The organism is Pseudomonas sp. 7-41, assembly GCF_021233075.1.
GTDB classification, from domain to species: domain Bacteria; phylum Pseudomonadota; class Gammaproteobacteria; order Pseudomonadales; family Pseudomonadaceae; genus Aquipseudomonas; species Aquipseudomonas veronii.
This window is the reverse complement of the sequence record NZ_CP089551.1, coordinates 3792065-3907407: the sequence shown is the minus strand read 5'-3', so window position 1 is coordinate 3907407 and position 115343 is coordinate 3792065. Positions and strand designations below refer to the sequence as shown.

At 62.5% G+C, this 115343-nt stretch carries 97 protein-coding genes (2 of these 97 running past the window's edge); 48 read left to right on the top strand and 49 right to left on the bottom strand.

The genetic code is table 11. From position 1 onward, the window contains the following. Positions 1-5 carry the 3' end of an OprD family porin gene (locus LQ249_RS17390; protein WP_079444042.1) on the top strand. Its footprint begins 1315 nt before the window's first position, so 5 of the gene's 1320 nt are visible here — the last part of the coding sequence; its start codon lies off the left edge, out of view; it ends in the stop codon at positions 3-5. A gap of 244 nt (positions 6-249) precedes the next feature. Continuing rightward, on the top strand, positions 250-2538 hold the full coding sequence (gene metE / locus LQ249_RS17380; RefSeq protein WP_232565717.1) for a 5-methyltetrahydropteroyltriglutamate--homocysteine S-methyltransferase: 2289 nt from the start codon (positions 250-252) through the stop codon (positions 2536-2538). Between the two features lie 58 nt (positions 2539-2596). On the opposite strand, the gene LQ249_RS17375 is transcribed toward metE, so the two are convergent. Next, positions 2597-3751 carry a DUF1624 domain-containing protein gene (locus LQ249_RS17375; RefSeq protein ID WP_232565716.1) on the bottom strand — a complete coding sequence of 385 codons (1155 nt, stop codon included), beginning with the start codon at positions 3749-3751 and terminating at the stop codon, positions 2597-2599. Between the two features lie 119 nt (positions 3752-3870). Here LQ249_RS17375 and LQ249_RS17370 point away from each other — a divergent pair, with 119 nt between their 5' ends. After that, positions 3871-4422, top strand: a complete 552-nt coding sequence (locus LQ249_RS17370) for a DUF924 family protein (RefSeq protein ID WP_201021124.1) — start codon at positions 3871-3873, stop codon at positions 4420-4422. Positions 4423-4518: 96 nt separating this feature from the next. Continuing rightward, on the top strand, positions 4519-5151 hold the full coding sequence (yfcF, locus tag LQ249_RS17365; RefSeq protein ID WP_017846522.1) for a glutathione transferase: 633 nt from the start codon (positions 4519-4521) through the stop codon (positions 5149-5151). Here the strand turns inward: yfcF and LQ249_RS17360 are convergent. Then, positions 5126-5392, bottom strand: coding sequence for a hypothetical protein (locus LQ249_RS17360; protein WP_017846521.1), 267 nt, complete (start codon positions 5390-5392; stop codon positions 5126-5128). The two genes, yfcF and LQ249_RS17360, sit on opposite strands and share 26 nt — an antisense overlap. Positions 5393-5524: 132 nt before the next feature. Here LQ249_RS17360 and LQ249_RS17355 point away from each other — a divergent pair, with 132 nt between their 5' ends. Together LQ249_RS17355 and LQ249_RS17350 are read left to right on the top strand one after the other, a co-directional pair. Beyond that, complete coding sequence (locus tag LQ249_RS17355; RefSeq protein WP_057004679.1) at positions 5525-6169, top strand: hypothetical protein; 645 nt, start codon at positions 5525-5527, stop codon at positions 6167-6169. 34 nt (positions 6170-6203) lie between these two features. Then, positions 6204-6545: a hypothetical protein gene (locus tag LQ249_RS17350; RefSeq protein WP_057004678.1), complete on the top strand. Its 342-nt coding sequence runs from the start codon at positions 6204-6206 to the stop codon at positions 6543-6545. Positions 6546-6584: 39 nt separating this feature from the next. On the opposite strand, the gene LQ249_RS17345 is transcribed toward LQ249_RS17350, so the two are convergent. Both LQ249_RS17345 and LQ249_RS17340 read right to left on the bottom strand, forming a co-directional pair. Beyond that, positions 6585-7331, bottom strand: coding sequence for a creatininase family protein (locus tag LQ249_RS17345; protein ID WP_057004677.1), 747 nt, complete (start codon positions 7329-7331; stop codon positions 6585-6587). A gap of 29 nt (positions 7332-7360) precedes the next feature. Then, on the bottom strand, positions 7361-8074 hold the full coding sequence (locus LQ249_RS17340) for a murein L,D-transpeptidase catalytic domain family protein (protein ID WP_017846517.1): 714 nt from the start codon (positions 8072-8074) through the stop codon (positions 7361-7363). Between the two features lie 39 nt (positions 8075-8113). On the opposite strand from LQ249_RS17340, the gene LQ249_RS17335 reads away from it, so the two are divergent. Both LQ249_RS17335 and dapF read left to right on the top strand, forming a co-directional pair. Next, positions 8114-9697, top strand: coding sequence for a L,D-transpeptidase family protein (locus tag LQ249_RS17335; RefSeq protein WP_126588567.1), 1584 nt, complete (start codon positions 8114-8116; stop codon positions 9695-9697). A gap of 25 nt (positions 9698-9722) precedes the next feature. Further along, positions 9723-10532: a diaminopimelate epimerase gene (gene dapF, locus LQ249_RS17330; protein ID WP_201021122.1), complete on the top strand. Its 810-nt coding sequence runs from the start codon at positions 9723-9725 to the stop codon at positions 10530-10532. Positions 10533-10598: 66 nt separating this feature from the next. Here the strand turns inward: dapF and LQ249_RS17325 are convergent, their stop codons facing one another. Then, positions 10599-11093 carry a DUF1543 domain-containing protein gene (locus LQ249_RS17325; protein ID WP_046383677.1) on the bottom strand — a complete coding sequence of 165 codons (495 nt, stop codon included), beginning with the start codon at positions 11091-11093 and terminating at the stop codon, positions 10599-10601. 105 nt (positions 11094-11198) lie between these two features. Between LQ249_RS17325 and LQ249_RS17320 the strand changes: the two genes are divergently transcribed. Next, complete coding sequence (locus LQ249_RS17320) at positions 11199-12020, top strand: aldo/keto reductase (RefSeq protein ID WP_232565715.1); 822 nt, start codon at positions 11199-11201, stop codon at positions 12018-12020. Positions 12021-12050: 30 nt separating this feature from the next. Here LQ249_RS17320 and LQ249_RS17315 read toward each other — a convergent pair whose 3' ends face one another. From LQ249_RS17315 to LQ249_RS17295, 5 genes are all read right to left on the bottom strand, one after another. Beyond that, positions 12051-12380, bottom strand: a complete 330-nt coding sequence (locus LQ249_RS17315; RefSeq protein ID WP_046383675.1) for a DUF6388 family protein — start codon at positions 12378-12380, stop codon at positions 12051-12053. 22 nt (positions 12381-12402) lie between these two features. Beyond that, positions 12403-12633 carry a hypothetical protein gene (locus tag LQ249_RS17310; RefSeq protein WP_376740626.1) on the bottom strand — a complete coding sequence of 77 codons (231 nt, stop codon included), beginning with the start codon at positions 12631-12633 and terminating at the stop codon, positions 12403-12405. Positions 12634-13063: 430 nt separating this feature from the next. Then, complete coding sequence (locus LQ249_RS17305) at positions 13064-13912, bottom strand: metal-dependent hydrolase (protein WP_046383674.1); 849 nt, start codon at positions 13910-13912, stop codon at positions 13064-13066. Between the two features lie 15 nt (positions 13913-13927). Next, complete coding sequence (locus tag LQ249_RS17300; protein ID WP_017846509.1) at positions 13928-14818, bottom strand: SDR family NAD(P)-dependent oxidoreductase; 891 nt, start codon at positions 14816-14818, stop codon at positions 13928-13930. Next, complete coding sequence (locus LQ249_RS17295) at positions 14815-16353, bottom strand: flavin-containing monooxygenase (protein WP_057004672.1); 1539 nt, start codon at positions 16351-16353, stop codon at positions 14815-14817. The genes LQ249_RS17300 and LQ249_RS17295 overlap by 4 nt, the downstream gene beginning before the upstream one ends. 258 nt (positions 16354-16611) lie before the next feature. Between LQ249_RS17295 and LQ249_RS17290 the strand changes: the two genes are divergently transcribed. The 11 genes from LQ249_RS17290 (at position 16612) to LQ249_RS17240 (ending at position 30829) form a co-directional block, all read left to right on the top strand. After that, complete coding sequence (locus LQ249_RS17290; RefSeq protein ID WP_177029655.1) at positions 16612-17610, top strand: alpha/beta fold hydrolase; 999 nt, start codon at positions 16612-16614, stop codon at positions 17608-17610. Between the two features lie 294 nt (positions 17611-17904). Next, entirely contained in the window at positions 17905-19185 is a 1281-nt protein-coding gene (locus LQ249_RS17285; protein ID WP_046383671.1) for an alkane 1-monooxygenase, read from the top strand. 135 nt (positions 19186-19320) lie between these two features. After that, positions 19321-19815 (top strand): alkane oxidation protein activator PraA, encoded by a 495-nt coding sequence (gene praA, locus LQ249_RS17280; protein ID WP_017846505.1) that lies wholly within the window; start codon positions 19321-19323, stop codon positions 19813-19815. A 133-nt stretch (positions 19816-19948) separates the two neighbouring features. Continuing rightward, positions 19949-20485 (top strand): alkane oxidation protein activator PraB, encoded by a 537-nt coding sequence (praB, locus tag LQ249_RS17275; RefSeq protein WP_082107767.1) that lies wholly within the window; start codon positions 19949-19951, stop codon positions 20483-20485. A 140-nt stretch (positions 20486-20625) separates the two neighbouring features. Continuing rightward, positions 20626-21120, top strand: a complete 495-nt coding sequence (locus LQ249_RS17270; RefSeq protein ID WP_232565714.1) for a hypothetical protein — start codon at positions 20626-20628, stop codon at positions 21118-21120. 106 nt (positions 21121-21226) lie between these two features. Beyond that, entirely contained in the window at positions 21227-22684 is a 1458-nt protein-coding gene (locus LQ249_RS17265; RefSeq protein WP_046383670.1) for an outer membrane protein transport protein, read from the top strand. Positions 22685-22964: 280 nt separating this feature from the next. Next, positions 22965-25490 carry an acyl-CoA dehydrogenase gene (locus tag LQ249_RS17260; protein WP_232565713.1) on the top strand — a complete coding sequence of 842 codons (2526 nt, stop codon included), beginning with the start codon at positions 22965-22967 and terminating at the stop codon, positions 25488-25490. A 71-nt stretch (positions 25491-25561) separates the two neighbouring features. Further along, complete coding sequence (locus tag LQ249_RS17255) at positions 25562-26905, top strand: 3-oxoacyl-ACP reductase (RefSeq protein WP_126588557.1); 1344 nt, start codon at positions 25562-25564, stop codon at positions 26903-26905. Between the two features lie 3 nt (positions 26906-26908). Then, on the top strand, positions 26909-27799 hold the full coding sequence (locus tag LQ249_RS17250; protein WP_232565712.1) for a MaoC/PaaZ C-terminal domain-containing protein: 891 nt from the start codon (positions 26909-26911) through the stop codon (positions 27797-27799). Next, positions 27796-29094 (top strand): acetyl-CoA C-acetyltransferase, encoded by a 1299-nt coding sequence (locus LQ249_RS17245; RefSeq protein WP_232565711.1) that lies wholly within the window; start codon positions 27796-27798, stop codon positions 29092-29094. The genes LQ249_RS17250 and LQ249_RS17245 overlap by 4 nt, the downstream gene beginning before the upstream one ends. A 31-nt stretch (positions 29095-29125) precedes the next feature. After that, positions 29126-30829: an AMP-binding protein gene (locus tag LQ249_RS17240; protein WP_128192580.1), complete on the top strand. Its 1704-nt coding sequence runs from the start codon at positions 29126-29128 to the stop codon at positions 30827-30829. Between the two features lie 115 nt (positions 30830-30944). Here LQ249_RS17240 and LQ249_RS17235 read toward each other — a convergent pair whose 3' ends face one another. Further along, a complete protein-coding gene (locus LQ249_RS17235; RefSeq protein WP_232565710.1) occupies positions 30945-32060 on the bottom strand; it encodes a Gfo/Idh/MocA family protein in 1116 nt (371 codons plus the stop codon). 310 nt (positions 32061-32370) lie between these two features. Here LQ249_RS17235 and LQ249_RS17230 point away from each other — a divergent pair, with 310 nt between their 5' ends. Further along, positions 32371-33411 (top strand): WD40/YVTN/BNR-like repeat-containing protein, encoded by a 1041-nt coding sequence (locus LQ249_RS17230; protein WP_169865359.1) that lies wholly within the window; start codon positions 32371-32373, stop codon positions 33409-33411. A 15-nt stretch (positions 33412-33426) separates the two neighbouring features. Beyond that, positions 33427-35802: an efflux RND transporter permease subunit gene (locus LQ249_RS17225; RefSeq protein WP_046490929.1), complete on the top strand. Its 2376-nt coding sequence runs from the start codon at positions 33427-33429 to the stop codon at positions 35800-35802. 49 nt (positions 35803-35851) lie between these two features. On the opposite strand, the gene LQ249_RS17220 is transcribed toward LQ249_RS17225, so the two are convergent. After that, the gene (locus LQ249_RS17220) at positions 35852-40744 is read right to left on the bottom strand and encodes a DUF6543 domain-containing protein (protein ID WP_232565709.1); all 4893 of its coding nucleotides are present in this window, start codon (positions 40742-40744) and stop codon (positions 35852-35854) included. A gap of 141 nt (positions 40745-40885) precedes the next feature. Here LQ249_RS17220 and LQ249_RS17215 point away from each other — a divergent pair, with 141 nt between their 5' ends. The 3 genes from LQ249_RS17215 to LQ249_RS17205 all read left to right on the top strand — a co-directional run bounded on the left by LQ249_RS17215 (position 40886) and on the right by LQ249_RS17205 (position 42670). After that, positions 40886-41173 (top strand): DUF5629 family protein, encoded by a 288-nt coding sequence (locus LQ249_RS17215; RefSeq protein WP_046383661.1) that lies wholly within the window; start codon positions 40886-40888, stop codon positions 41171-41173. Continuing rightward, positions 41160-42335 carry a lactonase family protein gene (locus tag LQ249_RS17210; protein WP_232565708.1) on the top strand — a complete coding sequence of 392 codons (1176 nt, stop codon included), beginning with the start codon at positions 41160-41162 and terminating at the stop codon, positions 42333-42335. The genes LQ249_RS17215 and LQ249_RS17210 overlap by 14 nt, the downstream gene beginning before the upstream one ends. Before the next feature lie 155 nt (positions 42336-42490). Beyond that, entirely contained in the window at positions 42491-42670 is a 180-nt protein-coding gene (locus tag LQ249_RS17205) for a hypothetical protein (protein ID WP_046383659.1), read from the top strand. A 39-nt stretch (positions 42671-42709) separates the two neighbouring features. On the opposite strand, the gene LQ249_RS17200 is transcribed toward LQ249_RS17205, so the two are convergent. The 11 genes from LQ249_RS17200 to LQ249_RS17150 all read right to left on the bottom strand — a co-directional run bounded on the left by LQ249_RS17200 (position 42710) and on the right by LQ249_RS17150 (position 57948). Then, entirely contained in the window at positions 42710-43312 is a 603-nt protein-coding gene (locus LQ249_RS17200; RefSeq protein ID WP_108526572.1) for a glutathione S-transferase, read from the bottom strand. Next, entirely contained in the window at positions 43309-46947 is a 3639-nt protein-coding gene (locus LQ249_RS17195) for an AAA family ATPase (protein WP_128191344.1), read from the bottom strand. The genes LQ249_RS17200 and LQ249_RS17195 overlap by 4 nt, the downstream gene beginning before the upstream one ends. After that, on the bottom strand, positions 46944-48185 hold the full coding sequence (locus tag LQ249_RS17190; RefSeq protein WP_232565707.1) for an exonuclease SbcCD subunit D C-terminal domain-containing protein: 1242 nt from the start codon (positions 48183-48185) through the stop codon (positions 46944-46946). Before LQ249_RS17190 ends, LQ249_RS17195 begins: the two co-directional genes overlap by 4 nt. Positions 48186-48722: 537 nt before the next feature. Further along, positions 48723-50363 (bottom strand): BatD family protein, encoded by a 1641-nt coding sequence (locus tag LQ249_RS17185; RefSeq protein WP_046383655.1) that lies wholly within the window; start codon positions 50361-50363, stop codon positions 48723-48725. After that, positions 50360-52099, bottom strand: a complete 1740-nt coding sequence (locus LQ249_RS17180; RefSeq protein ID WP_057004658.1) for a tetratricopeptide repeat protein — start codon at positions 52097-52099, stop codon at positions 50360-50362. Before LQ249_RS17180 ends, LQ249_RS17185 begins: the two co-directional genes overlap by 4 nt. Beyond that, positions 52096-53184 carry a vWA domain-containing protein gene (locus tag LQ249_RS17175; protein WP_057004657.1) on the bottom strand — a complete coding sequence of 363 codons (1089 nt, stop codon included), beginning with the start codon at positions 53182-53184 and terminating at the stop codon, positions 52096-52098. Before LQ249_RS17175 ends, LQ249_RS17180 begins: the two co-directional genes overlap by 4 nt. Further along, positions 53177-53671: a DUF4381 domain-containing protein gene (locus LQ249_RS17170; RefSeq protein WP_108524252.1), complete on the bottom strand. Its 495-nt coding sequence runs from the start codon at positions 53669-53671 to the stop codon at positions 53177-53179. Before LQ249_RS17170 ends, LQ249_RS17175 begins: the two co-directional genes overlap by 8 nt. After that, a complete protein-coding gene (locus tag LQ249_RS17165) occupies positions 53668-54600 on the bottom strand; it encodes a DUF58 domain-containing protein (protein ID WP_108524251.1) in 933 nt (310 codons plus the stop codon). Before LQ249_RS17165 ends, LQ249_RS17170 begins: the two co-directional genes overlap by 4 nt. Before the next feature lie 5 nt (positions 54601-54605). Next, positions 54606-55565 (bottom strand): AAA family ATPase, encoded by a 960-nt coding sequence (locus LQ249_RS17160; RefSeq protein WP_003218556.1) that lies wholly within the window; start codon positions 55563-55565, stop codon positions 54606-54608. A 148-nt stretch (positions 55566-55713) separates the two neighbouring features. Beyond that, a complete protein-coding gene (locus LQ249_RS17155) occupies positions 55714-56064 on the bottom strand; it encodes a hypothetical protein (protein ID WP_057004655.1) in 351 nt (116 codons plus the stop codon). An 84-nt stretch (positions 56065-56148) separates the two neighbouring features. Beyond that, positions 56149-57948, bottom strand: a complete 1800-nt coding sequence (locus tag LQ249_RS17150; protein WP_232565706.1) for a dermonecrotic toxin domain-containing protein — start codon at positions 57946-57948, stop codon at positions 56149-56151. Between the two features lie 530 nt (positions 57949-58478). On the opposite strand from LQ249_RS17150, the gene LQ249_RS17145 reads away from it, so the two are divergent. Beyond that, complete coding sequence (locus tag LQ249_RS17145) at positions 58479-63347, top strand: NAD-glutamate dehydrogenase (RefSeq protein WP_057004653.1); 4869 nt, start codon at positions 58479-58481, stop codon at positions 63345-63347. Positions 63348-63475: 128 nt separating this feature from the next. Here the strand turns inward: LQ249_RS17145 and LQ249_RS17140 are convergent, their stop codons facing one another. The 3 genes from LQ249_RS17140 to LQ249_RS17130 all read right to left on the bottom strand — a co-directional run bounded on the left by LQ249_RS17140 (position 63476) and on the right by LQ249_RS17130 (position 66324). Next, entirely contained in the window at positions 63476-64171 is a 696-nt protein-coding gene (locus tag LQ249_RS17140) for a GntR family transcriptional regulator (protein WP_057004652.1), read from the bottom strand. A 16-nt stretch (positions 64172-64187) separates the two neighbouring features. Next, the gene (locus LQ249_RS17135) at positions 64188-64889 is read right to left on the bottom strand and encodes a FadR/GntR family transcriptional regulator (RefSeq protein ID WP_017846479.1); all 702 of its coding nucleotides are present in this window, start codon (positions 64887-64889) and stop codon (positions 64188-64190) included. A gap of 109 nt (positions 64890-64998) precedes the next feature. Continuing rightward, positions 64999-66324, bottom strand: a complete 1326-nt coding sequence (locus LQ249_RS17130) for a C4-dicarboxylate transporter DctA (RefSeq protein ID WP_173677810.1) — start codon at positions 66322-66324, stop codon at positions 64999-65001. 216 nt (positions 66325-66540) lie between these two features. Between LQ249_RS17130 and LQ249_RS17125 the strand changes: the two genes are divergently transcribed. Further along, the gene (locus LQ249_RS17125) at positions 66541-67170 is read left to right on the top strand and encodes a DNA-3-methyladenine glycosylase I (RefSeq protein WP_057004651.1); all 630 of its coding nucleotides are present in this window, start codon (positions 66541-66543) and stop codon (positions 67168-67170) included. Between the two features lie 14 nt (positions 67171-67184). Here LQ249_RS17125 and LQ249_RS17120 read toward each other — a convergent pair whose 3' ends face one another. The 6 genes from LQ249_RS17120 to LQ249_RS17095 all read right to left on the bottom strand — a co-directional run bounded on the left by LQ249_RS17120 (position 67185) and on the right by LQ249_RS17095 (position 72855). Continuing rightward, on the bottom strand, positions 67185-67589 hold the full coding sequence (locus LQ249_RS17120) for a cupin domain-containing protein (RefSeq protein WP_017846476.1): 405 nt from the start codon (positions 67587-67589) through the stop codon (positions 67185-67187). A gap of 83 nt (positions 67590-67672) precedes the next feature. Continuing rightward, the gene (gene pdxR, locus LQ249_RS17115; protein WP_046383650.1) at positions 67673-69106 is read right to left on the bottom strand and encodes a MocR-like pyridoxine biosynthesis transcription factor PdxR; all 1434 of its coding nucleotides are present in this window, start codon (positions 69104-69106) and stop codon (positions 67673-67675) included. Between the two features lie 132 nt (positions 69107-69238). Further along, on the bottom strand, positions 69239-70006 hold the full coding sequence (locus LQ249_RS17110) for an SDR family oxidoreductase (protein WP_017846474.1): 768 nt from the start codon (positions 70004-70006) through the stop codon (positions 69239-69241). A 31-nt stretch (positions 70007-70037) separates the two neighbouring features. Next, the gene (locus LQ249_RS17105; protein WP_017846473.1) at positions 70038-71105 is read right to left on the bottom strand and encodes a phosphotransferase family protein; all 1068 of its coding nucleotides are present in this window, start codon (positions 71103-71105) and stop codon (positions 70038-70040) included. A 129-nt stretch (positions 71106-71234) separates the two neighbouring features. Beyond that, positions 71235-72188 (bottom strand): 2-hydroxyacid dehydrogenase, encoded by a 954-nt coding sequence (locus tag LQ249_RS17100; protein ID WP_017846472.1) that lies wholly within the window; start codon positions 72186-72188, stop codon positions 71235-71237. Positions 72189-72330: 142 nt separating this feature from the next. Beyond that, complete coding sequence (locus LQ249_RS17095) at positions 72331-72855, bottom strand: cysteine hydrolase family protein (RefSeq protein ID WP_057004650.1); 525 nt, start codon at positions 72853-72855, stop codon at positions 72331-72333. A 487-nt stretch (positions 72856-73342) separates the two neighbouring features. On the opposite strand from LQ249_RS17095, the gene LQ249_RS17090 reads away from it, so the two are divergent. Then, positions 73343-74620, top strand: coding sequence for a serine/threonine transporter (locus LQ249_RS17090; RefSeq protein WP_057004649.1), 1278 nt, complete (start codon positions 73343-73345; stop codon positions 74618-74620). A gap of 143 nt (positions 74621-74763) precedes the next feature. Further along, positions 74764-76416 carry a SulP family inorganic anion transporter gene (locus LQ249_RS17085; RefSeq protein WP_232565705.1) on the top strand — a complete coding sequence of 551 codons (1653 nt, stop codon included), beginning with the start codon at positions 74764-74766 and terminating at the stop codon, positions 76414-76416. 51 nt (positions 76417-76467) lie between these two features. On the opposite strand, the gene acnB is transcribed toward LQ249_RS17085, so the two are convergent. After that, on the bottom strand, positions 76468-79068 hold the full coding sequence (gene acnB / locus LQ249_RS17080; protein WP_017846468.1) for a bifunctional aconitate hydratase 2/2-methylisocitrate dehydratase: 2601 nt from the start codon (positions 79066-79068) through the stop codon (positions 76468-76470). Positions 79069-79464: 396 nt separating this feature from the next. Between acnB and LQ249_RS17075 the strand changes: the two genes are divergently transcribed. Continuing rightward, the gene (locus LQ249_RS17075) at positions 79465-79935 is read left to right on the top strand and encodes a DUF1289 domain-containing protein (protein ID WP_017846467.1); all 471 of its coding nucleotides are present in this window, start codon (positions 79465-79467) and stop codon (positions 79933-79935) included. A gap of 3 nt (positions 79936-79938) precedes the next feature. On the opposite strand, the gene LQ249_RS17070 is transcribed toward LQ249_RS17075, so the two are convergent. After that, positions 79939-80802, bottom strand: a complete 864-nt coding sequence (locus tag LQ249_RS17070) for a universal stress protein (RefSeq protein ID WP_046383646.1) — start codon at positions 80800-80802, stop codon at positions 79939-79941. 149 nt (positions 80803-80951) lie between these two features. Here LQ249_RS17070 and LQ249_RS17065 point away from each other — a divergent pair, with 149 nt between their 5' ends. From LQ249_RS17065 to LQ249_RS17055, 3 genes are all read left to right on the top strand, one after another. After that, a complete protein-coding gene (locus tag LQ249_RS17065) occupies positions 80952-81554 on the top strand; it encodes a tRNA-(ms[2]io[6]A)-hydroxylase (protein WP_017846465.1) in 603 nt (200 codons plus the stop codon). A 171-nt stretch (positions 81555-81725) separates the two neighbouring features. After that, positions 81726-82433, top strand: a complete 708-nt coding sequence (locus LQ249_RS17060; protein WP_017846464.1) for a winged helix-turn-helix domain-containing protein — start codon at positions 81726-81728, stop codon at positions 82431-82433. Beyond that, a complete protein-coding gene (locus LQ249_RS17055) occupies positions 82434-83708 on the top strand; it encodes an ATP-binding protein (RefSeq protein WP_057004646.1) in 1275 nt (424 codons plus the stop codon). It begins immediately after the preceding gene. A 108-nt stretch (positions 83709-83816) separates the two neighbouring features. Here the strand turns inward: LQ249_RS17055 and LQ249_RS17050 are convergent, their stop codons facing one another. The 4 genes from LQ249_RS17050 to LQ249_RS17035 form a co-directional block, all read right to left on the bottom strand. Beyond that, entirely contained in the window at positions 83817-84608 is a 792-nt protein-coding gene (locus LQ249_RS17050; RefSeq protein ID WP_079444011.1) for a MipA/OmpV family protein, read from the bottom strand. 18 nt (positions 84609-84626) lie between these two features. Beyond that, complete coding sequence (locus LQ249_RS17045; RefSeq protein ID WP_108524245.1) at positions 84627-86450, bottom strand: serine hydrolase domain-containing protein; 1824 nt, start codon at positions 86448-86450, stop codon at positions 84627-84629. 94 nt (positions 86451-86544) lie between these two features. Continuing rightward, positions 86545-87033: a GFA family protein gene (locus LQ249_RS17040; RefSeq protein ID WP_057004643.1), complete on the bottom strand. Its 489-nt coding sequence runs from the start codon at positions 87031-87033 to the stop codon at positions 86545-86547. A 33-nt stretch (positions 87034-87066) separates the two neighbouring features. Next, positions 87067-87957 (bottom strand): LysR family transcriptional regulator, encoded by an 891-nt coding sequence (locus LQ249_RS17035; RefSeq protein ID WP_017846460.1) that lies wholly within the window; start codon positions 87955-87957, stop codon positions 87067-87069. 229 nt (positions 87958-88186) lie between these two features. Between LQ249_RS17035 and LQ249_RS17030 the strand changes: the two genes are divergently transcribed. From LQ249_RS17030 to dctM, 8 genes are all read left to right on the top strand, one after another. After that, positions 88187-89005: an FAS1-like dehydratase domain-containing protein gene (locus tag LQ249_RS17030; RefSeq protein WP_057004642.1), complete on the top strand. Its 819-nt coding sequence runs from the start codon at positions 88187-88189 to the stop codon at positions 89003-89005. Positions 89006-89033: 28 nt separating this feature from the next. Continuing rightward, complete coding sequence (locus LQ249_RS17025) at positions 89034-90197, top strand: acyl-CoA dehydrogenase family protein (protein ID WP_057004641.1); 1164 nt, start codon at positions 89034-89036, stop codon at positions 90195-90197. 10 nt (positions 90198-90207) lie between these two features. Continuing rightward, positions 90208-91557: an MmgE/PrpD family protein gene (locus LQ249_RS17020; RefSeq protein WP_232565704.1), complete on the top strand. Its 1350-nt coding sequence runs from the start codon at positions 90208-90210 to the stop codon at positions 91555-91557. A 9-nt stretch (positions 91558-91566) separates the two neighbouring features. Beyond that, entirely contained in the window at positions 91567-92763 is a 1197-nt protein-coding gene (locus LQ249_RS17015) for a CaiB/BaiF CoA transferase family protein (RefSeq protein ID WP_079444005.1), read from the top strand. A gap of 14 nt (positions 92764-92777) precedes the next feature. Then, a complete protein-coding gene (locus LQ249_RS17010; RefSeq protein WP_108524241.1) occupies positions 92778-93593 on the top strand; it encodes an HpcH/HpaI aldolase/citrate lyase family protein in 816 nt (271 codons plus the stop codon). A 153-nt stretch (positions 93594-93746) separates the two neighbouring features. After that, a complete protein-coding gene (locus LQ249_RS17005) occupies positions 93747-94730 on the top strand; it encodes a TRAP transporter substrate-binding protein (RefSeq protein ID WP_079444003.1) in 984 nt (327 codons plus the stop codon). A gap of 81 nt (positions 94731-94811) precedes the next feature. Then, a complete protein-coding gene (locus LQ249_RS17000) occupies positions 94812-95444 on the top strand; it encodes a TRAP transporter small permease (RefSeq protein ID WP_232565703.1) in 633 nt (210 codons plus the stop codon). Next, complete coding sequence (gene dctM, locus LQ249_RS16995; protein WP_232565702.1) at positions 95444-96724, top strand: C4-dicarboxylate TRAP transporter large permease protein DctM; 1281 nt, start codon at positions 95444-95446, stop codon at positions 96722-96724. The genes LQ249_RS17000 and dctM overlap by 1 nt, the downstream gene beginning before the upstream one ends. A gap of 34 nt (positions 96725-96758) precedes the next feature. Here the strand turns inward: dctM and ampC are convergent, their stop codons facing one another. Then, on the bottom strand, positions 96759-97913 hold the full coding sequence (gene ampC, locus LQ249_RS16990) for a class C beta-lactamase (RefSeq protein WP_232565701.1): 1155 nt from the start codon (positions 97911-97913) through the stop codon (positions 96759-96761). A 128-nt stretch (positions 97914-98041) separates the two neighbouring features. Between ampC and LQ249_RS16985 the strand changes: the two genes are divergently transcribed. Beyond that, on the top strand, positions 98042-98920 hold the full coding sequence (locus LQ249_RS16985; RefSeq protein WP_232565700.1) for a LysR family transcriptional regulator: 879 nt from the start codon (positions 98042-98044) through the stop codon (positions 98918-98920). Positions 98921-98985: 65 nt separating this feature from the next. Here LQ249_RS16985 and yghX read toward each other — a convergent pair whose 3' ends face one another. The 3 genes from yghX to LQ249_RS16970 form a co-directional block, all read right to left on the bottom strand. After that, a complete protein-coding gene (gene yghX, locus LQ249_RS16980) occupies positions 98986-99873 on the bottom strand; it encodes a YghX family hydrolase (RefSeq protein ID WP_046383639.1) in 888 nt (295 codons plus the stop codon). Between the two features lie 44 nt (positions 99874-99917). Then, entirely contained in the window at positions 99918-100412 is a 495-nt protein-coding gene (locus LQ249_RS16975) for a PaaI family thioesterase (protein WP_232565699.1), read from the bottom strand. An 83-nt stretch (positions 100413-100495) separates the two neighbouring features. Then, a complete protein-coding gene (locus LQ249_RS16970; RefSeq protein ID WP_177031455.1) occupies positions 100496-101386 on the bottom strand; it encodes a DMT family transporter in 891 nt (296 codons plus the stop codon). Positions 101387-101477: 91 nt separating this feature from the next. Here LQ249_RS16970 and LQ249_RS16965 point away from each other — a divergent pair, with 91 nt between their 5' ends. From LQ249_RS16965 to LQ249_RS16955, 3 genes are all read left to right on the top strand, one after another. Beyond that, a complete protein-coding gene (locus tag LQ249_RS16965; protein ID WP_046383636.1) occupies positions 101478-102803 on the top strand; it encodes an aminotransferase-like domain-containing protein in 1326 nt (441 codons plus the stop codon). A 76-nt stretch (positions 102804-102879) separates the two neighbouring features. Continuing rightward, positions 102880-103092, top strand: coding sequence for a DUF6434 domain-containing protein (locus tag LQ249_RS16960; RefSeq protein ID WP_046383635.1), 213 nt, complete (start codon positions 102880-102882; stop codon positions 103090-103092). Continuing rightward, complete coding sequence (locus LQ249_RS16955) at positions 103089-103826, top strand: CPBP family intramembrane glutamic endopeptidase (protein WP_169882048.1); 738 nt, start codon at positions 103089-103091, stop codon at positions 103824-103826. Before LQ249_RS16960 ends, LQ249_RS16955 begins: the two co-directional genes overlap by 4 nt. Before the next feature lie 51 nt (positions 103827-103877). Here LQ249_RS16955 and LQ249_RS16950 read toward each other — a convergent pair whose 3' ends face one another. Next, the gene (locus LQ249_RS16950) at positions 103878-105587 is read right to left on the bottom strand and encodes an amidase (RefSeq protein ID WP_169865357.1); all 1710 of its coding nucleotides are present in this window, start codon (positions 105585-105587) and stop codon (positions 103878-103880) included. Between the two features lie 54 nt (positions 105588-105641). Continuing rightward, entirely contained in the window at positions 105642-106430 is a 789-nt protein-coding gene (locus tag LQ249_RS16945; RefSeq protein WP_232565698.1) for a helix-turn-helix domain-containing protein, read from the bottom strand. A gap of 83 nt (positions 106431-106513) precedes the next feature. Between LQ249_RS16945 and LQ249_RS16940 the strand changes: the two genes are divergently transcribed. Together LQ249_RS16940 and LQ249_RS16935 are read left to right on the top strand one after the other, a co-directional pair. Continuing rightward, positions 106514-106819, top strand: a complete 306-nt coding sequence (locus tag LQ249_RS16940) for a DUF2834 domain-containing protein (protein WP_017846441.1) — start codon at positions 106514-106516, stop codon at positions 106817-106819. Continuing rightward, positions 106812-107234, top strand: coding sequence for an MAPEG family protein (locus tag LQ249_RS16935; protein WP_232565697.1), 423 nt, complete (start codon positions 106812-106814; stop codon positions 107232-107234). The genes LQ249_RS16940 and LQ249_RS16935 overlap by 8 nt, the downstream gene beginning before the upstream one ends. An 83-nt stretch (positions 107235-107317) precedes the next feature. Here the strand turns inward: LQ249_RS16935 and LQ249_RS16930 are convergent, their stop codons facing one another. Beyond that, positions 107318-108529 carry an MFS transporter gene (locus LQ249_RS16930; RefSeq protein WP_046383630.1) on the bottom strand — a complete coding sequence of 404 codons (1212 nt, stop codon included), beginning with the start codon at positions 108527-108529 and terminating at the stop codon, positions 107318-107320. An 83-nt stretch (positions 108530-108612) separates the two neighbouring features. Here LQ249_RS16930 and LQ249_RS16925 point away from each other — a divergent pair, with 83 nt between their 5' ends. Next, positions 108613-109452: an AraC family transcriptional regulator gene (locus tag LQ249_RS16925; RefSeq protein ID WP_017846438.1), complete on the top strand. Its 840-nt coding sequence runs from the start codon at positions 108613-108615 to the stop codon at positions 109450-109452. Positions 109453-109470: 18 nt separating this feature from the next. Here the strand turns inward: LQ249_RS16925 and LQ249_RS16920 are convergent, their stop codons facing one another. From LQ249_RS16920 to LQ249_RS16905, 4 genes are all read right to left on the bottom strand, one after another. Continuing rightward, on the bottom strand, positions 109471-112047 hold the full coding sequence (locus tag LQ249_RS16920) for a bifunctional diguanylate cyclase/phosphodiesterase (protein WP_232565696.1): 2577 nt from the start codon (positions 112045-112047) through the stop codon (positions 109471-109473). A 153-nt stretch (positions 112048-112200) separates the two neighbouring features. Beyond that, complete coding sequence (locus LQ249_RS16915) at positions 112201-113316, bottom strand: SEL1-like repeat protein (RefSeq protein ID WP_232565695.1); 1116 nt, start codon at positions 113314-113316, stop codon at positions 112201-112203. A 108-nt stretch (positions 113317-113424) separates the two neighbouring features. Further along, positions 113425-114621 carry an SEL1-like repeat protein gene (locus LQ249_RS16910; RefSeq protein ID WP_332840616.1) on the bottom strand — a complete coding sequence of 399 codons (1197 nt, stop codon included), beginning with the start codon at positions 114619-114621 and terminating at the stop codon, positions 113425-113427. A 195-nt stretch (positions 114622-114816) separates the two neighbouring features. Further along, on the bottom strand, positions 114817-115343 hold the end of the coding sequence (locus LQ249_RS16905; RefSeq protein WP_332840615.1) for an SEL1-like repeat protein. It continues 670 nt past the right edge of the window; 527 of the gene's 1197 nt are visible here — the last part of the coding sequence; its start codon lies off the right edge, out of view; the stop codon is at positions 114817-114819.

Genomic DNA, 115343 nt, shown 5'->3' with positions numbered 1-115343 from the left:
TGTAACAGCCTGTAGGAGCGAGCTTGCTCGCGAAGAACGCCAACGATCATGCGGGCTGCCTGACGGTACGCGGCGCACTTGGGTTCTTCGCGAGCAAGCTCGCTCCTACAAGGGTCAGGTGTTCAGGCGCCGTGAGCGCGGTATTAACATGAGTAGATCTTGTGATCATCAGGAATAAAATGAGTTTGTCTCACTATCGTCATCTGCCGACAATGGCTGCCATTACTACCTACAGTGGAGTTGTAAGTCATGGCAGTCGCTCATTCCCTCGGATTTCCGCGCATTGGACGCGATCGTGAACTGAAAAAAGCGCAGGAAGCGTTTTGGAAGGGCGAACTCGACGAAGCCGGCCTGCACGCTGTCGGCCGCGATTTACGCAAGGCACATTGGGCCCTGCAAAAACAGGCTGGCATCGAGCTGTTGCCCGTCGGCGATTTTGCCTGGTACGACCAGGTACTCACCCATTCGCTGATGTTCGGTGTGATCCCTGAGCGTTTCCGCCCGGCCGATGGCAAAGCCACCTTGCAGACCCTGTTCGGCATGGCGCGTGGCGTCAGTGACAATTGCTGCGGCGGGGCGCACGCCCAGGAAATGACCAAATGGTTCGACACCAACTACCACTACCTGGTGCCTGAGTTCAGCGTCGACCAGCACTTCCACCTCGGCTGGGACCAGCTCTTCGACGAGGTCAAGGAGGCGCTTGACCTGGGGCACACCGTCAAACCTGTGGTGATCGGCCCGCTGACCTACCTGTGGCTGGGCAAGGCCAAGGGCGGCGATTTCGACAAACTCGAGCTGCTCGACCGCCTGCTGCCCCTGTACGGCCAGATCTTCCAGCGCTTGGCTGACCTGGGCGTGGAGTGGGTGCAGATCGACGAGCCGATTCTGGTACTCGACCTGCCGCAAGCCTGGAAAAACGCCTTCGAGCGTGCCTACAACCTGATCCAGCGTGACCCGCTGAAAAAGCTGGTCGCGACTTACTTCGGTGGCCTGGAAGAAAACCTCGGCCTGGCCGCCAACCTGCCGGTGGATGGCCTGCACATCGACCTGGTGCGCGCACCGGAGCAGTACCCGACCATTCTCGACCGCCTGCCGGCCTACAAGGTGTTGTCCCTTGGAGTCGTCAACGGGCGTAACGTCTGGCGTTGCGACCTGGACAATGCCCTGGCCACCTTGCGGCACGCCCATGAAAAATTGGGCGATCGCCTGTGGGTGGCGCCGTCCTGCTCGTTGTTGCACAGCCCGGTCGACCTGGGCCGTGAAGACCAGCTCGATAACGAGTTGAAAAGCTGGCTGGCGTTCGCCGTCCAGAAGTGCGCCGAAGTGGCCGTGCTGGCCCAGGCTGTCGACCAGCCCGACGCGTCGAACGTGCTCGCCGCGCTCGCCGAAAGCCGCGCCGTACAGGCGGCCCGTGCCGCATCGCCGCGCATTCATAAACCGGCGGTGCAAGCCCGCGTGGCGGCGATCACCGCTCAGGACAGCCAGCGCCAATCGCCGTTTGCCCAGCGCATCGAGACACAACGCGCCGGTCTCAAGTTGCCGCTGTTTCCGACCACCACCATCGGTTCGTTCCCACAAACCGCGTCGATCCGCCTGGCGCGTCAGTCCTACAAACAAGGCAAGTTGAGCGAAGCCGAATACGTCGAGGCGATGCACAGCGAGATTCGTCACGCCGTTGAGGTGCAGGAAAACCTCGGCCTGGACGTATTGGTGCATGGTGAAGCCGAGCGCAATGACATGGTCGAGTACTTCGCCGAGCAATTGGACGGCTACGCCTTCACCCGCTTCGGCTGGGTGCAGAGCTACGGTTCACGCTGTGTGAAACCGGCGGTGATTTTCGGCGACCTGAGCCGCCCGCAGGCGATGACCGTGGCGTGGATCCGCTACGCCCAAGGCCTCACCCGCAAGGTGATGAAAGGCATGCTGACCGGCCCGGTGACCATGCTGATGTGGTCCTTCCCGCGTGAAGACGTGAGCCGTGAAGTGCAGGCGCGTCAACTCGCCCTGGCGATCCGTGACGAAGTGGTCGACCTGGAAGCCGCCGGCATCCAGATCGTGCAGATCGATGAAGCCGCGTTCCGTGAAGGCTTGCCGTTGCGCCAGGCGCAGTGGCAGCACTACCTGGACTGGGCCACCGAAGTGTTCCGCCTGTGCGCCTGCGGCGTGCGTGACGAAACCCAGATCCATACGCACATGTGCTACAGCGAGTTCAACGATGTGATCGAGTCCATCGCGGCGATGGATGCCGACGTGATCACCATCGAAACCTCGCGCTCGGACATGGAACTGCTGGACGCGTTCGAAGCTTTCGCCTACCCGAACGACATCGGCCCGGGCGTCTATGACATCCACTCGCCACGGGTGCCGGACGCCTCGGAAATGGCCAACCTGTTGCGCAAGGCCGCCAAACGCATTCCGGCAGAACGCTTGTGGGTGAACCCCGACTGCGGCTTGAAAACGCGCGGCTGGCCGGAGACGGAAGCGGCCCTGATCCATATGGTCGCGGCGGCGCGGCAACTGCGCGCCGAACTGGCGTAACACGGCCTGACAAGGTGGGAGGGCGCTTGCGCCCTTTCACCGCAGGCGCAGTGACAGGTCACAGGTATTTAAGCCACGCCACATCCCGCCGCCGCGCCTTCAGCCCGGCAAACCAGCGCACCGGCCAATACAGCGCCATCGGCAAGAGCAGCGCGACCAGCCATACCGCGCCGACACTGTCGAAGCCGAAGTAGGCGCCATGGTTGAGGCCCAGCAGCGCCACGCACGCGACATAGAGCATCTTCAGCACATACAGGTGCAACAGATAAAAGAACATCGGCGCTGCGCCGAATACCGCGAGCACGCTGATCCAGCGCCGCTGCCCCACGCGTTCAAGCGCCAGCAGCAATAACAGGCCAATGCCCAGCGTCAACGCGAGGAACAGCAGCGACGGCGGATACTTGGTGACATTGAAAAAGCTCATCAACGTCAGCACGCCGCTGTCATACGCGTGCCACGGCTGCTCGCCATAGCCATTGGCCGCCCGCAACACCACGAATCCCAGCAACGCACCGAGCCCCGCCCGCAACAGGTAACGCTGGCGCAGGGCAGGCGCCATGGCCGTGGCAAACCATGGGCCCAGGCCGTAACCCAGCGCGATCACACCGATCCATGGCAACACCGGGTACGTGATGCGCAATCGCAGGTGATCGGACACCTCGATCCAACTACGCTCATGCAGGAGCGCCCACACAGTCTGCAGCGCTGTCCCTGGAGCGAAGTGCAGCGCGTCCAGCAGGTTATGCCCGGCCATGATCACCAGTGCCAAGCTGATCAGCAGCGGGCGCGGCAACCACAGCAGCGCGGCGAGGGCGATCATGCTCAGGCCAATCGCCCAGATCACCTGCAGGTAGATGACGCTGGGCGGCAGTTGGAAGGTCCAGGCAAAGTTGACCAGGCTGAACTCCAGCGCGATCAAGAACAGCCCGCGCTTGAACAGAAAGGCCGACACATCGCCACGGCCCTGGTATTTTTGCCCGTACAACCAGGCGGACAGCCCGGTGAGCAACACAAACACCGGCGCACACAGGTGGGCGAGGGTACGGCTGATAAACAGCGCGGGCTCGGTGCTGTCGAGGCTCATCGGGTCGCTGACCTGACGGTGCAGCAGGAAGGTTTCGCGCACGTGGTCCAGCAGCATGAACAGGATCACCAGGCCGCGCAGGGCGTCGATGGAAAGCAGGCGTTGGCGCAGGGGAGCAGCGTCGGTCATGGGCGTGGATCACAAGGGCAGGATGGAAAACGAATGTTATCCTATAACGTATGCGCGCGCCGCTGCGCGAAGTCATCGAGAGCGAACAGGTTCGCGCCTGGCATCGGGAGAGGCTGATCATGAGCAAGCCACACAACGACACCCCGCACACCGTCGTCGATTTCTGGACGCAGGCCGGCCCCAAGCGTTGGTTCGCCAAGGACGCCGCGTTCGACGCGGCGTTTCGCGACACCTTCAACGCAACTCATCTGCAAGCGGCGCGGCGTGAGCTGGAGGGCTGGCTGGACTCGGCGCAAGGTGCGCTGGCCTTGCTGATCCTGCTCGATCAGTACCCGCGCAACGCGTTTCGCGGCACGGCGCATATGTTTGCCACGGACCCGTTGGCGCGCCTGTATGCGCGGCGCATGGTGGATGCTGGGCTGGATCAATTGATCGAACCGGCATTGCGTGCGTTTTGCTATCTGCCGTTTGAACATTCCGAAGACGCGCAAGACCAGCAACGCTCCCTGCTCCTCAACCAGCAGTTGGATGCCAACACTTACCGTTGGGCCAAGGAACACGCGCGGATCATCGAACGTTTCGGGCGCTTTCCCCACCGCAATGAGGTGCTGGCCAGGACGACCACGGAGGCGGAACGGGCCTTTCTGGAGCAGGGCGGGTTTGCCGGTTGAGGCGCTATTCCGCCGGGGAATGCCCCCATAAAAACTGCGCATTGTCTTTATTGCCGCCGATCTCGTAGCGTGGGGTTTCACTCAAGGAGATCCACCATGAACCAAGCTGCGCTGCGCCTCTACGTTGATTCGCTGTTCACCAGCCCCTACGCGATGTCGGTGTTCGTCACCCTGCGCGAAAAAGGCCTGGCGTTCGACACCGTGCCCCTCGACCTCGACGCCGCGCAACACCAGACGGCGGGCTTTGCCCAACTGTCCATGACCCAACGCGTGCCGACGCTGGTGGACGGTGATTTCTCCCTGTCGGAGTCCTCGGCGATCAGCGAATACCTCGACGAGGCCTACCCCGGAACGGCGGTGTACCCGGCCGATCCGAAGCAGCGGGCGCGGGCGCGGCAGGTCCAGGCGTGGTTGCGCAGCGATTTGCTGCCGATTCGCCAGGAGCGTTCGACGTTGGTGGTGTTCTATGGGCAGAAGATGCCGCCGTTGTCACCATTGGCCGAAGCTGCCGCCCATCGCTTGATCGGTGCGGCGCAGGTGCTGTTGGCGGGGAATCCGGCGTACTTGTTCGGGGAGTGGTCAATTGCCGATGTGGACCTGGCGGTGATGCTCAACCGCCTGATCCTCAACGGCGACCCTGTGCCGGCCGACTTGGTGAGCTATGCACAGCGCCAATGGCAGCGGCCATCGGTGCAGGAATGGGTCAATCTGCCAAGGCCCGCGCTTTAGGCCATTCCTGCGCGACGCGTCGGTCCAGCTCTTCCCAGTCCGCCATGCCCAGCACGCGGGTGGTGTTCAAACCGCGCAGGTAACCGAGCAATTGCTGGGCGATGGCGTAGGCCTGGTCCGGGTCGGCGGCCTCGTCCAGCAGCACGTCTTCATAGACAACCAGGTAATCGGCGACCCGATCGCGAAAATCCGGCAATACGGCTTCGCGGATGCGGTCGAAGGTTTTCTGGTGGGGTTTCATAGCGTGGTCCTTATAGATTTTATGTAAGCACTATTGATTCAGATAATAGTCAGCATCAAAGATTGCAAGTTCTGTTTTTTCCACAAAGGCGGAAAATCTCCCCATCGAGACGCAGTTCAAGGAAATCGCGCGATGAGGACGTTTATTCAACTGGCTTTAATGACCCTGATGATGAGCACTGTGGTCATGATCAACCCGGTAATCGCCGATGAACTGCGTACAGGCCATTTGCTGTCACTCGGCGGTAGCGTAGACTCGCTGCGGCACGAGCAGTCAGTGGGGGTGCTGTACAGCGAAAATACGGTCGACAACCTCAGCTACCTTGAACGCTACCACGCCACAGCCTTGAATGGCGCCAGAGATGCCCTTGATGGGCGCATCCGTGCGGCGTTCGTCAACAGTTCCGACCCGGAGTTGGCGATTGACTGGTTGATGAATTCGTTGCAAGGCACGTTTTTGTCGGTGACCGTTTACGACACGCTGGATGCGCTCGTGCAGGCTCACCCCGATGTGGTGGTGATGCTCGACACCCATAACCAACTGTTGACCCCGCGTAACGACCTGGTCGAGGCGCATTTTATCGCGCGCTTCTATGACGCGGACCTGCAGTACATCGCCAAGGCCGAAGGCTCGGTGCAGAAGCAGGTGCCGTCGGTGTGGGCGCATGACAAGGCGGCCCCGGAGATTGCCGCGCAGATCGAGCAGCAGCGCGATGTACAGCTCGATGCCTTGAAACAATTTGATGCGTCGCTCAAGGCATTAGTCCGAGCGGGTTGATGTGAACTTTTCCTTTTATATATTCAGGATTTCTATGCGCTCTTTTTTTGCCCCGGCCCTGGCTGTCGCTTCTTTGTTACTGGCCGGTTGTGTTTCCGCTCCGAATGCGCCGACATTGACCCTGCAAACCGCCAAGACCCCCGAAGGTTATATGCAATGCGTGTTGCCCAAGCTTGAAAAACACAACCTCACCTCGACCGTGACGCAGAACTCGCGCCACGCCAAGGTGGTGTTGACCAGCAAGGTTGCCGCCGATGATGTACTGGAGGCCTACAAGAGCCAGGACGGCACCAAGGTGTTCCTGTATGAGCGCAAGCCGCTCGCGTCGACCATCACGCCGTCGCGCCTGGAATTGACGGCGCAAGAGTGCAAGTAACCGCAAGCCACCCATAACTCGGTGGGCACGAGGGTTGGCTCAAGGGGTTGCTTCGTGGCTGAAGCTGTCGACAACCTTGACCAACCCTTGAGCCGCCAACGCCACCAATTCAGCGCCTTTCTCCACGGTCGCCAGGGCCGGGTCCGAGCCCATGCGCCCGTCGGGGAAGCGCGCGCGGAAGTCCAACGCTTCACGGATCGGCCCGGTGTTGGCGATCTGCGGCGAATAATCGGCAGACTTGATCGACTCCGGATAAGCCCATTGCGTCACGGCAATTTCCGACGGCGTGGCATGGCTGCCGTGGCCGACCGGGAACTGCCGGTGAGCCAGCTCGTTGACGCCGTCCAGATCCCACCAGTTCACCAGTTTCAGCGCAAACCCGGCCGGTTGGCGGGCGAAGCTGGCGGCGGCATACAGCTCGGAAAACGCCGCTTCGATCGTGGCGATGTTGCCGCCATGGCCATTGAGAAACAGGATCTTCTCGAAACCATGCCCGGCCAGCGAACGCACCCAGTCGCCAATCGCGGCAATAAAGGTGGAAGGGCGCAGTGAAATGGTGCCGGGAAAACCCAGGTGGTGCTGGGCCATGCCGATATTGAAGGTCGGGCCGATCAGGATGTCTGCGTGTAGCTGCGCTTGGTGGGCGATGATTTCCGGGCACATCCAGTCGGTGCCCAGCAGGCCGGTGGGGCCGTGTTGCTCATTCGAGCCGATCGGGATCACCACCGTGCGGCTGCGCTCCAGAAACTGCCCGATCTCGATCCAGGTGGACTTATGTAGAAGCATGCGACGCTCTCTTTATCGGTGGGGACAGGCTAACCGCCACGGATTGTACGACTACTCGCCACCTGTTGGGGTTTGCAGTTGAGGTAGGTCGAAGACTTCAACCAGCGCTGGTCCGGGTACCACGAGAACATGAACTGCCCATCCTTGAGTTTGTCCACCACCTGGCGCGCCACCTGCGGACGCACCGCCGGGCAGCCCTGGCTGCGGCCGATACGGCCTTCGCGCTTGCTCCACAATGGGTTGACGTAGTCGGCGGCGTGAATCACCAGGGCACGGTCGCGCGCCTGATCATTGAAGCCCGGCTCCAGGCCGTCCATGCGCAACGAATAGCCATGGGTGCCCAGGTAACTTTCCTGGGTACGGAACAGGCCCAGGCTGGACTGGTGGCTGCCTTCACGATTGGAGAACTGGGTGGCGAAGTTTTCCCCGGACTTCGCCCCGTGGGCCACCAGGTCGCGCAGCACCAGGGTCTTTTTGCGTAAATCGAAAATCCATAGCCGACGAGCGGTCGAAGGCTGGGAATAGTCAATCACGGCCAGGCGCTCGGAACGCTCTTCACCATTATTGACCGCGCACTGCACCGCGTTCAGCGCGCTTTTGAGTACAGTGGGATTGAGTTCTGGAGCCGAGCGCGCCAGGCTGCTATACAAGGAAACAGGGTTGCCGTCGGCGGCGAGCACAACGGTGCTCAGCGTAGCCACGGTCAAGGTCATCAGGCCGAGGCGGCACATAAAAGTCAGCATCTACAGTACATCCCCCCACTGTGGATTGGAGCAAAGCTATTGTTCAAAAAACACGCATGTTACTTGAGCATTTGCTTGCTCGTTGCACCGCTGGTCGCTACAGCCGACGAAGTACCGATGGGCACGTTACCGGTGATTCCAGCCAGCCCGGTCCAACAGGCCCTCGCGCAGTTGCCCAGCGTGTGCCCCAGCCTTGCGTCGCGCATCGACGCGGCGACATTGGCGCGTCTGCAGGCGTTCTATCGGCAGCAGGGCGATGTGCCGCTGTGGGTCGCCGAACGCCGCCAGGCACTGCAAGCGCAGTTGCTGATGCTGGCCGACGACGGCCTGGACCCCACCCACTATAGCCTGCCCCCGGCGAACGCCACGGACAACGTGCTGTGCAGCGATATCGGCAGCAGCGAACAGTACCTGCAAGCCCTGCAGGATTTGCATTACGGGCGCCTGCAGCAATCGCGCTTCGAACCGCTGTGGCATTTCCAGCCGCCCACCCGCGACCTGGACACCGAGGTGCTGGCCTTCGCCGCCACCGGGCTGCACGACATGGCGCAAGCCTTCGACCAGGCCCGGCCCAGCACGGATTTATACCGCAGCCTGCGCAACGTCTATTCCACGCTGCGTAAGCAGCCATTACCGCATTGGGACGCGGTCGCCGGCGGGCCGCTGTTGCGCCCCGGCATGGAAGACCCGCGCGTGCCGGAGCTGGCGCGGCGCCTCTACCGCGGCGGTTACCTCGCCAGCGAACCCAAGGACAACGGCAAGCAGTACCGCGACGAACTGGTCAAGGCGGTCAAGGCCTTCCAGGTCGGTCACTCATTGCAATCCGACGGCGTGATCGGCGCCGGCACCGTGGCCGAACTCAACATCAGCCCGGCGGTGCGCCGCGAACAGTTGCGTATCAACCTGGAGCGCTTCCGCTGGCTGAGCCAGGACCTGGAGCCTGAAGGCGTGGTGGTCAACGTCGCCGCCGCGCAATTGAGTGTCTATCAGAGTGGCATCCCGGTGTGGCAAACCCGCTTGCAGGTCGGCCGCGCCGAACGCCAGACACCGCTGCTCAAATCACGCATCAACCGGTTGACCCTCAACCCGACCTGGACCGTGCCGCCCACCATCATGCGCGAGGACAAACTCCCGGCCATCCGCCTCAACCCCGAATACCTGCGCCAGCAGAACCTGCAAGTGCTCGACCCCGAGGGCCGCCCGCTGGCGCCCGAACACATCGACTGGGCCCGCCCCGGCAACATCCTGCTGCGCCAGGAAGCCGGCCCGCGCAACCCGCTGGGCAAGATCGTGCTGCGTTTCCCCAACCCGTACTCGGTGTACCTGCACGACACGCCCAGCCAACCGCTGTTCACCAAAGGCCCGCGTGCGTTCAGCTCGGGTTGTGTGCGGGTCGAACAACCGTTGCTGCTGCGCGACCTGCTGGTGAGCCCGGCGGAGCGCGTTCGTACCGATGAATTGCTGGCCACCGGCGTGACCCATGAATTCCGCCTGGCGACGCCGGTGCCGGTGTTGCTCGGGTACTGGACCGTGGAAGTGGATCGCCAGGGCGAGTTGGTGTATGCGCCCGATATCTACGGGCGTGACCCCGTGTTGATGAAAGCCATGGGGAGCGTGCTCTGATTTGTCACCGCTCACAGAACACGCCATGACGCTGTCTTTCGTGAAGATGCACGCCCATGGCGACGACTTCCTCATCATTGATCGCCGTGGTCTGGATGATCCGATCTGCGCGCAGGTCGCTCGCCGTCTCGGCAATCGTCACACCGGCATCGGCTTCAATCAGTTGGCGGTGGTGCTCGATTGCGCAGACGCTGCCGCACGGATCAAATTCTGGAACCCCAATGGCACGCTCCTGCAAACCTGCGGCAGCGCTACGCGCGGTGTGGCCGAGCGGCTGATGCATGAAGCCGGCACCGATTCCATCGTGCTGCGTACCGACCGCGGTTTGCTGACCTGTGTGCGTGAGGCGGGGCGGCGGGTGTCGGTGAATATGGGCGCGCCATCGCTGGGCTGGGCCGCGGTGCCGCTGGCCGAGTCGATGGACACACTGTACTTGCCCCTCGAAGGCGACCCGGCGGCGTGCAGTATGGGCAACCCCCATTGCACCTTCTTTGTCGCGGACCTCGGCGCTGTCGACGTGGCAACCCTGGGCCCGGCCCTGGAAACCCACGTGCTGTTCCCCGCCGGGACCAATGTGCATTTTGTCCAGGTCATCGATCGCGGGCATATTCGCCTGCGGATCTGGGAGCGCGGCGGCGGCGTGCCGCTCGGGTCCGGCTCGTGCTGCTGCGGCGCGGTGGTGAATGGGATTCGCCGCGGCTTGCTCGACGACCGCGTCGAGGTGCAATGCGACGGCGGCACAGTCACCGTGCAGTGGGACGGGCAGGGCGGCGTGGTGTTGACCGGGAGCGTGGAGCCGATCATGCAGGGCATCGTCTATGTGCCCATAGGGTAAATTGAGTTCCGGCAGCGGTTCATCCGGTGCCGGCGGTTGAGCGTCGGCGGAGCGGGTAAAGCCGGTTCACGCCAGCACAATGTAGTCGTTCTGCTGGAGCACCGGCCGGTGCGGGGCTTGGACGAGGTGAAGGTAACGGCCGTCGACCAGATCGATGGGCAGGCAGTCGTCGATGTCCAGCACGCCGTCGGTGTGGGCCTGTGACCAGTGACGCAGCAGCTGTTGCTTGCCTTTGCCCGTCGCTTCCTTTTTGTCGCGGGCAACCACCAGCAGGTAGTGATGCGCCTCGCCAAAGCGGTTGGTCTCATAGCCGCCCAGGTTGATGAAGTACAGGCGCTGCGCGCCGGCCTGGGGCGCCAGGTGGCTGAGTTCGACTTTCCAACCGTCGACGCCATCGACCGCCATCCACGAATCGATATGCACGCCCTTGGGGCTGCCAAACCAGGCATCGCGTAACTGTGGGTAGGTGGCTTCCAGCGTATCCGCCACGGCGAATACCACGTCATGGACTTCGATCCTGGCCCGTGGGTGCTTGCCCCCGAGCATCACGACAAACAGCATTGCAGGCCCTTCCGGCGATTTGGCAAAAGGCAACCATACTTCGATTGAACCCGTTTGTCCGGTGAATGCCACACTGTTAACCCGCGAACGCATCAGGAGATTGTCATGCGAACCATCGATCTGGCCGGTGTTCCGGTCCCTGTCATCGGCCAGGGTACCTGGCGCATGGGCGAAGACCCGGACCGGCGCCGCGCCGAAGTCGCGGCGTTGCAGTGCGGTATCGACGAGGGCATGACCTTGATCGACACCGCCGAAATGTACGGCGAAGGCGGCGCCGAAAGCGTGGTCGGCGAGGCCATTCGCGGCAAGCGCGAGCAGGTGTTCCTGGTGAGCAAGGTCTACCCCCGCAACGCCAGCCGCCGGGGCGTACCGCGCGCGTGCGATACCAGCCTCCAGCGCCTGGGCACCGATTACATTGACCTGTACCTGCTGCACTGGCGCGGTCAGTACCCGCTGGCAGAAACCGTCGAGGCGTTCGAGCGCTTGCGCGAAGCCGGCAAGATCGGCCGCTGGGGTGTTTCCAACTTCGATGTGGCCGACCTGCAGGAACTTGCGTCACCGGCCTGCGCGACCAACCAGGTGCTCTACAACATCCAGGAGCGCGGCATCGAATTCGACCTGCTGCCGTGGTGGCAACAACATCACTTGCCGTTGATGGCTTACTGTCCGATCGCGCAAGGCGGCGAATTACTGTCCAGCCCGACCCTCAAGCAGATCGCCCATCGGCATCAGGCGACGCCCGCGCAGGTCGCGCTGGCCTGGGTAGTGCGTCAGGACGGGATGATCGCCATCCCCAAGGCCGTCACGCAAGAGCATGTGCGGCTCAACGCCGCCGCCGCTCAACTGGTGCTGGACGAACACGACCTCGACGCCATCGACCGGGTGTTCGGAGCGCCCAAGCGCAAGCATCCGCTGGCGATGGTGTGAGGCGATAAAACCAGCATGGGGCGTGCCGCGTCAGCCGCTCACGCCATGCAACTCGCAGTATTCGTCCCAGCTCATCCCCGCCATCTGCGCCACTTCCTTATGCACTTCGAGGCGTTGCGCTTCGAATGCCTGGGCGGATTCGGCCGTCAGCTTGAGGGTCAGCTCCCAGGCAAACAGCCCCAGGCGCTCGGCTTCGGCTTCGAACGCCTCATGCAGGCGTTCGGCGCGGTATTGCGCAAGGGTTTCGCCTTTGGCCTGGGCGGCCAGCGGGTTCAGAGTGTCCAGTTGGGTGAGGACATCCGGGTGTGCCTGCAGAAATCGGTCCAGCGCGAGTTGATGGGTATCGCCGGGTTGGGACACAGGTGGGTTCCTCGAAAAAAAGTCAGGCATCTGCGCCGGCGTCTTGGCAAGCCTGTCTACGCCGGGCGCGTTTGCGCATACGGCGGTTTATCCGGGTGCGTATGGGGTCGAGGACGAAAAGTAACAGGTACGCGGTCAGCACCAGTGTCAGGTCGATCCAGGTTTCGCTGATCGGCCCTAAAAACAGCTCCATAACCGCCTTGGCCAGGTAGAGCAAAGCAACCCCACATAACCACAGCAGTGCGTTAAACATCAGTGGGTGCATAGTATTAGACCGTTTGTGTTGCATCTCAAGCCAAGCTCCTTGCTGCTGGCGATTTCAGCGTGTTCCCCTTGCTGCGCGATCCGGGAACCCTGAAAAAGTCGCAGATATTACATCTTGAAACAGGCTTAGGGGCTGCTTCTTATCAGAAAGTTCCGTGGCTAAAGCGCAAGCGCGCACATGAGCGTGCTGAGGAACCTGAAAAATCAACTGGGCGACCGCAACGGCTTTTCGCGCCGTGCCTGGTCATGTGTGGCGGTGGCTGGTGTGTTCCCGGCCCTGTCTTCGAGGGGCTGCGCGCCGGCCGCGAGGGCGCGCTGTGTGTTATTCGGCGTCAGCGGCGTGCGCCTCGACGCCGACCCGAGCACCCACGGCGATTACGATGGCCGGGGTGCTGTACCAGGTTGCGTGCGCGGCGGGTCTAGGCCTGGGCCGATCGGTATTCGCGCTGGGTCTGTTCGATCTCTTCGACCAAGCCCTCGATCCTCGCCAGGCGTGCACGGTTGTCGTGGTCCCACGGATGAAAGCCCGGCTTGAAGTAGTGCAGCCACGGCCGCAGCATCCGCGGGAACACGCCCTTGGGTCCATACAAAAACTTGAGCATGCGCCAGAACCCTTGCACATGCCCGCCGGCCTTGCGGTCGGCAATCAGCAGGCGCAGGTGGAAGTCGAACACCACCAGCCAGAAGAGCAGCGTCGTGGTTAGCATGCTCCCGGTGCGCAGCAGGTAGCGCAGGGGGCCCGGCTTGATCACGCGGTTCCACACGTCAAACGCCACTGCCTTGTGCTCGGTTTCTTCGAGGGCATGCCAGTACCACATCTGCTGGTAACCCTTGAGTGAATCGCCGAAGCGCGAAGGGTCGCTCAGGAGGATTTCCGCGAGCATCGCGGTGTAATGCTCCAGGGCGATGGTCACCGCCAGGTTGAACGCCGGCGGCAGGTGTTTTTTCTGCAGGTCGAGGAAGAATTTCAGGCGCCGGTCCAGGCGATGTGCCGGCAGGCCTGCGGCTTGCAGCAAGTCGTTATAGGCGAGGTGTTCGCGGCTGTGCATGGCCTCCTGGCCGATAAAACCCTGGATCTCCTGTTTCAGCGCCGGGTCATCGATGCGTTGGCGGTAGTGGCGCACGCTGTCCATGAAAAACAGCTCGCCCTGGGGAAACAGCAGCGACAACGCATTGAAAAAATGCGTGATGAACGGACCTTGTTCGTGCCAGTCCTTGATGCGTTCGGCCGGCAAGGCAAAGCGGATATCGCGACGGATCGGTAGCATGGGGCTTGCTCCTGTTCAGAGACGGCTCTCGTCGTTGCTGTCAAACAGCGGCGTTGGGCGTTTGGGGGCCATGCGCTTGCTGGCGAACACCACCAGCGCTTGATAGGCCGCCGGTAGGCAGCGGGTGAGCAGGTCGAGAACATACGCATCGCGGCCGATGAGCACGCGGCGTTTGTTTTTGCGCACGCCCTGCAGGATCACTTTGGCGGCCTGGTCGGCGTCGGTGATGAACAGCTTTTCGAAATCGGCGCGGGCCTGCTGTTCGCTGTGGATCAAAAAGCCGGTCATGTTGGCGTCGATGCGGCTGCTACGGCAGATATCGGTGCGGATGCCGCCGGGGTGGACACAACTGGCCGAGACGCCGCAACGTTGCAGGTCCAACTCCTGGCGCAGGGCTTCGGTAAAGCCGCGCACCGCGAATTTGCTGGCGTTGTAGCCGCTCATGCCGGGCTGGGCAAACAGCCCGAACACGCTGGACGTGTTGACCACATGGCCGTCGCCGCTGGCCTTGAGATACGGCAGGAAGGCCTTGGTCCCGTACACCACGCCCCAGAAATTGATGCCGATGATCCATTCCAGATCGCTGTAGTCCACGCCTTCGACGGTGCTCGACAGCGCCACTCCGGCGTTGTTGAAGATCAGGTTGACCTGGCCGTGCTCGGCAGCGCAACGCGCCGCCCAGTCTTGCATGGCGTGCCGGTCGGACACATCCAGCACCTGGGTGGTCACCCGCACCGGCGCCAGGGTGGCGGTTTGAATCAACGCCACGGTCTGGTCCAGGCCCTGGCTGTTCTTGTCCGCCAGCGCCAGGTGGCAACCTTCGCGCGCCAGGGCCAGGGCCAATGCGCGGCCCATGCCGGATGCCGCGCCGGTGATCGCCGCCACGCGGCCGTTGAATGACTTCATGACAGGCTCCCTTCTGCGGTGGAATGTGGCGCGGCCATTGCGCGGGGCGCCGCGTCAATCGGTGCCATGCTGGCGACATAGTCCTTGAGCGCAAAATGCCGGGTGATCTGCTTGAAGCGCCAGGTCGAGCCGGGCCACAGGGTGGTGTTCTTGCCGGTGCGAGGGTCGAGGTACCAGCTCCGGCAGCCGCCGGTGTTCCAGATGGTGCGCGTGAGTTTGTCCTGCAATTGGTGGTTGTAGGCTTGTTCCACCGCGGGTTTGACCTCCACTGTGGCGATGCGGTGGCGCTGCATTTGTTGCAGCGCATCGAGGATGTAAGCGACCTGGGCTTCGATCATCAGGATCATCGAGTTATGCCCCAGGCCGGTGTTGGGGCCGATGATCAGGAACAGGTTCGGGTAGCCCGGCACCGTGCTGCCTTTGTAGGCATGGGCGCCGTCGTGCCAGGCGTCCATCAGGTCGACGCCGTGACGCCCGATGATGCAGTCGCGGGGCAGCGGGTCGGTGGCCTGGAACCCGGTGCCGAAGATCAGGCAATCGGCCGGGTGCTTGACGCCGTCGGCGGTGATCACGCCATCGGCTTCGATGCGCAGCACGCTGTCGGTCACCACCTGCACATTGCTGCGCGACAACGCTGGGTAATAGTCGTTGGAGATCAGCACGCGCTTGCAGCCGAGGGTGTAGTCCGGCGTCAGCGCCTTGCGCAGGGCAGGGCGGGTGACGTGTTTGTGCAAGTGGCGCAGGGCGACTTTCTGCACCATTTTCATCAGCCGTGGGTGCCGGGCAAAGCCCACCACGCGGCCTTCCAGCGCCCAATACAAGGCGCCGCGCACCAGCCGTTGGGTGAAGGGCAGGTGCTTGAATGCCCAGCGCTCAACGCGGGAAATCGCTCGGTCGGGCTTGGGCATGATCCATGGCGGGGTGCGCTGGAACAGGTCCAAATGAGCGACCTGCGGCGCAATCTGCGGCACGAACTGAATGGCACTGGCGCCGGTGCCGATCACCGCCACGCGCTTGCCCTTCAGGGCATAGGCGTGGTCCCACTGCTGGGAGTGAAAGCGCTGGCCCTTGAAGCTGTCCAGCCCCGGGATATCCGGCAGCGCCGGGCGCGACAAGCCGCCCATGCCCGATACCAGCACCCGCGCGCTGACCTGGCGCCCATTGCTGAAGCTCAGTTGCCAGCGTTGTTGCTGCTCATCAAACACCGCACGTTGCAGGCCCATGCCGAAGCGCAGATACGGCGCCAGCGCAAAACGTCGGGCGCATTGCTCCAGGTAGGCGCGGATCTCCGCTTGCGCGGCGAATTGGCGGGTCCAGTCCGGGTTGGGCGCAAACGAAAACGAATAGACGTGGGACTGCACATCGCAGGCGCAGCCAGGGTAGTGGTTGTCGCGCCAGGTGCCGCCGAGTGTCGCGGCCTGTTCGGCGATAAAGAAGTCGCTAAAGCCGGCTTCCTTGAGCTTGATCGCCATGCACAGGCCGGCGAAGCCTGAACCGATGATGGCGATGTCGATGGAATCACTGTGGGCATTCATAGGCGGGCCTGCGTGGGCATCGGATGTGCTCCTGTTTTTGTTTTGTCTTTTTAGATAGAACACCATTGCAAAGGAAAATTGAATTACTTATTTTAAAAAAGATTTTAAATAATCTACCTGAAAATATCGCCTAGGCTAGTCCCTGGCTCCTCATGTGCGACGGTATGCACGAAGTTTAGGTCCAGGGTGTGGGCGATGGCTGAGGCCTTGATCAATTCCGGTCGGGCGGTCGGCAGCAGGGAAGCAGAGGACCGAGCTATGGCTGTCGAATGGGTTATTGCTGCGGGTGTGCTGGTCGGTGCGAGCGTGGTGGCATGGGGCTTCAGTGCCTGGATGACACGGCGCATCGAAGCGGCCGTTCCAAGTAACGGGCGCTTTGTGGACGTCGATGGCGAGCGCTTTCATTTTCTCGACGAGGGCAAGGGCCCACCGCTGGTGATGATTCACGGGCTGATGGGCAGCAGTCGCAACCTGACCTACGCCTTGTCGGGGCAGTTGCGCGAGCATTTCCGGGTCATCACGCTCGACCGGCCTGGCTCGGGCTATTCGACCCGGCATCCCGGCACGGCGGCGGACCTGCCGGCCCAGGCCCGGCAAATCGCGGCTTTTGTCCAGGCGCTGGGCCTGGATCGACCGCTGGTGCTGGGGCATTCCCTCGGCGGCGCGGTGGCCCTGGCGCTGGCCCTCGACCATCCCCACGCGGTCTCCGGGTTGATCCTGGTGGCACCGCTGACCCATCCCCAGCGCCTGTTGCCGCTGGTGTTCCTGTCATTGGCGGTGCGCCCGGCGTGGCTGCGTCGCTGGCTGTCGCACACGCTGACGATGCCGATCGGCCTGCTGACCAAAGGCTCGGTGGTCAAGGGCGTGTTCGCCCCCGATCCTGCACCAGCGGACTTCGCCACACGCGGCGGCGGGCTGCTCGGCATGCGCCCGGCCAACTTCTATGCGGCCTCCACCGAGATCAACCAGGTCAACGATCACCTGCCGGGCATGGTCAAGCGCTACCCGCAACTGACCCTGCCCATCGGCCTGATCTACGGCGCAAAGGACAAGGTGCTGGACTTTCAAAAGCACGGCCAGGCCCTCGCGAGCCGGGTGCCCGGCCTCAAGCTGCAACTGGTGGAGGGGCGCGGCCATATGTTGCCGATCACCGCGACGGAGCGTGTTGTGGCGGTGGTGGAACAGGTGGCCAAACGGGCCCGATCACCGCAAAACACCACCGTCCTGCATCCACCGTTGGCCCTGGCGAACAAATAATCGGGCCATCCGAGTCGCGGCACAACGGCGTCAATGCGCGCTCTAGACACCTGACCAGCCAGCTGAAAAAGAGACTGCTCGGTCACGCAAAAAAGGGCTCGATAAACTAGTTGACGACCTAACGATTCCGCGTTATTTATTTAAAAAAATATTTCAATGTTTGTTTTGAAATGATTTTTGAAATGCCTAAGAGCGAATAACAATGAAAAAAACGTCTTTTATCGCATGGTTGATTTCCCGGAGCCTTCCGCGCTCCTTGAACCTGTTTTGCACCTGCCCCGTCCGGAGGTTGCCATGAATCAGACCCTGGCCACCCCGCAGGTCTGGGCCGACGGCAAACGCCACCTGTGGTGGCTCGGCATCCTGCCCCTGGCAACGCCTTTACTCGCCGGCACACTGGCAATCACCAGCGGCGTGCAACAACTGTGGTGGGTTGGCGTATTGGTGATCTTCGGCCTCATCCCGCTGATCGATGGCCTGTTGGGCGAAGACGTGAGTAACCCGCCCGAGTCCGCCGTCAACCACCTCGAATCGCAACGCTACTACCGCTGGATCATCTACACCGGCGTGCTGTTCGTCATCGCTTCGGTGGTGATCACCGGTTGGCTGGCTGCCGGCGGTATCGACTGGATCATCAACGGCGGTTTGCTCCAGGCCACCGCCGCGCTGGAACCTTCGAGCTGGCTGGCGAAAACGGCCGCCTATCTCACCTCGCGCACCCAACTGCACGGCCAGGTCAGTGCCTTCACGTACCTGGGCATGGCCATGTCCACGGGCGCGGCGACTGGCATCGCGATCAACACCGCCCACGAGTTGGGGCACAAACCCAAGCCGCTGGAAGTGTTCCTGGCCAAAGTCACTTTGGCGCCAACGTTCTACGGGCACTTCTATACCGAACACAACCGGGGTCATCACGTCCGTGTCGCCACCCCGGAAGATCCGGCCAGCTCGCGGCTAGGGGAAAGTTTCTGGGCTTTCCTGCCGCGCTCGGTGTGGTTCAGCGCACGCTCGGCGTGGAACCTGGAGCGCGAACGCCTGCGCAAACTCGGCCTGCCGGCCTGGCACTGGAAAAACGCCGTGCTCAGCGCCTGGCTGTACAGCGTGGTGTTGTGGGGCGCGATGATTGCCTGGTTGGGGGCGGCGGTGATTCCGTTCCTGATCATCCAGGGCATCTACGGCTTCTCGCTGCTGGAAGTGGTGAACTACGTCGAACACTACGGCCTTAAACGCCAGAAGTTGCCCAACGGCCGTTATGAGCGTTGCTCGCCGCGACACTCGTGGAACAGTAACCGGATCGTGACCAATATCTTTCTGTTCCAACTGCAACGGCACTCCGATCATCACGCCAATCCGACGCGCAGTTATCAATCGTTGCGTCACTTCGATGAATCGCCGCAACTTCCCTACGGTTATGCAAGCATGATTGTCTGGGCTTACGTGCCGTATTTGTGGCGACGACGGATGGACCATCGGGTGCTCAGGCATTATGCCGGGGATATCACCCTGACCAATCTTCAACCGTCCAAGCGTCTGCACTATCTGAAACAATACGGCGGCAATAGCAAAACGTTCTGAGATGAACTGAAAAAGTTACCTGGCGTGCGCGGGATCTTTGTCTCACGCGGTTTCTTATCGCCCAGCGTTTATCGATTTCATTGCAAGAGAGTTGTTTGACCCCACAAAAATAAAAGCAAGGGAAGGACGTTCACCATGCAAACACCTGCCAAGTTCACCGCCCATATCTTATTGGCGGCATTGGGTCTGATTGTCTATCAGCAAGCCCAGGCTGCCCGTATTGAACCTGCCGGTAGTGCGTTTACTGCCCAAGGGCCCATCAGTTTTTCCAAAGGCAAGCTGATCAGTGCCGACTGCACCATCAAGGTGGCGGGCAAGGTTGCCGCCGACGGTTCGTCCGTCAATGTCGACAAGGTCGAATTCGACGGCGGCCTCAAGTGCAGCCGGGTCGAAGCGATCAACCTGCCGTGGATCTTGGTGGCCAAAGACACCCAAAGCGGCTCGATGTCGAAGATCAGCGTGGACGTCCACGCCTTCGGCCTGGGCGGCAAGTGCGGCCCTTCCACGGCCGACGGCACCTGGGATAACGCCACCGGCAAGTTGGAAGCCGTCAATGTGCCGATTGGCGAAGACTGCAAGATCAAGACGGTGTCGATCAAGATGCCGGCCAACTTCAAAGTTGTCGAATAGATATATCCGATAGTTGCAGTGGTAATTGAATTGAAATTTGGCTGGAAAGGGAAGTTCTGCAGTTTCTCCGTGACCTCTCGTTCATGGCCATTACCCCTGGCGAATGACTCGCCATAACATGTGAGGAAAAATAATGAAAAGTTTGAAAACTCTCGTGTCGTTGTCTGCTTTGGCCGTGTGCATGGGTGCGGCCTCGATGGCCGGTGCGGCGTCTTTTAGCCCTGTTGGGAAGACGTTCCAAACCGACGCTACGGGCACTATCGTCGTCAAATCCCCGTCGTCTTTTGGCGCTGCCGTGACGTGTAAAGCCGTTTTTTCAGGAACGGTTCGTTCTGATGGCAAGGCTGATATCACCAATGTGGTCGTGTCTCCCGGCAGCAGTACTCTGTGCAATTTGCCTCAGATCACCGGCTTGCCATGGTTGTTGACACCGGCCACCACCACTTCAGGCACCGCAACCAACGTCGGTTACACCATTACCGGTGTACCGCCTTTGATCCCCGGAACAAGCTGCGGCCCGTCCACCATTAACGTAGCTCTGGCTTCAACTACCGGTCCTCTGGATTCGGATAAAAGCATCACCCTGACTGCCGCTAACCAAGCGCTTTCCGGCGGTTGCACCGTGCAGTCGCTGAATGTCAAAGCCACTGGTGTCACCATTGTTCCTTGAAGCATGTAATCCGTGGAAAGGGTTGATCACCCGTTGAAAGGCAGGCGCCTCTAACGAGGCGCTTGTTTGGCGGGGTTTTCTTAAATACTAGAAATCGGCGCTACCGACTGACAACAACAAGAAAGTTGAGGGTCAAGACAATGCAACATGTTATTCCACGTATTTCTTTAGCCGCCGTGTTACTAGGGTTGGTGTTTGGTTCCTCCATGGTCAGTGCCGCAACATTTGCCCAGGCCGGTGCTGCTTTTAACGCAACCGGCACAATTGCGACGGGAATAAAGCCGTTGGTATGGACACCTATTCCCTGCAGCATTGCATTGACTGGACAAGTAGCGGCTGACGGTTCGAGTGCAACTATCACCGGCGCTACTTTTACCGGGAATGCCTTATGCAATATTTCCGGGCCATTGAATCTGCCTTGGACACTGGTGCCCACAAGTGCCACTACCGCGAGCCTCTCAGGCTTCATGCAGAAATTCGCCTACGACAGTTGCGCCACTCCCAGTGCAGTTGCGATGCAGTGGAGTGCTGCTGACGATACCTTCAGCCTCACTAGCCCCCACACCGTGAACTCAACCTGCAGGCTGATCACGTTCAACTTTAAACCCTCGCCAGCGTTGACGATCACACCATGAATTGGATCGCCATCTACCGATTCAAATATGCCTTCAAGTGGGCAAATTAAAGCAGCAAGCGATCCGGCTGGGGCTGGTTCAGTGAGATAACAATATGGAGTGCCGCATGAATAATAAAAAACAACAGGTACAGGTTTTGCTGGGACTGGCATTGATGGGCGGGGTGATGGTTGCCACGCCCGTGCAGGCCGGCGGATTTTCCACACCGACTTATGGGGCTCCTGGTTGGGGGCGCGCCTTTGGTGGTGGTTCGCTATTCAAGAACGACCCCAGTTCGGCGTACAACAACCCCGCCGCGATGGCGTTTGTGGACCAGAACGTCGCACAAATGACGGTCGACTACGCGCGCATCAAAATCAAATATAAGGGCGCGGCTAATGATTATCTGGGTAACCCTGTCTCGAACAGTCCAATAGGTGCGGATGGTTTCCCTGACCTTTCATCGCCAACGGTCAACAACAATGATGGTGGCGAGGGTGGTTTCACTGCCTGGTTGCCGACCGGGTTCATGGTGATGCCCCTGGGGGACCGATTCGCTTTTGGCTTGAGCCAAGTGGTGCCACAAGGGATGCGCTCAACTTGGGACGAAGACTCCAAACTTCGCGATTTTGCTGTGGACACCAGGATCGAAACCGTGGGATTGACCGGTTCGCTTTCGTTCAAAGTCAATGATCAGTTCGCCATCGGCGGTGGGCTTATTGTTCAACACAGTAAAGGGTTTGTGAGTCAGAACATCGATTTGTTGGCGGCGGCTGCCAACTCCCAGGACCCATTACTGGGCAGTATTGACTTGCCGGCAGGTGTCGGAGGCGCGCTGATACGGGTCAAGGTCGACAATATCTCCACCGGCTGGTTTACCGGTATTACCTGGAAACCCACTGACCAAGACACCTTGGGCCTGAACTATCACGCCAAGATCAAGAACAAGATGACGGGCAAGTACAACATTCGTTCAGACTCGTACAGCTATGCCCTGATGACTCAACCGAACCCGTTCACTGGCACTGGCACGCTGGTTGGGTCGGCTTATCCTGGGCTGGCGTTGTACCCGGATGGCGCACATGCCAGTACCCAACTGGATATTCCCGCGACTGCGGGCTTTGACTGGGTGCATCAGTTCAATGACCGATTCACCTTGGGCGCAAGTGTGAACTGGACGCAGTGGTCGTCGTTCAAGGACCTCACGCTCAAGTCCGGCGATATCACCATCGTCTCAATCCCCTACAACTACAAGGACTCCTGGATGTACTCCCTCGGCGGCGACTTCCGTGCCACCGATGAACTGACGCTGCGTGCCGGTGTGGCCCTTGACCAGACACCAACCCGCAACTCGACCCGTGACCCCCGTATCCCGGATGGTGATCGTACGTTCTTGTCGTTCGGTGCGGGTTACGAGGTAAAGGCTGTAAAGGGCTTGAGTCTTGACTTGGCGTATTCCCATCAGTTCGTGCAGGAAGTGAAGCTGAAAACCAAAAACGTTGACCGCTTGGGTGGCGCCAGCCTGGACGGCAAGGCTGAGTCGTCAGGCGATGTGGTCAGCGTATCGGCCACCTACAAGTTTTAACAGATATCGAGGGCTATGGAGGAAGGCACTAAGCGCATCTGAATGCCTTCTTCCTGCTGTTTGCCCTCATTTACGGGTCGCCATGTGACCTATTCCGATTTTCGTATTCGTGACCCAGGCTGACGTGCTCAGCCCAGTATTTTTTTGTCCAGGAGTTAAATAAAAATTTCAAAACATAATTTGAATCTGGCTTTCCAAATTTGTAGTGTTGCCCTACGCCGCAGTTCATATCGATCTGCGCCAGCGTTTGCTACGCCCTGAATCGAGTAGAGGTATCCCCATGGTGATCTGGTTATTGGTGGGTTTCGCAGCCGCGATTGCCCTGGCGTATCGACAAGCCGCCGCTGTCCACTGGCTGGGCGCCGGCCTGGCCTGGCTGGCGGCCGGCTACCTGTTCAACGCGGTCGCCGTTTTCGGCACCACCGTCGTGGCGCTGCTAGTGGTCTTGCCCGCGTTGCTGATGACAATCAAACCGCTGCGTCGCCGCCTGTTGACCAGCAAGGCTCTGAGCCTATTTCGTACAGTTATGCCGGCAATGTCCGACACCGAGCGCGCGGCCATCGAGTCCGGCACCGTGTGGTGGGATGCCGAACTGTTCAGCGGCCGACCCGACTGGCAGCGCCTGCTGCAAGCCGCGCCGGCCAGCCTGAGTGCCGAGGAACAAGCCTTCCTCGACAACGAAGTCGAAACCCTGTGCGACATCGCCAACGACTGGGAAACCACCCAGGTCTGGCAAGACATGTCCCCCGAGGGCTGGCAGTACACCAAGGACGCCGGTTTCCTTGGCATGATCATTCCCAAGCAGTACGGCGGCAAAGGCTTCTCCCACTACGCGCATTCGCAAGTGGTGATGAAGCTGTCGACACGCTGCTCGGCGGCGGCGATTTCGGTGATGGTGCCCAACTCCCTGGGCCCGGCGGAATTGCTGCTGCATTACGGCACTGATGCCCAGCGCAATTACTACCTGCCGCGCCTGGCGCGTGGCGAAGACATTCCGTGTTTCGCGCTGACCAGCCCGTATGCCGGTTCCGACGCTGGGGCGATTCCGGACCTGGGCATCGTCTGCAAAGGCCTGCACGAAGGCGAGGAAGTGCTGGGTTTCAACGTGACCTGGGACAAGCGCTACATCACCCTTGGCCCGATTGCCACAGTGCTTGGCCTGGCGTTTCGTGCGCAAGACCCGGACGGTCTGCTCGGCCAGCCGGGTTCGCTGGGCATCACTTGCGCGTTGATCCCAACCTCCCATCCGGGCGTGAACAGCGGTCGTCGGCACTGGCCGCTCAACGCGGTGTTTCAGAACGGTCCTACCACCGGCAAGGATGTGTTCATTCCCCTGGAGTGGGTCATCGGCGGCCGCGAACAGGTCGGCAACGGCTGGCGCATGCTGATGGAATGCCTGGCGGCCGGTCGGGCGATTTCCTTGCCGTCGGCCAACGTCGGCCTGGGCAAGGTCGCAGTACGCGGCACCAGCGCCTATGCGGCGATGCGCAAACAGTTCGGCCTGCCCATCGGCAAGTTCGAAGGCGTGCAGGCCCCGTTGGCGCGCATGGCCGGGCATTTGTATGCCTGCGACGCGGTGCGCAAGGTGTCGGTGGCATCGCTGGATGCCGGCGAGAAACCTTCGGTGATCTCCGCCATCGCCAAATACCACGTCACCGAGCGCGCGCGGATGATCGTCAACGACGGCATGGACATCGTCGCCGGCAAGGGCATCTGCATGGGCCCCAACAACTTCCTGGCCCGCGCTTATCAACAAAGCCCGATTGCGATCACGGTAGAAGGCGCGAACATCATGACCCGCTGCCTGATCATCTTTGGTCAGGGCCTGATCCGTTGCCATCCCTATGTGTTGCGCGAGATGGAAGCGGCGCGCAACCCCGATCGGCGCAAGGCGCTTGAAGCGTTTGACAGCGCAATGTTCGGCCATGTGAGCTTTGTGCTGGCCAATACGGTGCGCGCCGCAGTGCATTCGCTCACTGGCGGGCGCCTGATTTCCGCACCCGCCAAGACCGAGCCGGCGTTGGCGTCCTACTACCGTCAGGCCAATCGGCTGTCGGTGGTGTTGGCTTTGATCTCGGACGTTTCCATGGGCGTGCTCGGCGGTGCGCTCAAGCGCAAGGAAAGTATCACCGGGCGCCTGGGCGATATTCTTTCGCAGTTGTACATCTTGTCTTGCGTGCTCAAGCGCTTTGAAGATGACGGCCGGCCCCAGGCGGATTTGCCGCTGGTGCATTGGTCGGCCCAGGATGCGTTGCTGCGCGCCCATGAAGCCCTCGCCGAAACACTCGATAACTATCCGTCGAAAGCCGCGGCAGCGGTGGTGCGCGGCTTGAGTTTTCCGTTCGGTATTCCCCTGCGTAAACCCTCGGACCGGCTGTTGGCCCAGGTGGCGGATGTGGTGCAGACCCCCGGCGAAACCCGTGAGCGCTTGCTGGCCAATTCCTATATCCCACGTCCGGAAATCGACAAGCTGGCCTACGGCGAATTGGCTTTCCGCCTGTTGCCGCAGGTGGAGCTGATCGAAGCACGGCTCAAGCCTGCGATCAAACAGGGCTTGCTCGAACCGATGCCGATCGCCGCCACGGCCTTTGCCGCCTGGCGCGTCAAGGCGCGGGCGCTGGACTTGATCAGCAGCGATGAAGACGCCTTGCTCGCGCGCTATGTGGAATATGCCGACCACGGCATCCAGGTCGACGACTTCCCGCAGGACTTCGGTCTGCTCGAGGCGTTGCAGCAGCGTAAGCACGTGCTGCAACCGTCTACCCAGCGTCGTACCAGCCAGGGCGAGAATGCTTCGGTCAATTGAGTGGCACTGAATGAACGCGCCTACATGGCTCGGGCGTTCATACCGATACCGTATCGTGAGTGGATGTTTATATGAGTGACAGCTACCTATCGTTCGTCAATTCCCCCTGGGGCCGACGCCTGGCCCAGGCCATCGGCCTGCCGCAACCGTTGCTGCTGCAACGTCATCGCCGTGGCCAGCAAGGCCTGGCCAACCCGGTGATCGTCGCGGGGGCAGGGCGCCTGGCTGTGCAAGTGCAACAGATTTTCAGCGCCACCGACACGGTCGCCGCCACTGCAGCGACCCTCAAGGCGCCGTCTACGGTCAAGGTGCAGGGCGCGGTGTTCGATGCCACTGGCGTCGTCGACCTGCAGCAGCTCGATGAGCTCTACGTATTTTTCCACGCCAACGCCAAGCGCCTCGCCCAGCATGGCCGCGTGGTGGTGCTCGGCACTGCTCCCGAAGACTGTCGGGATTTGCCCCAGGCCATCGCCCAGCGCGCCCTCGAAGGGTTGGTGCGTTCGCTGGCCAAGGAACTGCGCCGGGCGATCACCGTGCAATTGATCTACGTCGCGCCGGGGGCCGAAGACGCCATGGACAGCAGCCTGCGCTTCTTTCTGTCGCGTCGTTCGGCCTATGTGTCGGGGCAAGTGGTGCGCCTGGAAAAACCGCTGGACGGCCCTGTCACGGTCAACTGGGACACCCCCTTCGCCGGCCGCCGCGCGCTGGTTACCGGTGCCTCCCGTGGCATCGGCTTGGCGATTGCCCAGGTATTGGCCCGCGACGGCGCCCATGTGGTGTGCGTGGATGTGCCCCAAGCCGAGGACGCGCTGCAACATGCCGCCGCCAGCGTCGGTGGCTCGGCGTTGCCACTGGACATTACCGCAGCAGATGCGGCCTCGCTGTTGCAGGCCCATGTCAGCCAATCCGGCGCCTTTGACGTGGTGGTGCATAACGCCGGGATCACCCGCGACAAGACCATCACCAAGATGACCGAAGCGGCGTGGCGCAATGTGCTGGCGGTCAACCTGCAAGCGCCGTTGCAACTGAGCCACGCGCTGCTGGAATGCCAGGGCCTGAACCCGGGCGGGCGTATCGTCTGTGTGTCGTCGATTTCCGGCATCGCCGGCAACCTCGGGCAAAGCAACTACGCCACTTCCAAAGCCGGGGTGATCGGCCTGGTCCACGGCCTGGCACCGTTGGCGGCGGCGCAGCAGGTCACGGTGAACGCGGTGGCGCCGGGGTTCATCGAAACCCAGATGACCGCGAAGATCCCGCTGCTGATCCGCGAAGCCGGGCGGCGCATGAATTCGCTGTCCCAGGGCGGCCAGCCGATCGACGTGGCCGAGACCATCGCCTGGCTGGCCCACCCGGCGTCCGGCGGCGTCAACGGCCAAGTCGTGCGCGTGTGCGGCCAAAGCCTGCTGGGAGCTTGAGCCATGGACTACGTGACGCAGATCATCGACCCGCCGCCGTCGCAGCCCCAGTTGTTGCTGGACGGCCTGCGCGCCTTGCGCAAACCCAAGCTCGACGGCGCGCCTGAGTTGCCCAAGGCGCGCCTGGTGCGTTCGGCGGTGGAATTGTCGGCCACCGGCATCGCCGCGTATGGCCGCGCCTGTGGTTTCCGGCATGAGCAGGGCGTGCCGCTGGCCTACCCGCAGGTGCTGGCGTTCCCGTTGCACCTGATGCTGCTGACCCGGCCGAGTTTCCCGTACCCGGCCAGCGGCATGGTCCACCTGGCCAATCGCATTCGTCAGCACCAGCGCTTGCACGCAGGCCAGGCCCTGCGCCTGGAGGTGTATTGCGAGCGTTGGGTGGCGCACCCCAAGGGCCAGGCGCTGAGCATCGCCACCCGGGCCTACGGTGCGGACGCGCTGCTGTGGGAAAGCGACAGCCTGTACCTGCGGCGCGACGTGAATAACCCGGTGGGTGAGCCATGGGCGGACGTGCTGCCCTTGCAGGAAGAAGGCCTGTTGCGCACCCAGCGCTGGGTGCTGCCCGCCGACCTGGGCCGGCGGTTTGCCAAGGTCTCGGGGGATTTCAACCCGATTCATACCTCGCTGATCGGCGCAAAACTCTTTGGCTTTCGCCGCGCCATCGCCCACGGCATGTGGACATTGGGCCGCGCATTGGCCGCCGAGCAACCGCCGGGCGGCCTGGATCAGGCGCAAGCGCACTGCGACTTCAAGCTGCCGATCTTCCTGCCCGGCCAGGTCGCGCTGTGGCGCCGCCCCGTGAGCGGCCCGCGGCGTGAGTTCGAAGTGCGCAACTTCGCCGGTGACAAACCGCACATGCGCGGGCTTTTTATCTGGAACGAGCGCCTTAAATGAATGACTACAGCTTCAACCCGGCCCCGACCCGCCGCGTGGCGATCATCGGCGGCAACCGCATTCCGTTTGCCCGCTCCAACACGGTGTACGCCCACGACAGTAACCAGGATTTGCTGGTGGCCGCGCTGCAAGGCCTGGTCGACCGCTACAACCTGCACGGCCAGCGCCTGGGCGAGTTCGCCGCAGGCGCGGTGATCAAGCACTCGCGGGATTTCAACCTGGCGCGTGAGTCGCTGTTATCGACCACGCTGTCTGCGCAAACCCCGGCCTACGACTTGCAACAAGCCTGCGGCACCGGCCTGGAAGCGGCCTTGCTGGTGGCGAACAAGATCGCCCTCGGCCAGATCGACGTGGGCATCGCCGGTGGCGCCGACACCACGTCCGACGCGCCCATCGGCCTCAATGAAGCGCTGCGCCACACCTTGCTTGCGGCCAATCGCGCCAAGGCCATGGGCGACAAGGTGAAGGCGCTGCTGAAGGTGCGTCCGTCGATGTTCTTCAAGCCGCTGCTGCCGCGCAATGGCGAACCGCGCACCGGTCTGTCGATGGGCGAGCACTGCGAAGAAATGGCCAAGCGCTGGCAGATCAAGCGCCTGGCCCAGGATGAATTGACCCTCAGCAGCCACCAGCGCCTGGATGCCGCCTATCAACGCGGTTTCTTCGACGACCTGATCAGCCCCTATCGCGGCCTGGCGCGGGACAACAACCTGCGCGCCGACACCAGCCTGGAGAAGCTCGCCAGCCTGTCCCCGGCCTACGACCGCCAGAACGGCACGCTCACGGCGGGCAACTCCACACCGCTGACCGACGGCGCCTCGGTGGTGCTGTTGGCCAGTGAAGCGTGGGCCGCCGAACACGGCTGGCCGGTATTGGCCTACCTGCGCACCGGCGAGACCGCGGCGGTGAACTTTGTCGACGGCAGCGAAGGCCTGCTGATGGCGCCGGCCTATGCCGTGCCGCGCCTGCTCAAACGTGAGGGCCTGGGCTTTGCCGACTTCGATTTCTTCGAGATCCACGAAGCGTTCGCCGCCCAGGTGCTCTGCACGCTCAAGGCCTGGGAAGACGCCGACTACTGTCGCGAACGGCTGGGGCTGGACGCACCGCTGGGCACCATCGACCGCGCCAAGATGAACGTCAACGGCGGCTCCCTGGGCTGCGGGCATCCCTTCGCCGCCACCGGGGGCCGGCAATTGGCAGCGTTGGCCAAGGCGATCCACGAGCGTGGCGGCGGGCGCGGCCTGATTTCGATCTGCGCGGCGGGCGGGCTGGGCATTACCGCCATCGTCGAAAAGTAGCGCTATCCAAAACAACAACAAGGAAATTGCCATGAACGCTATCAGCCTGGAACACACCGAACGCATCTGGTTGAACGCCTACCTGCCCGGCGTCCCGGCGGACATCGATGCCGGTATCGAGGACTACCCGTCGCTGCGCGAGGTGTTCCTGGAGCACCTGGAAAAATTCCGCGAACGGGTGGCCTACGTCAGCATCGGCACCGAAATGACCTATGCCGACTGGCACATGCAGGGCATCGCGTTTGCCGCCTGGTTGCAAGGCCAGGGTGTGAAGACCGGCGACCGCGTGGCGCTGATGATGCCCAACTGCTTGCAGTACCCGATCTGCCTGCTGGGGACGATCCTGGCCGGTGCGGTGGTGGTCAACGTCAACCCGCTGTACACCGCCCATGAACTCAAGCATTTGCTCAAGGACAGCGGCGCCGAGACAGTGGTGATATTCGAGAACTTCGCCCACACCCTGGAAAAAGCCATGCCCGGCAGCAGCGTCAAGCGCGTGGTGGTGGCGGCCATCGGCGACTTGCTCGGCACCTTCAAGGGCGCGGCGATGAACTTCATCCTGCGCCGCGTGCAGAAACAGGTGCCGAGGTTCAACCTGCGCGGTTCGGTACGCTTCAATCAGGCGCTCAAGCAAGGAAGGGCGCTGACCCATTTCCCGGTGGACATGCACCTCGACGACCTGGCCTTCCTGCAATACACCGGCGGCACCACGGGTGACGCCAAGGGCGTGATGCTCAGCCATCGCAACATCATCGCCAACCTGCTGCAAGCCAAGGCCTGGGTTGGCAACCAATTGGACCAGGACACGCAGGAAACCAACGTCACCTTGTTGCCGCTGTATCACATCTTTTCCCTGACGGTGAACTGCCTGATGTTCATGTGCCTGGGCGGGCGCAACATCCTGATCGCCAACCCACGGGACGTGAAGCGCGTGCAGATGATCCTGCGCAAGGAGCGCTTCAACGGGATTGCCGGGGTCAACACGTTGTTTAACGGCTTGCTGGAGAACCAGGAGTTCTGTGCGCGGGACTTTTCCGACCTGCGCATGGTGATCGCCGGTGGCATGGCCACGCACACGGCGGTGGCCAAGCGCTGGAAGGAAGTCACCGGGCTGCCGATCATCGAAGGCTACGGGCTGACCGAATGTTCGCCGGTGGTGAGCATCAGCCCCATCGACATTTTCCGCATGCGCGAGATGGAATTCACCGGCAGCATCGGCGTGCCCTTGCCGTCGACCTGGGTGCGTTTCATGCGCGAAGACGGCGAATTGGCCGACCTCGGTGAGCAGGGCGAATTGCAAGTGCGCGGCCCGCAGGTGATGCAGGGCTACTGGAAGCGGCCCAAGGAAACCGCCGAGGTGCTGGATGCCGAGGGCTGGCTGTCGACCGGCGATATCGGGGTGATGGATACGCGCGGTTATATCCGCCTGGTCGACCGCAAGAAGGACCTGATCCTGGTCTCGGGCTTCAACGTGTACCCCAATGAAATCGAAGACGTGGTGGCGCTGCACCCCGGCGTTGCTGAAGTGGCGGCAATCGGTGTGGAAGATGGCGTGACCGGCGAGAGGGTGAAGATCATCGTGGTGCGCAAAGACCCGAACCTGACTCAGGCACAGATCCTGGCCCATTGCCGGGAATACCTGACGGGGTACAAAGTGCCCAGGTACGTGGAGTTTCGCAGCACCGAGCTGCCCAAGACCACAGTGGGCAAGGTGCTGCGCCGCGCGCTGCGCTAACTTGAATCTCTAGGTGATCTAAATGTGGGAGGGGGCTTGCCCCCGATAGCGGAGTTGAAGTCACCGAGCCTATCGACTGATCCACCGCCATCGGGGGCAAGCCCCCTCCCACATTTCAGAGCGAGTTCACATTGACCCAGCGTTGTTCGCGAGCCGCCACGCGAATCGCCGTCGCCAGCCGCTCGACCGCCCACGCGGCCTCGAAGTCGCTGCCGTCCGCGCCCTGGCCGGCCACTGCCAGAATCAACTCGCGCACTTCCAGCGTCTTCAATTCGTTGTAGCCCAACTGATGGCCGGCGGCCGGGCTGAACGCCGCGTAGCCGGGCAGGGCGGGGCCGGCCAGCAGGCGTTGGAAGCCGTCCTGGCCCTTGCGGCACAGGCGCAGTTCGTTCAAGCGCTCCTGATCGAAGGCCAATGAGCCTTGCGTCCCGCTGATTTCAAACGCCAGGTGGTTCTTGTAACCGTGCTTGAGCCAACTGCTGCTCACCGTGCCGCGCGCGCCGTTGGCGAAACGCAGCAGGGCGTGTACCTGATCGTCCACGGCAATCGACTTGAGTGTGTCGCCGCCTTTGACGGCGGGGCGCTGTGCATGCACGGTCTGCGTATCGGCGCACACGCTGACCACATCGCCCACCAGATAGCGTGCCATCGACAGCAAGTGGCTGCCCAGGTCTGCCAGGGCGCCACCGGCATGTTCCACCTCACAGCGCCACGACCAGGGTGACGCCGGGTCGGCCATGAAGTCTTCGCTGAACTCACCCTGGAAACTGATGATTTCGCCCAATTCGCCGTTGGCGATGATCTGCTTTGCCCACCCGATCATCGGGTTGTGCTGGTAGTTGTAGCCGACCCGCGTCACCACGCCCGCCGCACTCGCGGCGTGGCGCATGGCGTCGGCCTGCGCCAGGCTGACCGCCAGCGGTTTTTCGCAGTACACCGCCTTGCCCGCGGCGAGCGCGGCCATGGCCATGGGGTAGTGCAAATGGTTCGGTGTGGTGATCGCTACCACATCGACCGTGGGGTCGTTGACCAGCGCTTGCCAGTCGCCATGGGCCTGGGCAAATCCCCAGGCATCGGCGCAGCGCTGGGCGCGTTCGGTGTCGGCATCGGCCAGGGCGGCCAGTCTGAGGCTGACCGGCAGCTCGAATACCGTGCGGGCGTTATTGAACGCCAGGGCATGGGCGCGGCCCATGAAGCCTGTGCCGATCAGGCCGATTCCGAGTTTGCGCATAGCCGTGGTCCTTTGGATTATTGTTTTCAGGGAGGCTATTAATGGAATATAAATTCTCATAATTCAATATGTGGAAAAAATAATTCATTTCTGCGGCTATATCATTGCAGTTGATGTGGTTATATTCAGCGCAGGGTTAAAAGCCGCCAGTTAACAAAAGATAACGTAGCGCCGATTGTCAGACGATTCGAAAGCCCGATAGGATGGCCCCTACTTCCTCCAGGCGCTCTAGATTGCAGGTTTCAGAGCCCGGGAAGGTAAGACGACCTAACAATAATAAATGGGAGAAAGGTCTATGAGTGAGCCTGTCATGGGTTGGGTTGTTTGCCGCCCACGCGCCGCACGCAGGGTTGCGTTGCTGGCCACAGCGCTCTCGTTGCTGGCCGGTGCCGCGTTGTCGCCACCGCTGTTGGCAGCCAGCGATACCGCCGCACAGCCGGTGTTTGCAATTGAATCCCCCAAGGCCGCCAAGGGCCTGATGATCGACGTGGTCCACGCGGGCTCGCGCCTGGTGGCGGTCGGTGATCGCGGGCACATCCTCTATTCCGATGACCAGGGCAGCACCTGGACCCAAGCCAAAGTCCCCACCCGCCAACTGCTCACGGCGGTGTTTTTTGTCGATGACAAACACGGCTGGGCCGTCGGCCACGATGCGCAGATCCTCGCCAGCGTCGACGGCGGCGCCACCTGGGCCCAGCAATACCAGGACCTCAAGCGCGAAGCGCCGTTGCTCGACGTCTGGTTCAACGACGCCAACCACGGCCTGGCCGTCGGCGCCTACGGGGCGCTGATCGAAACCACCGACGGTGGCAAAACCTGGGAAGACGTCAGCGAACGCCTCGACAACGAAGACCAGTTCCACCTCAACGCCATCGCCCAGATCAAGGACGCCGGCCTGTTTATCGTCGGTGAGCAGGGCAGCATGTTCCGCTCCAGCGACGACGGCCAGACCTGGGAAAAACTCGAAGGCCCCTACGAGGGTTCACTGTTCGGCGTGATCGGCACCGCCCAGCCGCACACCCTGTTGGCCTACGGCTTGCGTGGCAACCTGTACCGCTCCACGGATTTCGGCAGCACCTGGGAGCAGGTCGAACTGAATGCGGCGCGCGGCGCCCTGGAGTTCGGCTTGTCCGGGGCGACCTTGCTCGATGACGGCGCGCTGGTGGTGGTCGGTAACGGCGGCAGCGTGGTGGTCAGCCATGACGACGGCCAGACTTTCAGCGTATTCAATCGCCCGGACCGTATTTCACTCTCGGCGGTGACGGCGGCGGGCAATGGCAACTTGATTCTGGTCGGGCAGGGGGGTGTTCGTGTTGCTACGCCAACCGGCGCCGAACCCACAAAACAATAAGAAGGCGGGGAAAGAATGAGCAGTCATCACAACGATAAAGCGACCTTTCTTGAGCGCCTGATCTTCAACAACCGCCCGGCAGTGATCGTCATCTGCCTGCTGGTGAGTATTTTCCTGTTCTGGCAGGCGACGTTGATTCGCCCCTCCACCAGCTTCGAAAAGATGATCCCGCTCAAGCACCCCTTCATCGAAAAGATGATGGAACACCGCAACGACCTGGCCAACCTGGGCAACACGGTGCGTATCTCGGTAGAGGCCAAGGACGGTGACATCTTCACCAAGGACTACATGGAGACCCTGCGGCAGATCAACGACGAGGTGTTCTACATCTCTGGCGTCGACCGCTCGGGCCTCAAGTCGCTGTGGAGCCCCAGCGTGCGCTGGACTGAAGTCACCGAGGAAGGCTTTGCCGGCGGTGAAGTGATCCCGCAGAGCTACAACGGCTCGCCGCAGAGCCTCGATCAACTGCGCAACAACGTGCTCAAGTCCGGCCAGGTCGGGCGCCTGGTGTCCAACGACTTCAAGTCGAGCATCGTCGACATCCCGCTGTTGGAGTCCTACCCGGACCCGCAGGACCAGGGCAAGTTGCTGGCGCTGGACTATCGGCAGTTCTCCCATGAACTGGAAGACAAGATCCGCACCAAGTTCGAAGCGCAGAACCCCAACGTCAAGATCCACATCGTCGGTTTCGCCAAGAAGGTCGGCGACCTGATCGACGGGCTGGTGATGGTCGTGCTGTTCTTCGGCGTTGCCTTCGTCATCACGCTGGTGCTGTTGCTGTGGTTCACCAACTGCCTGCGCAGCACCGTCGCGGTGTTGAGCACGACGCTGGTGGCGGTGGTCTGGCAACTCGGCTTGATGCACTTCTTCGGCTTCGGGCTCGATCCGTATTCGATGCTGGTGCCGTTCCTGATCTTCGCCATCGGTATTTCCCACGGCGTGCAGAAGATCAACGGTATCGCCCTGCAATCGAGCGACGCGGACAATGCGCTGACTGCCGCACGGCGTACCTTCCGGCAACTGTTCCTGCCGGGGATGATCGCGATTCTGGCGGATGCGGTGGGTTTCATTACCCTGCTGATCATCGACATCGGGGTGATCCGGGAACTGGCCATCGGCGCGTCCATCGGCGTGGCGGTGATCGTGTTTACCAACCTGATCCTGCTGCCGGTGGCGATTTCCTACGCGGGCATCAGCAAGCGCGCCGTGGCCAGGAGCAAGAAAGACGCGAATCGCGAACACCCGTTCTGGCGCCTGCTGTCGAATTTCGCCAACCCGAAGGTCGCGCCGATTTCCGTCGCCCTGGCGCTGGTCGCGTTCAGCGGCGGCCTCTGGTACAGCCAGCACCTCAAGATCGGCGACTTGGACCAGGGCGCGCCGGAGCTACGCCCGGACTCGCGCTACAACAAGGACAACAACTTCATCATCAACAACTACTCCACCAGTTCCGACGTGCTGGTGGTGATGGTCAAGACCAAGGCCGAAGGCTGCTCGCGCTATGAAGCCATGGCGCCCATCGACCAGTTGATGTGGAAGATGCAGAACACCGAGGGCGTGCAGTCGGCGATCTCGCTGGTGACCGTGTCCAAGCAGATGATCAAGGGCATGAACGAGGGCAACCTGAAATGGGAAACCCTGTCGCGCAACCCGGATGTGCTGAACAACTCCATCGCCCGCGCCGATGGCCTGTACAACAACAACTGCTCCCTGGCGCCGGTGCTGGTGTTCCTCAACGACCACAAGGCCGAAACCCTCGACCGCGCCGTGCATGCGGTGCAGGACTTCGCCAAGGAAAACAACAAGGACGGCCTGGAGTTCATCCTCGCCGCCGGTAACGCCGGGATCGAGGCCGCTACCAACGAGGTGATCAAGGAGTCGGAGCTGACCATCCTGATCCTGGTGTACCTGTGCGTGGCGACCATGTGCATGATCACCTTCCGCTCTTGGGCGGCGACCCTGTGCATCGTGCTGCCGCTGGTGCTGACCTCGGTGCTGGGCAACGCGCTGATGGCGTTCATGGGCATCGGCGTCAAGGTCGCGACCTTGCCGGTGGTGGCCCTTGGCGTGGGCATCGGCGTGGACTACGGCATTTACATCTACAGCCGTCTGGAAAGTTTCCTGCGCGCTGGCCTGCCGTTGCAAGAGGCGTACTACCAGACGCTCAAGTCCACAGGCAAGGCGGTGCTGTTCACCGGGTTGTGCCTGGCGATCGGCGTGTGTACCTGGATCTTCTCGGCGATCAAGTTCCAGGCCGACATGGGCCTGATGCTGACCTTCATGCTGCTGTGGAACATGTTTGGCGCGCTGTGGCTGCTGCCGGCGCTGGCGCGGTTCCTGATCAAACCGGAGAAGTTGGCCGGGCAGAAAGGCAATTCGCTGTTCGCCCACTGAGTGCAGCGGTGGGGGCGGTTGCGCCCCCACCTGCAACGTCACACTGCGCTCACCGGGTTGCGCGCGGTATGGGCGCGATCGCCAGGAACAACTGATCCACCGGCGGCGTGATCAATACGTAGACAATCCGCCTGATCGGCTCGGCGCCCGGCTCCTGGGGGTTGCGCAAGCTGCTCTGGACGTGTTGCTTGAGCAAATCCTTCTGCGTGTATTTGCGCTGCTCCGCCAGTTTCAGATGGGCGCGGGTATAGCGTGCGGGCGGGGCGTCGGCGCTGGCGTAATGGAAGTGGGCATACCACAGTACCGTCGGCGGTTTTTTCGCTTTGTCATACACCGCGTATTCGGTGAAGAAATCGCCACTGAGAGTCGGCCGTTGCGGGTCGGCCAGGCTGGTCAGGTTGATATCGATCTGCTGGTGTTGCCACAGATACTCGAGGCTCTCCTGGGTCGGCCATTGACGCTTGTAGCCCTCGCTGCACACCCGTTCCGCCAACCGCAGCATGTCGCGGGCCTGGGCCTGGTACTCATCGATCAGGTCCTGGGCCGAGGGTTTGTCGAGGTGGTCGCGCTGGATTTCCTCGGCCAGCGCGGTGAGCTTGTCCGCGTGCCCGCTGAGCAGCTCATCCCAGTCGCCCGGGTTGACCTGTTGGCGCGTGCGCGGCGAGTCGAGTTTTTGCCGGTCGGCGGTAATGACGCGTTCAATGTCGCGGCGCTGTTCGATCAGCGTCTGGGCCAAACCTTTGAGGGTCGCCAGCGTGCGGCCTCGCGGGGGCTGCGTGGGGGCTTGGGAAGGCGGTTCGGCGGTGGTCACCCAGCCGTCCGCGTGCTTGTTGAAAGAGGCAACGGCTTCACCGGTCAGCGTATCGGTGAGGGTGAAGTGCTCCTCGGCGTTCTGCGCATCGGCCGGCTTGAGTTCGCCGATCAAATACTCTTTTTTGCGGGTCTTGAACACGCGCTTTGTCGGCGCCTTGGCGCGCAGGGTTTTCGACAGCGGCAGCACCACCTCCAACGCTTCCTGCTTGCGCACCACCGATTCCAGCTCGCTGTTCGCCAGCGCCTGGGCGTATTCGAGGTCCGCCAGCAGACGTTCGGCCTGCGGGCGCAGGCGGCTCGGGTTGAGCGCCTTGAGTACGCGGATCGCCTCTTCATAACGGCGGTACTTTTTCAGCACGCTCTCGTACACCTGCCGTTGTTCGACCAGGGTGTATTCGGTGCTGCTGCGCACTTCGACGTGAGACAGCAGCGCCGCGCTCAGGTCGGTTTGCTCCAGGCGTTTGACGTACAGCTCTTCCTGCGGCGGCAGGCGTACATCGGTCATCTCCACGCTGCTGACGGCCAGGTAGTCGAGGGCGTTGAGCCGCAGGTTGTCGGGGAAAAAGTTCTGCGGATATTCGATCTGTGCCAGCAACTCCTGGCGTATCGTGCGCCCCGCCAGCGAATCGTTTTCCAGCTGTTCCAGGGTGGTTTCCATCGCAACGGAAACCTCGGCCATGTGCTGGCGGATGTTTGCTGACTCGGTGGCGTTGCGCACGTATTCGTCGTAGACCGTCGAGTCGCCGAGCAAGTTATTCACGAACATGCGGCGCGCCATTCGCGCCATGGGTTCGCCCGCGCCGGAAAAGCGCATGGCGTTCAACCGGCCCAGGAGCATCTCGTGGATAAACAGTTGTTGGTCCCAGACCGTCTTGAGGATTTTCGCGCGGTCATGCACATGCACGCCGGCACCGCCGACTTTTTCCAGTTCTACGCCGAGCTTGACCATCTCCAGGCGCGGGGCCAGTGATTGGGCAAACAGCAATTCTAGGTTCTCCAGCAGAATCTGAAACTCGGTGCGCAATTGCTGATGCTTGAGGGTTTCGCGCTGGTGCCGTGTTTCCAGGGCGGGCCTTTGCTGGTCGCTGGCTTTTTGCAGCAGGTTCCACACCAACTGCGCGGTTTTGCGTTGTTTGACCAAGGCGTCCAGGGCGGGAGATATCTGCGTGCTCGCTGCCTGGAATGGCGCCATCAGGTGCTGCATGTCTTCACTGAGCACTTGCACCCGGGCGAGCACTTCTTGTTTCTTGCGCAGGTTTTCTTCGCGCAAGGCGGCCAGGCGCTTGGGCCCGCCACCCAGCAGTTTGAGCCCGCGGTCCAGCGACCAATGGCCGTTGCCATCGGTTCTCAGCAAAATCCCGGGATGTTCGGGTTTTTGCGGATGAACGATGAACACGTCAGCAAAACCCGGGACGATGCTGACCCTGAATAACAGCCCGGCCATCGAGGCATGCCACAGGCCGTTGATGCGGTACAAGCCTTGGTGAGGCCCGGTGTCGAGTGGCGCGGGAGCGGGCACGGGCCACGGCACGTTGACGGCGCGCAGTTTCTCCAGCAGCGCTGCCGCGGCGGTGTCGCCGGCCAACGAATGGTCGAAGTCCAACGGCGTGCGGCCACCGCCGGGTGGTTCGCTGGGCAGGCCGATGACGCCGCGTTCGACCGCCGCTGCATGGCGGGTTGCCAGGCCGGGCGGGCGTCGGAAGGGCGTGCGCGTGACGGGCTGTTCGTCGAGCGGCGGGCTGGCACTGTGCGCGCTGAGGGGGCCTTGATGCACCAGCAGCATGCCGATGTTGAGCAGCAGGTCGACCCACGCCAGCTCTTTCGCCGTAGGGTCAGGACTCTCCAGTGCCGGCAGGTCCTGGGTCAGGCTTTGCGTCGCCTGGATCAGCCAGCCGATCGTCGCCAGGGGGCCGCGCACGGCCATCAACAAGGTGTTGAAGCCCAATTGCATGCCTTCGAGGATCAACGCCCAGCGGCTTTGCGCATTCGAGGTCGATTCGCGCTCGGCCTGGTCCAGCAACTGGCGGGTTTCGCAGCCGAACAGATAGTCCATCAGGCTGCCGTGGTTGAGCGCTTGCAGGATTTCGTCGCCGCTCGCATCGCCGGCTGGCGCCAATTCGGCGGGTTTGGGCACCTCGGGCAGCCGGTCGAACTCCGAACCGATGCCGATGCGCAGGATGTGCGGCTGGCTGAACCCGCCGTTGCTGTAGATCGCCCTGGCCGGGTCGGGCAGCCAGGTCAGCACGCTGTCCTGTAGCGCACCGGGTTGCACAATGGCCGCCAGCAGGTGTTCGCGGCTGCTGAACTCGAGCAGCGCGTCGCGATAGGCCGGACGGTACAGCAGGTGCGGCCCCAGCCGGGTGTCGAGCGGTTCGATGATGAACATGTTCTGCGCCACGTCCGCCGTGGCTGCCGGCGTGCGCAGAAAGGCCAGGGGGCGGATGACTATTTCGTCGCCATCGACCCGGCGTGCCAGCGGGTTGGTTGCGAGCAGTGCCCGCACACAGCGCGCGCCGCGCGCGGTCAGGCCGGCTTCGCCGCGGAGCGCGTGCTCCAGCGCCTGGGTTTTCAGGTGCAGGGGCCGCTGTTGGTTGAACAGCCGCTGGCGTTTGCGCGCGGCGGCGGTGTCGCCCATCAGTTCCCGGCGCAGGTAGGCGGGATAGTTGTTGCCGATGTCCACACGCTGGACCAGTTGCAGCACGTAGGCGGGCGTCAACCACGCTTCGAGCGCCCGGCCGCTGCGATGGCTGAGCGTCATGCGGCCTCTGGGGCTTCCCGACAGGTTCTTCAGCGCCAGGTCCACCAGGCTCATGGACACCGGCGCGAGGTAACCGCCTGCAAGGCTGCCCACCGCGACATGAAAGGTCAGGGTCAACTCGTCGGCCCGGTAGCTGGCAGCGCGTGCCGCGTCGTTGCAGGTACGCTGGCCGCCCAGGGCGACAGCGCGATCCAGGCACAGTTGATGGTTCAAGTGCTCGGCGGCATAGCTATGCAGGGTTTCCAGGCCATCGAAGTCGGAATCGCCGAGGGTCTGGCGCTTGATCCCGGCCTGTTCAAGCAGGCATTCGCGGTAAGCCAGGCGGTCGGCGGCGCTGGCGCGTTGCAGCCAGTCGGGCAGGGCGGCCTGGAGGGACGCCAGGGTGACCAGCGCCGTACCGCGGGCGCGGGCGAAAAACCGCGCCGGTTGGGTGATGGCGGCAAACTGTTGTTCCAAGGCCTGCACCGTGCTGTTGGCCGGGAGTTGCAGGGCGGCCAGGTCCTCCAATTGCTGGTTGAGGATCAGCGCGGCCTGGACCTCGAAAATATTGCCGTCGGGTTCGTACTGCTGCCAGGTGATGCTGTCGACGCTGAAGCGCTGTTGCAGGTGGTCGGCCCAGGCCTGGCCGAAGGCGTCCAGGTCAGGGTAGGCCTCGATTGCGCCGGACAGACGGCACAGCAACACCTGCTCGCGGCACACCACCAGCAGGTCGCTCGCTTGCAGCGTGAGCAGGCTGCCTGCGCGCGTCAGGTGCGCCTCTAGCGTATAGGCATGAATCGCGTTGTCGGGGGCCGGGCGGCGCGCGCGGGTGGCACGGTCTGGGTAGCGCGCCAGCGTATTGAGGATGCCCAACGGTTGGGCGTGGCGTGCGGCGGCGTCGAGCAGCGTGCCTTGCAGCACGTCGGCCAGCCATTTCCAGCGGCTGCCGCCGGCGTCGCTGTCTTCGCCCCAATAGGTGGCCATGGCGTCTTGGAAGCCGATAAACAGCAGCGACGGCAGTTCGCGAATGACGGCTTCGATGACGTCAAGATCATAGGCGTGGGCGCCATTGGCCGGATAACCGAGCCGCGTGCCGCTGGCATCGCTCAAGTAGCTATCCAGGCCGTGGCGCGTCGACACATCGGGAAAGCTGCCGTCGGCGAGATGGTTCAGCGCGACCTCCAGCAACGGCAGCAACGCCCGCCCGCCACCGTCACGGGGTACGGCCAGTCGCAGGTCGGCGAGGGGGTGTGTCAACGGCGGATATTTCTCCGCCAGGTTGCGCGCCAGCATCTGCGCGGTGACTGCGCGCAGTGTCGGACGCTTGAGAAACTGGGCTTCAAGCGCTTCCCGCAGCGGGTCGGCGGCGAGGGGGGGATTGTGGTCTGGCATGGGTATTCCTTTACGTTGAATAAAGACGTGCCCTTGCACGGTAATCCGCGGTGTGGCGCCGATGCGGTAGCCGGTTATGGTTTTAGGTCCTGGCGGCAAAGTGGCCTATCATTAGCCCTTTGAACCTGATGAAAGACTGTGATGACTACTACTTTGACGGCCGTCCTTGCCACCAGCGACATGCTTGAAATCGACGGGCTGCATGCCTTCGAGTTCGCACTGGATGAAAAAAAGCTGCTGATCATCGCCATGGATGGCCGTGCGCAAAAACGCTGGAGTTTCAGTCTGGAACAGCTGCAGGCCGCGGTCTTCGATGAGACTCTGCAAAGCTGGACGCTGACCGGTGATGTGGGCGAGCACCGTCTGGTCTGCATGAGCGCAATCACCGCCAATAATAATGAAGAGGATGAAGCGGATGCTGATGCGTAAATTCTGGCCCTTGTTGATCGCGGGCAGCGTCGGGGCGATGTCGGCACAGGCCGCACCGGCCGACACCCATGAACTGTTGGTCGGCAGCTACACCGCCGGCAGCAGCGAAGGGATCTATCGCCTGCAATTCGACAGCCGCACCGGGCGGTTCCAGGGCCAGCCGGTATTGGCGGCAAAAACGGCCAACCCGTCCTGGCTGACGGTCTCCAAGGACCAGCAGCATCTGTTTGTCGTCAATGAAAACGGCCCCGGCCAACAGGACGCGGTCGGTCGCGTCAGCAGCTACCGCATCGACCCGCAGAACCATCAGCTCACGCTGATCAACCAGGTACAAAGCCTGGGCAGCGAGCCGACGCATTCCAGCGTGGCCGCCGATGGCCGCTACCTGTTCGTCGCCAACTATTCGGTGCTTGAAGACCCGGGCGGCAGCCTGGCGATTCTGCCGCTGGACGCCCAAGGCAAACTGGCGGCGCCCGTGCAGTTGAGCGGGCACCCGGCGAGCCGGGTCAACCCGCAACGCCAGGCGTCCAACCATGTGCATTCGGTGGTGCCGGCGCCGGATGGCAAGTATGTGTTTGTGCAGGACCTCGGCGCGGACAAGGTGTTTGCCTACCGCTACGATCCCAAGGCCAACCCTGAGCAGCCCCTGACCCCGGCCAACCCGGCATCGGTGCCCTTGCCGCCGGGCAGCGGCCCGCGGCATTTGCTGTTCAGCGCGGACGGCAAGCATGCCTGGCTGACCACCGAGATGAGCGCTCAGGTCGCGGTGTTCGATTACCACGACGGCACGCTCAGCCAAACCCAACTGGTGGACTTCGCCGCCGGGCAACCGGTGTCCGACAAGGCCGGCGCGGCGCTGCATGCTTCCAGCGATGGCAAGTTCCTGTACGTGAGCAATCGCGGCACGGCCAATCAGTTGCTGGTATTCAGCATCGATCCGGCGACCGCGCATCTCAAGGAACTGCAGCGCCGTTCCGTGGACGGCGACCATCCGCGCGAGTTCAGCCTGGACCCGAGCGGCAAGTTCCTGCTGGTCGCCAACCAGAAAAGCAATGAAATCGTGGTGATCGAACGCGATCCACACACCGGCCTGCTCGGCAAAACCGTGCAAAAACTACCGATCGATGCGCCCAGCGACCTCAAGTTCCTGGTGCGTCAATAAGCCACAGGCCCCGCACAGCGGGGCCTGATCCTCTTTATTAATTCGATTAATAACAGCTACTGTTTCAAAGCATTTCTAAGGTCCAACCCTCGGGCGTAAGTTGAGTTCCAAGGCCTCCCCGGCCACTCAACCAAACGAACACAAGGGTTACCGACATGAACTTCAATCTCTTCTCGATCATCGCCGCCTCCGCTGTTTCCGCCACTGTTGCACTGCCAGCTGCGGCCAGCGTGAACATCATCGGCAAACAATCCAGCACCAGCGCCTACACCCAGAAATACCTGCAACAGAGTGCCAACTTCTACGCCGCACTGGATCACAAAACCCAGTACTGAGCGCCCTGTGGGAGCCGGCGCGCCCGCTCCCACATCGATTCAGGCAGATTCAGGCTTGGCCATCACCGCGATAAACAGCGGCGAGTCCAGAAACCACTGCAACCACGCCTGCACCCGTCGATATGAGGTGCGCGCAAACCACTCCCGATCGACATGGGCAAACTGCCGCACAAACGGCGCCACAGCCATATCCGCAAGGCTTGGATGATCGGCGAGCAAATACGCACGGTCAGCCAGCAACGCCTCCAGCTTCTGCAAAAACACCTCACCGTCGGCCCGATACGCTTCCATCGGCCGCTCCGGGTAGCGCTCGGCATACTTGTAGCGATTCAAGTGATGTTTGAAGCCCAGGTCATTCTCGGCAATCAGCGCCTGCACCGCGGGATCACCCTGTAGCAACCAGTCTTGCGGATCGTTTTGCGCTAAGGCCCAGCGCATGATGTCTAGGCTTTCGTCGATCACCCGACCGTCGACGCTCAACACCGGCACCGTGCCTTTGGGCGACAGCGCGAGCATCTCGGCCGGCTTGGCCTTGAGGCTGACTTCGACAATCCGCACCGGCACGCCGCAATAGCGCAGGGCCAGGCGGGCGCGCATCGCGTAGGGGCAACGGCGAAACGAGTACAGCAGCGCCTCGCTCACTTCACCTCCACGGTGCTCAAACCATTGCCCTGACGCTTGACCTGGATCTGCACCGGAATGCGCTCGTGCATTTCCTGTACGTGGGAAATCACCGCCACCTTGCGGCCCTGGGCTTGCAGGCCGTCCAGCGCGTCCATGGCCAATTGCAGGGATTCCGGGTCGAGGCTGCCGAAACCTTCGTCGATAAACAGCGACTCGATCTTCAAGGTACTCGAGGCCATCGATGCCAGGCCCAGCGCTAGCGCCAGGGAGACGAGGAACGTCTCGCCGCCGGACAACGAATGCACTGAGCGCAGTTCGTCGCCCATTTCCGTGTCCATCACCAGCAGGCCGAGCATGCTGCCGCCGCGTTTGAGGCGGTAGCGGCGCACCAGTTGGCGCAGTTGCACGTTGGCGTGGTGTACCAGCAAATCGAGGTTGTAGGCCTGGGCGATCTTGCGGAAGGTGTCGCCGGTGGCCGAGCCGATCAGCGCGTTGAGGCGCGCCCAGCGTTGCCATTCTTCATAAGCCTTGGTGATCTGTTCGGCCAGGGCGTGGTTGGCGTCCTGGCGGCGCTGGTCTTCGGATTGCCGCGCGCGCAGTTCGGCGCAGTGTTTTTCGCCCTCGGCCAGTTGCTGGTTGAGCGTGGCCAGTTGGGCGTCCAACTGTTCGGCGTCGAGGTTGCCGTTGTGCAACGCCTGGTGCTCGGCCAGGCGTTGTTCGCGCTCTTGCAGCAGAACCCGGGCTTGCTCGACGGCTTTTTCGCTGTTGTGCAGTTGCTGGCGCAGTGCGCTGGCATGGGCCTCGTCCAAGGCCAGCAGGCGCTTGAGCCCGGCGTCGTCCAGGTCGGGGTGCAGGGCGCGCCACTCGCCCAAGCGTGTCGCGAGCGCGTGTTGTTCGGCGTGCAGCGTGTGCTGGCGGTCTTGCTGGGCCTTGAGGTCGGCGGCCAGTTGGATCAAGGCGTTGCGGATGTCCTGCAACTGTTGATTGGCGTCGGCTTCGCTTTGGCGAGACTGCGCCACGGCCTGTTCGAGTTGCTGTTGCCAGTCTTCGGCGCGTGGGTGTTCACCGAGCAGGCGGGTGAGTTTTTCCTGGGCCGCGTGTTGCTGGGCGGCCAGTTCGCTGACCTGCTGGCGCAATGCGTCGAGTTGCTGCTGGCGATGTTGCTGATGGGTGTGTTCTTTCTCGATCGCCTGCTGACGCGCTTGTTGCTCGGCCAGTTCATCGCGCTGATGGGCCAACTGTTCGAGGCGCTGACCGACCTGTTGGTCCAACTGCACGAAGGTCGCCGCCGGTTCGCTGCGCAGGCCCTCGAGTGTCTCGGTCGGCAACAGGCTGGCGAACGCCTGCAGTTCTTCGTCGAGGCGTTCGCGGTCGTTGGCCAGTTCGCGTTGCTGGTCGATCAGTAACTGGCGCGCCTGCTGGCTGGCGTCCTGGGCGGCTTGCAGCTGTTGCTGCAGGCGCCCGGCGTTTTGTTGCAGGTTGAGCAAGGCGCCTTGGCGTTGCTCGTCCTGGGTGATGTTTTGCGTCAGTTGACTGAGCTGCTGGGCCAGCCAGGCGCTGCGCCGGGCCGCCTCCTGATTGAACAGCGCAGCCGCCAGCGGGTGTGCGTCCAGGCTCGGCGCCAGGGCTTGCTGTTGGATTGCCAGTTGCTCCTGTTGCTGCAGGAATTCCTTTTGCTGGGCGATCAAACCGCCGACTTCACCGCGCAGCTCGGTGAGTTTTTCCTTGAGGCTGTCGACGGCTTTCTGCGCCATCGCCTCTTCGTTTTCGTCGTGGCGACCGAGGCTGTGCAGCAACGCTTCGGGTTGGTGATACGGATGCGCTTGGCTGCCGCACACCGGGCAGGGCTGGTCATCCTGCAATTGCCCGCGCAACTCCTCGACACTGGCACTGCGGGCCAGGCGCTGGCGCTCCAGCAGTTGCTTGGTCACCGTCAGGGTCTGTTCGGCGCGCGTGAGTTCGGCTTTGGTGTGCAGGCCGGTCTGGTTCAACTGATCGCGTTGTTGTTGCGCGTCCGCGAGTTTTTGCGTCAACACGCTGGCTTGCTGGTCCAGCTGTTGCTGGTTGTCCCACAGCCGGGTCAGGTCTTCGAAGGCGCGTTGCTGCTTGCGATTGTCTTGCAGCAGGCTGGCGAGTAACTGGATCTGCTCGGCGACGGCGTGAGGTTCGGCGCCGGCCTCCTGGTACAGCAGGTCGAGGGCATCGCGTTGTTGGGCGAACTTCTCGGCGGCGGCGGTGGCGCGCTGTTCAAGCTGCGGCAGTTCGGCCTGACCTTTGTTCAGGCGATTGCCGATCAGCATCAGTTGTTGCAGGCGGTCGCGGTAGGCGTTCCAGGCCTCGCTCAACGGCGCGAGGGCGGCGCTGCGTTCCAGGCCGGCGGCCAGGCGTTGCAGGCGCTCGGCGACGTGGGTGTGCTTTTCCTGCAAGCCCTTGAGCAAGGCCTGACCTTCGGCGCAGGCCGTTTCGTGCTGTTGCTGGTCCTCGTTGCGCTTGGCCAGTTCCTTGTTCAGGTGGGCGAGGGTGTTTTGTTCCTCGAAGGCCTGGCGCAGCAAAGGCCCGGCGTCGGCCTGAGCTTGCAGGGCCGCGGCCAGCGCTGTTTGGGCCGATGCCTGCTGTTGTAGGGCTTGCTCCTGGCGGCCATGCAGATCGGTTTGCTGCTCGATCTGCGCTTGAATGTGCGCGGCCAGCGGCGTGAGCAAGGTGTCGAGCTCAGCCTGGCGCGCGAAGTGATGGCGCTGCGGCGCCAACTGTTCCAGGCGGCTCAAGTCCTCGCGCTGCGGGCCTTGGCTGTCCCAGTGTTGCTGGGCTTGCTGCAACTGTTCGACGGCACTGAGCTTGCGCTCCTGCCATTCGCGCAGTTCCTTGAGCCAGGTGTGCTGCAGCTCCAGCTGCTTGAGCTGGGCTTGCTCGGTTTTGAACTGTTGCTGCGCGTGGGCCAATTGTTGGTCCAGCTCGGCGCGGGCTTGCTCGGCCAGGGGTTCCACGCCGGTGGCCTGGTCCTGCAGTTGTTTGTGGGCGTCCTTGGCGTCCTTGGCCTTGTCGAAGGCGCGACGGCCGAGTTGGGTGTAGAGCGCGGTGTCGGTGAGCTTTTCCAGCAGTTCGCTGCGCTCGTTGTCGTTGGCCTTGAGGAAGGCGCTGAACTCGCTCTGCGCCAGCAGCACCGCGCGGGTGAACTGTTCGAAGTTCAGGCCCAGGGCCAACTCCAGCTGGGTCTTGTATTCGGTTTTCTGGCTCGCCAGCAACTGGTCGCTGTCCAGGTCGATCAGGCTTTGCCGGCTGTTCTGCAACTTGCCGCTGGCTTTGTCGCGGGCGCGGTTGGCTTCCCAGCGCGCACGGTAGCGGCGGCCGTTGACGCCGACAAAGTCGACCTCGGCATACCCGCCGCCGGTGCCGCGTCGCAGCAACGTGCGCGGGTCGCCGATGGAAATATCGCTGTCGGCGTCGGGCATCTTGGCCTGGCCGGTATCGCCCAGGCGTGGCACGGCACCGAACAGCGCCAGGCACAGCGCGTCGAGCAGAGTACTTTTGCCGGCGCCGGTCGGCCCGGTAATCGCGAACAACCCGGCGCTGGCCAGGGGCTCGGCGGTAAAGTCGATCTCAAACGGGCCGGCCAGGGAGGCGAGGTTTTTCAGGCGGATGGCGAGGATCTTCATGGCTGTTCGCCGTCCTGTTGCACTTCCTGGAGCAGCACCGCGAAGTCCTTCAAGGTCTGTTCATCCACTTCACTGCCGTAGTTGTCCTGCCAGGCGCGGCTGAACAGCTCCTGGGGGGTGAGCTGGTCGAGTTCGATCAAGCGCTGGTTGTCGGTGTCGTCGCTGCCGCGTTTGCCGGCGTACTCGGCAGCGATACGCACCAGGCGCACGGCCTTGCCTTGCAGGGCGGTTTCAATTTGCTGGCGCAGGTCGGGTTGCGGCTCGTCGAGGCGCACGCGCACTTCCAGCCACGGCTGGCGTTGGGTTTCGGCGAGCAGGTCGATGTCCGGCAAGTCGCCGAGCTGCTTGAGGATATCGGCCAGTGGCGCGGCTTCCAGGCGTTGCAGGTTGACCGCGCGCGGGATCAGGCGCGGTTCGACGCTGAGCAGGGTTGCGCCGTCGAACGTCACGTCGAGAATCTGGTGTTGGTAGCCGATTTCGGAAAACGACAACGGAATCGGCGAACCGCTGTAGCGAATGCGTTCTTCGCCGTTGACCCGCTGCGGCTTGTGCAGATGGCCGAGGGCGACATAGCTGACGCTGGCGTCGAACAGGCTGGCGGGCAGCGCTTCGGCGTTGCCGATGATCAGGCTGCGCTCGGAGTCTTCCGACACCGAACCGCCGGCCATATGTGCATGGCTGATGGCAACCAGCGCCTGGCCGGGCTCGCGTTTGGCGTTGGCTGCGGCAATCAGCCACTCATGCACCTGGCCGATACCGCGCAGGTAATCGTCGCCCAGTTGCGCCCCGGTGACTTCCGCCGGGCGCAGGAACGGCAGCGCCAGGCACCAGGCGGCGATCTTGCCGTCGGCGCCGGGCAGCGGGATCAGCAAGCGCTCGGTATCCAGTTGCCTGTCATCGAGCCACAACACCCGGCCCAGGGCATGGGTGCGCAAACGGCGCATCAACGGCGCGGGCAGTTCGATGCGCGAGCCGGAGTCGTGGTTGCCGGCGATCATCACAATCGTGAGGTTGGGGGTTTGTTCGTGGGCGCTGATGATGAAATCGTACAGCCGCTCCTGGGCCTTGAGCGGCGGGTTGACCGTGTCGAAGATATCGCCGGCGATCAACAGCACGTCCGGCGCGTGCGCGCCGAGCTGACGCAGCAGCCACTCGAGGAAACAGGCGTGTTCGAAGTCGCGCTCCTGGCCATGCAGGTTTTGCCCAAGGTGCCAGTCGGAGGTGTGAAACAGACGCAAGGCGAGCTCCGTGGAGAAGATGAGAAGGGGGGGAGTTTACCTGTATTGCGCACACGCTGCTCCAGACGACGCAGATCCAGTGTGGGAGGTGGTTTGCCTGCGATGGTGGTGGTCCGCTTGAGCAGTGTTGTCTGGCCCATCGCTATCGGGGGCAAGCCCCCTCCCACAGGGGTATGCGGTGTGCGTTATGTCTTGGTGGGCAGGCAATCCAGGGCGCGGTCGGACAGGTTCGGGCTATGTCGACCAGACGACGCAGATCCAGTGTGGGAGGGGGACGCGTTATGTCTTGGCGGGCAGGCAATCCAGGGCGCGGAAGGACAGGGTTCGGGCTATGTAGATCAGACGACGCAGGTCCAGTGTGGGAGGGGGCTTGCCCCCGATGGCGGCGTGTCAGTCGACATCATAATTGACTGATACACCGCTATCGGGGTGGTGGTGGTGGTGGTGGTGGTGGTGGTGGTGGTGGTGGGTCCGCTTGCTCGGTGTTGACTGGCCCACCCCCCGTCCCGACTCTCGATTCGTGACGTATCAGGGGGGCTATTTGGGATACAACGGCGGCAAGCTGGTGGTGTCGGTCGTCGGGTCTTGCTCGCGTTCGGCCATTGGAATGGCTTTTACCGCACGCCACAGTTCTTCACCCAGCCAATAATGGCCGCTTTCGCTGTACAGCGCGCCGTTCAACCCATCCAGCGCGTCGGACAGCGGCACGAAGCGCGCCGCCATGTCGGCCAGGGTTTCCGGTTGTTGCCGGGCCCAGGCGTCGAGGGCCTGGCGCGTGGCCTGGGGGTCGTTGGCCTGGGTCGCGCGCTTGAGGTCGTCGAGCAGGGTGCGCGGGCTCGGGCCGGTTTGTGCCGCGCGTTGCACCGCCGGTTGGCGGCGTGCGCGCCACCACAGGCCGAAACCTAGCAACGTGGTGCAGGCAAGGAGCAGGGTGCTCAGTTGCCACAGCCACAGGCGGCTATCGTCGGGGGCGGTGATCACGGTCGGTGTCGCGGGCGTGTCCACCACCAGGCTCGGGTTATTCGCTACTTGCAGCGTGCGGGCGGGCAGGCGGGTGCGTTCGAGGTGGTCCTCATGGGTGTTCCACCACACCACTTCCACCGCCGGCAAGTCCAGCGCGCCGGCGCGGGTGGGCACCAGGGCTTCGCGGTCTTCTCGGCTGCCGATCAGGCCACGGTCGTTGTTCTGGTTGCCGACTACCGGCTGGTCCGGATAGCGGCGCAGGCCATTGATCTCGGTGCTCGGCAGTGCCGGCAGTTGTGCGCTGGAGAGTCCCTCGGCCTTGACCGTCAGGCTGCGGGTCAGGGAATCGCCGACCTGCACGTGGTCCGGCTCGGGGTTCCAGTTTTCGCTCAGGGTCAGGCTGCGTGCCGGCAGCCACGGCGCCTCGGCGGGGTACAGCTCGGGCTTGGGTTTGACCGTCAGCTCGAGGGGCGCGGAGCTGACGTGGATCAGCTTGCCCGGCTTGGTGCCCTGCAGCGTGTTCTCCTGCGGCGGGCGCGACTCCACCAGGGTCGCGCTGAAGGTCTGGGCGGCAATCGTCAGGCTGCCGCTGTGCTGCGGGTAGATCGCGTAGCGGGTTTCGATCACGCCGTGGCGAATGCTGTTGATGACCTTCTCGTAGGTGCGTGACTCGCCCAGTTGCTCGATGCGCGCATCGGGAATCTGCAGCGGTGTGAGGCTGCTGTCGTCGTACAGCGACACCGAGTGATACACGCGTACCGTCAACAGGGCCTGGGCCTGCACGTACACGGTGTTCTGGTCGAGGTTGGATTCGACGAACACCGGCGCGAGTTCGGCGTTGGTGTCCTGGCTGGTGGTTTCCAGCACTTGCAGGCTGATCGGCTGGGTCGTGTATTCGCCCACTTGCAGCGGCGGGATCACCACGGTGCCGTTTTGCTTGGGCAGCAGGGTAATGATCCAGCGCGTCGTGGCGTGGTTATCGCCGCCGAGGGTGGTGAGTTGGTTGATCTGGCGCGTGCCGCTGACTTCGAACTGCGCCTCCAGCGGCGACAGGTCGGGTTTGCCGAACTGCGTGACGTCGCCGGATTCCACCGTCAGCTCCACCGTTTCCCCGGAATTGAGGCGGCTGCGGTCGACGCTGGCGACCAGGTTCGCCGCCTGGGCGTGGCTTGCCGACAACGCGAGCAGAAGCAGAAGGGTGGTGCGGCGGCTCATCGAGTCTTGTCCTGATGCTGTTGCTGTTCGTACCAGAATTTGCGCCGCAGCAGTTCGCCGGGGTTGTCCGGGATCTCCTGCAGCCATTGTTCCAGGGCCTGGCGATGTTCGCCGTCCAGGCTGGCGCCGCTGGGGCGCAACGGCGGGGTGGTGGTTTGCTCGTCCTCCAGCTCGCTGCCCGGCACGTCATTGCCGCCCGCTTGTGGCGTGGCGCCGGCCTGGGTATCGGCGGTGCCGGCTTCACCCTGGTTTTGCGGCGATTGCTCGCCACCCGTGGCACTTTGCGCGCTGGCGCCCGGTTGCGCAGTTTGGCCGGGTTGGGTGGTTTCGTCATCTTCGTTTTTTGCGGGCGGGGCCGGCTCGGGCTGCGCCTGTTGTTGTATCAGGCTTTCCACCAGGGCCTTGTTTTTCAGGGCCGGCAGCAGATCGGGCTGGGCTTCCAGCGCCTGTTCGTAGGCATCGATGGCTGCTTCCAGCTCACCGGACCTGGCCAGTGCATTGCCGCGATTGTAGTGAGAGTAGGCGTCACTGCCCTCGGCAAAACGCTTGATGGCTTCGGCGTAGTTACCCGCTTCGTACAGCGCCACGCCTTGCCATTGCGGGTCTTGGAAGCGTTCGGCGGCTTCTGCGGGGCGTTTTTTCTTCAGCAGGTACTGGCCTTGCTGGTCGGGGCGCAGCCACAGGTCCTGGAGTTCGAAGGCATAACTGGGCTGCGGTGCGCCAAGCAGCAGCAACGGCAAGCAGAACAACCAGCCACGCCGCCCGGCGCACGCGGCCAGCAGCAACAACGGCAGCAGCAGCCAGTAACCCTGGTCGGCCCAGGTGTCGAGGTGCAGCAGTTGGCCGTCGTTGCGCAGGGCTTGCGGCGCGTCGAGCATGCCCAGTTGGCGCAGGTCCTTGTCGTCCAGGCGCGCGGCACGGTAGCGGCCGCCCATTTCGCTGGCGAAGGCTTTGAGCGTCGGGCTGTCGAGGCGCGGCACGAGGATGGCGCCTTGGTCGTCCTTGAGGAATTCGCCGCTCTCCAGGGTCACCGGCGTGCCTTCGCGGCTACCGATGCCGAGGATCGACAGGCTTGGCGCCTGGCCGCCTTGCAGCAGCAAGCGGATGCCCTGGCGTTCCTGCTTGGACAGCGATGAACCGATCAGCAGCAGACGCCCCTGGCCGAGGCCGCCTTGCTTGAGCAGGCCGAGGGCTTTCTCCACGGCCAGGTCGGCGCGGTGCCCGGGCTCGGGCATCAACGAGGGGCGTAGCGCTTCGAGCAGGTTGCGGCTGGTGGCCAGGTCGTCCGACAGCGGCACCAGGGTGTGGGCGCTGCCGGCATACACGACGATGGCGGTTTGTGCGTCGCTGCGCGCCTGCAGTAAGTCATACAGCTTGCGCCGTGCCTGCTCCAGGCGGCTGGGCGGGCTGTCGGTGGCGAGCATTTCCGGGGTCAGTTCGAGCAGCACCACCAAGGGGTCGGAAGGCTTCTGGCTGGTCTGTTCCACCCGTTGCCAACTGGGGCCGAGCAAGGCCAGTACTGCCAGCAGCCAGGCAATACCGAGGAGCACCCACGGCGATTTGCTTTCACGGCCATTGCCACCGCTGAGCAGCACGGCATGGAACGCCGGCGGCAGGATCATCTGCCAGCGCCCGGCGCGCTTTTGCCGGTGCCACAGCTGCCACAGCAACCAGCCGAGCAGCGGCAGCAGCAACAGCCACCAGGGACGGAACCAGTGCGGCCACAGGTCGATCATCGACGCCTCCGCAAACGCAGGCGTTTGAGGCGCTGGCGCCATTCTGGGTGCTGTTGCAGAAAATGCCCCTTGGTCGACAGTTTGTTGAACAGCCGTTGCAGCGCGTTGTTCGGCCAGCGCTCCTGCACCACCAGCAACAGGCTGAGGATCAGCGCCAATGCCAGGGGGCCGCTGTACAGCGCCTGGGCCGGGCGCGCCTGGGTCGGTTGCTGTTCGACCGGTTCGAGTTGGTCGAGGGTTTCCTTGACCGCTTGCAACTCTGCGCCATCGCGGGCACGGAAGTAGCGGCCGCCGGTGGCCTCGGCAATGGCCTTGAGCGCCGGTTCGTCGAGGTCCAGGCTCGGGTTGACGCCCAGCACGCCAAGGGAACCGGTTTGTTCCGGATCGGCGCCGATACCGATCGGGTAGATCTTCACGCCTTCTTCAGCGGCCAGGCGCGCGGCGGTCAGTGGGTCGATCCGGCCGCCGTTGTTGGCGCCGTCAGTCACCAGGATCAGCACGCGGCTTTGCGCCGGGCGCTGGCGCAGGCGTTTCAAGGCCAGGCCGATGGCGTCACCGATGGCGGTGTTCTTGCCAGCGATGCCGATGCGCGCTTCATCCAGCCAGGTGCGTACCGTGTGGCGGTCGAAGGTCAGCGGCGCTTGCAGGTAGGCTTGGCTGCCGAACAGGATCAGGCCGACGCGATCGCCTTCGCGCCCTTCAAGGAAGTCGCCGAGCAGGTGTTTGACCAAGGTCAGGCGGCTGACGTCATCGTCCTCCCACTGCATATCGGGAAAATCCATGGAGCCGGACACGTCCACCGCCACCAGCAAATCGCGGCCGCTGGCGGCAATCGGTAGCGGTTCGCCGAGCCATTCCGGGCGGGCGGCGGCGGTCAAGAGCAGCAGCCACAGCACGACGAAAGGCGCCTGTTGCCGCCAGCCGGGCAGGTTCGAGCGTGCCCGGCGGCCCGCCAGGCCTTCGAGGTCGCTGAGGTAGCTGACTTTCAGCGCGGGCTCGCCGCTGTCGGCCGCCGGCAGCACCAGGCGCATCAACCAGGGCAGCGGCAGCAGGGCGAAGATCCACGGCCAGGCGAACTCAAACATGTTTGCGAATCCAGGTGTCGACGGCCTGGGTCAGGCCGGCGATGGCTTTGTCGTCGAGTTTGCATTCGGGCTTATAGGCGCCTTCCACCAGCACCATCCAGCGTGTGAGGCCGGCGGCGGGGCAGCGGTTATCGAGAAACGCCAGCCATTTGCGGCCGTTGAGGGTGTGGCTCTGGCTGTAGGGGTAGTCGTTGCGGCACAGGCGCTTGAGCAGGCCGTTGAGTTGCTGCAGCCAGGCCCCGGCGGGCGCGCCGTCGTAGGGTTTGGGCATCAGCGCCAGTTCGGCCAGGGCGGCGATGCGCAGCGGGTCGAGCGGTTGTTCGGCGCGGGACACGGGACGCCGCGTGGGCAGGAAGCGGCGCAGCCACCACACGCCCCAGCCCAGCAGCGGGATCACCAGCAGCAACAGCCACCAGCCTGGCGCAGGCGGCCAGAAGCCGATCGCCGGTGGGGCGATCAGCGGTTGGAGTTGGTCGAGGCTGCTCATTGCTTTTTAGCCGGGCGTTGCGGGTTGAGGTATTCGCGCAGTTGCTCGACCATTTCGCTCTGGGTGCTCAAGGGCATCAGCAATACCCGCAGTTTCTGCGCGAGCAGTTCCCAGCGGGCGCTGCGCGCTTCGGCCTGGGCCTTGTAGGCCTGGCGCAAATCGAAGTTCAGCGTGTCCAGTTCCAGTTGCGCACCGCGTTCGGCAAAGCGCAGCAGCCCAGCGGCGGGCAGGGCGTGGTCGAGCGGGTCGGAGATCGGCAACAGCAGCAGGTCGCAATGGCGTGACAACAGGCTCAGCTGTTGTTCGGCGCCTTCGGTCAGTGCGCGCTCGTCGCAGATCACGATCACCAGGCTGCCGGGGCGCAGCACTTCACGGCCACGGCGCAGGGCCAGGCCCAGGGCGTCGGTTTCGGGGCCGCTTTCGGTGCTCAGGCTCTGGTTGACCCGCACCAGGCGGTTGAGCAGTTGCAGCAGGCTCTGTTTGCTGCGCCGCGGTTTGATTTCGTAGTGCTCGTTGTCGCCGAAGACCAGCCCGCCGACGCGGTCGTTATGCCCCAGCGCCGCCCAGCCGATCAGGCTGGCCGCCTGGGCCGCGAGCACCGACTTGAACATCTGCCCCGAACCGAAAAACAAGCGGCAGCTTTGCTCCACCATGATGAAAATCGGGCGTTCGCGCTCTTCGTGGAACAGCTTGGTGTGCGGTTCCTGGGTGCGCGCGGTCACGCGCCAGTCGATGGTGCGTACATCGTCGCCGGCCTGGTAGACGCGCACCTGGTCGAAGTCGACCCCGCGCCCGCGCAGCTTGGAGTGGTGCAGGCCGATCAGCGGGCTGCGCTGGCTTGGCGTGGAAAACAGCTGCACTTCGCGCACGCGGTGGCGCATCTCAATCAATTCGCTGAGCGTGACGCGCACTCCATCGCTGGCGTTCATCGATTTCAAGCGACGGCTACGACGTCGAGAATGCGTTGTACCACGCGGTCCTGGTCGATCCCGGCGGCTTCGGCTTCGAACGACAGAATGATGCGATGGCGCAGCACGTCGAACAGCACCGCCTGGATGTCTTCCGGGCTGACAAAGTCTCGCCCGGCCAGCCAGGCGTGGGCACGGGCGCAGCGGTCGAGGGCGATGGAGCCGCGGGGGCTGGCACCATAGGCGATCCACTCGGCCATTTCCGGGTCGAATTTGGCCGGGGTGCGTGTGGCCATGACCAGTTGCACCAGGTATTCCTCCACCGCATCGGCCATGTACAGGCCGAGAATTTCCTTGCGCGCGGCAAAGATCGCCTGCTGGCTGACGCGGCGTTCGGGCTTGGTTTCACCGTTGAGCGCCTCGCCACGGGCCTGCTGCAGGATGCGCCGCTCCACGGCCGCGTCCGGGAAACCGATCTTGACGTGCATCAGGAAACGGTCGAGCTGGGCTTCGGGCAGCGGGTAGGTGCCTTCCTGCTCGATGGGGTTTTGCGTGGCCATCACCAGAAACAGCGGCGACAGCTCGTAAGTACTGCGGCCCACACTGACCTGGCGCTCGGCCATGGCTTCGAGCAAGGCCGACTGCACCTTGGCCGGGGCGCGGTTGATTTCGTCCGCCAGCACCAGGTTGTGGAAGATCGGCCCCTGCTGGAACACGAAGCTGCCGGTTTCGGGGCGATAGATTTCAGTGCCGGTGATGTCGGCGGGCAACAGGTCGGGGGTGAACTGGATACGATGGAACTGCGCTTCGATGCCTTCGGCCAACTCCTTGATGGCCTTGGTCTTGGCCAGGCCCGGCGCGCCTTCCACCAGCATATGGCCGTCGGCAAGCAAGGCAATCAGCAGGCGCTCGATGAGTTTTTCCTGGCCGAGAATCTGCGTAGAAAGAAAGGTTCGCAGCGCAAGCAGCGCTTCACGATGTTCCATCGATGACGGTTCCTGGAGAGATGAGCCCGAGCGTCGAGAAAAAACGCCGGGCCTGGGGGGCTTACTTTAATGCATCGGGGGGGGCGGCGACTAACGGCGCGCGGGGTATTTTTCGCAAAACGTGTAGGAATTTTGTGTGGCAGTAGCCTCAGGCACGGATATAAGTGCCTGTGCCCCTGAGAATGTTCTGCAGGGTTTCTTCAACTTCAGCCAAATCCTCAGGGGCGGTGCTGTGCAGAATCTCCAGGTGATCCTTGCCGCCCAGCGCATCGGCATCGCCTGCCGCCAGCTCAATCAGCAACGTGCTGTCACTCAGCGTGACCTTCAGGCCCGCGAGGGTCGATGGTTCGTCGTCCCAGGTCAGCTCCACTTCGTCTTCATCCGGGTAACGGGCCAGTATGAACATCTCGCCCTTAGCGCTATGGCAGCAGAGCATGGCCATGTTGTCTTCTTCTTCGTCACATGGGTTGGCGATCAGGTCGGTAGTGATCAATTGCATGGCAGTCCTATGAGTTTATTGGCCGCAAAAGGGGGATTTTGCCACTGCTGCCATATTTATGTCGGTGTGAATTTCATCCGTGCGTCATGGTTTGAACACAACGTTTTTAATCGCGGTGCCGAAGGGGGCCGCTGCGTTGCCAAGCGCACTAGACGCGATGGGCGTCACGGAACGCCAGGCACCGTCGAGTATGCGCTCAGGTCCGCCAGGCCTGTTGTTGGCAGTGTCATCTATTCCGATACCCACCCGCCCCAGTCCCGCACCTAGTGAGAAGGCGGTCAGTAAATAACCTACGGGAGGAAATGCGATCCCGAGTGGCGCGAGTACCGTGGTACCCAGGCTCAGATACCCCAACGCTCGGATGACGGTGTTTTTTGTATGGTCTGTATTGAGCACGAATTGGTAGTACGCATCCGTGCGAGTGGCAGACTCGGTGCGTTTCTGAGTTTCCGTGAAGGGGTCGGCCACTCTCTTTCCGTCGAACATAGCGCCCTCTTCCCAAGCGTGGAGCCGTTCGTAGTAGGCATCGGCGCCTTGTTCTTTTGCCAGGGCCTGGTGGATCCGCAAGCGCTTTTGAATACCGCCATAAAACAGGGTGCTGGGTGCGTCCTCCATCAGAAAATGGCTCATAAATGAGTTTTCATTGTTGGGGTCGGCAGTGTGTGCGCCGAGCCACTTATTCATTGCTTCGGGGGAGTCGGACGAAATGATTTGAGGGGCGTTTCCCGGCATGAAGAGAAGTGTTCTCTGGGTTTTCTTGTCTCGAACATAAAATATGTCTGAGGACTGGGCGCCGCTGTAACTCAGGAATTTCGTTTCCAGGCCGGGGTCTGGCTGGTAGGGCTTGTTTAGGTCATCTGGTGTGAGTTGTGCGAATGATTTGCCGTGTGGCGTTCCGGCCGCCCGCTCAGCGAGTAGTAGGTCTTCCTTGCTCAGGGAGTGATTGTGATATTGCTCATTGGCGGCGTGTATGAAATTAAACTTTATACGTGTCGGATACTCTTTCCGGTTTGTGTCCCAATATTGATCAATGTACGTGTCGTAAGGCTTTTTATAGGCGTGGTCCCATGTCATTTTCATAAAATCGTCAGGTGAGAGGGAAACCTGGTTTTCAGCGCTGTACGAATTGGGCGACGAACTGGAGGGCTCGGTATAAATGCCGGTGTAATGCGTTGAAATCCTTCCTCTGTCAGGCGCGTTGAAGACGCCGGTGATACTGGGCTGGTCTTTGGAGTGCCTTGAGTCTTCATGTATATCGAAGCTGGGTTTGCCTTGTTTATAGGTTGAATATCTAAACGGCGGCACGCCTGACGGTAGTTCTTCTCCCTGGATGTTTCGCATGGCTGCATCGGTGAGCGAAATTTTTCTTACGATATATCCCTTGTGGGGGCGCTTGTGCGAAGTGTGGTCGTAAGCGATGGTCGTCAAGTAGGTTTTATCTGGATCAACGTCTAATCCAAATTGTTGTTTTATCTGAAACTTGACGTGCGCTGCCACAAGGTGGCTCGGGCCCATAACCGGGGGCGCAGTTTCCATTATGTGGTTTTCGAGCGCCGGGTTTCGAACGAAGGAACCTCGGTAGTCGGAGGAGGGGGTTCCATCAGGGTGCCCGTGAAATGCTCTTATTTCTTTGGCGTATGAAGGGGGCGCGTAATCCGGGAGATTATCGAGTTTCCATTGAGATGATTTGCCAGCGTTTTGCAGTTTCCACGTTTCGAACCGCTCTTCGTCACTGATCGGCTGTGGCCTGGGGGCCGCCTGGTTATATTTATCCCATTGCGCAGAATATACGCCGCTGTCGGCGAACGAAATCGGCGGATTGATGTTATCCGGTGACGAGGTGGGTTGCGAAATGATGGGCGAGGGGGCTGTTGGCGTAATCATGACAGGCCTGCATAGATGACAGTCGGTTAACCACGCTCCCTGTGTTTTTTTTTGATTGGCGGTTGGCGCAGGAAAAGTTCCCTGATGTTTGAGGTCCCTTGCTTGATGTGCCGTAGGTATGTGCCGACGGGCTTCGCGTGTGTTAGCTATCATTGGCTTGAAATCAGCGCCGGTGACCGGCTTTTTTGTCGTTCGGTGTGTGTGGTTGCCCTTTGTGCAACCCTTCATTGCCAGCCGATGACCGAATATGTCGCAGCGCCGCAAGCAGCTGTCTTCCTACACTCGTTAAGCTGCGCAACGGATGTGCTCACTGCTGGGAGCCTGACCTGCCCGTCACACCGTCGCCTGGCAAGGTGTACGTCCAATGGAAGTTGTATGTGACCTGATCGTCTTGTCCAGCTTCACCCACCTGTCACCCTGATTCGTTTATGGTGCTTGTATCGTTACCTGCGAACAGGGCTGACGGTCTCCCCGCAAGGGGATAACACGCGACGCTTCCATCAATAACAAGCCCAAGCGGAGTACCACAGATGGCGTTCTTCACCGCAGCCAGCAAGGCCGACTTCCAGCATCAACTGCAAGCGGCACTGGCGCAGCACATCAGTGAACAGGCACTGCCACAAGTGGCGCTGTTCGCTGAACAATTTTTCGGCATCATTTCCCTGGACGAACTGACCCAACGTCGCCTTTCCGACCTGGCCGGTTGCACCCTGTCTGCCTGGCGCCTGCTTGAGCGCTTCGACCACACCGAACCCCAGGTGCGGGTCTACAACCCCGATTACGAACGTCATGGCTGGCAGTCGACCCACACCGCGGTCGAAGTGCTGCACCATGACCTGCCATTTCTGGTGGACTCGGTGCGTACCGAGCTGAACCGCCGCGGCTACAGCATCCACACCCTGCAAACCACCGTGCTCAGCACGCGCCGTGGCAGCAAGGGCGAATTGCTGGAAATTCTGGCCAAGGGCACCCAGGGCGAAGGCATCCAGCAAGAATCGCTGATGTACCTGGAAATCGACCGCTGCGCCAACGCCGCCGAACTGAACGTGCTGAGCAAAGAGCTGGAGCAGGTACTGGGCGAAGTGCGCGTGGCCGTGGCCGATTTCGAGCCGATGAAAGCCAAGGTCCAGGAACTGCTGGTCGGTATCGACGCCAGCCGGTTCAGCATCGACGGCGAAGAACAAGCCGAGATCAAGAACTTCCTGGAATGGCTGGTGGGCAACCACTTCACCTTCCTCGGCTATGAAGAGTTCGTGGTACGTGACGAGGCGGACGGTGGTCATATCGAATATGACGCCAGCTCCTTCCTCGGTCTGACCAAGCTGCTGCGCGCCGGCCTTACCGCCGACGACCTGCGCATCGAAGACTACGCCGTGTCCTACCTGCGCGAGCCGACCGTGTTGTCGTTCGCCAAGGCCGCCCACCCGAGCCGCGTGCATCGTCCGGCTTATCCGGACTACGTGTCGATCCGCGAGATCGACGCCGACGGCAAGGTCATCAAGGAATGCCGCTTCATGGGCCTGTACACCTCGTCGGTGTACGGCGAAAGCGTGCGGGTGATTCCTTATATCCGCCGCAAGGTCGCGGAAATCGAACGCCGCTCGGGCTTCCAGGCCAAGGCGCACCTGGGCAAGGAACTGGCGCAGGTGGTCGAAGTACTGCCGCGTGACGACCTGTTCCAGACCCCGGTCGACGAGCTGTTCAGCACCGTGATGTCGATCGTGCAGATCCAGGAACGCAACAAGATCCGCGTGTTCCTGCGCAAAGACCCCTACGGGCGTTTCTGCTACTGCCTGGCCTACGTGCCGCGCGACATCTATTCCACCGAAGTGCGCCAGAAGATCCAGCAAGTGCTGATGGATCGCCTGAAAGCCTCGGACTGCGAATTCTGGACGTTCTTCTCCGAGTCCGTGCTGGCCCGTGTGCAACTGATTCTGCGGGTCGACCCGAAGAACCGCCTGGACATCGACCCACTGCAACTGGAAAAAGAAGTGGTGCAGGCCTGCCGCAGCTGGCAGGACGACTATTCCAGCCTGGTGGTCGAAAGCTTCGGCGAGGCCCACGGCACCAACGTGCTGGCGGACTTCCCGAAAGGTTTCCCGGCCGGCTACCGCGAGCGTTTTGCTGCGCATTCGGCGGTGGTCGACATGCAGCACTTGCTCAGCCTCACCGAAGCCAACCCGTTGGTGATGAGCTTCTATCAGCCGCTGGGCCAGGTGTCCGGCCAGCGTGAGCTGCATTGCAAGCTCTACCATGCCGACACCCCGCTGGCGCTGTCCGACGTATTGCCGATCCTGGAAAACCTCGGCCTGCGCGTGCTGGGTGAATTCCCGTACCGCCTGCGTCATGCCAATGGCCGTGAGTTCTGGATCCATGATTTCGCGTTCATTGCCGCCGAAGGCGTGAACCTGGATATCCAGCAGCTCAACGACACCCTGCAGGACGCGTTCGTGCATATCGTCCACGGCGATGCCGAGAACGATGCGTTCAACCGCCTGGTACTCACCGCTGGCCTGCCGTGGCGCGACGTGGCGCTGCTGCGTGCCTACGCGCGTTACATGAAACAGATCCGCCTGGGCTTCGACCTGGGTTACATCGCCAGCACCCTGAACAACCACACCGACATCGCCCGCGAGTTGACCCGGTTGTTCAAGACGCGCTTCTACCTGGCGCGCAAGCTCACCGCCGACGACCTGGAAGACAAGCAGCAACGCCTGGAACAAGCGATCCTCAGCGCCCTGGACGAGGTTCAGGTGCTCAACGAAGACCGCATCCTGCGTCGCTACCTCGACCTGATCAAGGCCACCCTGCGCACCAACTTCTACCAGACCGACGCCAACGGCCAGAACAAGGCGTACTTCAGCTTCAAGTTCGACCCGCGGGCCATTCCCGAGCTGCCCAAGCCGGTGCCGAAGTTTGAAATCTTCGTCTACTCGCCACGGGTCGAGGGTGTCCACCTGCGCTTCGGTAATGTCGCGCGCGGCGGCCTGCGCTGGTCCGACCGTGAAGAAGACTTCCGCACTGAAGTGCTCGGCCTGGTAAAAGCCCAGCAAGTGAAGAACTCGGTGATCGTGCCGGTGGGCGCCAAGGGCGGCTTCCTGCCGCGCCGTTTGCCACTGGGCGGCAGCCGCGACGAGATCGCGGCCGAGGGCATCGCCTGCTACCGCATCTTCATTTCCGGCCTGTTGGACATCACCGACAACCTCAAGGACGGCGCCCTGGTGCCGCCGGTCAATGTCGTGCGGCATGACGGCGATGACCCGTACCTGGTGGTCGCGGCGGACAAGGGCACTGCGACCTTCTCCGACATCGCCAACGGCATTGCCATCGACTACGGCTTCTGGCTCGGCGATGCATTCGCCTCCGGCGGTTCGGCCGGTTACGACCACAAGAAAATGGGCATCACCGCCAAGGGCGCGTGGGTCGGTGTGCAGCGTCACTTCCGTGAGCGCGGCATCAACGTGCAGGAAGACAGCATCACCGTGGTCGGCGTCGGCGACATGGCCGGCGACGTGTTCGGTAACGGCCTGTTGATGTCCGACAAGCTGCAACTGGTCGCGGCCTTCAACCACCTGCATATCTTCATCGACCCGAACCCGAACCCGGCGACCAGCTTCGTCGAGCGTCAGCGCATGTTCGAGCTGCCGCGTTCGGCGTGGAGCGACTACGACACCAGCATCATGTCCGAAGGCGGCGGTATCTTCTCGCGCAGCGCGAAGAGCATTGCCATCTCGGCGCAGATGAAAGAACGCTTCGACATCCAGGCCGACAAACTGACCCCGACCGAACTGCTGAACGCCTTGCTCAAGGCGCCGGTGGACCTGTTGTGGAACGGCGGTATCGGCACTTACGTCAAGGCCAGCACCGAAAGCCATGCCGATGTGGGCGACAAGGCCAACGACGCGTTGCGCGTCAACGGCAACGAGCTGCGCTGCAAGGTGGTGGGCGAGGGCGGTAACCTCGGCATGACCCAACTGGGGCGTGTGGAATTCGGCCTCAATGGCGGCGGTTCGAACACCGACTTCATCGACAACGCCGGCGGCGTGGACTGCTCCGACCACGAAGTGAACATCAAGATCCTGCTCAACGAAGTGGTGCAGGCCGGCGACATGACCGACAAGCAACGCAACCAGTTGCTGGCGAGCATGACCGACGAAGTCGGCAGCCTGGTGTTGGGCAACAATTACAAGCAGACCCAGGCCCTGTCCCTGGCCGCACGCCGTGCCTACGAGCGTGCCGCCGAGTACAAGCGCCTGATGAGCGACCTGGAAAGCCGTGGCAAGCTGGACCGCGCCATCGAGTACCTGCCGACCGAGGAGCAGCTCACCGAACGCGCCGCCACCGGCAAGGGCCTGACCCGTCCGGAGCTGTCGGTGCTGATCTCGTACAGCAAGATCGACCTCAAGGAAGCCCTGCTCAAGTCGCAGGTGCCGGATGACGAGTACCTGACCCGTGACATGGAGACCGCGTTCCCACCGAGCCTGGTGGCCAAGTTCGGCGAGGCGATGCGTCGCCACCGTCTGAAGCGCGAGATCGTCAGCACCCAGATCGCCAACGACCTGGTCAACCACATGGGCATCACCTTCGTGCAGCGGCTCAAAGAGTCGACCGGCATGAGCCCGGCCAACGTGGCGGGCGCCTATGTGATCGTGCGCGACATTTTCCATCTCCCGCACTGGTTCCGTCAGATCGAAGCCCTGGACCACCAGGTCTCCGCCGACGTGCAACTGGAGCTGATGGACGAGCTGATGCGCCTGGGCCGTCGTGCCACGCGCTGGTTCCTGCGCAGCCGTCGCAACGAGCAGGATGCCGGGCGTGACACCGCGCACTTCGGTCCGCACCTGGCCGCACTGGGTCTCAAACTCGACGAACTGCTCGAAGGCCCGACCCGTGAAGGCTGGCAGACCCGTTACCAGGCCTACACCGAAGCCGGCGTACCGGAGTTGTTGGCACGCATGGTTGCAGGCACGACGCACCTGTACACCTTGCTGCCGATCATCGAAGCCGCCGACGTGACCGGGCATGACGCCGCCGAAGTGGCCAAGGCCTACTTCGCCGTCGGCAGCGCCCTGGACTTGCCATGGTACCTGCAGCAGATCAGCGATCTGCCGGTCGCCAACAACTGGCAGGCCCAGGCCCGCGAAGCCTTCCGCGACGACGTGGACTGGCAGCAACGGGCGATCACCATTTCCGTACTGCAAATGGCCGAAGCGCCACAAGACATGGAAGCCCGCGTGGCCCTGTGGCTTGAGCAGCACCAGGACATGGCCGATCGCTGGCGCGCAATGATGGTGGAAATCCGTGCCGCGGTCGGCACGGACTACGCCATGTACGCGGTGGCCAACCGTGAGTTGCTGGACCTGGCGTTGAGCGGTCAGTCGGTGCTGGCATCGGTTTGATCGAGCGGTAAACAACTGTGGGAGGGGGCTTGCTCCCGATAGCGATGGATCAGTCAACACCGGTATGACTGATCCACCACTATCGGGGGCAAGCCCCCTTTTTCATTGTGAGCGCCATCGACTTGGGATCAGTGGTGCTTGAGTAGTCGGGTCTCCAGGTGATCCAGGTGCCGGGTCATCAAGTTCACCGCAATGCCAGAGGCCCGTTGCTCGATGGCATCGACAATCGCCACATGCTCCTGCCACGCACAATAGCTGCTGGCTTGCGCCTCGTACTGGGCAATGATCAGCGACGTCAACGGCACCAGGCTGTTGAGAAACTGTGCCAACGGCGCATTCCCCGCCATCGCCGCCAATTGCAGATGAAACTCCCCCGACAAGCGAATCGCCGGCCCACGCTGGTCGCGTTCAATACAATCACGCTCGCGGGCAATCAGCTCGCGCAACTGTCGGATCTGCATCGGTGTGGCCTGGGCGCAGGCCAGTTGTACCACCGCGACCTCCGTCAACCGCCGCGCTTCCAGAATCTGCCGCGTCTGCTGGGCATCCGGTGCGGCTACCTGGGCGCGCTGGTTGGGGCGCAGGATGATCACGTGCTGGTGCGACAACTTGGCCAACACCCGGCGAATCACGCTGCGGCTCACTCCGAAGGTTTGGCCCAGGCTTTCCTCGGTCAACCGGGTGGACGGGGCGATGCGCTGTTCGAGAATGGCGTCGAACAGCCGTGGGTAGATGTCATTCACCGAGGGCTTTTTACCGGCCACCAGGCACATGGCGGGCAGGCCGGTGATGGGCAGGTCGCGTGGCAAGGCGTGGGCGGTCATGGCCGGTCTCCAAAAATCAACTGCCCAGATGGTCGTCCGGGATGGTCAAGCGAATGCCCATGCGCAGGCCTTCCTGGAGGATGTGCTTGCGCATTTCGGCGCTGGCCAGGGCGCTGTTCTTGTTGCGGATGGCGCGCACCACGGCATCGTTTTCCTGCAGGCGTTCCGCCAGGTGTTCCGGGGAGTTGCGCAGCACCTGTGCGCTCTGCTTGAGAGCGTTGCTGGTTTGTTGCACCACGTTCTGGAAGATCGGGTTGGAGGTGAGGGCGAACAGTTCTTCGTGGAAGGCAATGTAGGCATTCATCCCGGCTTCGGCGTCGCCAGCGTCGAGGGCTTCGCGCATGTCCATCAGGGTCAGGCGCAGTTGGCCAACCTCTTTGCTGCTGATGGATTGGGCCACCAGGCCGACAATAAACGGTTCGAGGGTGTAGCGCAGTTGCAGGATATCTTCGAGGCTGGCGTCGGCCACGGCGTCGCTCGATTGCGCCTCGTTGACGTGGGTTTCGAGCACCACCACGCCTTTGCCGGGCATCGAGCGCACCAGGCCGAGGGTTTCCAGCACGATCACGGCTTCACGCAGGCTGGGGCGGCTGATGCCCAGCTGTTCGGCCAGTTCACGCTGACCGGGCAGCATTTCACCGCGCCGCCACTGGCCCCGCGCCAGGGAGGCGCGGAGTTTTTCTACGACTGAATTGACGACGGTTGAGGGGGTGACCACGTCGATTGCTCCTTGATGTTGCGAATACAATTGCCACAAAGGCGACGATTGAGTGTGGGAGAGAGCAAGCTCCTTCCCACTGGTGATCTGTGTCGCTCATGCCAATGGGTCAGAACTCCTGGTGCGCGGGCACTACCGGCTTTTTAGCCTGGAACGCATAACCCTGCTGGCCGGCGAGTACCTTGTTGGCGCGCTGGATATCGATGTCTTTTTCCCAGCGCGCAATGGCCACGGTGGCGACGCAGTTGCCGATCAGGTTGGTCAATGCACGGCCGATGCCCATGAACCAATCCACCGCCAATACCAGCACCAGGCCGACCACCGGAATCGCCGGGATGGCCGTGAGTGTCGCCGCCAGAATCACCAGCGCTGACCCCGGAATGCCATGGGCGCCCTTGGAGGTGATCAACGATACCAGCAGGATGGTCAGCAAGTCGGTCATCGACAGCGGTGTGCCGGTAGCGTTGGCGATAAACACGATGGCCAGGGTCAGATAGATCGAGAAACCGTCGAGGTTGAACGAATAGCCTGTCGGAATCACCAGGCCCACGGTGGAACTGCCGATGCCCAAGTGTTCCAGTTTACGCATGATCTGTGGCAGCACCGCGTCGGACGAGGCGGTGCCCATCACGATCAGCAGCTCTTCGCGCAGGTACTTGAGCAGCGGCAGCATGCGCAGGCCGGACAGGCGCATCACCAGGCCGAGGATCACCCCGACAAACATAAAGCAGGTCAGGTAGAACAGGCCTACCAGGCTGCCCAGGTGCTGCAGTGAGTCCAGGCCGTAGGTGCTGGTGGTAAAGGCGATCGCGCCGAACACGCCGATCGGCGCCAGGCGCACGATCATGCCCATGATGCGGAAGATCACGTGACTCAGCTCGTTGATCAGCCGCGAAATGCCCGACGCCGCTTCACCCACCAGGTTCAAGGCGCTGCCGAACAGCACCGAGAACAGCAGCACTTGCAGCACGTTGTTGTCGGCAAATGCACCGATCACCGAGTTGGGGATCAGGTCCATCAGGAACTGGCTGGTGCCCTTGATGTGTTGGCCCTTGTCGGCCAGTTCATGCAAGCCGGCGGAGGACAATTGCTCCAGGTGGATATTCGCACCGCTGCCGATGCCGGTGCTGAAGGCCATGAGCAGGCCGATCACCAGGGCGACGGTGGTCAGCACTTCGAAATAGATCACCGACTTGAGGCCGATGCGCCCGACCTTTTTCAAGTCGCCGGCGCCGGAGATACCGCTGACCACCACGCAGAACACGATCAGGCCAATCAACATCTTGATCAGTTTGATGAAACCGTCACCCAGGGGTTTGAGTTGCGAGGAGAATTCGGGAAGGGCCAGGCCGCAGAGGATGCCGAGCATCAGACCGATCACGACTTGCAGGAAAATCGAACGCGAGCACCATCTGAACATGGGAGGGATCTCTATTCGGTGCCCTGGTGGGTCCAGGGCTTAATTGTTGTGGTCATACCGGTAAGTCCAGTGCGTGGCCAGTCTACGCTGGGTTTTTTCCAGGTCACAAGTGATTTTCGCGGCTTGTCCGGTTGCGGTCTGACCAGTTGCTCTGCGAGGGCGGTGCTTGAGCGGTTGACGGGGCGCAAATTTTTTCGCTTATCATCCGCCGCTGAGTACGCGAGGTGACGGATGGACAAACCAGGACTGAGCACCAACGACGCAGGGCTGACCCATTGCAGTTGGCGTACCGCTGCGCCGGAATATCCGCACTACCACGACCATGAATGGGGCGTGCCGGTGGCGGATGACATTCAGTTGTACGAGAAGATTTGCCTGGAGGGGTTTCAGGCGGGGATGGCGTGGATCACCATCCTGCGCAAGCGCGAGCATTTTCGGCGGGCGTTCGACGGTTTTGATTTCCGCCGTGTGGCGCAGTACGGCGAAGCGGATATCGAACGCCTGATGGCTGACCCTGGCATCGTGCGCAACCGCGCGAAGATCGTCTCGACCCTCAACAATGCGCGCAGGGCGTGCGAGTTGGTGGAGGAAGCCGGTTCGTTGGCGAAATGGCTATGGTCGTTCGAACCGACGCCTGACGAACGCCCGGCGCGGGTGGATCTGGCGTATTGGCGCGCCAACCCGACGTCACCGGCTTCGGTGCGCTTGTCGAAGGCCTTGAAGAAACGCGGGTGGACCTACGTGGGGCCGACTACGATGTATGCGTTGATGCAGGCGACGGGGATGGTCAATGACCATCTTGAAGGTTGTGCCTGCCGCGAGCCGATTGAAGCACTGCGCCGTCGATTCAATCGCCCTTGAGTCTCGCAGCGGTGCTATTCGTGCGCCAGAGGGGTGAGCACCTCAGCCTTGTCATCCAGCACCATCACCACCAGCAGTTTCGCCGGTCGGGTCTGGCTGGCATTGCTCGACTCGAAGTGCCGCGAGCCCGCCGGCTCGTAGAATGACTGGCCGGCCGTGTAGGTGATCGCCGGTTCATCGTTGACCCGCGACGTAATCGCGCCCTCCAGCACGTAAGCCACGGCAGTGCCGGTATGGCTGTGGGGCACGGTGGCCTGGCCCGCGGCGTAATCGACGCTCAGCATGATGGTTTTCTTGCCGGGCACGTTGCTCAGGGCGTGCTCTTGCAGAACCTTGATCGACTCCTGGTTGTACACCGGTTCATGGGCGAAGGCACTGAACGAGGCCAGTATCAGGGCGGTTGCGAGTGAGCGTTTCATGGCGAGTTTCCGAGTCGTTCGAGAGGTCTTCACCCTACGCCGCGTGCTCCCGCCGACCAATGACCAATCCAGCCGAAAAACCTCTAGCCAATCTGCTGGAGAATGTCGCGCACCTTGTCCAGGGCCGGGTCGATGTCCAGGGTTTCGATCGCGCCGAAGCCGATGATCAGGCCCGGGCGTACCGGCGTGTCGTGAAAAAACACGTCGAGCGGGTACAGGCCCACGTCGACCTGGCGTGCCAGCTGCATCAACAACGCAATATTCACCGGCACCTTGCACAGGGCCGCCATATGAAAGCCGGCCACGGTGGGCACCGCTTCGAACCACGGCGCCAGGTCGCCCGCCAGGCGCTGCAGGATGCGCTCGCGGCGCCCGGCATACACGCTGTGGCAGCGGCGAATATGCTTGAGCAGATAGCCTTCGCTGATGAACTTGGCTAACGCCCATTGCGGCAAGGTGGAGCTGTGTTGATCGGTCAATTGCTTGGCCTTGAGCACCGCGCCATAAAGGGCTGGCGGCAGTACCGCATAGCCCAGGCGCAACTCCGGCAGCAGGGTTTTGGAGAAGGTGCCGACGTAAGTCACCACGCCTCGGGTGTCCATGTTTTGCAGGGAGTCGGTGGGACGGCCTTCGTAACGGAATTCGCTGTCGTAGTCGTCTTCGATAACCATCGCCCCCAGCTCGAACGCACGGGCCAGCAGGGCTTCGCGGCGTGCCTGGCTCATGGGCATGCCGAGGGGGAACTGGTGGGACGGTGTCACATAGATCAGCCGCGCACCGTCGGGGATCCGCTCGACCTGAATGCCCTGATCGTCGACGGGCACCCCGATGACGTTTGCCCCCATCGCCATGAACAACTGGCGCGCCGGGGTGTAGCCGGGGTCTTCCATGGCGACGATGCTGCCCGGCTCCAGCACGACGCGGGCGATCAGGTCGAGAGCCTGCTGCGCGCCGTTGGTGACCACGATGTCGTCGGCGCTGCATTTGACCCCACGGGAAAACGCAATGTGCCCGGCGATGGCGCTGCGCAACGCCAGCAGGCCTTCGGTCTGGCTGTAGAGGCCACTGTTCTGGGCAATACGGCGCAGGGCGTCCTGGGTGCAGCGTCGCCATTCGTCCTGGGGGAATTGGTGGCGGCTGGTGGCGCCGCCGAGGAACTCGTAGCGCAGGGCACTGTCGCGCGTGGGGTGATGCATGGGCGAGGGCAGTGCCTGCCACTTCGCCAGGTTGGCGGCGCAGGCCAGGTCGGTGGCGGTTTGCAGGCGTTCGGTCGGCGGAGTGCGGCTGTTGACGAACGTGCCGCGTCCGATCTTGCCCACCAGCAGGCCTTCGTAGGTCAGGGTGGCGTAGGTGTCGGACACGGTCTTGCGTGACACGCCCAGTTGCGCGGCCAGCAGGCGGCTGGGCGGCAATTGCGCCCCGGCGGCCAGGCGGCCGGAGTCGATGGCTTCGCGCAGTTGCTGGTAAAGCTGTTCGGCCAGGTCCTTGCGGCCGTTGATGATCACGTGCAGTTCCATGTTTTTCCTGAGGGGCTGAGTCGGTCCAAGACTACTCGCTGGCGACGTTTGCTCCAAAGGGGCTGTATGACAACGCGATAAAAAAAGTGGGAGCGGGCCTGCTCCCACCTGGGGATTGTGCTGCTTATGTGGTCAGGACAGGAAACCACCGTCCACGTTCAGCGACACCCCGGTGGTGTAGCTGGATGCATCGCTGGCCAGGTACAGCACCGCGCCGGCCATCTCGCTCGGGTCCGCTACGCGCTTGAGCGGGATCTGCGCCAGGGCCATTTTCAGGATCGCGTCGTTCTTCACCAGCGCCGAGGCGAACTTGGTGTCGGTCAGGCCCGGCAGCAGGGCGTTGCAGCGGATGCCGAATTCGGCGCATTCCTTGGCGAACACCTTGGTCATGTTGATCACCGCGGCCTTGGTCACCGAGTAGATGCCCTGGAACACGCCCGGCGAGATGCCGTTGATCGAGGCCACGTTGATGATGCTGCCGCCGCCGTTTTCGCGCATCAGCTTGCCGGCTTCCACCGACATGAAGAAGTAGCCGCGAATATTCACATCCACGGTTTTCTGGAAGGCGCCCAGGTCGGTGTCCAGCACGTTGCAGAATTGTGGGTTGGTCGCGGCGTTGTTGACCAGGATGTCCAGGCGGCCGAACTGTTCGCGGATGCCGGCGAAGACCTGGCTGATCTGCTCCATTTCACCGATATGGCAGGCAACCGCAGTGGCCTTGCCGCCGTCGGCGATGATCGCATCCGCTACGTGCTGGCAGCCTTCCAGCTTACGGCTGGACACGATCACGTGGGCGCCTTGCTGGGCCAGCAATTTGGCGATGGCCTCACCGATGCCACGGCTGGCGCCGGAGACAAAAGCGATCTTGCCGTCGAGGTCGAACAGGTTGGTCTTGGACATGGGGGTTCCTTGTGGGTCTTGGCTCGGTCGATCAGAGGGCGGATTTGCCGATGACATTCAGGCTCATCTGCTCCAGCAGCTTGTTCATCTGAATGAACTGCGCAAAGCGTTTGTCCTGGGTCTGTCCATGGAAAAAACGGTAGTAGATCTGCTGCACGATGCCGGCCAGGCGGAACAGGCCGTAGGTGTAGTAGAAGTCGAAATTGTCGATCTCAAGGCCGGCGCGCTCGGCGTAATAGTCGACGAACTGGCGACGCGTGAGCATGCCCGGCGCGTTGCTCGGCTGGCGGCGCATCAGTTGCACGGGCGCCGGGTCGGCGGCTTCGATCCAGTAGGCGAGGGTGTTGCCCAGGTCCATCAGCGGGTCGCCGAGGGTGGTCAACTCCCAGTCCAGCACGCCGATGATCTGCATCGGGTTGTGCGGGTCGAGGATCACGTTGTCGAAGCGGTAGTCGTTATGCACGATGCTGGAAGTGGGATGGTCGGCCGGCATCTTGTCGTTGAGCCAGGCGCGCACGGCCTCCCAGCGAGGTGCGTCGGGGGTCAGGGCTTTTTCGTAGCGGTCGCTCCAGCCGCGGATCTGGCGTTCCACGTACCCCTCGGGCTTGCCCAGGTCGGCCAGGCCGCAGGCGTTGTAGTCCACTTGGTGCAGTTCGACGAACTTGTCGATAAAGCTTTTGCACAGCGCTTCGGTCTTGCTCGCGTCCAGGCCCAGTTCGGCCGGCAGGTCGGAGCGCAGGATGATGCCGTTGACGCGCTCCATCACATAGAACTCGGCACCGATCACCGATTCATCGGTGCAATGCACGTAGGCCTTGGGGCAGTAGGGAAAGCCGTCTTTCAGCTGATTGAGAATGCGGAACTCGCGACCCATGTCATGGGCCGATTTGGCCTTGTGCCCGAACGGCGGGCGGCGCAGCACGAATTCCTGGCCCGGGTATTCCAGCAAGTAGGTCAGGTTGGACGCGCCGCCGGGGAACTGGCTGATCTTGAGCGTGCCGCTCAGGCCCGGGATATGGGCCTTGAGGTAGGGATCGATCAGGCTGGCATCAAGTTCTTCGCCTGGGCGGATCTGGGTCGATTGGTCGTTCAGCGCCATGCTTATCCCTTCTGCTTATTCTAAAGGCCTCGGACTATTGGCTAATCTAATGCGCCCAGCCGCCCGGCCACAAGGTCGGGGCGGCTTAATAGGTTCGCGTGTTGGATGATGATCAGCGTGCCTGATCGGTCATTTTTCGGGCGGGGGCAAGGCGACCGGCGTCAGCACCGGCCGGCCGGCGAAGTACTCCAGCAGGTTGTCGGCCACCCGCTGCACCGTATCGTGGGCGGCTTCCGGCGACAGCCCGGCCACATGGGAGGTCAGCACGGTATTGCTCAGGCGCTTGAGGGCATCGGGCACCTTGGGCTCGTCGTCGAACACATCCAGTGCCGCGCCGCCGATACGCCGCTGTTCCAGGGCGGCGACCAGGTCGGCGGTCACCACCACGCTGCCACGGCCGATATTCACCAGGTAGCCGTTCGGCCCCAATGCATCCAGGGCATGCCGATCGATCAAGTGGCGCGTGCCCGGGCCGCCGGGCGTGGCCAGGATCAGGAAGTCCGAGGTGTGTGCCAGCTCCACGGCGGTCGAGCAATAGATGTAGTCCACGTCATCGCGCGGCTGGCGGTTGTGGTAACTCACCTGCATGCCGAACCCGAGGGCGGCGCGCTTGGCGATCTCCAGGCCCACCGCGCCGAGGCCGAGAATCCCCAGTTGCTTGCCGCCCAGGGAAGGGCGCATCACCTTGGGCCATTCGCCGTGGCGCACTGCCGCGTCCGTTTGCGGAATACCGCGCACCAATGACAGCAGCAAGGCCATGGCGTGGTCCGCCACCGAAGGCGCGTTCACCCCGGCACCGTTGGTCACCACGATCCCGCGGTTGCTTGCCGCCTGCAGGTCGACATGCTCATAGCCGGCACCGATCACGCAGATGATCTCCAGCAACGGCAGCGCGGCGATTTCTTCGGCATACAGGCCCAGCGGGCCACGCGTCAGTACGGCCTTGATCTGCCCGCCGTGGGCCTTGATGGCCTGGGCGCGTTCGGCGGGCGTCGGTGCCAGGATCACATGAAAGTCATTGCTTTCGATGATGGGCAGGTATTCGTTGATGGTTTCGACCAGGACCAGAACAGTGGTTGTCATCGGACGGCTCTTCCTGAAGGTTTTGAGAGCAAGAGTATGCGGGATTTGTCAGCAAAATCGCTTTGCTGTGGCAGAAAAATCGTCGTAGGGCCGAGCTTGCAGGTGTTGGGGGCGACGCGTGCCCCCTACGGTATTTGCGTTGTCAGAAACTGATCGCGGCGGCGCTCACGCGTTGCACAAACGCCCCGGCCAACGTGGCATTGTGATGTTCGATGATCGCCGCCGCCGACAGCGTCGCAGTGTCCATGCAGGTGTGGCCGTCTTCGGGCAGTATCACCGAGAACCCCAGTTCGACTGCGACGCGGCAAGTGGTATCGATGCAGAACTGGGTTTTCATCCCGACAATCACCAACTCATTGAGCTGCATCGCGCGCAGTCGCTGCGCCAGATCGGTGCCGAGGAAACAACTGGGCCGGGTTTTATTGAAGAACTGGTCACGCGCCTCATCGACATCCAGCTCATGCCACACCTGCCAATACGGGCTGCCTGCGGCAATCGCGGAACCCGCCGGGCCCGTGTGGCGGGCGACGAAGATCGGTGCGCCGGCGTGGCGCGCGCGCCTGATCAGTTGGTTGATGGTCTGCAGCACCCGTTCGCGTTCGAAGGGGTGCTCCGGGCCAGCGTACAGGCCGGTTTGCATATCGATGATCAGCAGGGCGTCAGCCATGGTGTTGCTCCTTTCGCGTGCCGGATGGCGGCGCAATAAAAAAGGCCCCGTCCATTGCTGGCGGGGCCTTGGGTTGAATCCGTGAGGTGTCTAGTTCAAGCACCCACAGCAACCGCACGACCCGCCAGAAGCGGTCGTGGTGGTGGTGCGGGTGAGGTGCTGCTGAAAAAGGTTCATGACCGATCATGCTGGGGCATAAGTTTGGCTGTCAAGCGTCGCAGGCAACTTCTTATAAGGCGTGACGATGTTTCGGGCATCCACAAGGGACTCGTCTGACACGCGACTACCCAGGGGGCTCTTCACGCCAAACGCGCAAAAAATAGCCGACAACCTCGTCCTTGAGCCTCTGCACCGCTTAACCATTCCTCAGCTAAGCCTTTGCTTATTTAAAAGAATCCCGGACAATCGCGCCCCTGTTATAGCCGGGGCGCTGCCTGTCAGGTTTTTCTGACTCGTGCCGGCTGTGGAAATGCGGAGATCCGACCGGATGAATGATCAGGCCAATAGCGTCGACGAACGCTATGTCACGACACCTGTAATCCTTACAAGCTGGAGTCGTCAGGACACCACCTGGATGCTTGGCTTGTTTGGCACGGCGATTGGTGCCGGCACTTTGTTTCTACCTATCAACGCTGGCCTCGGCGGCTTCTGGCCGCTGGTGATCCTGGCGCTGCTGGCCTTCCCGATGACGTTCTTTGCCCACCGTGGCCTGACGCGTTTCGTGCTGTCCGGCCGTGAAGGTTCCGACATCACCGACGTGGTCGAAGAGCATTTCGGCGTCAAGGCCGGCGCGCTGATCACCTTGCTGTACTTCCTGGCGATTTTCCCGATCCTGCTGATCTACAGCGTGGCGCTGACCAATACCGTCGGCAGCTTCATGGAGCACCAGTTGCACATCATGCCGCCGCCACGGGCGATCCTCGCGTTTGTGCTGATCCTCGGCCTGCTGGCCGTGGTGCGTTGCGGTGAGCAGGCGATCGTCAAGGCCATGAGCCTGATGGTGTACCCGTTCATCGTCGCCTTGCTGTTCCTGGCGGTGTACCTGATCCCGCACTGGAACGGTGGCATCCTCAGCACCGCCAACGTGGTGCCGGCACCTTCGGCGTTGCTCAACACCTTGTGGCTGGCGATTCCGGTGATGGTGTTCTCGTTCAACCATTCGCCGATCATCTCGGCCTTTGCGGTGGACCAGAAGCGCCAGTACGGCGCGCATGCCGATGAGCGCAGTTCGCAGATCCTGTCGCGCGCGCACCTGTTGATGGTGGCGATGGTGCTGTTCTTCGTGTTCAGTTGCGTGCTGACCCTGTCGCCGGCGCAACTGGCTGAAGCGAAAGCACAGAACCTGTCGATCCTGTCGTACCTGGCCAACCACTTCGACAACCGGACCATCGCCTTCGCCGCGCCGCTGATTGCGTTCGTGGCGATTGCCAAGTCGTTCCTGGGCCATTACATCGGCGCCAGTGAAGGCCTCAAGGGCCTGGTCGCGAAAACCGGCCGGCGTCCGGCACCGAAGACCCTGGACCGCATGACCGCCGCCTTCATGTTGGTGGTGTGCTGGATCGTCGCCACGCTCAATCCGAGCATCCTTCGCATGATCGAGACATTGGGCGGGCCGATCATTGCGTCGATCCTGTTCCTGATGCCGATGTACGCGATCCGCAAGGTGCCGGCGATGGCTAAGTACCGCGGGCAGGCGTCCAACGTGTTTGTCACGGCGGTCGGCCTGGTGGCGATTACTGCGCTGATTTACTCGCTGCTCTCCTGACCGCACGCTGCACCGAACAGGGCCGATTCGCACGCGTGGCGAGTCGGCCTTTTTTTCGCTCGGAAAACCTGACGCGGCGCAACCGCCGCGCGGCAATGGGCGCTAAGCTGGAACACATTTTTAGCCAGGATGGATGGGGCCGATTGAAAACTGAAACCGATACGCCCGTTGTTGCTGCGTCGAAGCGAACCCAGGACATAATTGCCGGCTTATCGATTGCCGGTTTGCTGTTGCCGGAGGCGGTGGCCTATTCCAGCATTGCCGCGCTCCCGCCCCAGGCCGGTGTGATTGCCTTGTTTGCCGGGCTGGTGTGCTACGGCCTGTTCGGCACCAGCCGTTTCGCGATCGTCTCGGCGACTTCGTCGTCGGCAGCGGTGTTGGCGGCGGCAACGGCCAGCCTGGCGGGGGATGACCCGGCGCTGAGGCTGTCCCTGGCCTTCGGGCTGGTGCTGATCATTGGCGTGTTTTTTCTGCTGGCCGGGCTGTTCAAGCTCGGTGGCGTCACTTCGTTTATTGCCAAGCCGGTGTTGCGTGGGTTTGCCTTCGGCCTGGCGCTGACCATCATCCTCAAGCAACTGGCCAGTGTGGTGGGCGTCCACCTGACCGATAACAACCTGATCCGCTTCCTGCCGCAGTTGCTGGAGCAGCTGCCGCACTGGAACTGGCCCGCCGCGCTGGTGGCTGCGGTGGCCTTGTTGGTGTTGTGGTTATGCGCCCGCGTTCCGCGCCTGCCCGGCGGGCTGGTGGTGATCGTGCTCGGCGTTATTGCCGGCCAGGGCCTGAACCTGCAGGCCCACGGCGTCGCGCTGATCGGCCTGATCGACCTGCGCCTGGAGCTGGGGCATTTGCCGGTACTGCCGTTTGCCGATTGGCTGCGCCTGGGCGAGTTGGCGTTTGCGTTGGTCATGATTTTGTACGCTGAGTCCTACGGGTCCATCAGTTCGTTCGCTCTCAAGCACGGCGACCGGGTGTCGTCCAACCGCGACTTGCTGGCGCTGGGCGCGGCCAACCTGGTGTCTGGGTTGTTCCACGGCATGCCGACGGGCGCCGGGTATTCGGCGACTTCGGCGAATGAGGCGGCTGGCGCCTATTCGCGTTTGGCGGGGATCGTCGCGGCGCTGGTGATCCTGGTGATTGTGTTGACGGTGCTGCCGTATGTTGCGCTCACGCCGGAGCCGGTGTTGGCGGCGGTGGTCATCTATGCCCTGGGCCGGGGTTTGAGCCTGCAGCCCCTGGGGCGTTACTTCCTCTGGCGACGCGACCGTTTGCTGGTGGTGTGTGCGGTGGCGGCGGTGCTGGTGCTCGGCGTGCTGGATGGCTTGTTGTTGTCGGTCGGGATCAGCGTGGTGTTGATGTTGCGCCAGATGTCGGCGGCGGATATCCAGGTGCTTGGGCGCCTGGGCGACACTCATGATTTCGTGGACCGTCAACACCATGCCGATGCGCTGACCGTTCCCGGCGTGTTGATCATACGGCCAAGCGAGGCGCTGTTTTTTGCGAATGCCGAGCGCATCCTCGGCGCCGCCCTGCGCCTGATGCGTCAGTCATCCGCGCAGACGGTGGTGTTGAGCCTGGAAGAATCCCCCGACCTCGACGGCACCAGCGTCGAAGCGCTGGCCGCTTTTTTTGCCCAGGTGCGCGGGGAGGGCAAGCAACTGGTGCTGGCGCGGGTGCGCCATGACGCCCATGAAGTCTTGCAGGCGCTGCCCGAGGCCCAGGCGCCCGAGGTGTTGCTCAGCGGCTTGAGCGTCGATGGTGCGGTGCAACTGGCGTTGCACAGCCATCCCCAGGCATAAAAAAACGCCGCGTATCTTGCGATACGCGGCGTCCTTTACATCAACACACCCTTAGGCTTGCAGCACCGGGATGTTGGCGTTTGCAGCGCTTTCACGGAACTCGGCGATCTGATCGAAACTCAGGTAGCGATACACATCGCTGGCCATGGTGTTGATCTTCGCGGCGTATTCCATGTACTCCTCGACGGTCGGCAGGCGACCCAGGATCGAAGCCACCGACGCCAGCTCGGCCGAAGCCAGGTAGACGTTGGCGCCATCGCCCAGACGGTTCGGGAAGTTACGGGTCGAAGTCGACACGACGGTCGAATTCGGTTCTACACGTGCCTGGTTACCCATGCACAGCGAGCAGCCCGGCATTTCCATGCGCGCGCCAGCCTTGCCGTAGATGCCGTAGTAGCCTTCTTCGGTCAGTTGGTGAGCGTCCATCTTGGTCGGCGGCGACAGCCACAGACGGGTTGGCAGCTGACCCTTGACCTGATCCAGCAGTTTACCGGCAGCGCGGAAGTGACCGATGTTGGTCATGCACGAACCGATGAACACTTCGTCGATCTTCTCGCCAGCAACGCTGGACAGCAGACGGGCGTCGTCCGGGTCGTTTGGCGCGCAGAGCACAGGCTCCTTGATGTCGGCCAGGTCGATCTCGATGATTTCGGCGTATTCCGCGTCGGCATCGGCCACCATCAGCTCCGGGTTGGCAACCCAGGCTTCCATCGCTTGGGCGCGACGTTCCAGGGTACGTGCATCGCCGTAGCCTTCGCCGATCATCCAGCGCAGCAGGGTGATGTTGGAGTTCAGGTACTCGGTGATCGACTCTTTCGACAGCTTGATGGTGCAACCGGCAGCCGAACGTTCAGCCGAGGCGTCGGACAGCTCGAAAGCTTGTTCGATGCTCAGGTTGTCCAGGCCTTCGATTTCCAGGATGCGGCCGGAGAAGGCGTTCTTCTTGCCTTTCTTCTCTACGGTCAGCAGGCCAGCCTGGATCGCGTAGTAAGGAATGGCATGAACCAGGTCACGCAGGGTGATGCCAGGTTGCATTTTGCCTTTGAAGCGCACCAGGATCGATTCCGGCATGTCCAGTGGCATCACGCCAGTGGCTGCGGCGAACGCTACCAGGCCGGAACCGGCCGGGAACGAAATGCCCATCGGGAAACGGGTGTGGGAGTCACCACCGGTACCGACGGTGTCCGGCAGCAGCATGCGGTTCAGCCAGCTGTGGATGATGCCGTCGCCTGGGCGCAGCGACACGCCGCCACGGGTCATGATGAAGTCAGGCAGGGTGTGGTGGGTGGTCACGTCGATCGGCTTAGGATACGCCGCGGTGTGGCAGAACGACTGCATCACCAGATCGGTCGAGAAGCCCAGGCACGCCAGGTCTTTCAGTTCGTCACGGGTCATAGGACCGGTGGTGTCCTGGGAACCCACGGTGGTCATCTTAGGCTCGCAGTAGGTGCCTGGACGAACGCCAGTCACGCCGCATGCCTTGCCGACCATCTTCTGCGCCAGGGTGAAACCCTTGGTGCTTTCGGCCGGAGCTTCCGGCTTCTTGAACAGGTCGGACGGTGGCAGACCCAGTTCGGCACGCGCCTTCTCGGTCAGGCCACGGCCGATGATCAGCGGGATACGGCCGCCGGCACGGACTTCGTCCAACAGCACCGGGGTCTTCATTTCGAAGGTGGTCAGGACTTCATCGGTACCGTGCTTGCAGACTTTGCCAGCATGCGGGTACAGGTCGATCACGTCGCCCATGTTCATGTTGGTGACGTCGAATTCGATCGGCAGTGCGCCAGCATCTTCCATGGTGTTGTAGAAGATCGGAGCGATCTTGCTGCCGAAGCAGAAACCGCCAGCACGCTTGTTCGGCACGTAAGGAACGTCGTCGCCGAAGAACCACAGTACGGAGTTGGTTGCCGATTTACGCGACGAACCGGTACCGACCACGTCACCGACGTAGGCGATCGGGAAGCCTTGGCCGCGCATTTCTTCGATCTGCTTCATCGGGCCGGTCTTGCCTTGCTCGTCCGGCACGATGCCGTCGCGAGCCATTTTCAGCATGGCCAGGGCGTGCAGCGGGATGTCAGGGCGGGACCAGGCGTCCGGCGCAGGCGACAGGTCGTCGGTGTTGGTTTCGCCGGAGACCTTGAACACGCGCAGGCTGATCTTGTCGGCCAGGGTCGGACGGTTCTTGAACCACTCGCCGTCGGCCCAGGACTGGATCACGGCCTTGGCGTGTGCGTTGCCGGCCTTGGCTTTTTCAGCCACGTCGTGGAACGCATCGAACATCAGCAGGGTGTGCTTGAGTTGAGCGGCGGCAACAGGCGCCAGTTCGGCGTTGTCGAGCAGCTCGACCAGGGTCACGATGTTGTAGCCGCCTTGCATGGTGCCAAGCAGTTCAACGGCGCGTTTCTTGTCGATCAGGGGAGAAGTGGCTTCGCCCTTGGCCAGGGCAGACAGGAAACCGGCTTTGACGTAGGCAGCTTCGTCAACGCCTGGTGGAATGCGGTTGGTGATCAGGTCAACGAGGAATTCTTCTTCGCCAGCCGGGGGATTTTTCAGCAGCTCGACCAGGCCTGCGGTTTGTTCGGCATTAAGCGGCTGGGGAACAATACCCAGGGCTGCACGCTCTTCGATATGTTTGCGGTAGGCTTCAAGCACAGTTATTACCCTCATCAGTGGTCCCACGGGACGCTCATCCAGAAATGAACGGCACGCATGCGCTCGGGGGCTTTTTGGGCCGCAAAGCCAGCGCTGCCGACATTCCTCACAGAAGCTGCTTTCAAAGTTTTACGCCTGCAGAACGGAGCTGATGAGGGTTGGCGCTGGCTTGACCTGCCGGGTCATTGACCATCGCCAACACCGTTCTGAAGGAACGACTGTGCTCGTGACGCTTTGAAAACAGCTTCCAGCGGATTATTGGCGCCTTATAAGGCCGGATGATTCTACGGCAAAAAAAATCTAAACGTAAGTTGCCAAGCCAAGTTTGCTGGGTGATCAACCTTAGACAAAGGGCTAACATGGCGCCCTGTTTCGCTGATTTGCGTGTTGCCGCCCATGTCCAACCAAGCCATCAAGACCCCCTGCGTAGGCCTGTGCTCCACGGTTTACGGTGACCTCGTGTGTCGCGGCTGCAAGCGTTTCCACCACGAAGTAATCCAGTGGAACGGCTATAACGAAGAAGAAAAACGTGCGGTGTGGCTGCGGCTCGAGCAATTGTTGGTGCAGGTCATGGCCGGCAAGCTGGAGGTTTTCGACCCCAAGACCCTGCGCAGCCAGCTGGAGCAACGCAAGATCCGCTTTGTGCCGCACCAGTCCGAGTACTGCTGGGCCTACCAGTTGATCGCCCGCGGGGCACGGGTGATTTCCAACCTGGAGGCCTATGGCATGGTGCTGCTGCCGGAGTTCCGCGAGTGGAACCTGCCGCAGCTGCGCGATGCCATCGACCGTGAGTTTTTCATCCTGTCCGAGGCGCACTACCAGCGCTATATTGCGCCGGGGTTTCTCAAGGATGTGTTGGGCGCCTGACGATCAGGCTTTGTTGGCCAGCTTTTCCAGTTGATCCGTCAGTGCCTCGGGCTTGAGCACCAGCACATCGCTTTCCAGCGCATCGAGCACCACTTCCGCCGTATTGCCGATCAGCGCGCCGGTCAGCCCGGTGCGCGCCACGGTGCCGATGATCGTCACGGCCGCTTTCAAGGTGTAGGCGGCATGGGGAATCAGCACATCCGCCGGGCCTTCTTCGATATGCAGGTGGGCGTCGTCGATATCGAACGTGGCCTGGAATGCCTTGCACTGCTCGCGATAACGCGCCTCGATGGTTTCCTTGAGCTGAAACACCGGGTCGCCGGCCGAGAGCATTGGCGATGGATGGGCGCTGATGACATGCAGTGACGCCTTGGCCAGGCTGGCGATGTCGAAGCCGTAGTCGATGATCATGTGGTGCAGTGCGCGATGCTCGGTGTCGGTATTGCCTACATCGATGGCGGCGAGAATGACGCCGTCGTTCCATGGCGTTGCTGTCTTGACCAGCAGCACCGGCGCCGGGCAGTAGCGCAACAGCTTCCAGTCGGCCGGGGTCAGCAGCGCCTTTTTCAGCGGGCTGTCGGGGTAGTGCTGCTTGATCACCAGGCCACAGCCTTCGGCCTGCTGCACCTCGATGATGGTTTCATGCAGGCTGGTATTCCACGCCTGTTCGGTGGTGACGCTGTAGCCGTCTTCGGTCAGGCCGGACTTGAGCAGGCTCAACAGCGCCGAATGCTCATGTTTCTTGTCGCACACCAGCAGGTGCAGGCGCGCGCCGGTAGTCCCGGCGATCAGTTTGGCGCGTTTGAGGGCCAGGCTTTCCGAATGCTCGGGCTCAAGGACCACCAGGATGCTGCGGATGGCTTGCATGGTCGGGACTCTCCAGAAAGGGGGCGTTGAACAACTATAGTTGCTGCCCGCCAGACGTCATGTTGATGCACATCAAGGCCAGTGGCTGGTGGTCTGCGGCGCGGTCGGTATAATCGGCGACCTTTTGTGATCCTTTGCCCGTGAGCCCGATGAACCTGCCCGAAATCCACGAATTCCTCGGTTGCCCCACCCCTGACGCCTGGGTCCAGGCCGCGTTGGCCGATCAGGAAACCCTGCTGATCGACCACAAGAACTGCGAATTCAAGGCCGCCAGCACTGCCTTGAGCCTGATCGCTAAGTATCACAGCCATGTTGACTTGATCAATATGATGTCGCGCCTGGCCCGGGAAGAGCTGGTCCATCACGAACAGGTCATGCGCCTGATGAAGAAGCGCAAGGTCGCGCTGCGTCAGTTGCACGCCGGGCGTTATGCCTCGGGCTTGCGCAAGGTGGTGCGCAGCCACGAGCCGGTCAAACTGGTGGACACCCTGGTGGTCGGCGCCTTTATCGAGGCGCGCAGTTGCGAGCGTTTCGAGGCGCTGGTGCCACATCTGGACGAAGAACTCGGCAAGTTCTACTTCGGCCTGCTCAAAAGCGAGGCGCGGCACTACCAGGGTTACTTGAAACTGGCTTATCAGTATGGCGAGGCCAAGGATATTGCCCAGGTGATCGAGCGGGTGAGGGCGGCCGAGCAGGAGCTGATCGAGTCCCCCGACGTCGAGTTCCGCTTTCACAGTGGCGTGCCAGCCTGAGGCGACGGCTGCGCATACAACGTTCGGTGACGGCGTTAAAAATTGCAGGCTATTTGTTAAAAACTCTTAAAAGCATGAAGCTTCATAGCGCGTAGCCGGTCAAGCGCTGCTGGCGGGCAACTTGCCACCTATAATGCGCGCACTTCAATCCGCGTTGTGCACTGAGAACTTATGGAAAACCTGGGGCTGGGCAAGGTATTGCTCGTTGAGGACGATGAGAAGCTGGCAGGGCTGATCGCGCACTTTCTGGCACAGCACGGTTTTGAGGTACGGGCGGTGCATCGCGGCGATGCGGCCTTGGCGGCCTTTCTTGACTTCAAGCCCAAGATTGTCGTGCTCGACCTGATGCTGCCGGGCCAGAGCGGCTTGCATGTGTGTCGCGCGATTCGCGCGGTGTCCGACACGCCGATCGTGATCCTCACCGCCAAGGAAGACGACCTGGACCACATTCTCGGCCTGGAGTCCGGCGCCGACGACTATGTGATCAAACCGATCAAACCGCCGGTGCTGCTGGCCCGCCTGCGAGCGTTGCAACGGCGCCAGGCGCCAGAGCCGACGGTGCGCGGCGCCATCGAGTTCGGGCGCCTGGTCATTGATCGCAGTTGCCGGGTGGTCAGCCTGGGCGGCGAGAAGATCGACCTCACCACCATGGAGTTCGAACTGTTGTGGTTGCTGGCCAGCAGCGCCGGCAAGATCCTCTCGCGCGATGACATCCTCAACCGCATGCGCGGCATCGCCTTTGATGGCCTGAACCGCAGCGTCGACGTGTACATCAGCAAACTGCGCGGCAAGCTCAACGATAACCCCCGTGAACCGGTGTGCATCAAGACCATCTGGGGCAAGGGCTATCTGTTCAATCCGTTTGCGTGGGAGGTCTAGATGCTGCGCCTGTTTCTACGCTTGTATGTGATTCTGGCCCTGGGCCTGGCGGGAGCGATCTGGCTGGTCAACTACACGTTCGACGAGTTGCTGCCCGACGCTAACGAAACGTATAGCCGCGAGATCCTGCGCGGCCCCGCCTATGGTCTGGTCGAACAACTGCGGCCGCTGCTCGGCGAAGCGCGGCAAGCCCGCTTGGCTGAGTTGCAACGCCATTATGGGCTGCACCTGAAGCTGATTGAAAAGGACGCTCTGGCGCTGACCGAGCGTGAACAAAAACTCCTGACCGACGGCTCGCTGTTGGTGCGTGGTGACTTTAGCGAGTTCATCACTCCTATCGACGGTGGCGCGCAGTTGCTGGAAATCAAACTGCCGCAAGAACCCAAGATATACCTCTGGGCCTATGTTCTTCTCGGGCTGTGCCTGGCTATCGTGCTGTATTTTTGGGTACGCCCGCATTGGCGCGACCTGGAACATATCCGCCTGGCCGCCCAGCGTTTCGGCGATAACGACCTCGGCTCGCGCATTCTGTTGCCGCGTCGCTCCACCGTGCGCGAATTGGCCGGGCACTTCAACCAGATGGCCGAACGCATCGAGAGCCTGATCGCCAACCAGCGTGAGTTGACCAACGCGGTCTCCCACGAACTGCGCACGCCCATCGCACGCTTGTCGTTCGAACTCGACCAGCTCAAACAACAGGCCGATCCCCGGCAGTGCCTTGCACTGATCACCGACATGTACGCCGATCTTGGCGAGTTGGAGGAAATGGTCTCTGAGTTGTTGACCTACGCCAGCCTGGAGCGCGGCGCCACCCAGGTCACGCAGGAAAATATCGAGGCCCACAGCTGGCTCGACAGTGTGATCGGCAGCGTGGCCCTGGAGGCCGAGGCGGAAGGCGTGCAGTTGTCCTTGCGTACCTGTGAAGTCGACGTTATCCAAATTGAACCGCGCTTCATGGCACGTGCGGTGATCAACCTGCTGCGCAACGCCATTCGTTACGCCGAGCGCCGCGTGGAAGTGTCGCTGGTCAAGTTCGGCAGTGGTTATGAAGTGCGGGTGTGCGATGACGGCCCCGGCATCCCCGAGGAAGGCCGGGCGAAGATCTTCCAGCCGTTCATCCGCCTCGACGCCAGCCGCGACCGCCGCACCGGCGGCTTCGGCCTCGGCCTGGCGCTGGTGCAGCGGGTTTGCCAATGGCATGGCGGGCAGGTCCAGGTATTCGATTCGGAGTGGGGCGGGGCGTCGTTTCGGATGAGTTGGGCGTATACCGAATAAGGCTTTTTGGGGGTAATGGTTAAAAAACCGGAGACCGCTGTGCAGTCAACCGCAGCAAGCGCCCTCGCCACGGTTGGCTCCTTCCGTCGTTTCAATCGGGTTGTCGGATCAGAAGCTGTACTTCAGCGAACCCATCACCGATGTCTGCAACCGCCGCTCCACGATCGGGCTGTTGCCCGCTTCATTCGCCAGGTACTGCACATCCAGCAAGGTCGAGAACTGGGTGTGCTCACTGATCGGCACGCTCCATGTCAGGCTCATGCCGTTGCTGATATTGCCCCCGTCCGCGTTGTAGGCCTTGAAGCGGCTCTGTGCCGCCTGGCCGGTGGTCACGCCGTACCAGGTCTGCAGGTAGTCACGGTCTCCAAAGTGGCTGCTGAGGCTGGCGTCGATCACGCCATAGCGCCCGTCATACAGGTTGGTGCCAACGCTCAGTTCCAGATGGGTAAATGCCTTGCCGCTGTCTTTGTGATCATCTTCCTTGAGTGCATGTTCCAAGGTGGCGCCGACAATCACGCCGCCCAAGTTATAGCTGGCACTCACGCCCAATTGTGTGCGTGATTTGATTTCGCCCATGCCCTTGAGCCGTTTCGAGCCGGCGCGCAGGCGTTCGTTTTTGTCCATGCGTGAGGCGCTCGCGCCGACGTATGCGCTGAAGCTCAGGGCATCGTCTTTATAACGCCAGCCCAGGCCCTTGTCGGAGTCGAGGAAAATCCCCCAGGGGCTGACGATGGCGCCGCCGAGCAGCGGTTCGGTCCTGCGTTCATCGCTGCCGCTATACCGGGGCATGCTGGCTACGCCGGCTTTCAAGCTGTATGCCCAGTCCTGTGCCAGCACCGTGTCGGCGCCTGCCAACAGGCACACTGAGGTGATGGACAGGCAAAGGTGTTTCGAGCGCATAAGGAGGTTCATCCGTGGTTATAAAATCAAGGGTTTACGGGGCGCGTGCGTGCGTTTGAAGGCGTAGCCCGAGGCACTGAGGCCGTTGACCTGGCGGCTGACGGTGTCGCCCAGGCCATAGCCGTTGCCGGCAAGCACGGCATGGGCGTTGTCCACGGGCAGCAGGATGTAATCGGTCAGCGGCTTGTCGTGCAGTTGGCCGCGAATCACCAGGAAGCCTTCTTCCAGGCGCACGCTGATGCCGCTGAGTGGCGCGTCGGGTTCGTGGGTGCTGAGCACTTGATAGGTGCCGACGGTGTCGGCCCAGGCCAGTGGCAGGGACGGTGGGTCGATGCGTTCGCCCACGGCCACCCGCTGGCCGTGACTGCGCGCGGTGAGTATCTGCCGGCCTTGCACCGTCACCACGTCCAGTTGCACGCGGCCCAACCCGCCGAGATCCTTGAGCCAGAACCCCAGGACTTTTTGCTGCGCGCGCAACCAGCCGTCTTCATCGCGCAGCAGTTCGAAGGTGTATCCGGCCAACTCGCCGGACAATCGCGTAGGGGTATCCCTGATCCTGAATACGCCCCAGGCCGTGGCGTAGAAGCCGGCCAGGCGCTTACGGTCGATGGCGGCGGGCACCTGGCGCAACTTGCCCCCGTGCTTGGGCGCCTGGCAGTCGTCGGCGCATACCGGCGCGCCGGTTTGCGCCTGGAGCATCAGGCGCAGGGTGTCGGAGCTCAGCGCGACCACCATGTCTTCGGCGTTGCTGTCGTTGGCCATGATGATCACTGCCAACTGCTGGTCCGGCAGCACTGTCACCTGCGCGGCAAAATCGTCGCCCCCGCCGCTGTGCTGGAACGTGCGTATGCCGGGGCTGACCGGCTTGTCGCCACAGGGCGAGAGAAACCAGCCCAGGCCCATCTGGCAGTCGAAGTCCAGCACGTTGCCGATATTTTGTTGGGTAAACATCTGCTCGATGGAGGCGCGGTCCATTACGCGGGTGTCGTTGTAGAGGCCTTGGGCGAACAGCATCTGTACGTAGCGGCTGAGGTCCTTGGGGCTGGTCCACAAGCCGCTGGCGGCGAGGTCGCGCACCTGGGCGTCGGTGCTGGCGCTGCCGTCCTGATAGCCGAGCGCGCGGTGGGCCACGTGTGCGCCGACGCCGACAAAACTCGATTGGTTCATCTTCAACGGTTTGAACAGGCTGTTTTGCAACTGGGTCTCGAATGCCTTGCCGCTACTGCGTTCGATAGCCGCGCCCACCAGCGCATAGCCGAGATTCGAGTAGGCCACCTGCGAACCCGGCGGGGTGCTCAGCCACACGCCCGACATACGCATTGGCATCTGGCCCATGGCGAAGGTGTTGCGCAGGCCGCGCAGGTGTTCGCTGGGCAAGCCCGACTGATGACTGAGCAAGCGGCGCAGGGTGATGGCGCGGTCGGCGTCGGCCTGCTCGTCATGGAAGCGCGAGCGCACATAGAACTCGCGCAAGGTTTGCTGGATCGGTGCGTCAAGCGCCAGTTGCTGTTGTTCCACCAGCTGCAGCGCGGCGGCGGCGGTGAGGAGCTTGGAGATCGCGCCGGCGCGAAACGCCGTATTCGGCGTCACCGGTACGCCCCGGGCCTTGTCGGCCACGCCGAAACCACTGGCCCAGATCAACTCCTGGCCATTGACCAGGGCGATGGACAGCCCGGGCACCTGCTCCCGGGCCATCTCCCACGGAATGCGGGTTTGTAGATAGCGAATGATCGCGTTGTAGTCGCCCTTGGGGATCGGCGGCGGGGCAGGCGGTTGGCCATGGCAACCGATACTGCCGAGCAGGCAGCCCAGCAGCGGAATACCGCGCAATGTGCGAAACATGAAGAGCACCCAGATGGCTGTTTGGATGCTCGAATGCTAGGGAAGGGCTGTCCGACAATCTTTGCAAGCTTTGTCGGAAAACTGTCAAAGACTGTTAACGCACCAACCCCAACCGCTCATGCCACTGCGCGATCGATTCCTGCGGGTATTCATCGAACTGCAGGTCGCCCTTGCGCACGCTGACTTCGACCCAGGGCGCCTTGGAACCGAGCATCAGGTGCGTGTGCTGCGGCGGCACCGGCAACGGTGTGTCGATGGCCGAGGCAAACGGATGGATCAACTCCGGCCATTGCGGGCTGAACAGCCATAGCGCGCTGCCGCATTGTGAACAGAAATGCCGCTCGGCGCTGCTGGCATGGGCGCGGCTGGCGCCTTCGGGCTTGAGCCTGGCGTGGTAGATCGAGATCAGCTTGCGCCCGCGCACTTTCAGGCTGTTGCTGTCGCCCGCGAGGTTGATCGCGTAACCGCCGCCACCCTGGGTCTTGCGGCAAATCGAGCAATAGCAGCGTTGGTAAGGGTAGGGGTGGGCGCTGGTCAGGCTGAACGTCACAGCGCCGCAATGGCAGGAACCTTCGAGTTGCATGGGCAGTCTCCTCTGGCAAGGTGACTCTGGAGTCTAGGCGCTTTGCGGCATCAAGGTCGCGATCAGGGCACGAATGGTCCCCGGCAGCGCTTCCAGTTCGCGCACCAGGATACTGCGCTCGCGAATCGCCCATGGCTCATTCAGTTTCACCGCCACCAACTGCATGGTCCGGCTGTGCCGCACGGCGGCGGATTCCGGGATGATGCCAATGCCCACGCCCGCCTCGACCATCCGGCAGATCGCCTCGAAACTCGACATTTGGATGCGCAGCGACAACTGCTTGCCGACCCGCTCGACGTGCTCGCGCAGGAAGCTCAGCAAGGTGCTGCCTTCGTGCAGGCCGATGTGCTGGTAGGCGAGGGTCTGTTCCAGCGTCACCGAGGGTTGGTCCGCCAAGGGGTGGCCCACGGGCACCATCAATACCAGTTTATCGGTGCTGAAGTGCAGCACCTGCAGGCCCGCGGCTTCCACGGGACCGGCGATGATGCCCATGTCGCTGGTGCCATCGAGCACGCCGCGCACGATATCGCGGGACAGGCGCTCCTGCAGGTCGACAGTGACACCGGGCCGCTGGGAGAGGAAACCGGCCAACACTTCGGGAAGAAACTCAGTGACCGCCGTGGTGTTGGCGAAGATGCGGATATGTCCGGCAGAGTCGACGCCGTATTGGGTGAACTCACTTTTCAGGTAGTCCACCTGGCGCATGATCAGCCGCGCATGGTGCAGCAGCCGCTCGCCTGCCGGGGTGATCTCCACACCGCGGCTGTCACGGTACAACAGACGTGTTTCCAACTGGCCTTCCAGGGCCTTGATGCGCGCACTCGCAGCCGCCGGCGAGAGGAAGGCGCGCTTGGCACCCTGGGTCAGGCTGGGTGATTCGGCGATATGGATAAACAGGCGCAGGTCGGCGAGATCGAAGTGCATGGCGGCTCCGGGGTGGACAGGGCTGTTCGGTGCAGCGGCGGTGCGGGGCTTGCCTGCGCTGACAGTGTGCCGGCGATGAAAATGCCAACCAACCGAAGCGAGCCCGTTGCCCATCAATGCGTGGCGTTCAGCATAGCCGAACGCTGGCTTATTGAAATGCAAATTCTCAGAACGGTCGGGCGCTTGCATGATCCGGGGCACACATTCACAGCCCGAGGACCTGCACCCGATGAGCGCCACTGATTGGATCGGCCGAAGCGAAACTGCCCACGACCACCTGAGCCACAACCTGCTCACACGCATCGCCGCGACATTCGGCGAGCCCGTGCCCGAACACGGCGCGGCGGTGCCGCTGTTGTGGCAATGGTGTTTCTTCCAAGACCCGCGGCCGGAATCGGCCCTGGGCACCGACGGCCACCCGGCCCGTGGCGGCTTCCTGCCGCCGGCGGATAACCGCAATCGCATGTGGGCCGGTGGGCGTCTCGAGTTCTTGCATCCGCTGCGCGCCGGCGAGGCGGCCAGCCGTGTGTCGACCATCACCCAGGTCGAAGAAAAGACCGGCCGCACCGGTGCGTTGCTGTTTGTCACCGTGCGCCATGACTACACCCAGGACGGCCGCCTGGCGATCCGCGAAGAACAAGACATCGTCTACCGCGAACCGACCCCACCCAAGCCGGGCAACGGCGCGGCGCTGGCGGCGGGTGAGTGGTGCGAAGCGATCGAGCCGACGCCGACCCTGCTGTTCCGCTACAGCGCCGTGACTTTCAACGGCCACCGCATTCACTACGACTATCCCTACGTCACCGGCACGGAAGGCTATTCGGGCCTGGTGGTGCATGGGCCGTTGATTGCCACGTTGAGCCTGCGCGCCTTTTGTCGGGCCCATCCCAGCGCCACGGTGCGCCGTTTCGACTATCGCGGCGTGCGCCCGCTGATCGCTGCGCAACCGTTTGAAGTCGCCGGGCGTATCAGCCAAGCCGGCGTGGCAGAGCTGTGGGCCGGTAATCACGATGGTTTGGCCCAGCAGGCCCGTGTGCATTTCGAATAACACCAGAACAACAGGCGGAGAGCCGTTAATGAACCCGAATGACAATGAAGCACTCAATGCCATCCGCGCGGGCGTGCGCGCCTTGTGCGCCGAATTCGATGCGGCGTACTGGCGTCGGATCGACGAAGAAAAAGCGTTCCCCGATGCCTTCGTCAAGGCCTTGACCGCCGCCGGCTGGCTGTCGGCGATGATCCCGGAAGAGTACGGCGGCTCCGGCCTCGGCCTGGCTGAAGCGTCGGTGATCCTTGAAGAGGTCAACCGTTGCGGCGGCAACTCCGGTACCGTCCACGGCCAGATGTACAACATGTTCACCCTGCTGCGCCACGGCAGCGCCGCGCAAAAACGCTTCTACCTGCCCAAACTGGCCAGCGGCGAATTGCGACTGCAATCGATGGGCGTCACCGAGCCCAGCACCGGCACCGACACCACCAGGATCAAGACCACCGCGATCAAGCGCGGCGACAAGTACGTAATCAACGGCCAGAAAGTCTGGATCTCGCGGGTGCAGCATTCCGACCTGATGATCCTGCTGGCGCGCACCACGCCGCTGGCCGACGTGAAGAAAAAGTCCGAAGGCATGTCGATCTTCCTCGTGGACCTGCGCGAGGCGATCGGCAACGGCCTGACCGTGCAACCCATCGCCAATATGGTCAACCACGAAACCAACGAGCTGTTCTTCGACAACCTCGAACTGCCTCTGGACAGCCTGATCGGCGAAGAGGGCAAGGGCTTCAAGTACATCCTCGACGGCCTGAATGCCGAGCGCACCCTGATCGCCGCCGAGTGCATCGGCGATGGCCGCTGGTTTATCGAAAAGGCCAGCGCCTATGCCCGCGACCGCGTGGTGTTCGGCCGGCCCATCGGGCAGAACCAGGGCGTGCAGTTCCCGATTGCCGAAGCGCATATCGAAATCGAAGCGGCCGACCTGATGCGCTGGCGTGCCTGCGAGGAATACGACCGTGGCGCGCCTGCCGGGGCCAGCGCGAACATGGCCAAGTACCTGGCGGCCAAGGCGTCCTGGGAGGCGGCCAATGCGTGCCTGCAAACCCACGGCGGCTTTGGTTTTGCCTGCGAGTACGACGTGGAACGCAAATTCCGCGAGACCCGCCTGTACCAGGTGGCGCCGATCTCCACCAACCTGATCCTGTCCTACGTGGCCGAGCACTTGCTCGAGCTGCCACGCAGTTTCTGAGGGCCTGAACATGAGCCATACCCAAGCCCTGTGTCGGTTCCTCGCCGAATTGACCTATGCGCAGTTGCCCGAACCGGTGCTGGCGCGCACCGAAGACCTTTTTCTCGATTGGCTGGCGTCGGCGCTGGCCAGCCAGGGCGCGCACCCGATCCCGCTGTTTGAGCGCTACGCGCAGAAAATGGGGCCGAGCAGCGGCCCGGCGCAGGTGATCGTCAATGGCCGCAGCAGCAGCGCGTATTTCGCCGCGTTGGTCAACGGCGCCTCGTCGCACCTGGTGGAGCAGGATGACCTGCACAACAGCTCGGTGCTGCACCCGGCGACGGTGGTCTTTCCCGCGGCCCTGGCGGCGGCCCAGGACCTCGGCAAATCCGGCCGTGAACTGCTGCTGGCCGCGGTGGCCGGTTATGAAGCCGGGATTCGCATCGGCGAATTCATGGGCCGCTCCCACTACCGCATCTTCCACACCACCGCGACCGTCGGCACCTTGGCGGCGGCGGTGGCCGTGGGCAAATTGCTGGGGTTCGATCAGGAGCAATTCATCAACCTGCTCGGCAGCGCCGGCACCCAGGCTGCCGGGCTGTGGGAGTTTTTGCGCGATGCCGCCGACTCCAAGCAATTGCACACGGCCAAGGCGGCGGCGGATGGCTTGCTCGCCGCGTACCTGACGGCGGACGGGCTGACGGGCGCGCGCAATATCCTCGAAGGCGACCAGGGCCTGGCGGCCGGGATGTCCAGCGATGCCGAACCGCACAAGCTGTCCGCCGACCTCGGCCGGCGCTGGGCGCTGCTGGAAACCTCGTTCAAGTTCCATGCCTCGTGTCGCCACACCCATCCTGCCGCCGATGCGCTGCTGCAGTTGATGCAGCGTGAAGGCCTCGATGCCGCCGCGATCGCCAAGGTGCAGACCCGCGTGCATCAGGGCGCCATCGATGTGCTGGGGCGCGTCACTACGCCGGCCAGCGTTCACCAGGCCAAGTTCTCCATGGGCACCGTGCTGGGCCTGATCGCCGTGCATGGCAAGGCCGGGCTGGTTGAGTTCCACACGTTGGCACTGAACGATCCCGCCGTCTCGGCCTTTCGCGACAAGGTCAGCATGACCCTCGATCGCGAAGTCGACGACGCCTATCCGCAGCGTTGGCTGGGCCGCGTCACCGTCACCACCGAGGATGGCCGCACGCTGCACGGTGCTATCGACGAGCCCAAGGGCGACCCCGGCAACAGCCTCAGCCGCGCCGAGCTGGCGGATAAATTCCAGCGCCTCAGCCAGTTCAGCGGCGCACGCACCCCGGCCGAGGCCGACGCGTTGATCGCCAAGGTCTGGCAGTTGCGCAACACCCCGTGCATGGCCCACTGGCTTTGAGGAATCGTCATGACTGCTAATCAACGACCGCTGGACGGTATCACCGTTGTCAGCCTGGAACATGCGATTGCCGCACCCTTTTGCACACGCCAATTGGCCGATCTCGGCGCGCGTGTGATCAAGATCGAACGCCCCGGCAGCGGTGACTTCGCCCGTGGCTATGACGAACGCGTGCGCGGCCTGGCGTCGCATTTCGTGTGGACCAACCGCTCCAAGGAAAGCCTGACCCTGGACCTCAAGCAAGACGCGGCGGGCGCCATTCTCGACAGCTTGCTCGCCGACGCCGATGTACTGGTGCAGAACCTCGCACCCGGTGCAGCGGCGCGCATGGGTCTGTCGTTCGAGACGCTGCATGCGCGCTTCCCGCGCTTGATCGTCTGCGATATTTCCGGCTATGGCGAAGGCGGGCCCTACGCGCAAAAGAAGGCTTATGACCTGTTGATCCAGAGCGAGGGCGGCTTTCTGTCGGTGACCGGCGGGCCCGCTGACGACCAGATGGCCAAGGCCGGTTGCTCCATCGCCGACATCGCCGCCGGCATGTACGCCTACAGCGGCATCCTCTCGGCGCTGTTGTTGCGCGGCAAGACCGGCGAGGGCAGCCGTATCGACGTGAGCATGCTGGAAAGCCTGGTGGAGTGGATGGGCTACCCGATGTACTACGCCTTCGACGGAGCACCGCCACCGCCGCGTGCCGGGGCGGCGCATTCGACGATTTATCCCTACGGACCGTTTCCCACCGGCGACGGCGGTACGGTGATGCTCGGCTTGCAGAACGAGCGCGAATGGGCGGCGTTCTGCGACAAGGTGCTGCTCACCCCGGCGCTGGCCACGGACGAGCGCTTCTGCGCCAACTTCAAGCGCTCGGCCAACCGCGAGGCGCTGCGCCGGATCATCGTCGACAGCTTCGCCCGACTCGACGCCGAGGCCGTCATCCAGCGCCTGGAACATGCGCAGATCGCCAGTGCCCGCGTCAACGATATGCACGGCGTGTGGGACCACCCGCAACTCAAGGCACGTGACAGCTGGCGCGAAGTCGCGAGCCCGGCCGGTCCGCTGCCAGCGCTGTTGCCGCCAGCGCGCAATACGGCATTCAGCCCGCGCATGGATGCGGTGCCCGCGTTAGGCGAGCACAGCCAGGGCATTCTCGATCAGCTCGGTTATTCGGGCGAAACCATCGACGACCTGCGCGCGCGCGGCGTTATCTGACAAGGAGTGTGGTGATGCCAACGCCTGTAGTTCGTTCAGCCCTGTTCGTTCCCGGCAGCCGCCCGGAGCGGTTTTCCAAAGCGCTGGCCAGCGGTGCCGACGCGGTGATTGTGGATTTTGAAGACGCGGTAGAAGAGCCGCTCAAGCGGCAGGCGCGGGAGAACCTTGGCGCGTTTTTGCGCGCCCACTCCGACGCCCGGGTGTGGGTGCGGATCAACGCGCCGGAGCACGCCGAACACGCTGACGATGTGGCGTTCTGCAACGCCCATGCAAACGTGGCGGGCGTGCTGCTGCCGAAAGTCGAAAGTGCCGCCCAGGTCGCGGTGGTGGCCGCCGCCGGCAAACGGATCTGGCCGATTATCGAAAGCGCCAAGGGCCTGCTGGCGGTGGCCGCGATTGCCCATGCGCGGCAGGTGGAGCGCCTGTCGTTCGGCGGCCTGGACCTGGCGCTCGACTTGAATCTGAGCAGCCCTTCGCCAGCGGCTGACTTTGCCCTGGACCAGGCGCGCCTGGCGCTGATCGTGCATTCCCGCGCCGCCGGCCTGGTGGCCCCGCTGGACGGCGTCCACCCGGCCATCGACGACCCCGAAGGCCTGCGTCGCTCGATCCGGCATGCCTATGAAATGGGCTTTGCCGGCGCGCTGTGCATCCATCCCCGGCAGGTGGCGGTGATCCATGCGGCCTTGGCACCGAGCGCCGCAGACCTGGCCTGGGCCAAGCGCGTGGTGGCGGGCGGAGCCCACGGGGCAGGCGCGTATCAGATCGATGGGCAGATGGTGGATGCCCCGGTTCTGTTGCGCGCACAACGGCTGCTCGCCGCCCAGCGCTGACCGCAGCCGAAGCCAGAGGCGAGAGAGGATCTGCATTTTCGTTCGGGTTGGCGTTCATCTAGGCCGAACGCAGGTATCAAAAATTCGAAATTCACTACACGCGCCATATCAGGCACCTTGCCCTACAACACAACAATAAGAAGGTGATTTCCCATGCTCAAGCTCTCCCGGGCGCTGTTCTGCGCCGCCACCTTGTTCGTCGTGGGCCTGGCCCAGGCGGCGGACCCGATTGTGATCAAGTTCGCCCATGTGGTCGCCGAAAACACGCCCAAAGGCCAGGGCGCGTTGCTGTTCAAGAAACTTGCCGAAGAACGCCTGCCCGGCGTGGTCAAGGTCGAGGTGTACCCGAACTCGTCGCTGTTCGGCGACGGCAAGGAAATGGAAGCGCTGCTGTTGGGCGATGTGCAGATGCTCGCGCCGTCCCTGGCCAAGTTCGAGCAATACACCAGACAGGTGCAGATCTATGACCTGCCGTTCCTGTTCAACGACCTGGCCGCCGTCGACCGCTTCCAGGCCGCCCAAGGCAAGCAGTTACTGACCTCGATGCAGAACAAGAACATCCTCGGCCTGGCCTATTGGCACAACGGTCTCAAGCAGTTGTCGGCCAACAAAGCCCTGCACGAACCCAAGGACGCCCGTGGCCTGAAGTTCCGCGTGCAAGCCTCCAGCGTGCTTGAAGAACAGTTCAAGGCGATCCGCGCCAACCCGCGCAAGATGAGCTTTGCCGAGGTCTACCAGGGCTTGCAGACCGGTACGGTCAACGGCACCGAAAACACCTGGTCGAACTATGAAAGCCAGAAGGTCAACGAGGTGCAGAAGTACTTCACCGAGTCCAACCATGGCCTGATCGACTACATGGTGATCACCAACGCGAAGTTCTGGAACGGCCTGCCAGCGGATGTGCGCAGCACCCTGGAGCAGATCATGGCCGAGGTCACCGTTGAGGTGAACAAGCAGGCCGAGGCGCTGAACCAGTCGGCCAAACAGAAGATCGTCGACGCCAAGACCAGCGAAATCATCGAACTGACCCCCGCGCAACGCCAGCAATGGCGCGAAGCCATGCGCCCGGTCTGGCAGATGTTCGAAGGCGAGATCGGGGCTGACCTGATCAAGGCGGCGGATGCGTCCAACCTGTAATGCCGGGGCATACCGAGATCCCTCCCACAGGTTGATCCGGTTTCCACTCTGAAACCTATTCCCGCTTCGCGAGGTTTTGCCATGCAAACGCTCAGGCGCGTCTGGGAGCACCTGGAGGAAGGCGTCATTGCCTTCCTGCTGGCCGCCATGACCCTGGTGACATTCGTCTACGTCATGCTCAACAACATCTACACGCTGTTCTTTGCCCTGGCCGACCAGTGGGCCTGGAGCAGCTATTTTTTCAACGCCCTGGGCGACGGCACCATGACCTGGGCCCAGGACATGACCTGGAGCGTGGCGCTGACCAAGGCCATGTTCGGCTGGCTGATTTTCTTCGGCATTTCCTACGGCGTGCGTACCGCCGGCCACCTTGGGGTGGATGCGCTGGTCAAGCTGACCGGACGCCGGGTGCAGCGCTTGCTTGGGATGCTTGCCTGCCTGTGCTGCCTGGCCTACGCCGGGCTGTTCATGGTCGCCAGTTACAGGTGGGTGAGTGCGGTGATGACAGCACACATCGGCGCCGAAGACCTCGACCAGTTCGGCATCGATGTCGGCGACATCGTGCTCATCGTGCCGGTCGGTTTTGCCCTGGTGTTTATCCGCTACCTGGAAATTTTCTATCGCCTGTTCACCCACCGCCAGGTCGGGTTGGGGCTGGCCGACGAGGCCGGTGAGGCGAGCAAATTGGCCGGCGGCCATGAGGAGCGTCACTGATGGCCGTGCTCTGTCTGTTTCTGCTGTTGTTTGTGTTCATGTTCCTCGGCGTGCCCGTCGCGATTTCCCTCGGATTGTCTGGCGCGGTGTCGATCCTGATGTTCAGCCAGGACTCGGTGAGTTCCCTGGCGATCAAGCTGTTTGAAACCTCGGATGCCTATACCTTCCTGGCGATTCCGTTCTTCCTGCTGTCCGGTGCGTTCATGACCACCGGCGGCGTGGCGCAGCGGCTGATCGACTTCGCCAATGCGTGTGTCGGACATATCCGTGGCGGCCTGGCGATTGCGGCGGTGTTGGCGTGCATGTTGTTTGCCGCGTTGTCCGGTTCGTCACCGGCCACCGTGGCGGCCGTCGGTTCGATTGCGGTGGCCGGGATGGTGCGCTCCGGTTACCCGAAGGCGTTCGGCGCGGGCATCATCTGCAACGCCGGCACCCTGGGCATCCTGATTCCGCCGTCGATCGTGATGGTGGTGTATTCGGCCGCCACGGAAACGTCGGTCGGCAAGTTGTTCATGGCCGGGGTGATCCCGGGGCTGCTGCTGGGCCTGATGCTGATGGTCGCGATCTATATCGTGGCGCGCATCAAGAAGTTGCCGGCGCAGCCACGGGCGAGCTTTCGCGAGTGGCTGGCCTGCGCGCGCCGTGCGTTCTGGGGCTTGCTGCTGCTGGTGATCATCCTCGGCGGCATCTACAGCGGGATGTTCACCCCGACCGAAGCCGCGGCGGTGGCAGCGGTGTACTCGGCGTTTGTCGCGCTGTTCGTCTACAAGGACATGAGTCTGCGCGACTGTCCCAAGGTGCTGCTGGAGTCCGGGCGGCTGGCGATCATGCTGATGTTTATCATCGCCAATGCGATGCTCTTCGCCCATGTGTTGACCACCGAACAGATCCCCCAGGAAATCACCGCCTGGGTGCTGTCCGAGGGCCTCACGCCGATTGGCTTCCTGATCATGGTCAACGTGGTCTTGCTGATCGCCGGCAGTTTCATGGAACCGTCGGCGATCGTGTTGATCCTGGCGCCGATCTTCTTCCCGATCGCGATGAAGCTGGGCATCGATCCGATTCACTTGGGGATCGTGATGGTGGTGAATATGGAAATCGGCCTGGTCCACCCGCCGGTGGGCTTGAACCTGTTCGTGACCTCGGCGGTGACCGGCTTGACGCTGGGGCAGACCATTCGTGCGGCGATGCCGTGGCTGATGATCCTGTTGGCGTTCCTGATCATGGTCACCTACCTGCCGTTCATCTCGCTGGCGCTGCCGCACTGGCTGGGGATGTAGACCTCACGATGTGGGAGCCTGGCTCCCACCTTGCTCAGTGATCCAGCGCGCTCAGGATCGCATGGGCGACCTTGACCCGCTCGGCATTCGGATAGTTCTTGTTCGCCAGAATCACCACGCCCATGTCCTTGCTTGGCACATACGCCACATACGCGCCAAAGCCTGCGGTTGAGCCGGTTTTGTTGTACAGCACGTTGGCCGGTTGCGCTTGCGGCGTCGCCAGCCAATCGGGACGGTGAGGTTCCATGGCCATCGGTGTCGAGTTGCCGTCAATCAGCGCTTGCAGGGCGATGGGGTAGGGGTAGTACTCCCAGCCCAGGCCCTGGGTCATGCCGTTCACGCGGTAATAACCAGCGTGGGTACTGGCGATGGCTTGTTGCAGCGGCTTTTCCAGGGTTTGCGGGTGCAGGTTGGCGATCACATAGCGCGCCAGGTCGTGGGTGCTGGTCTTGATGCCGTAGGCTTCGCTGTCCAGTGCGCCAGGGCTTACACGGACGGGTTTCTGCTGCTTGTCGTAGCCTTGGGCGTACTCGCCGGATTGCGCGGTGGGCACGCTGAGGTGGGTGTTGCTCAACCCCAGCTTGGGCAGCAGGGTGTGCTCCATGGCGACATTGAACGGCTGGCCCAGGCTTCGCGCCGCGAGGTAGCCAAACAGGCCGATGCTCGGGTTGGAATAGAGACGTTGCGCGCCAGGGGCGTAGCTGGGTTTCCAGCGCTGGAAGTAGCCGAGCATGGCGTCGGCGTTGTCGGCGGCATCCGGAAACTGCAGCGGCAGGCCGCCGGGGGTGTACGTCGCCAGTTGCAGCAGGCTGATGCGGTCAAAGGCGCTGCCGGCCAACGCAGGCCAGTATTGGCTGGCCTTGTCCGACAGCGTGAGCTTGCCGATGGCCTGGGCGTAACCGCCCAGGGTTGCGGTGAAGGTTTTGCTCACTGAGCCGATTTCGAACAAGGTGTTTTGGTTGACCGGTTGCTGCGTTTCTTTCGATGCCATGCCGTAGTTAAAGTATTGCACCTTGCCGTTCTGCACCACCGCCACCGCCAGGCCGGGAATAGCCTGTTGCTGCATCAGCGGTTTGACGCTGGCGTCTACCACGGCCTGCAGGTCGGTGGCGGCCAGGCACTGGCCGGCGCCGAGAAACATTGCCAGCGCCGTTAAGTGACGCACTCCAAATACCGCTTGTTGGGGCATGATATCGCTTCCATGAGTATGATCGATTGAATGAACAGCCTGCGCGGGCGTGCCAAAGGTAGACAGTTCGCCGGGCCTGGGCAAATGATGATATTTCGCACCAGCCATTAGAAAAATTAGGGGCAAGCATGCTGCGTTCCCATCTGCCTCTCAATGCCCTGCGCGCATTCGAGGCCTCCGCCCGGCACCTGAGTTTTACGCGGGCCGCCATTGAGTTATGTGTCACCCAGGCGGCGGTCAGCCACCAGGTCAAGAGCCTGGAGGCGCAACTGAACGTCACCCTGTTCAAACGCCTGCCGCGTGGCCTGATGCTGACCCGCGAAGGCGAGACGTTGTTGCCGGTGCTGCGCGAATCCTTCGACCGCATTGCCCACACCCTGGGCCAGTTCGAAGGCGGGCACTACCGCGAAGTGCTCAGCGTCGGTGCGGTCGGCACTTTTGCGGTGGGCTGGCTGCTGCCGCGGCTGGCGGACTTCCAGCACCGCTACCCGTTTATCGACCTGCGCCTGTCGACGCACAACAACCGTGTCGATGTCGCCGCCGAAGGCCTGGATTACGCGATCCGTTTCGGCGCCGGGGCCTGGCATGGCACCGACGCCTGCCCATTGTTCGAAGCGCCGCTGACGGTGCTCTGCGTGCCGTCAATCGCCGAGCAGTTACACACGCCGGCCGAGCTGTTGAAGCACACGGTGCTGCGCTCCTATCGCGCCGATGAGTGGAACCTGTGGTTCCAGGCCGCCGGGCTGCCTGCCGACACCCTGGTGCCGCGCAGCATCGTGTTCGACTCATCGTTGGCGATGATGGAAGCAGCGCTGCAGGGCGTCGGCGTGGCGTTGGCCCCGGCGCTGATGTTCTCGCGACAACTGGAAAGTGATGCGATCCGCCAGCCCTTCAACGTGGGCATCAGCACCGGCAGCTATTGGTTGACGCGCCTGCAGTCACGCGCCGAAACCTCGGCGATGCTGGCGTTCAAGGCCTGGCTGACGGTGATGGCGGTGCAGGGCTGAAATTTTTCATCAAGAAGCAAAATGAAACAGTTGTCGGCGGCTAACCTCTACACATTCAGAGGCGGTCAGGCCAGGTATTTGTTGAACCACCCCAGCGTGCGCTGCCACGCCAGGTTCGCCGCCGCCTCGTCATAACGCGGCGTCGAGTCGTTGTGAAAACCGTGGTTGGCGCCCTTGTAGATATACGCTTCATAGGTAGTGCCCGCGGCCTTCAGGGCCTTTTCATAGGCCGGCCAGCCTTCGTTGATCCGCGTATCCAGTTCGCCGTAATGCAGCATGATCGGTGCCTTGATGCGCGGCACGTCCTTGGCCTCTGGCTGCCGCCCGTAAAATGACACGGCGGCGCCCAGCTCCGGGTAGGCCACGGCTGCTGCATTGACCACGCCGCCGCCATAGCAGAAGCCGGTAATCCCGACTTTGCCGGTGCTGTTGTCGTGGTGCATCAGCCACTCGATGGCGGCGAAGAAGTCGTTCATCAGCTTGGTCGGGTCGACTTTTTGTTGCAGCGCTACGCCTTTTTCATCGTTGCCGGGGTAGCCACCCACGGATGTCAGGCCATCCGGCGCGAGGGCGATAAAGCCGGCCTTGGCCAGGCGCCGGGCGACGTCTTCGATATACGGGTTGAGGCCGCGGTTTTCATGCACCACGACCACGGCGGGGACTTTGCCGGTGGCCTTGGCCGGGCGCACCAGATAGCCGCGCACCGTGCCGTTGCCCTTGGGCGAAGGGTAGGTGATGTAGTCCGCGACGATGTCCGGGTCGGTGAATTTCACTTGCTCGGCCAGCGCATAGTTGGGGCTCAGGGCGGCGAGCAGCGCCGACGCGGTGAGCCCGCCGAAGGTGAACAGTGCAGCGCGGTCGAGAAACTCGCGGCGGTTGATCTTGCCGTGGGCGTAGCCGTCGTAGAGCTCCAGCAGTTCGGGGGCGAAGTCTTTCGCGGTGAGACGAGTCATCGGTGCAGTCCTCGATTAGCGGTGCCAGTCAATGTAGACCAGGATCACGCGTTGCGAGCGTGGGCGGCGGCGGCCAGTTGCCCGGTATCGACGCGCACGAACACCGAATCGCCGATCGCCGTGAGCACATCGCCGGCGTATACCTCGCAGACCACGCGGCTTTTACGCCCCACATCGCCCTCGACCCGGGCACGCAAGGTCAGCGTGACACCCATGGGCGTGGGCTTGATGAATTTGATCCCGAGATGCCCGGTCACGCAGTCGATACGCGGCAGGCTGCCGGGTTCGCGTTGTTCGGCGCGGTAGTGGTAGGCCATGGCGGTCCAGTTCGAGTGGCAGTCCACCAGCATGGCGATCAGGCCGCCGTAGACCAGATCCGGCCAGCCGCTGTATTTCGCTTCCGGTTGGTGCTCGGCGACCACGTGAACGCCGTCGGCATCCCAGCGGCTCTTGATATGCAGGCCGTGGGGGTTGTTGCCGCCGCAGCCGTAGCAGATGCCTTCGGGGGCGGTGGTGTCTTGCAGTGACGGGGTGTGCATGCCAAGTCCTTATTGTTCTGGGAGGGGACTGTCCTGTTTAACAGGACGCGCGCCGGATGGGAATAATGCCATCGCCGCAGACGCTAGCGCGCAAACCGCTTGGCTCCGGCCACACAGCCGATCACCGCGACTGTCACCAGCACCATGCCCAGGCTGACCTGCTCATGCAGCAGGCCCGCCGCCAGCGCCAGGCCGAAGAACGGTTGCAGCAACTGCAACTGGCCGACCGCGGCGATGCCGCCCTGGGCCAGCCCGCGGTACCAGAACACAAACCCGATCAACATGCTGAACAGCGCCACATAGCCCAGGCTCAGCCACGCCGGCAGGCTGATGCCAGTGAAGGTCGGCGGCGCGAGCATCAGGCTCAATGGCAGCGCCACCGGCAACGACACCACCAGCGCCCAACAGATCACTTGCCAGCCGCCCAGGCTGCGCGACAGCTTGGCGCCCTCGGCGTAACCCAGGCCGCACACCAGCACCGCCAACAGCATCAGCACGTCACCGGCCGGGGCGGCGCTCAGGCCCTGGGCGACGGCATACCCCATCACCAGCGCGCTGCCCAGGATCGAAAACAACCAGAACACCGGGCGTGGCCGCTCACCGCCGCGCAGTACGCCAAAGAGCGCCGTGGCCAGCGGCAACAGGCCGATAAACACGATGGAGTGCGCGGACGTCACGTATTGCAGGGCCAGCGCCGTCAGCAAGGGGAAGCCGATGACCACGCCGAGGGCGACGATGACCAGGGGCAGCCATTGCGCGCGTGTTGGGCGTTTTTCCTTGAAAAAAGCCAACAGGCACAACGCCAACACGCCGGCCAGGGTGGCGCGCAGCAGGGTGAGGAACACCGGTTCGAATTCCATCACCGCCAGGCGCGTCGCCGGCAACGAACCGCTGAAAATCACCACGCCGATAAAGCCATTGATCCAACCCTGGGTGCTGTTGGCCAGGGGATTGAGCGGTGAGGTCTGTTCCATGAAGGGGGCCCGAAAAAAGGAGAGGTTGCGTGCGGGCCATGCTAGGCAGGAAGATTAAGACAATCAAAAAATTGTCATGGATACATCGCCCATGCCCCGCGCCCGTTACAAAAACCTGGTCGACACCTTCGCCGAGGACATCCGCAGCGGCAGGCTGTCGCCCGGCGAGCGTCTGCCCACCCATCGGCAATTGGCCGCGCGCCACGGCCTCGCGCTGGTCACCGCGAGCCGCGTGTACAGCGAGCTGGCGGCGATGGGCCTGGTCAGCGGTGAAACCGGCCGCGGCACCTTCGTGCGCGAGATCTCGCTGCCGCCGGGGCAGGGCAGTGGGCAGATGAGCGTGGCGCCGGGCATGCTGGATCTGAATTTCAATTACCCGTCATTGCCGGGCCAGGCCGAGCTGCTGCGCACGGCATTGCGTCAACTGGCGCTGTCGGGCGATCTGCAAGCGTTACTGCGTTACCAGCCCCACGCCGGGCGCCAGCATGAACGCGCGGCGGTGGCGCGCCATCTGCTGAGTCGAGGGCTGACGGTCGAGGCCGATCAGGTGCTGCTGGTCAGCGGCGCGCAACATGGGTTGGCCGTGACGCTGATGGCGCTGCTCAAACCGGGGGATGTGATTGCCGTCGACGCGCTGACCTATTCAGGCTTCAAGGTGCTGGCCGAGACCCTGCACCTGGAAATGCTGGCGATCCCGCTCACCGCCAGCGGCCCCGACCTTGATCATCTGCACAGCCTGTGTCGCAAGCATCCGGTCCGCGCGGTGTATAGCATGCCGACCGTGCATAACCCGCTGGGTTGGGTGATGAGCCTGGAGCAACGCGAGCAGTTGGTAGCCATCGCCCGTCAGCACAACCTGATGATCATCGAGGACGCGGCCTACGCATTTCTGGCAGAACACGCGCCACCACCGTTGGCGACCCTCGCGCCGGAACGCACGGTGTATGTCGGCGGCTTTTCGAAAAGCGTCGCCACCGGCCTGCGGGTCGGCTTTGTGTCAGCCCCGGCGGCGTGGGTGAAGGCCCTGGAACGCAGCATCATGGCCACGACCTGGAATGTGCCGGGGGTAATGAGCGCGATTGCCGTGGCCTGGCTCGACGACGGCACGGTGGCTCAACTGGAAGCACAGAAACGCCAGGATGCCCGGGCGCGACAGGCATTGGCGGCGCAGGTGCTGAAGGGGCTGACGTACATCAGCCATCCTTCGTCGTATTTTCTCTGGTTGCCCCTGGCGGAAGAGGCCCGCGCCGATCAGATCGCCATGACCTTGCAGCGCGAAAATATCGCCGTGTCCACCGCCGAACCGTTTGCCGTATCGGCCCATGTACCGCATGCGCTGCGCCTGGCGTTGGGCTCGGTGGACATGACGGCGCTGCGCGAGGCCTTGCTGGCGGTACGCAAGGTGGTGGCGTGGTGACGCTATCCGGCACTTCCTGCTTAACTGGCACATCGCTATGCTACGGCGAAAACAACAAACCGCCTTGTGAGAAAACATGGACTTTAATTGGCACAGCGACCCCATCACCCGCAGCACCCCGATCACCCCGCGCTACAAAAACACCCAGAACGTGCGCCGTTTCATGCTTGAACACTGCGGCCCGGGGTTTAAGTTCGACCGCGCATTCATGGCCTGGATTCGCAACGATACGGCCAAAACCCTGGGCGATATGGTGGATGAGTGGCAGCGTCGAAACGCCGGCTTATGATTACTCAAGGCATGGCGACACTGGCTAACTACGGCATCCATTTGACGCCAGGCCTGCTGCTGTTCGGCGCGTGGTTCGCGCTCACACCCAGGTCGATGACGGCGATCCGCATCCTGATTCTGTTGGCGGCGTTTGTGCTGATGCGCGATGCGATGACGCCGTTGCGCATGTGGGCGCTCAGTGACGATGTGCAGATAGCATTCACCGCCAACACCTTTGTGCTGGCGGCGCTGGGCGGACTATCGCTGTTGCTGGTTGCCGGGCTCGCGTGGGTAGCGCCGGACTTGTCGCGGCTGGTCTTGTGGTCCAAGGGCAATTGCGCCGTCGGACTGGCGAGGGGCCTGGCGGTGGGCTGCCTGATCGGCGTACCGCTGCGGCTTTACCAGGGCGTGGATACGCAAGCGATCCACGACTACTGGGTGTGGTTGCCAGGCATGGTGGTATTGGCCTATGGCGCCAATGCGTTGGAAGAGGTGTTGTTTCGCGGTTATCTGCAGGGGTATCTGGAGCAACAACTGACGCCACTGCGGGCGGCCTTGATCAGCGGCGTGGCGTTCGCGGCCTGTCATGCGTTCCTGGCCCTGAGCGTCACTCAATTGGGCTGGCCGGTGTTGCTGTTTACCCTGATCGAAGGGCTGGCCTGCGCGTTGTTGCGCATGCGTCATGGTGTGTTGGCCGCGACGCTCGCCCATGGCACGGCGATCCTGTTGATTGCCGTGCCTCTGGTTGCCTGAGTGAGCAGCGCAACCAGGTGGGAGCGGTGGCTCCCACCGTTGGACCGCGCGTCAGCGTGGCGTGAGCGCCGGCGTGCGCGGCGGAACCAGGCGTTTGCTGCCGGTGGCTTCATACGCTGACGCCAGCTGCAGCAACCTGGAGTCATCGTAGGCGCGCCCGGCAAAGGTCAGCCCGACCGGCATGCCGATATCCGCCATCACGCCCATCGGCACGGTAACGGTCGGCACGCCCAAGTGGCGGATGGCAAGGTTGCCGTTGGCCACCCACACGCCATTGCTCCAGGCGATGTCGGCGGACGCTTCGTTCACATCGGCATCGGCAGGGCCGACGTCGGCGACGGTGGGGAAGATCACGGCATCGAGGCCGAGCTTATCCATCCAGTCTTCGAGGTCGATGCGCCGGGTCTGTTCGAGGCCGCGCAGGCCGTCGGGCAGGGTGCTGATCTGGTTCCACGGGGTGATCCCGCGTTGGGCCATCCGCACGTATTCGTCCATGCCGGCGGCCAGTTCGTCTTCACGGTTGGGCAAGGTGCCGGGGTCATGGGGGAAAATCTTCGGCCCGTCGACATCCGCCAGGCGGTTCAGGTTCGGGTCGTTATTGGCGCGCAGGAAGTCATCGAAGGCCCATGCGGACAGTTCCCACAACTCATCGTGGAGGAACTCCTTGGACACCAGGCCACGGGTAAACACCGTCGGTGCGCCCGGGCGGTCGCCTTCGCAGTTGGACACCAGGGGGAAGTCCACTTCGATGACTTCGGCGCCGGCCGCTTCGAGGGCCTGGCGCGCGGCTTGCCACAGGGCGATGACGCTGGCGCGGGTGATGATCTTTTGCCCGGTCGGGCCACCGATGCCGGGTTTCTCGCTGGTGCCGGCGTCGGGGTCGGCGTTGATGTACATGCGCGGTACGCCAAAGCGTTTTCCGGCGAGGGATGCGGCGGTCGCGGCCAGTTCAGCGTAAGCCGCCGGGCGCACCGAAGCGACGCTGGGGATGGGCACCCAAGGTTGCAGGCGCCACAGGTCGCCGCGGGTGTCGGGGTCTTCGGCGACCACCACGTCGAGTACTTCCAGCAGGTCGGCCATGGTGCGCGCATAAGGCACCACCACGTCCATGGTGGGGGTCAGCGGCCAGTTGCCGCGCACCGAAATCACCCCACGGGACGGGGTATAGGCACACAGGCCGTTGTTGGACGCCGGGCCACGCCCGCTCGACCAGGTTTCTTCCGCCAGACCGAATGCCGCGAAGCTCGCGGCAGTCGCGGTGCCGGCGCCGTTGGACGAGCCGGAGGCAAACGGTGCCGTCAGGTAGGCGGCGTTATACGGGCTTTCCGCGCGGCCGTACACGCCACGCTGCATGCCGCCATTGGCCATCGGCGGCATGTTGGTCTTGCCCAGGCAGATGGCACCACCGGCCCGCAGCCGTTCGATGCTGAAGGCGTCGCGCTGGGCAACCAGTTTGGCGAACGCCGGACTGCCGGACGCCGCCGTGAGGCCCTTGACCAGGTAACTGTCCTTGGCGGTATAGGGAATGCCGTCGAGCGGTCCCAGCGTTGCGCCCTTGGCCCGGCGCGCATCGGACGCCTCGGCTTCGTCCAGGGCCGCGGGGTTGCGCACCACCACGGCATTCAGCGCGGTCGCGGTCTGCGCGCCGTCGTAGGCGTCGATCCGCGCCAGATAAGCCTGGACCAGTTCGACGGCCGTGGTCTGGCCGGACTCAAGCGCCGCGCGCAATTGGGCAATGGAGACTTCGGTAACTTGCATCAGGTTTTTTTCGCCGCCTTCAAGTGGGGGTATGGCGGCAGTCTACGGACAGATATTTCACAAAACCAGCGCCGCATAACCTTCGAAAGCGCTGCGCATGACCTGCCATGTGAAGTCGTCGGCGGGAATCAGATGCTCGATCCGCAGCGAGGTGAGGGTAATGTCCTGGGGCATGCCGAAGGTGGTGAAGGTCGATAGAAAGTTCAGCTCGCCCTGGGTCGAGCGCACGCGAGTCAACACCAGTGGCGGCATGTCGCTGGGCAGTTCGGTGTGGGCGGGCACCGGCAGGCTGGTCAGCAGCGCCGCCAACGATGGGTTGGTCAAGGCCTCGCGGGTTGCCCGTTGCCAGGCGACGGTGCGGATCTCTTCGGCGTTGATCAGGTGATCGCCCAGGCCGCCCGATTGCAGCAGGGTGCTCAGCAGGTTCACGCCATCGGCGGCGCCCGGGTCGATCCCGACCAAGCCAAAGAGCACGGCAGTGCTGGTGTTGGCCGCCAGCACCTGCCACTCACTGCCGAGCAGAATCGCCGGCGCGGGGTTGTTGGCGTGCAGCACATGGCTGACCGCTTCGCGAATGGCCGCCATGGCCGGCGAGGCGAGGGGGGTGGCGGCATAACGCGGGGCAAAGCCGGCGGCGAGGAATACGCGGTTGCACTGGTCGAGGGGCACCTGCAGCGCGCTCAGCAGATTGTGCAGGGTGCCGGGGCTCGGCTTGGCGCGGCCGGTTTCCAGGCAACTGAGATGACGCTGCGAGACTCCGGTGATCAGGGCCAGGTCGAGCTGGCTCAACTGTGCCTGGCGGCGTAGCCGGCGCAAGTGTTCGCCGGCGGTAGCAGGATTGTCCATGGCGTGACCATGACCTCCGAGGTCATTGCGAGGGGCTGAACCTTATCACTATCGTGGGCCTCGATCACTTCAAGGAAGAGACCATGCACAGACCCTTTATCGCCCTGGCCGGTTTGCTCGGGTTTTCGCTGTATACGCTGATAACGATGCTGACCGCGGAGCAGTCGCTGCTGGCGTTTGGCCGGCAATTGCTGTCGCGCCCGGACACCGCGCAAGTGGTGATCGACCTGTACCTGATGGCGCTGCTGGCTTGTGTGTGGATGTACCGCGACGCCCGGCGGCGAGGGCGGTCGGTGGCGTCGGTGCTGCCTTACTGGGTGCTGACGGCGCTGTTCGTTTCGGTGGGGCCGCTGCTCTATATCGTCATCACGGGGTTGCGGGATGAATGAGCTATTGCGTGTCTACGCACTGTGCGTGTTGATGCTGTGCCTGAAGATGCTGGCGATTTCCTGCTATCAGGGCTTCTTCCGCCTGCGCGCGCGGGCGTTCACTAATCCCGAAGATGCGGCTTTCTTCAACCGTGCGCCGCAGCCAGACGAACTGCCGCAAGTCGGCCGTGCCGCCAGGGCGTGGGCCAATGACCAGGAGAACATTCCGCTGTTTTTTGTCCTCGGCGGGCTGTGTGTCGTGGCGGGCACCGCTTCGGTAGCCACGGGAGTGCTGTTCGGGGTTTTTACCCTGGCGCGGGTGGCACACACGCTCATGTACCTGATGGAGTGCCAGCCCTGGCGCACGCTGGCCTATGGGGTGGGCGTGGCGTGTCTGATCGGGTTGGGCGCGATGCTCGTGTTGAAAATGATATGAAGGGCACCGGCGTCCTCAAGCGCTAGCTGTAGGCGCCGGCCCCGTGCGATCGAGCCGCCGGATGCCCCGGCAGGCTCAACCGATCAAACGCCTTTGGTCGACGGCAACAGAATCGTCAGAACCCCCAGCAACGGCAGGAACGAGCACAGCGTGTAGACGTACTCGATGCCATGGCTGTCCGCGAGCAACCCCAGCAATGCCGCGCCGATACCGCTGAAGCCGAACATCAGGCCAAAGAACACGCCGGCGATCATCCCGACATTGCCCGGCACCAGCTCCTGGGCGAAGACGACGATGGCGGAGAACGCCGACGCCAGGATGAAACCGATCACCACGCTGAGCATCGCGGTCCAGAACAGGTCGACATACGGCAGGGCCAGGGTGAACGGCGCCGCGCCGAGGATGGAGAACCAGATGACGGTCTTGCGTCCGATCCGGTCGCCGATCGGCCCACCAAAGAAGGTGCCCGCGGCCACCGCGCCGAGGAACAGGAACAGGTAAAGCTGGGAACTGGCGACCGACAGGTTGAATTTCTCGATCAGATAGAAGGTGAAATAGCTGGTCAGGCTGGACATGTAGAAGTACTTGGAAAACACCAGCAAGGCCAGCACCACCAAGGCAAAGGTCACGCGGCCTTTCGACAGGCCGTGGGTGGCTTTGCTGCCTTGCTTGAGCTTGAACAAATTGAGGTGGTTGCGGTACCAGCGGCTCAAGCCATACAGCACCAGGATCGCGAACACCGCAAACAGGCCGAACCAGGCGATATGCCCCTGGCCGTAGGGAATGACGATCGCCGCCGCCAGCAATGGGCCGAACGCGCTGCCAGCGTTGCCGCCGACCTGGAAGGTCGATTGCGCCAGGCCGTAGCGCCCGCCGGAAGCCAGGCGGGCCACCCGCGACGTTTCCGGGTGGAAGGTCGACGAGCCGACGCCGATCAGCGCCGACGCCAGCAGGATCGCCGGGAACGTGCCGACAAACGCGAGCATCAGGATGCCAATCAAGGTACACACCATGCCCGCCGGCAGCAGCCAGGGTTTGGGGTGGCGGTCGGTGTGGTAGCCGATCCACGGTTGCAGCAGGGAGGCGGTCAGTTGGAAGGTCAGGGTGATCAGGCCGACCTGGGTGAAGCTCAGCCCGTAGTTGGCCTTGAGCATTGGGTAGATCGAGGGCAGCACGGCCTGGATCAGGTCATTGATCAAATGCGCCAGGGCGCAGGCGCCGAGGACGCGCATGACCAAGGGGCTGACTTGGGGCGGGCTGGAGGTGGCAGCGGGAGACGCGGTCAAGGTCGACATGCAGGCATTCCATACAAGGCAGTGAACGACGGGGACGGGCAGCGATGATTTAAACCGCCGCTCCATGGATGAACTCGGCGTTTATGCTAGATTTGTCGAAAACGCCTGTCTCGCGAAATTCGGGCAGCAAACATCGCAAAAGAGGCGAAGCCATCAAAACACTGGATAAATTTCTGCGGGATATCGATGAGGGCGAGTGGGCCGTCATCAGCTCGGCCACCGACTATCCGGAGAGCTGGGTGATTCCCGACCATAGCCACGAGAAGCATCAACTGCTGTACGCCACCGAAGGCGTGATGGTGGTGCATTCGGCGCAGAATCAGTGGACGGTGCCACCCAATCGCGGCTTCTGGATGCCCAGTGGGCATGTGCATTCGCTGCGCTGCGTCGGGGCGTTGAAAATGCGCAGTGTGTTTGTGCGCCCCGCGAGTTTTCCGAACCTGCCGAGCGAAACCAAGGCCGTCAGCATTTCACCGCTGCTCAGCGAACTGATCAAGGCGTCGGTCAGCTTGAAGCCGCCGTATGCCGAGGATTCGCGCGACGCGCGGATCATGCACCTGATCCTCGACGAACTGGCGCTGTTGCCGGCCTTGCCGTTGTCCTTGCCCCAGCCTGCAGACCCGCGCATCCGCCGGATTTGCCTGGCGTTGCAGGACGACCCGGGCGATGCCTCGACCGTGGCGGATTGGAGCGAGCGCCTGGGCCTGGACCAGACCACCATCCAGCGCCTGTTCCGCCGGGAAACCGGCCTGACCTTCGGCCAGTGGCGCCAGCAAGCGCGGTTGCTGCTGGCGCTGGAGCGCATAGCCGTGGGCGAGAAGATCATCGATGTGGCATTTGAGCTGGGCTATGAAAGCCCGAGCGCCTTTACCAGTATGTTCAAGAAACAGTTTGGCAAGACGCCGAGTCATTTCTTCCGCTAGCGCAAAGCCTGTCGAGCGCTAACACGGCGGGGTGCTCGCGCACACGTCCAGCAGGCCGTTGAAGGCGTCGATGTCCAGCGGTCGGCTGAGGAAGTAGCCTTGGCCTTCGTCACAGGCCACTGCCTTGAGCAGTGCCAGGTGTTCGGCGGTTTCGATTCCTTCCGCGGTGACTGTCAGCGACAGGGCGCGTCCCAGGCCGACAATCGCCTGCACAATGGCCTTGTCATCGGCGCTGTCCTCCAGCCGGTTCAAGAAACTGCGGTCGATTTTCAACCCGTCGAACGGGAACGCGCGCAAATAGCTCAGGGAGGAATAGCCGGTGCCGAAGTCGTCCATGGCGATGCGGATACCCAGGTGCTTGAGGGTGTGCATGACTTCAAGCGCGCCGACGGCATCTTCAAGCATCACGCTTTCGGTGATTTCCAGCTCCATGCGCGTTGGCTCGATGCCGGACTTATTCAGGGCGTACCGCACGCGCTCCACCAGGTTGCCGCGCTTGAATTCGGTGGGTGACAGGTTTACCGACACAAACAGCTCATCCGGCCACTGCGCGGCGCACGCGCAGGCGGTTTCCAGCACCCAGTCGCTCAGCGAGAGGATCAACCCCGATTCCTCGGCAATCGGGATGAACGTGTCCGGTGCGATCAGGCCACGCTCCGGGTGTTGCCAGCGCACCAGCGCTTCGGCGCCGACCATTTGCCCGTCGCTGATGCGGTAGCGCGGTTGAAAGTGCAGACGCAGCTCTGCGTGCTTGATCGCAAACCGCAGGTCGCTTTCCAGGCGGCGCCGTTCGATGATCCGCGCGTTCATTTCGCCGGAGTAAAAACGCCAGGTATTGCGCCCGGCGGCCTTGGCTTCGTACAAGGCAATATCGGCGTAGCGCAACAACTCGGTGACGCCGTTGGCATCATTGGGCGCGAGGGCGATGCCGATACTCGCACTGATGAACACGTCCTGCTCGTCGACCCTGATCACCCGCTCGACGGACTCGATCAAGCGCCGGCACAAGGCTTCGACTTCGTCCTGGGCGCCGGCATCGATCAGGATCAGTACAAATTCATCGCCGCCGACCCGAGCGACCAGGTCACCGTGGCGCACGCAATCAGAGAGGCGGCTCGATACCTCATTGAGCACCCGGTCGCCGGCGGCATGCCCGAGTAAGTCATTGACCGGTTTGAACCGATCCAGGTCCAGGCTGAGCATGACCAAAGGGTGGGTGAGGGTGGGCAAGGCTTTGAGTTTACCGTCCAGAAACGCTTGCAGGCGCGTGCGATTGGGCAGCCCGGTGAGGGCGTCGTGCTGGGACAGGAACTCGATGCGGCGGCGCGCCTCGACTTCTTCTGTGACGTCGGTGGCCGTGCCGCGAAACCCGCCGCAGGGCATCTCGCGCGCCGACAGCCGGGTGGTGCGCTCCCGTCCCCGGGCGTCGACGTAGCGACACTGCAGGCTGATATCCGCGAGCCGCCCGGGCGTGGTCAGCCACTGAGAAAGGGCGCCGGCATCGGTGTCCAGCAGGTCGTACAGCGTGGCGCCGATCCAGGCCTGGCGGTCCAGGCCGGTGACGCTTTCGAAACGCTCCGACAGGTAGGTGAAACGCCACTCGCCGTCGATTTCCCAGACCCAGTCCGAACTGGCTTCCACCACATCGCGAAAGCGTGCTTCGCTGGTGGCCAGCGCGTTTTGACTGTCTTGCAGCGAGGTGTGGCTGTTGTCGAGGGCCTGGGCGTCCGCCGTGGTGCGGCGCACAATCAGCCAGGTCATCAGGCACACCAGCAACGCCGCCAGGCCCAGCAGCGGCAAACCGACAGCCATCAAACGCATACCGGGCCGCTCGGGGTGCCAGTGGAGGCTGCCGGCGGCACCGTTCTCACCAAGGGCGAACAACAAGGTCTTGCCGATTTCATCGGGTGTGGCGATGTGCAGGTGATCGACGCCAAAATCGTTGCCGATTTCGGTCAGCTTGGCGCTGTCGAGGATGTTGATGAAGAGCAATACCGAGGCTTTTCGGTCATCGGCGATCACGCTGGGGTCAGTGCCGGGCGTTATCGCCGCTGCCGCCACCAGCGTGGGGTTGCCGCGCACGTTAATGAACGTCGTGACCGGTGTGTCCGTCGCGACGCCTGCGCGCGCTTGTTCGAGTAGCGCCGCGACGGGCTGGTCGAGCCATTCGGTCAGCTCAATCGGTTGCAGCTTGCCCTCGACCAACGCGTATACCGTGCGGTCCAGGTCGTTGACGACAAACACGCCTTGGAAACCGAAATCATGAAACAGCGTGGGCCCGACGTTTTCGCGGGTATAGGCCCAATCCGTGTCCACGGAAACGTGCAGGTGTTTGTAGGCATCGCCCCAGAATGCGTAATCCTTGACGGTCAGGCGCTGGGATTTTTCCAGGGACTGCACCGCCTTGCGCGTGTAGAAGGCGCTTTCGCTGTCTTCGAATCGGTTCAGTTCCTGGGCGAGGTACACCAGCGAATAGCTGGCCGCCGCAAACACACAGGCGAGCAGCACCACGCACTGGAACAACGACGTGCGCGCCATCGACAGGCTGGTGCGTTGGGAAAGGTTACGAATGATCGGGGCGAAGGTATTTGGCATTGATTCCCGCAGGGCGTCGCTGCTTGTCAGGGTGATGACAGGCTATCGGCAGCCTTACGCAGAAAATGAGCGTTTGAGGCGCGGCGCGCCCATTCTCCCGGTACCTGGCTCAAGTGTGGGCGGGTGCCCTTAGTTGATTCGAGGCATGGAACCTCACCCCAACAGCCGCCATTCGATGTTTTGCTCATTGACTGTGATGATGTCGGGCGGCAAAAACCGCGGCTTAACGGCCGCGGGAGAGGCGGGCGTGGGTCTGCCGGTTGTAGGTTCAAGAAGTTTGGCTTTGGCCAACTGCTGGATCAGTGCTTCGCTGGGCTTTTCTGGTGGGACGTTGGCCAGGCGTGCTTCCAGCCATTGCAGTTTGCCGTCCCAGGCGGGGAGTTTGGCGGGGGGTAGGGGGAGGATGTCGTTGATTTCGGGGACTTTGGGGTTGGCGTAGGAGTAGTCCGCTAGCAGGCTCCAGATTTTTTCATAGCGTTTAGCGCGTTCGAGGTCTTCCTGTTGACCGAGGTAGTACAACCTATCGGAGGAAGGATGACCGCGAAAGGCTTCTTCCAACCTACCAGCAGCGCTCTCGTGACCAGCTACAACGCCCATCTGGAAGACCTCAAGCGCTTCCTGGTACCGACTCTCGTTTTTAAGATCGACACCCAAAGCAATAGCTGCATCGCCATTACCCTGTTCAGCCGCACAGCGGCGCATCTGCCGGGCAACATCAGGCGCGATGTCAATCGGCGCCAGTATATCCCCTACAGCGTACTGAGCTTGGGCACTGCCCTGATCGGCCGCCCTGCGAAAATAGCGCAATGACATAGCCGTATCCTGCTTCAGTCCGGCAGAACCGTTCTTCAGGAAAACGCCGATAAAGTAATATCCCGTTGCCACATTCACGTTGATCAGTTGCTGACTCAGGCGCAGGTGTTCGGTACCACTGAGCGTGAAGTGGCCGCGCATGGTGCCGTTTTGCAGGTTGATGTTGGCTTTGTAATGACCATTCTCGGACGCAATACGGTACAGCCGTTCGATCTCCAGATCGACCGCCTTATCCTGCTTGAGCAGGTTGTTTTTCTGGAGCCAGCGAGCGTATTGGAACAGCTCATCGGCCTCGGCGGACGGCGAAGGAATTTGCTCGTGTACACAGGTAAAGGCCAGCGTGGTTTTGATCTCGGTCAGTGGGTTCACGGCAGGGTCCTGAGTAGCGTGAGTAGGGGCGCTGCCGTTATCGCAGGCAGCCAGCAGCAGGCTTATCAGCAATAGGAGTCTGCGCATCAGTCAAGGTCCTTCACGATCTTTCCACCCTAATAATGTCGACGCGACCGATAGAGCTGTACCGCCGCCGGTTGTCTTGTCGCCGACGCGAAAGATGCCTTGCATGCCTCACCCCAACAGCCGCCATTCGATGCTTTCCTCATTGACCGTTATGATGTCGGGCAGCAAAAAACGCGGCTTGTGACTCTCAACCTGCAGGGTGGGCATGATCTCGTTCTTCTCGAAACGGCGGATCACGCCATCGTTGAACCGCGCGTAAACATCGCGACTCAGGCTGAATGCCCGCCAATAGCCAGTCTGGGGGCAGGCCTGGCCGCTGGTGCAGGTCGGTTCGGGGTAGCTGGCCTTGATGAACGCGGGGGAGTCGGGCGTGGGTCTGCCGGTTGCAGGTTCAAGGAGTTTGGCTTTGGCCAACTGCTGGATCAGTGCTTCGCTGGTTTTTTTTGGCGGGACATTAGCCAGGCGTGCTTCCAGCCATTGCAGTTTGCCGTCCCAGGTGGGGAGTTTGGCGGGAGGTAAGGGGAGGATGTCGTTGATTTCGGGGACTTTGGGGGCGGCATAGGAGTAGTTTGCGAGAATTCGCCAGATTTTCTCATAGCGTTCGGCGCGCTCAAGGTCCTCCTGCTGGCCGAGGTAGTACAAACGATCATCCGACTTGGGGCCGAGAAAGCCTTTACTCAGAAAGGACGCGGAGGTGCTGTCACCTGCAATTAACCCAAGTTGAAATGCCTCAAGGGCCTCCTGATAGTGTCCATCTGTCGACAGGTCAACTCCTAGCGCCCTGGCGGCCTTACCATGGCCCTGTTCGGCCGAGCATCGGCGCATCTGCCGGGCGATGTTCGGAGCAATGTTGATTGGCGCCAGTATGTCCCCCACTTCGTACTGGGCTTGCGCGCTGCCCTGATCGGCGGCCTTACGAAAGTAACGCAATGACATGGCCGTATCCTGCTTCAGCCCAGCCGAGCCGCTTTTCAGAAAGAGGCCGATAAAGTAGTACCCCGTCGCCACCTTCGCGTCGATCAGTTGCTGGCTCAGGCGCAGGTGTTCGGCGCCACTGAGCGTGAAGTGGCCGCGCATGGTGCCGTTTTGCAGGTTGATGTTGGCTTTGTAATGGCCATTCTCGGCAGCAATCCGGTACAGGCGCTCGATCTCGGCGTCGACGCTTTTGTCCTGCTTGAGCAGGTTGTTTTTCTGGAGCCAGCGAGCGTATTGGAACAGCTCATCGGCCTCGGCGGACGGCGAAGGAATTTGCTCGTGTACACAGGTAAAGGCCAGCTTGGTTTTGATCTCGGTCAGTGGGTTCATGGCAGGGTCCTGAGTAGGGTGAGTAGGGGCGCTGCCGTTATCGCAGGCAGCCAGCAGCAGGCTTATCAGCAATAGGAGTCTGCACATCAGTCAAGGTCCTTCACGGTCTTTCCATCCTAATAATGTCGACGCGACCGATAGAGCCGTACCGCCGCCCGTTGTCTTGTCGCCGACGCGAAAGATGCCTTGCATGCCTCACCCCAACAGCCGCCATTCGATGCTTTCCTCATTGACCGTTATGATGTCGGGCAGCAAAAAACGCGGCTTGTGACTCTCAATCTGCAGGGTGGGCATGATCTCGTTCTTCTCGAAACGGCGGATCACGCCATCGCTGAGCCGCGCATAAACATCGCGACTCAGGCTGAATGCCCGCCAATAGCCAGTCTGGGGGCAGGCCTGGCCGCTGGTGCAGGTCGGTTCAGGGTAGCTGGCCTTGATGAACGCGGGGGAGTCGGGCGTGGGTCTGCCGGTTGCAGGTTCAAGGAGTTTGGCTTTGGCCAACTGCTGGATCAGCGCTTCGCTGGGCTTTTTTGGCGGAACATTAGCCAGGCGTGCTTCCAGCCATTGCAGTTTGCCGTCCCAGGTGGGGAGTTTGGCGGGAGGTAAGGGGAGGATGCCGTTGATTTCGGGGACTTTTGGGTTGGCGTAGGAGTAGTCCGCTAGCAGGCTCCAGATTTTTTTATAGCGGTCAGCACGTTCGAGGTCTTTCTGTTGGCCGAGGT

Bases quoted from the DNA above. Each gene is read 5' to 3' on its own strand.
- LQ249_RS17165 (WP_108524251.1), bottom strand. From the start codon at position 54,600: ATGAACGCCAGCGATGGAGTGCGCGTCACGCTCAGCGAATTGATTGAG.
- LQ249_RS17260 (WP_232565713.1), top strand. From the start codon at position 22,965: ATGGTGATCTGGTTATTGGTGGGTTTCGCAGCCGCGATTGCCCTGGCG.
- LQ249_RS17075 (WP_017846467.1), top strand. From the start codon at position 79,465: ATGTCCAACCAAGCCATCAAGACCCCCTGCGTAGGCCTGTGCTCCACG.
- LQ249_RS17320 (WP_232565715.1), top strand. From the start codon at position 11,199: ATGCGAACCATCGATCTGGCCGGTGTTCCGGTCCCTGTCATCGGCCAG.
- LQ249_RS16965 (WP_046383636.1), top strand. From the start codon at position 101,478: ATGCCCCGCGCCCGTTACAAAAACCTGGTCGACACCTTCGCCGAGGAC.
- LQ249_RS17030 (WP_057004642.1), top strand. From the start codon at position 88,187: ATGAGCGCCACTGATTGGATCGGCCGAAGCGAAACTGCCCACGACCAC.
- LQ249_RS17170 (WP_108524252.1), bottom strand. From the start codon at position 53,671: ATGAGCAGCCTCGACCAACTCCAACCGCTGATCGCCCCACCGGCGATC.
- LQ249_RS17060 (WP_017846464.1), top strand. From the start codon at position 81,726: ATGGAAAACCTGGGGCTGGGCAAGGTATTGCTCGTTGAGGACGATGAG.
- LQ249_RS17310 (WP_376740626.1), bottom strand. From the start codon at position 12,633: ATGTTTAACGCACTGCTGTGGTTATGTGGGGTTGCTTTGCTCTACCTG.
- LQ249_RS17140 (WP_057004652.1), bottom strand. From the start codon at position 64,171: ATGACCGCCCACGCCTTGCCACGCGACCTGCCCATCACCGGCCTGCCC.
- LQ249_RS17230 (WP_169865359.1), top strand. From the start codon at position 32,371: ATGGGTTGGGTTGTTTGCCGCCCACGCGCCGCACGCAGGGTTGCGTTG.
- dapF (WP_201021122.1), top strand. From the start codon at position 9,723: ATGACGCTGTCTTTCGTGAAGATGCACGCCCATGGCGACGACTTCCTC.
- LQ249_RS17000 (WP_232565703.1), top strand. From the start codon at position 94,812: ATGCAAACGCTCAGGCGCGTCTGGGAGCACCTGGAGGAAGGCGTCATT.
- LQ249_RS17180 (WP_057004658.1), bottom strand. From the start codon at position 52,099: ATGATCGACCTGTGGCCGCACTGGTTCCGTCCCTGGTGGCTGTTGCTG.
- LQ249_RS16910 (WP_332840616.1), bottom strand. From the start codon at position 114,621: ATGAACCCACTGACCGAGATCAAAACCAAGCTGGCCTTTACCTGTGTA.
- LQ249_RS16915 (WP_232565695.1), bottom strand. From the start codon at position 113,316: ATGCGCAGACTCCTATTGCTGATAAGCCTGCTGCTGGCTGCCTGCGAT.
- praB (WP_082107767.1), top strand. From the start codon at position 19,949: ATGAAAAGTTTGAAAACTCTCGTGTCGTTGTCTGCTTTGGCCGTGTGC.
- LQ249_RS17160 (WP_003218556.1), bottom strand. From the start codon at position 55,565: ATGGAACATCGTGAAGCGCTGCTTGCGCTGCGAACCTTTCTTTCTACG.
- LQ249_RS17345 (WP_057004677.1), bottom strand. From the start codon at position 7,331: ATGCTTCTACATAAGTCCACCTGGATCGAGATCGGGCAGTTTCTGGAG.
- LQ249_RS17035 (WP_017846460.1), bottom strand. From the start codon at position 87,957: ATGCACTTCGATCTCGCCGACCTGCGCCTGTTTATCCATATCGCCGAA.
- LQ249_RS17360 (WP_017846521.1), bottom strand. From the start codon at position 5,392: ATGAAACCCCACCAGAAAACCTTCGACCGCATCCGCGAAGCCGTATTG.
- LQ249_RS17175 (WP_057004657.1), bottom strand. From the start codon at position 53,184: ATGTTTGAGTTCGCCTGGCCGTGGATCTTCGCCCTGCTGCCGCTGCCC.
- LQ249_RS17270 (WP_232565714.1), top strand. From the start codon at position 20,626: ATGCAACATGTTATTCCACGTATTTCTTTAGCCGCCGTGTTACTAGGG.
- LQ249_RS17210 (WP_232565708.1), top strand. From the start codon at position 41,160: ATGCTGATGCGTAAATTCTGGCCCTTGTTGATCGCGGGCAGCGTCGGG.
- LQ249_RS16975 (WP_232565699.1), bottom strand. From the start codon at position 100,412: ATGCACACCCCGTCACTGCAAGACACCACCGCCCCCGAAGGCATCTGC.
- LQ249_RS16955 (WP_169882048.1), top strand. From the start codon at position 103,089: ATGATTACTCAAGGCATGGCGACACTGGCTAACTACGGCATCCATTTG.
- LQ249_RS16970 (WP_177031455.1), bottom strand. From the start codon at position 101,386: ATGGAACAGACCTCACCGCTCAATCCCCTGGCCAACAGCACCCAGGGT.
- dctM (WP_232565702.1), top strand. From the start codon at position 95,444: ATGGCCGTGCTCTGTCTGTTTCTGCTGTTGTTTGTGTTCATGTTCCTC.
- LQ249_RS17355 (WP_057004679.1), top strand. From the start codon at position 5,525: ATGAGGACGTTTATTCAACTGGCTTTAATGACCCTGATGATGAGCACT.
- ampC (WP_232565701.1), bottom strand. From the start codon at position 97,913: ATGCCCCAACAAGCGGTATTTGGAGTGCGTCACTTAACGGCGCTGGCA.
- LQ249_RS17055 (WP_057004646.1), top strand. From the start codon at position 82,434: ATGCTGCGCCTGTTTCTACGCTTGTATGTGATTCTGGCCCTGGGCCTG.
- LQ249_RS17070 (WP_046383646.1), bottom strand. From the start codon at position 80,802: ATGCAAGCCATCCGCAGCATCCTGGTGGTCCTTGAGCCCGAGCATTCG.
- LQ249_RS17090 (WP_057004649.1), top strand. From the start codon at position 73,343: ATGAATGATCAGGCCAATAGCGTCGACGAACGCTATGTCACGACACCT.
- LQ249_RS17295 (WP_057004672.1), bottom strand. From the start codon at position 16,353: ATGAATGCCCACAGTGATTCCATCGACATCGCCATCATCGGTTCAGGC.
- LQ249_RS17235 (WP_232565710.1), bottom strand. From the start codon at position 32,060: ATGCGCAAACTCGGAATCGGCCTGATCGGCACAGGCTTCATGGGCCGC.
- yfcF (WP_017846522.1), top strand. From the start codon at position 4,519: ATGAACCAAGCTGCGCTGCGCCTCTACGTTGATTCGCTGTTCACCAGC.
- LQ249_RS16935 (WP_232565697.1), top strand. From the start codon at position 106,812: ATGAATGAGCTATTGCGTGTCTACGCACTGTGCGTGTTGATGCTGTGC.
- LQ249_RS17340 (WP_017846517.1), bottom strand. From the start codon at position 8,074: ATGCTGACTTTTATGTGCCGCCTCGGCCTGATGACCTTGACCGTGGCT.
- LQ249_RS16920 (WP_232565696.1), bottom strand. From the start codon at position 112,047: ATGCCAAATACCTTCGCCCCGATCATTCGTAACCTTTCCCAACGCACC.
- LQ249_RS16985 (WP_232565700.1), top strand. From the start codon at position 98,042: ATGCTGCGTTCCCATCTGCCTCTCAATGCCCTGCGCGCATTCGAGGCC.
- LQ249_RS17225 (WP_046490929.1), top strand. From the start codon at position 33,427: ATGAGCAGTCATCACAACGATAAAGCGACCTTTCTTGAGCGCCTGATC.
- LQ249_RS17020 (WP_232565704.1), top strand. From the start codon at position 90,208: ATGAGCCATACCCAAGCCCTGTGTCGGTTCCTCGCCGAATTGACCTAT.
- LQ249_RS17065 (WP_017846465.1), top strand. From the start codon at position 80,952: ATGAACCTGCCCGAAATCCACGAATTCCTCGGTTGCCCCACCCCTGAC.
- praA (WP_017846505.1), top strand. From the start codon at position 19,321: ATGCAAACACCTGCCAAGTTCACCGCCCATATCTTATTGGCGGCATTG.
- LQ249_RS17185 (WP_046383655.1), bottom strand. From the start codon at position 50,363: ATGAGCCGCCGCACCACCCTTCTGCTTCTGCTCGCGTTGTCGGCAAGC.
- LQ249_RS17025 (WP_057004641.1), top strand. From the start codon at position 89,034: ATGAACCCGAATGACAATGAAGCACTCAATGCCATCCGCGCGGGCGTG.
- LQ249_RS17350 (WP_057004678.1), top strand. From the start codon at position 6,204: ATGCGCTCTTTTTTTGCCCCGGCCCTGGCTGTCGCTTCTTTGTTACTG.
- LQ249_RS16930 (WP_046383630.1), bottom strand. From the start codon at position 108,529: ATGTCGACCTTGACCGCGTCTCCCGCTGCCACCTCCAGCCCGCCCCAA.
- LQ249_RS16940 (WP_017846441.1), top strand. From the start codon at position 106,514: ATGCACAGACCCTTTATCGCCCTGGCCGGTTTGCTCGGGTTTTCGCTG.
- LQ249_RS17255 (WP_126588557.1), top strand. From the start codon at position 25,562: ATGAGTGACAGCTACCTATCGTTCGTCAATTCCCCCTGGGGCCGACGC.
- pdxR (WP_046383650.1), bottom strand. From the start codon at position 69,106: ATGGAACTGCACGTGATCATCAACGGCCGCAAGGACCTGGCCGAACAG.
- LQ249_RS17285 (WP_046383671.1), top strand. From the start codon at position 17,905: ATGAATCAGACCCTGGCCACCCCGCAGGTCTGGGCCGACGGCAAACGC.
- LQ249_RS17015 (WP_079444005.1), top strand. From the start codon at position 91,567: ATGACTGCTAATCAACGACCGCTGGACGGTATCACCGTTGTCAGCCTG.
- LQ249_RS17240 (WP_128192580.1), top strand. From the start codon at position 29,126: ATGAACGCTATCAGCCTGGAACACACCGAACGCATCTGGTTGAACGCC.
- LQ249_RS17005 (WP_079444003.1), top strand. From the start codon at position 93,747: ATGCTCAAGCTCTCCCGGGCGCTGTTCTGCGCCGCCACCTTGTTCGTC.
- LQ249_RS17265 (WP_046383670.1), top strand. From the start codon at position 21,227: ATGAATAATAAAAAACAACAGGTACAGGTTTTGCTGGGACTGGCATTG.
- LQ249_RS17220 (WP_232565709.1), bottom strand. From the start codon at position 40,744: ATGCCAGACCACAATCCCCCCCTCGCCGCCGACCCGCTGCGGGAAGCG.
- LQ249_RS17120 (WP_017846476.1), bottom strand. From the start codon at position 67,589: ATGAAACGCTCACTCGCAACCGCCCTGATACTGGCCTCGTTCAGTGCC.
- LQ249_RS16925 (WP_017846438.1), top strand. From the start codon at position 108,613: ATGCTAGATTTGTCGAAAACGCCTGTCTCGCGAAATTCGGGCAGCAAA.
- metE (WP_232565717.1), top strand. From the start codon at position 250: ATGGCAGTCGCTCATTCCCTCGGATTTCCGCGCATTGGACGCGATCGT.
- LQ249_RS17325 (WP_046383677.1), bottom strand. From the start codon at position 11,093: ATGCTGTTTGTCGTGATGCTCGGGGGCAAGCACCCACGGGCCAGGATC.
- LQ249_RS17150 (WP_232565706.1), bottom strand. From the start codon at position 57,948: ATGATTACGCCAACAGCCCCCTCGCCCATCATTTCGCAACCCACCTCG.
- LQ249_RS17290 (WP_177029655.1), top strand. From the start codon at position 16,612: ATGGCTGTCGAATGGGTTATTGCTGCGGGTGTGCTGGTCGGTGCGAGC.
- LQ249_RS17305 (WP_046383674.1), bottom strand. From the start codon at position 13,912: ATGCTACCGATCCGTCGCGATATCCGCTTTGCCTTGCCGGCCGAACGC.
- yghX (WP_046383639.1), bottom strand. From the start codon at position 99,873: ATGACTCGTCTCACCGCGAAAGACTTCGCCCCCGAACTGCTGGAGCTC.
- LQ249_RS17105 (WP_017846473.1), bottom strand. From the start codon at position 71,105: ATGGCGCTGAACGACCAATCGACCCAGATCCGCCCAGGCGAAGAACTT.
- LQ249_RS17250 (WP_232565712.1), top strand. From the start codon at position 26,909: ATGGACTACGTGACGCAGATCATCGACCCGCCGCCGTCGCAGCCCCAG.
- LQ249_RS17245 (WP_232565711.1), top strand. From the start codon at position 27,796: ATGAATGACTACAGCTTCAACCCGGCCCCGACCCGCCGCGTGGCGATC.
- LQ249_RS17375 (WP_232565716.1), bottom strand. From the start codon at position 3,751: ATGACCGACGCTGCTCCCCTGCGCCAACGCCTGCTTTCCATCGACGCC.
- LQ249_RS16945 (WP_232565698.1), bottom strand. From the start codon at position 106,430: ATGGACAATCCTGCTACCGCCGGCGAACACTTGCGCCGGCTACGCCGC.
- LQ249_RS16960 (WP_046383635.1), top strand. From the start codon at position 102,880: ATGGACTTTAATTGGCACAGCGACCCCATCACCCGCAGCACCCCGATC.
- LQ249_RS17050 (WP_079444011.1), bottom strand. From the start codon at position 84,608: ATGCGCTCGAAACACCTTTGCCTGTCCATCACCTCAGTGTGCCTGTTG.
- LQ249_RS17110 (WP_017846474.1), bottom strand. From the start codon at position 70,006: ATGTCCAAGACCAACCTGTTCGACCTCGACGGCAAGATCGCTTTTGTC.
- LQ249_RS17195 (WP_128191344.1), bottom strand. From the start codon at position 46,947: ATGAAGATCCTCGCCATCCGCCTGAAAAACCTCGCCTCCCTGGCCGGC.
- LQ249_RS17010 (WP_108524241.1), top strand. From the start codon at position 92,778: ATGCCAACGCCTGTAGTTCGTTCAGCCCTGTTCGTTCCCGGCAGCCGC.
- LQ249_RS17125 (WP_057004651.1), top strand. From the start codon at position 66,541: ATGGACAAACCAGGACTGAGCACCAACGACGCAGGGCTGACCCATTGC.
- LQ249_RS17300 (WP_017846509.1), bottom strand. From the start codon at position 14,818: ATGAAGTCATTCAACGGCCGCGTGGCGGCGATCACCGGCGCGGCATCC.
- LQ249_RS17205 (WP_046383659.1), top strand. From the start codon at position 42,491: ATGAACTTCAATCTCTTCTCGATCATCGCCGCCTCCGCTGTTTCCGCC.
- LQ249_RS17145 (WP_057004653.1), top strand. From the start codon at position 58,479: ATGGCGTTCTTCACCGCAGCCAGCAAGGCCGACTTCCAGCATCAACTG.
- LQ249_RS17040 (WP_057004643.1), bottom strand. From the start codon at position 87,033: ATGCAACTCGAAGGTTCCTGCCATTGCGGCGCTGTGACGTTCAGCCTG.
- LQ249_RS17045 (WP_108524245.1), bottom strand. From the start codon at position 86,450: ATGTTTCGCACATTGCGCGGTATTCCGCTGCTGGGCTGCCTGCTCGGC.
- LQ249_RS17215 (WP_046383661.1), top strand. From the start codon at position 40,886: ATGACTACTACTTTGACGGCCGTCCTTGCCACCAGCGACATGCTTGAA.
- LQ249_RS17155 (WP_057004655.1), bottom strand. From the start codon at position 56,064: ATGCAATTGATCACTACCGACCTGATCGCCAACCCATGTGACGAAGAA.
- LQ249_RS17370 (WP_201021124.1), top strand. From the start codon at position 3,871: ATGAGCAAGCCACACAACGACACCCCGCACACCGTCGTCGATTTCTGG.
- LQ249_RS17100 (WP_017846472.1), bottom strand. From the start codon at position 72,188: ATGACAACCACTGTTCTGGTCCTGGTCGAAACCATCAACGAATACCTG.
- LQ249_RS17095 (WP_057004650.1), bottom strand. From the start codon at position 72,855: ATGGCTGACGCCCTGCTGATCATCGATATGCAAACCGGCCTGTACGCT.